This is a genomic window from Arthrobacter sp. SAFR-179 (genome assembly GCF_059414945.1).
Map to the genome: position 1 here is coordinate 391,329 of NZ_JBPFDM010000001.1, position 115,343 is coordinate 506,671.

General features: G+C 65.6%; 107 protein-coding genes and 1 tRNA gene (2 of these 108 cut by a window edge). 61 read left to right on the top strand and 47 right to left on the bottom strand.

The window, feature by feature from the left end; genetic code table 11:
- A protein-coding gene (locus ACR65K_RS02015; protein WP_200830555.1) for an adenylate kinase crosses the window boundary here: on the top strand, positions 1-461 show its 3' portion. It extends 109 nt beyond the left edge of the window; the window shows 461 of its 570 coding nt (coding positions 110-570); its start codon lies off the left edge, out of view; the stop codon is at positions 459-461.
- Between the two features lie 71 nt (positions 462-532).
- A complete protein-coding gene (map, locus tag ACR65K_RS02020; RefSeq protein WP_440151153.1) occupies positions 533-1,360 on the top strand; it encodes a type I methionyl aminopeptidase in 828 nt (275 codons plus the stop codon).
- Positions 1,361-1,447: 87 nt separating this feature from the next.
- Here map and ACR65K_RS02025 read toward each other — a convergent pair whose 3' ends face one another.
- The 3 genes from ACR65K_RS02025 to ACR65K_RS02035 are packed head-to-tail and all read right to left on the bottom strand — an operon-like array spanning position 1,448 to position 4,731.
- A complete protein-coding gene (locus ACR65K_RS02025; protein WP_440151154.1) occupies positions 1,448-2,797 on the bottom strand; it encodes an ABC transporter substrate-binding protein in 1,350 nt (449 codons plus the stop codon).
- A gap of 60 nt (positions 2,798-2,857) precedes the next feature.
- Complete coding sequence (locus ACR65K_RS02030) at positions 2,858-3,775, bottom strand: carbohydrate ABC transporter permease (RefSeq protein WP_056334289.1); 918 nt, start codon at positions 3,773-3,775, stop codon at positions 2,858-2,860.
- Positions 3,772-4,731, bottom strand: a complete 960-nt coding sequence (locus tag ACR65K_RS02035; protein ID WP_307088786.1) for a carbohydrate ABC transporter permease — start codon at positions 4,729-4,731, stop codon at positions 3,772-3,774. Before ACR65K_RS02035 ends, ACR65K_RS02030 begins: the two co-directional genes overlap by 4 nt.
- A gap of 215 nt (positions 4,732-4,946) precedes the next feature.
- On the opposite strand from ACR65K_RS02035, the gene ACR65K_RS02040 reads away from it, so the two are divergent.
- The 8 genes from ACR65K_RS02040 (at position 4,947) to ACR65K_RS02075 (ending at position 10,181) form a co-directional block, all read left to right on the top strand.
- Positions 4,947-5,876, top strand: coding sequence for a P1 family peptidase (locus ACR65K_RS02040; protein ID WP_440151155.1), 930 nt, complete (start codon positions 4,947-4,949; stop codon positions 5,874-5,876).
- A gap of 171 nt (positions 5,877-6,047) precedes the next feature.
- Entirely contained in the window at positions 6,048-6,269 is a 222-nt protein-coding gene (infA, locus tag ACR65K_RS02045) for a translation initiation factor IF-1 (protein WP_009358723.1), read from the top strand.
- Positions 6,270-6,340: 71 nt separating this feature from the next.
- Positions 6,341-6,454 carry a 50S ribosomal protein L36 gene (gene rpmJ / locus ACR65K_RS02050; protein ID WP_009358722.1) on the top strand — a complete coding sequence of 38 codons (114 nt, stop codon included), beginning with the start codon at positions 6,341-6,343 and terminating at the stop codon, positions 6,452-6,454.
- Between the two features lie 176 nt (positions 6,455-6,630).
- Positions 6,631-7,005 carry a 30S ribosomal protein S13 gene (gene rpsM, locus ACR65K_RS02055; RefSeq protein ID WP_003803743.1) on the top strand — a complete coding sequence of 125 codons (375 nt, stop codon included), beginning with the start codon at positions 6,631-6,633 and terminating at the stop codon, positions 7,003-7,005.
- Positions 7,006-7,059: 54 nt separating this feature from the next.
- Positions 7,060-7,461, top strand: coding sequence for a 30S ribosomal protein S11 (rpsK, locus tag ACR65K_RS02060; RefSeq protein WP_018760435.1), 402 nt, complete (start codon positions 7,060-7,062; stop codon positions 7,459-7,461).
- A 130-nt stretch (positions 7,462-7,591) separates the two neighbouring features.
- On the top strand, positions 7,592-8,602 hold the full coding sequence (locus ACR65K_RS02065) for a DNA-directed RNA polymerase subunit alpha (RefSeq protein WP_013601812.1): 1,011 nt from the start codon (positions 7,592-7,594) through the stop codon (positions 8,600-8,602).
- A 68-nt stretch (positions 8,603-8,670) separates the two neighbouring features.
- Positions 8,671-9,255, top strand: coding sequence for a 50S ribosomal protein L17 (gene rplQ, locus ACR65K_RS02070; protein ID WP_056334298.1), 585 nt, complete (start codon positions 8,671-8,673; stop codon positions 9,253-9,255).
- Positions 9,256-9,287: 32 nt separating this feature from the next.
- Entirely contained in the window at positions 9,288-10,181 is an 894-nt protein-coding gene (locus tag ACR65K_RS02075; RefSeq protein ID WP_056334301.1) for a tRNA pseudouridine synthase A, read from the top strand.
- 119 nt (positions 10,182-10,300) lie between these two features.
- Here ACR65K_RS02075 and ACR65K_RS02080 read toward each other — a convergent pair whose 3' ends face one another.
- On the bottom strand, positions 10,301-11,968 hold the full coding sequence (locus ACR65K_RS02080) for an ATP-binding protein (RefSeq protein ID WP_440151156.1): 1,668 nt from the start codon (positions 11,966-11,968) through the stop codon (positions 10,301-10,303).
- A gap of 252 nt (positions 11,969-12,220) precedes the next feature.
- Here ACR65K_RS02080 and ACR65K_RS02085 point away from each other — a divergent pair, with 252 nt between their 5' ends.
- Complete coding sequence (locus ACR65K_RS02085) at positions 12,221-13,000, top strand: response regulator transcription factor (protein WP_440151157.1); 780 nt, start codon at positions 12,221-12,223, stop codon at positions 12,998-13,000.
- A 3-nt stretch (positions 13,001-13,003) separates the two neighbouring features.
- Here the strand turns inward: ACR65K_RS02085 and ACR65K_RS02090 are convergent, their stop codons facing one another.
- From ACR65K_RS02090 to ACR65K_RS02185, 20 genes are all read right to left on the bottom strand, one after another.
- Positions 13,004-13,486 carry an Hpt domain-containing protein gene (locus ACR65K_RS02090; protein ID WP_440151158.1) on the bottom strand — a complete coding sequence of 161 codons (483 nt, stop codon included), beginning with the start codon at positions 13,484-13,486 and terminating at the stop codon, positions 13,004-13,006.
- Between the two features lie 93 nt (positions 13,487-13,579).
- Positions 13,580-14,464, bottom strand: coding sequence for a type II secretion system F family protein (locus tag ACR65K_RS02095; RefSeq protein ID WP_440151159.1), 885 nt, complete (start codon positions 14,462-14,464; stop codon positions 13,580-13,582).
- 7 nt (positions 14,465-14,471) lie between these two features.
- Positions 14,472-15,404: a type II secretion system F family protein gene (locus ACR65K_RS02100; RefSeq protein WP_440151160.1), complete on the bottom strand. Its 933-nt coding sequence runs from the start codon at positions 15,402-15,404 to the stop codon at positions 14,472-14,474.
- Positions 15,401-16,900, bottom strand: a complete 1,500-nt coding sequence (locus tag ACR65K_RS02105; RefSeq protein ID WP_440151161.1) for a TadA family conjugal transfer-associated ATPase — start codon at positions 16,898-16,900, stop codon at positions 15,401-15,403. Before ACR65K_RS02105 ends, ACR65K_RS02100 begins: the two co-directional genes overlap by 4 nt.
- On the bottom strand, positions 16,900-18,093 hold the full coding sequence (locus tag ACR65K_RS02110; protein WP_440151162.1) for a CpaE/TadZ family protein: 1,194 nt from the start codon (positions 18,091-18,093) through the stop codon (positions 16,900-16,902). Before ACR65K_RS02110 ends, ACR65K_RS02105 begins: the two co-directional genes overlap by 1 nt.
- Positions 18,090-18,845 carry a Flp pilus assembly protein CpaB gene (cpaB, locus tag ACR65K_RS02115; protein ID WP_440151163.1) on the bottom strand — a complete coding sequence of 252 codons (756 nt, stop codon included), beginning with the start codon at positions 18,843-18,845 and terminating at the stop codon, positions 18,090-18,092. Before cpaB (ACR65K_RS02115) ends, ACR65K_RS02110 begins: the two co-directional genes overlap by 4 nt.
- A 38-nt stretch (positions 18,846-18,883) precedes the next feature.
- A complete protein-coding gene (locus ACR65K_RS02120; protein ID WP_440151164.1) occupies positions 18,884-19,924 on the bottom strand; it encodes a pilus assembly protein TadG-related protein in 1,041 nt (346 codons plus the stop codon).
- Positions 19,912-20,286 carry a TadE/TadG family type IV pilus assembly protein gene (locus tag ACR65K_RS02125; RefSeq protein ID WP_440151165.1) on the bottom strand — a complete coding sequence of 125 codons (375 nt, stop codon included), beginning with the start codon at positions 20,284-20,286 and terminating at the stop codon, positions 19,912-19,914. Before ACR65K_RS02125 ends, ACR65K_RS02120 begins: the two co-directional genes overlap by 13 nt.
- A gap of 93 nt (positions 20,287-20,379) precedes the next feature.
- Positions 20,380-20,586 carry a Flp family type IVb pilin gene (locus ACR65K_RS02130; protein WP_440151166.1) on the bottom strand — a complete coding sequence of 69 codons (207 nt, stop codon included), beginning with the start codon at positions 20,584-20,586 and terminating at the stop codon, positions 20,380-20,382.
- Between the two features lie 179 nt (positions 20,587-20,765).
- Positions 20,766-21,482: a hypothetical protein gene (locus ACR65K_RS02135; RefSeq protein ID WP_440151167.1), complete on the bottom strand. Its 717-nt coding sequence runs from the start codon at positions 21,480-21,482 to the stop codon at positions 20,766-20,768.
- A 286-nt stretch (positions 21,483-21,768) separates the two neighbouring features.
- Positions 21,769-22,653 (bottom strand): type II secretion system F family protein, encoded by an 885-nt coding sequence (locus tag ACR65K_RS02140; RefSeq protein ID WP_440151168.1) that lies wholly within the window; start codon positions 22,651-22,653, stop codon positions 21,769-21,771.
- Positions 22,654-22,662: 9 nt separating this feature from the next.
- Complete coding sequence (locus ACR65K_RS02145) at positions 22,663-23,604, bottom strand: type II secretion system F family protein (RefSeq protein ID WP_440151169.1); 942 nt, start codon at positions 23,602-23,604, stop codon at positions 22,663-22,665.
- 4 nt (positions 23,605-23,608) lie between these two features.
- Complete coding sequence (locus tag ACR65K_RS02150) at positions 23,609-25,081, bottom strand: TadA family conjugal transfer-associated ATPase (protein WP_440151456.1); 1,473 nt, start codon at positions 25,079-25,081, stop codon at positions 23,609-23,611.
- Positions 25,078-26,277, bottom strand: a complete 1,200-nt coding sequence (locus ACR65K_RS02155) for a CpaE/TadZ family protein (RefSeq protein WP_142133113.1) — start codon at positions 26,275-26,277, stop codon at positions 25,078-25,080. The genes ACR65K_RS02150 and ACR65K_RS02155 overlap by 4 nt, the downstream gene beginning before the upstream one ends.
- Positions 26,274-27,050, bottom strand: coding sequence for a Flp pilus assembly protein CpaB (gene cpaB / locus ACR65K_RS02160; protein WP_440151170.1), 777 nt, complete (start codon positions 27,048-27,050; stop codon positions 26,274-26,276). The genes ACR65K_RS02155 and cpaB (ACR65K_RS02160) overlap by 4 nt, the downstream gene beginning before the upstream one ends.
- A 56-nt stretch (positions 27,051-27,106) precedes the next feature.
- Complete coding sequence (locus tag ACR65K_RS02165; RefSeq protein ID WP_440151171.1) at positions 27,107-28,162, bottom strand: Tad domain-containing protein; 1,056 nt, start codon at positions 28,160-28,162, stop codon at positions 27,107-27,109.
- The gene (locus tag ACR65K_RS02170; RefSeq protein ID WP_440151172.1) at positions 28,150-28,638 is read right to left on the bottom strand and encodes a TadE/TadG family type IV pilus assembly protein; all 489 of its coding nucleotides are present in this window, start codon (positions 28,636-28,638) and stop codon (positions 28,150-28,152) included. The genes ACR65K_RS02165 and ACR65K_RS02170 overlap by 13 nt, the downstream gene beginning before the upstream one ends.
- Positions 28,639-28,664: 26 nt before the next feature.
- Positions 28,665-28,859, bottom strand: coding sequence for a Flp family type IVb pilin (locus tag ACR65K_RS02175; protein WP_387557466.1), 195 nt, complete (start codon positions 28,857-28,859; stop codon positions 28,665-28,667).
- Between the two features lie 692 nt (positions 28,860-29,551).
- Entirely contained in the window at positions 29,552-29,746 is a 195-nt protein-coding gene (locus ACR65K_RS02180) for a Flp family type IVb pilin (protein ID WP_440151173.1), read from the bottom strand.
- Between the two features lie 278 nt (positions 29,747-30,024).
- On the bottom strand, positions 30,025-30,630 hold the full coding sequence (locus tag ACR65K_RS02185) for a prepilin peptidase (protein WP_440151174.1): 606 nt from the start codon (positions 30,628-30,630) through the stop codon (positions 30,025-30,027).
- A gap of 354 nt (positions 30,631-30,984) precedes the next feature.
- Here ACR65K_RS02185 and rplM point away from each other — a divergent pair, with 354 nt between their 5' ends.
- The 3 genes from rplM to glmM all read left to right on the top strand — a co-directional run bounded on the left by rplM (position 30,985) and on the right by glmM (position 33,817).
- Positions 30,985-31,428, top strand: a complete 444-nt coding sequence (gene rplM / locus ACR65K_RS02190; protein WP_015937805.1) for a 50S ribosomal protein L13 — start codon at positions 30,985-30,987, stop codon at positions 31,426-31,428.
- 38 nt (positions 31,429-31,466) lie between these two features.
- Positions 31,467-31,970 (top strand): 30S ribosomal protein S9, encoded by a 504-nt coding sequence (gene rpsI, locus ACR65K_RS02195; RefSeq protein ID WP_018769171.1) that lies wholly within the window; start codon positions 31,467-31,469, stop codon positions 31,968-31,970.
- 485 nt (positions 31,971-32,455) lie between these two features.
- Complete coding sequence (glmM, locus tag ACR65K_RS02200; protein WP_440151175.1) at positions 32,456-33,817, top strand: phosphoglucosamine mutase; 1,362 nt, start codon at positions 32,456-32,458, stop codon at positions 33,815-33,817.
- A 95-nt stretch (positions 33,818-33,912) separates the two neighbouring features.
- Here glmM and ACR65K_RS02205 read toward each other — a convergent pair whose 3' ends face one another.
- From ACR65K_RS02205 to coaA, 4 genes are all read right to left on the bottom strand, one after another.
- Positions 33,913-34,575 carry a methyltransferase family protein gene (locus tag ACR65K_RS02205; protein ID WP_440151176.1) on the bottom strand — a complete coding sequence of 221 codons (663 nt, stop codon included), beginning with the start codon at positions 34,573-34,575 and terminating at the stop codon, positions 33,913-33,915.
- Positions 34,576-34,918: 343 nt separating this feature from the next.
- Positions 34,919-35,323, bottom strand: coding sequence for a large conductance mechanosensitive channel protein MscL (mscL, locus tag ACR65K_RS02210; protein ID WP_440151177.1), 405 nt, complete (start codon positions 35,321-35,323; stop codon positions 34,919-34,921).
- Between the two features lie 24 nt (positions 35,324-35,347).
- A complete protein-coding gene (locus ACR65K_RS02215; RefSeq protein ID WP_440151178.1) occupies positions 35,348-36,205 on the bottom strand; it encodes a M15 family metallopeptidase in 858 nt (285 codons plus the stop codon).
- A gap of 5 nt (positions 36,206-36,210) precedes the next feature.
- Positions 36,211-37,206, bottom strand: coding sequence for a type I pantothenate kinase (gene coaA / locus ACR65K_RS02220; RefSeq protein ID WP_307093209.1), 996 nt, complete (start codon positions 37,204-37,206; stop codon positions 36,211-36,213).
- Between the two features lie 117 nt (positions 37,207-37,323).
- Here coaA and glmS point away from each other — a divergent pair, with 117 nt between their 5' ends.
- The 8 genes from glmS (at position 37,324) to ACR65K_RS02260 (ending at position 50,108) form a co-directional block, all read left to right on the top strand.
- Entirely contained in the window at positions 37,324-39,216 is a 1,893-nt protein-coding gene (gene glmS / locus ACR65K_RS02225) for a glutamine--fructose-6-phosphate transaminase (isomerizing) (protein ID WP_056334382.1), read from the top strand.
- 163 nt (positions 39,217-39,379) lie between these two features.
- Entirely contained in the window at positions 39,380-39,727 is a 348-nt protein-coding gene (locus ACR65K_RS02230; RefSeq protein WP_013601780.1) for a holo-ACP synthase, read from the top strand.
- A 12-nt stretch (positions 39,728-39,739) separates the two neighbouring features.
- Positions 39,740-41,323, top strand: coding sequence for an NAD(P)H-hydrate epimerase (locus ACR65K_RS02235; protein ID WP_440151179.1), 1,584 nt, complete (start codon positions 39,740-39,742; stop codon positions 41,321-41,323).
- 69 nt (positions 41,324-41,392) lie between these two features.
- The gene (gene glgX / locus ACR65K_RS02240) at positions 41,393-43,633 is read left to right on the top strand and encodes a glycogen debranching protein GlgX (RefSeq protein WP_056334388.1); all 2,241 of its coding nucleotides are present in this window, start codon (positions 41,393-41,395) and stop codon (positions 43,631-43,633) included.
- On the top strand, positions 43,630-45,957 hold the full coding sequence (gene treY / locus ACR65K_RS02245) for a malto-oligosyltrehalose synthase (protein ID WP_440151180.1): 2,328 nt from the start codon (positions 43,630-43,632) through the stop codon (positions 45,955-45,957). The genes glgX and treY overlap by 4 nt, the downstream gene beginning before the upstream one ends.
- Positions 45,954-47,723: a malto-oligosyltrehalose trehalohydrolase gene (gene treZ / locus ACR65K_RS02250; protein WP_440151181.1), complete on the top strand. Its 1,770-nt coding sequence runs from the start codon at positions 45,954-45,956 to the stop codon at positions 47,721-47,723. The genes treY and treZ overlap by 4 nt, the downstream gene beginning before the upstream one ends.
- A 101-nt stretch (positions 47,724-47,824) precedes the next feature.
- Positions 47,825-48,865: an L-glyceraldehyde 3-phosphate reductase gene (mgrA, locus tag ACR65K_RS02255; protein WP_440151182.1), complete on the top strand. Its 1,041-nt coding sequence runs from the start codon at positions 47,825-47,827 to the stop codon at positions 48,863-48,865.
- A gap of 157 nt (positions 48,866-49,022) precedes the next feature.
- Positions 49,023-50,108, top strand: coding sequence for an inositol-3-phosphate synthase (locus tag ACR65K_RS02260; protein WP_440151183.1), 1,086 nt, complete (start codon positions 49,023-49,025; stop codon positions 50,106-50,108).
- A gap of 375 nt (positions 50,109-50,483) precedes the next feature.
- Here ACR65K_RS02260 and ACR65K_RS02265 read toward each other — a convergent pair whose 3' ends face one another.
- From ACR65K_RS02265 to ACR65K_RS02280, 4 genes are all read right to left on the bottom strand, one after another.
- The gene (locus tag ACR65K_RS02265; protein ID WP_440151184.1) at positions 50,484-51,443 is read right to left on the bottom strand and encodes a hypothetical protein; all 960 of its coding nucleotides are present in this window, start codon (positions 51,441-51,443) and stop codon (positions 50,484-50,486) included.
- Positions 51,444-51,646: 203 nt separating this feature from the next.
- Positions 51,647-53,323: a formate--tetrahydrofolate ligase gene (locus tag ACR65K_RS02270; protein ID WP_440151185.1), complete on the bottom strand. Its 1,677-nt coding sequence runs from the start codon at positions 53,321-53,323 to the stop codon at positions 51,647-51,649.
- A 107-nt stretch (positions 53,324-53,430) separates the two neighbouring features.
- The gene (gene mshA / locus ACR65K_RS02275; protein ID WP_440151186.1) at positions 53,431-54,696 is read right to left on the bottom strand and encodes a D-inositol-3-phosphate glycosyltransferase; all 1,266 of its coding nucleotides are present in this window, start codon (positions 54,694-54,696) and stop codon (positions 53,431-53,433) included.
- Between the two features lie 76 nt (positions 54,697-54,772).
- Positions 54,773-56,200, bottom strand: a complete 1,428-nt coding sequence (locus ACR65K_RS02280) for a family 4 glycosyl hydrolase (RefSeq protein WP_440151187.1) — start codon at positions 56,198-56,200, stop codon at positions 54,773-54,775.
- A 90-nt stretch (positions 56,201-56,290) separates the two neighbouring features.
- Between ACR65K_RS02280 and ACR65K_RS02285 the strand changes: the two genes are divergently transcribed.
- The 6 genes from ACR65K_RS02285 to tsaD are packed head-to-tail and all read left to right on the top strand — an operon-like array spanning position 56,291 to position 61,544.
- On the top strand, positions 56,291-57,382 hold the full coding sequence (locus tag ACR65K_RS02285; protein WP_440151188.1) for a carbohydrate kinase family protein: 1,092 nt from the start codon (positions 56,291-56,293) through the stop codon (positions 57,380-57,382).
- 56 nt (positions 57,383-57,438) lie between these two features.
- A complete protein-coding gene (gene alr / locus ACR65K_RS02290) occupies positions 57,439-58,677 on the top strand; it encodes an alanine racemase (protein ID WP_440151189.1) in 1,239 nt (412 codons plus the stop codon).
- Positions 58,674-59,276 carry a tRNA (adenosine(37)-N6)-threonylcarbamoyltransferase complex ATPase subunit type 1 TsaE gene (gene tsaE, locus ACR65K_RS02295; RefSeq protein WP_440151190.1) on the top strand — a complete coding sequence of 201 codons (603 nt, stop codon included), beginning with the start codon at positions 58,674-58,676 and terminating at the stop codon, positions 59,274-59,276. The genes alr and tsaE overlap by 4 nt, the downstream gene beginning before the upstream one ends.
- Positions 59,270-59,941 (top strand): tRNA (adenosine(37)-N6)-threonylcarbamoyltransferase complex dimerization subunit type 1 TsaB, encoded by a 672-nt coding sequence (gene tsaB, locus ACR65K_RS02300; RefSeq protein WP_440151191.1) that lies wholly within the window; start codon positions 59,270-59,272, stop codon positions 59,939-59,941. Before tsaE ends, tsaB begins: the two co-directional genes overlap by 7 nt.
- Before the next feature lie 20 nt (positions 59,942-59,961).
- A complete protein-coding gene (gene rimI, locus ACR65K_RS02305; protein WP_440151457.1) occupies positions 59,962-60,456 on the top strand; it encodes a ribosomal protein S18-alanine N-acetyltransferase in 495 nt (164 codons plus the stop codon).
- A complete protein-coding gene (gene tsaD / locus ACR65K_RS02310; RefSeq protein WP_440151192.1) occupies positions 60,453-61,544 on the top strand; it encodes a tRNA (adenosine(37)-N6)-threonylcarbamoyltransferase complex transferase subunit TsaD in 1,092 nt (363 codons plus the stop codon). The genes rimI and tsaD overlap by 4 nt, the downstream gene beginning before the upstream one ends.
- 160 nt (positions 61,545-61,704) lie before the next feature.
- On the opposite strand, the gene ACR65K_RS02315 is transcribed toward tsaD, so the two are convergent.
- Positions 61,705-62,856 carry a glutamate--cysteine ligase gene (locus ACR65K_RS02315; RefSeq protein ID WP_056334424.1) on the bottom strand — a complete coding sequence of 384 codons (1,152 nt, stop codon included), beginning with the start codon at positions 62,854-62,856 and terminating at the stop codon, positions 61,705-61,707.
- A 388-nt stretch (positions 62,857-63,244) separates the two neighbouring features.
- Here ACR65K_RS02315 and ACR65K_RS02320 point away from each other — a divergent pair, with 388 nt between their 5' ends.
- Together ACR65K_RS02320 and ACR65K_RS02325 are read left to right on the top strand one after the other, a co-directional pair.
- Complete coding sequence (locus ACR65K_RS02320) at positions 63,245-64,693, top strand: glycoside hydrolase family 3 protein (protein ID WP_440151458.1); 1,449 nt, start codon at positions 63,245-63,247, stop codon at positions 64,691-64,693.
- Between the two features lie 25 nt (positions 64,694-64,718).
- Positions 64,719-65,537 (top strand): shikimate 5-dehydrogenase, encoded by an 819-nt coding sequence (locus ACR65K_RS02325; protein ID WP_440151193.1) that lies wholly within the window; start codon positions 64,719-64,721, stop codon positions 65,535-65,537.
- Between the two features lie 4 nt (positions 65,538-65,541).
- Here ACR65K_RS02325 and ACR65K_RS02330 read toward each other — a convergent pair whose 3' ends face one another.
- Positions 65,542-66,768, bottom strand: coding sequence for a THUMP-like domain-containing protein (locus tag ACR65K_RS02330; protein ID WP_440151194.1), 1,227 nt, complete (start codon positions 66,766-66,768; stop codon positions 65,542-65,544).
- Between the two features lie 54 nt (positions 66,769-66,822).
- Here ACR65K_RS02330 and ACR65K_RS02335 point away from each other — a divergent pair, with 54 nt between their 5' ends.
- From ACR65K_RS02335 to groL, 3 genes are all read left to right on the top strand, one after another.
- The gene (locus tag ACR65K_RS02335) at positions 66,823-67,218 is read left to right on the top strand and encodes a hypothetical protein (RefSeq protein WP_440151195.1); all 396 of its coding nucleotides are present in this window, start codon (positions 66,823-66,825) and stop codon (positions 67,216-67,218) included.
- Between the two features lie 250 nt (positions 67,219-67,468).
- Positions 67,469-67,762 (top strand): co-chaperone GroES, encoded by a 294-nt coding sequence (gene groES, locus ACR65K_RS02340; protein ID WP_440151196.1) that lies wholly within the window; start codon positions 67,469-67,471, stop codon positions 67,760-67,762.
- Between the two features lie 77 nt (positions 67,763-67,839).
- Positions 67,840-69,450 carry a chaperonin GroEL gene (gene groL, locus ACR65K_RS02345; protein WP_440151197.1) on the top strand — a complete coding sequence of 537 codons (1,611 nt, stop codon included), beginning with the start codon at positions 67,840-67,842 and terminating at the stop codon, positions 69,448-69,450.
- 146 nt (positions 69,451-69,596) lie between these two features.
- Here the strand turns inward: groL and ACR65K_RS02350 are convergent, their stop codons facing one another.
- The gene (locus ACR65K_RS02350) at positions 69,597-70,199 is read right to left on the bottom strand and encodes a dihydrofolate reductase family protein (RefSeq protein WP_440151198.1); all 603 of its coding nucleotides are present in this window, start codon (positions 70,197-70,199) and stop codon (positions 69,597-69,599) included.
- Between the two features lie 56 nt (positions 70,200-70,255).
- Between ACR65K_RS02350 and ACR65K_RS02355 the strand changes: the two genes are divergently transcribed.
- From ACR65K_RS02355 to ACR65K_RS02370, 4 genes are all read left to right on the top strand, one after another.
- The gene (locus tag ACR65K_RS02355) at positions 70,256-71,779 is read left to right on the top strand and encodes an ATP-dependent DNA ligase (RefSeq protein ID WP_440151199.1); all 1,524 of its coding nucleotides are present in this window, start codon (positions 70,256-70,258) and stop codon (positions 71,777-71,779) included.
- Between the two features lie 181 nt (positions 71,780-71,960).
- Positions 71,961-73,604 (top strand): helix-turn-helix transcriptional regulator, encoded by a 1,644-nt coding sequence (locus tag ACR65K_RS02360; RefSeq protein ID WP_440151200.1) that lies wholly within the window; start codon positions 71,961-71,963, stop codon positions 73,602-73,604.
- 121 nt (positions 73,605-73,725) lie between these two features.
- The gene (locus tag ACR65K_RS02365) at positions 73,726-74,043 is read left to right on the top strand and encodes a hypothetical protein (protein ID WP_440151201.1); all 318 of its coding nucleotides are present in this window, start codon (positions 73,726-73,728) and stop codon (positions 74,041-74,043) included.
- Positions 74,044-74,061: 18 nt separating this feature from the next.
- On the top strand, positions 74,062-75,171 hold the full coding sequence (locus ACR65K_RS02370) for a flavin-containing monooxygenase (protein ID WP_440151202.1): 1,110 nt from the start codon (positions 74,062-74,064) through the stop codon (positions 75,169-75,171).
- Here the strand turns inward: ACR65K_RS02370 and ACR65K_RS02375 are convergent.
- Complete coding sequence (locus ACR65K_RS02375) at positions 75,140-76,108, bottom strand: DUF389 domain-containing protein (protein WP_440151203.1); 969 nt, start codon at positions 76,106-76,108, stop codon at positions 75,140-75,142. The genes ACR65K_RS02370 and ACR65K_RS02375 overlap by 32 nt on opposite strands.
- A 123-nt stretch (positions 76,109-76,231) precedes the next feature.
- On the opposite strand from ACR65K_RS02375, the gene ACR65K_RS02380 reads away from it, so the two are divergent.
- The 4 genes from ACR65K_RS02380 (at position 76,232) to ACR65K_RS02395 (ending at position 83,759) form a co-directional block, all read left to right on the top strand.
- Positions 76,232-78,301, top strand: a complete 2,070-nt coding sequence (locus ACR65K_RS02380; RefSeq protein WP_440151459.1) for an acyltransferase family protein — start codon at positions 76,232-76,234, stop codon at positions 78,299-78,301.
- Positions 78,302-78,516: 215 nt separating this feature from the next.
- Positions 78,517-80,028: an IMP dehydrogenase gene (gene guaB, locus ACR65K_RS02385; RefSeq protein ID WP_142117142.1), complete on the top strand. Its 1,512-nt coding sequence runs from the start codon at positions 78,517-78,519 to the stop codon at positions 80,026-80,028.
- 142 nt (positions 80,029-80,170) lie between these two features.
- A complete protein-coding gene (locus ACR65K_RS02390) occupies positions 80,171-81,826 on the top strand; it encodes an HNH endonuclease signature motif containing protein (RefSeq protein ID WP_440151204.1) in 1,656 nt (551 codons plus the stop codon).
- Positions 81,827-81,899: 73 nt separating this feature from the next.
- On the top strand, positions 81,900-83,759 hold the full coding sequence (locus tag ACR65K_RS02395) for an ABC transporter ATP-binding protein (protein WP_440151205.1): 1,860 nt from the start codon (positions 81,900-81,902) through the stop codon (positions 83,757-83,759).
- On the opposite strand, the gene ACR65K_RS02400 is transcribed toward ACR65K_RS02395, so the two are convergent.
- Positions 83,756-84,358 carry a hypothetical protein gene (locus ACR65K_RS02400; RefSeq protein ID WP_440151206.1) on the bottom strand — a complete coding sequence of 201 codons (603 nt, stop codon included), beginning with the start codon at positions 84,356-84,358 and terminating at the stop codon, positions 83,756-83,758. The genes ACR65K_RS02395 and ACR65K_RS02400 overlap by 4 nt on opposite strands.
- Complete coding sequence (locus ACR65K_RS02405; RefSeq protein WP_440151207.1) at positions 84,358-84,987, bottom strand: hypothetical protein; 630 nt, start codon at positions 84,985-84,987, stop codon at positions 84,358-84,360. The genes ACR65K_RS02400 and ACR65K_RS02405 overlap by 1 nt, the downstream gene beginning before the upstream one ends.
- A 182-nt stretch (positions 84,988-85,169) precedes the next feature.
- On the opposite strand from ACR65K_RS02405, the gene ACR65K_RS02410 reads away from it, so the two are divergent.
- The 7 genes from ACR65K_RS02410 to ACR65K_RS02440 all read left to right on the top strand — a co-directional run bounded on the left by ACR65K_RS02410 (position 85,170) and on the right by ACR65K_RS02440 (position 96,301).
- Positions 85,170-86,306: a GuaB3 family IMP dehydrogenase-related protein gene (locus tag ACR65K_RS02410; RefSeq protein ID WP_056334481.1), complete on the top strand. Its 1,137-nt coding sequence runs from the start codon at positions 85,170-85,172 to the stop codon at positions 86,304-86,306.
- 98 nt (positions 86,307-86,404) lie between these two features.
- The gene (locus ACR65K_RS02415; RefSeq protein ID WP_056334484.1) at positions 86,405-88,144 is read left to right on the top strand and encodes a glycerol-3-phosphate dehydrogenase/oxidase; all 1,740 of its coding nucleotides are present in this window, start codon (positions 86,405-86,407) and stop codon (positions 88,142-88,144) included.
- Positions 88,145-88,185: 41 nt separating this feature from the next.
- Positions 88,186-88,674, top strand: a complete 489-nt coding sequence (locus tag ACR65K_RS02420; protein ID WP_018769223.1) for a PTS sugar transporter subunit IIA — start codon at positions 88,186-88,188, stop codon at positions 88,672-88,674.
- Between the two features lie 98 nt (positions 88,675-88,772).
- Positions 88,773-89,645: an SURF1 family protein gene (locus ACR65K_RS02425; protein WP_440151208.1), complete on the top strand. Its 873-nt coding sequence runs from the start codon at positions 88,773-88,775 to the stop codon at positions 89,643-89,645.
- A complete protein-coding gene (locus ACR65K_RS02430; protein WP_056334490.1) occupies positions 89,642-90,148 on the top strand; it encodes a DUF3817 domain-containing protein in 507 nt (168 codons plus the stop codon). The genes ACR65K_RS02425 and ACR65K_RS02430 overlap by 4 nt, the downstream gene beginning before the upstream one ends.
- Before the next feature lie 128 nt (positions 90,149-90,276).
- On the top strand, positions 90,277-91,866 hold the full coding sequence (gene guaA, locus ACR65K_RS02435) for a glutamine-hydrolyzing GMP synthase (RefSeq protein WP_440151209.1): 1,590 nt from the start codon (positions 90,277-90,279) through the stop codon (positions 91,864-91,866).
- 130 nt (positions 91,867-91,996) lie between these two features.
- Positions 91,997-96,301, top strand: coding sequence for an AAA family ATPase (locus ACR65K_RS02440; protein WP_440151210.1), 4,305 nt, complete (start codon positions 91,997-91,999; stop codon positions 96,299-96,301).
- 26 nt (positions 96,302-96,327) lie between these two features.
- Here ACR65K_RS02440 and ACR65K_RS02445 read toward each other — a convergent pair whose 3' ends face one another.
- The 3 genes from ACR65K_RS02445 to ACR65K_RS02455 all read right to left on the bottom strand — a co-directional run bounded on the left by ACR65K_RS02445 (position 96,328) and on the right by ACR65K_RS02455 (position 98,213).
- Positions 96,328-97,080, bottom strand: a complete 753-nt coding sequence (locus ACR65K_RS02445) for an RcpC/CpaB family pilus assembly protein (protein WP_440151211.1) — start codon at positions 97,078-97,080, stop codon at positions 96,328-96,330.
- A 126-nt stretch (positions 97,081-97,206) separates the two neighbouring features.
- A complete protein-coding gene (locus tag ACR65K_RS02450; protein ID WP_056334497.1) occupies positions 97,207-97,482 on the bottom strand; it encodes an FmdB family zinc ribbon protein in 276 nt (91 codons plus the stop codon).
- Between the two features lie 110 nt (positions 97,483-97,592).
- Positions 97,593-98,213, bottom strand: coding sequence for a 5-formyltetrahydrofolate cyclo-ligase (locus tag ACR65K_RS02455; RefSeq protein ID WP_440151212.1), 621 nt, complete (start codon positions 98,211-98,213; stop codon positions 97,593-97,595).
- Between the two features lie 105 nt (positions 98,214-98,318).
- On the opposite strand from ACR65K_RS02455, the gene galU reads away from it, so the two are divergent.
- The 4 genes from galU to ACR65K_RS02475 all read left to right on the top strand — a co-directional run bounded on the left by galU (position 98,319) and on the right by ACR65K_RS02475 (position 101,079).
- Complete coding sequence (gene galU, locus ACR65K_RS02460) at positions 98,319-99,224, top strand: UTP--glucose-1-phosphate uridylyltransferase GalU (protein WP_056334504.1); 906 nt, start codon at positions 98,319-98,321, stop codon at positions 99,222-99,224.
- Between the two features lie 4 nt (positions 99,225-99,228).
- Positions 99,229-99,849, top strand: a complete 621-nt coding sequence (locus tag ACR65K_RS02465) for a GNAT family N-acetyltransferase (protein ID WP_440151213.1) — start codon at positions 99,229-99,231, stop codon at positions 99,847-99,849.
- A gap of 105 nt (positions 99,850-99,954) precedes the next feature.
- A complete protein-coding gene (locus tag ACR65K_RS02470) occupies positions 99,955-100,878 on the top strand; it encodes a hypothetical protein (protein WP_440151460.1) in 924 nt (307 codons plus the stop codon).
- A 128-nt stretch (positions 100,879-101,006) separates the two neighbouring features.
- A tRNA-Ala gene (locus tag ACR65K_RS02475) sits at positions 101,007-101,079 on the top strand.
- An 84-nt stretch (positions 101,080-101,163) separates the two neighbouring features.
- On the opposite strand, the gene ACR65K_RS02480 is transcribed toward ACR65K_RS02475, so the two are convergent.
- Positions 101,164-101,580 (bottom strand): CBS domain-containing protein, encoded by a 417-nt coding sequence (locus ACR65K_RS02480; protein WP_307088911.1) that lies wholly within the window; start codon positions 101,578-101,580, stop codon positions 101,164-101,166.
- A 308-nt stretch (positions 101,581-101,888) separates the two neighbouring features.
- Between ACR65K_RS02480 and ACR65K_RS02485 the strand changes: the two genes are divergently transcribed.
- The 5 genes from ACR65K_RS02485 (at position 101,889) to ACR65K_RS02505 (ending at position 106,434) form a co-directional block, all read left to right on the top strand.
- Positions 101,889-104,099 carry a S8 family serine peptidase gene (locus ACR65K_RS02485; RefSeq protein WP_440151214.1) on the top strand — a complete coding sequence of 737 codons (2,211 nt, stop codon included), beginning with the start codon at positions 101,889-101,891 and terminating at the stop codon, positions 104,097-104,099.
- Between the two features lie 317 nt (positions 104,100-104,416).
- Positions 104,417-104,629: a hypothetical protein gene (locus ACR65K_RS02490; protein WP_056334514.1), complete on the top strand. Its 213-nt coding sequence runs from the start codon at positions 104,417-104,419 to the stop codon at positions 104,627-104,629.
- A 380-nt stretch (positions 104,630-105,009) separates the two neighbouring features.
- A complete protein-coding gene (locus ACR65K_RS02495) occupies positions 105,010-105,324 on the top strand; it encodes a hypothetical protein (RefSeq protein WP_440151215.1) in 315 nt (104 codons plus the stop codon).
- A gap of 96 nt (positions 105,325-105,420) precedes the next feature.
- Entirely contained in the window at positions 105,421-105,573 is a 153-nt protein-coding gene (locus ACR65K_RS02500) for an LPXTG cell wall anchor domain-containing protein (protein WP_110541234.1), read from the top strand.
- 105 nt (positions 105,574-105,678) lie between these two features.
- Positions 105,679-106,434: a Pr6Pr family membrane protein gene (locus ACR65K_RS02505; protein WP_440151216.1), complete on the top strand. Its 756-nt coding sequence runs from the start codon at positions 105,679-105,681 to the stop codon at positions 106,432-106,434.
- On the opposite strand, the gene corA is transcribed toward ACR65K_RS02505, so the two are convergent.
- On the bottom strand, positions 106,412-107,407 hold the full coding sequence (corA, locus tag ACR65K_RS02510) for a magnesium/cobalt transporter CorA (protein ID WP_440151217.1): 996 nt from the start codon (positions 107,405-107,407) through the stop codon (positions 106,412-106,414). The two genes, ACR65K_RS02505 and corA, sit on opposite strands and share 23 nt — an antisense overlap.
- Positions 107,408-107,902, bottom strand: coding sequence for an Lrp/AsnC family transcriptional regulator (locus ACR65K_RS02515; RefSeq protein WP_440151218.1), 495 nt, complete (start codon positions 107,900-107,902; stop codon positions 107,408-107,410). It lies immediately after the preceding gene.
- Between the two features lie 168 nt (positions 107,903-108,070).
- On the opposite strand from ACR65K_RS02515, the gene ACR65K_RS02520 reads away from it, so the two are divergent.
- Entirely contained in the window at positions 108,071-109,327 is a 1,257-nt protein-coding gene (locus ACR65K_RS02520) for an MFS transporter (RefSeq protein WP_440151219.1), read from the top strand.
- A 25-nt stretch (positions 109,328-109,352) separates the two neighbouring features.
- On the opposite strand, the gene ACR65K_RS02525 is transcribed toward ACR65K_RS02520, so the two are convergent.
- On the bottom strand, positions 109,353-109,856 hold the full coding sequence (locus ACR65K_RS02525) for an Lrp/AsnC family transcriptional regulator (protein ID WP_026265760.1): 504 nt from the start codon (positions 109,854-109,856) through the stop codon (positions 109,353-109,355).
- A 131-nt stretch (positions 109,857-109,987) separates the two neighbouring features.
- On the bottom strand, positions 109,988-111,223 hold the full coding sequence (locus tag ACR65K_RS02530; protein WP_440151220.1) for an MFS transporter: 1,236 nt from the start codon (positions 111,221-111,223) through the stop codon (positions 109,988-109,990).
- A gap of 121 nt (positions 111,224-111,344) precedes the next feature.
- On the opposite strand from ACR65K_RS02530, the gene ACR65K_RS02535 reads away from it, so the two are divergent.
- Together ACR65K_RS02535 and ACR65K_RS02540 are read left to right on the top strand one after the other, a co-directional pair.
- Positions 111,345-112,319 (top strand): LysR family transcriptional regulator, encoded by a 975-nt coding sequence (locus ACR65K_RS02535; protein ID WP_440151221.1) that lies wholly within the window; start codon positions 111,345-111,347, stop codon positions 112,317-112,319.
- Between the two features lie 92 nt (positions 112,320-112,411).
- The gene (locus ACR65K_RS02540) at positions 112,412-113,362 is read left to right on the top strand and encodes an N-acetylglucosamine kinase (RefSeq protein ID WP_440151222.1); all 951 of its coding nucleotides are present in this window, start codon (positions 112,412-112,414) and stop codon (positions 113,360-113,362) included.
- A gap of 70 nt (positions 113,363-113,432) precedes the next feature.
- Here ACR65K_RS02540 and ACR65K_RS02545 read toward each other — a convergent pair whose 3' ends face one another.
- Positions 113,433-114,449 (bottom strand): pirin family protein, encoded by a 1,017-nt coding sequence (locus ACR65K_RS02545; RefSeq protein WP_440151223.1) that lies wholly within the window; start codon positions 114,447-114,449, stop codon positions 113,433-113,435.
- A gap of 205 nt (positions 114,450-114,654) precedes the next feature.
- On the opposite strand from ACR65K_RS02545, the gene ACR65K_RS02550 reads away from it, so the two are divergent.
- Positions 114,655-115,343: the 5' portion of an ABC transporter ATP-binding protein gene (locus ACR65K_RS02550; RefSeq protein WP_440151224.1), read on the top strand. The gene runs 412 nt beyond the window's last position; only the first 689 of its 1,101 coding nucleotides appear in the window; its start codon is at positions 114,655-114,657; its stop codon lies beyond the right edge, outside the window.

The following is a 115,343-nucleotide window of genomic DNA, read 5'->3' on the forward strand; positions in this document are numbered from 1 at the left end:
TGAAGGGTGAAACCCCGCTGGGCCTCGAGGCCAAGAAGTACATGGACAACGGGGACTTCGTTCCGGACAGCGTGACCAACAAGATGGTCCGCGACCGCCTGGGCGAGTCCGACGTCGAAAACGGCTTCCTGCTGGACGGCTACCCGCGCACCACCGCGCAGGTGGACTACCTTGACGAGATCCTCGCCGATGGCGACGAGAAGCTCGACGTGGTCCTGCAGCTGACCGCCGATGACGAGGAACTGGTCCACCGGCTGCTCGGCCGTGCCAAGGAAACGGGCCGGAGCGACGACAACGAAGCCGTCATCCGCCACCGCCTGGACCTCTACCACGAGCAGACCGAAGCCGTGGTGGCGAAGTACGCCGAGCGCGGCATCCTCACCCAGGTTGACGGGATCGGTCCCATCGACGAAGTTACCAACCGCGTGATGCAGGCCATCAAGGCCGCACAGGCAGCCTGACCCAGGCGACCGGTTTATCGAGGCTCCTCCCGGCATCCGGGAGGAGCCTCAGCCATTTGAAAGGAAACACCATGGCCTTCGGCCAGCCCCGGATCGAATTCAAGAACAACGCCCAGATGCGCACCATGCACGAGGCCGGCCTGGTCCTAAGCCGTGCACTTGATGCCGCCGTTGCCGCCGCGGTGCCGGGCGTAACCACCAAGCACCTGGACGACGTCTTCGCCGCCGTCCTCAACGAGGCTGGCGCCAAGTCCAACTTCCTGGGCTACCACGGCTTCCCGGCCACCATCTGCACGTCCGTCAACGAGGAAGTGGTGCACGGCATCCCCGGCAGCCGCGCCCTGCAGGACGGCGACATCATCTCCATCGACGGCGGCGCGATCGTCAACGGCTGGCACTCGGACTCCGCGCGCACGGTGATCGTGGGAACCGCGGACCCCGAGGACCAGCGGCTCTCCGACGTCACCCGGGCAGCCATGTGGCGGGGGATCGCGGCGCTGGCCACCGGCACTCATGTGGGGGACATTGGCGCCGCCATCGACGACTACGTCTCATCCGTTCCGGGCAAGCCGTTGGGCATCCTGGAGGACTACGTGGGCCACGGCATCGGTTCCGAGATGCACATGGCCCCGGATGTCCTGAACTACCGCACCAACCACCGCGGTCCAAAGATCAAGCCGGGCCTGTGCCTGGCCATTGAGCCCATGCTGGTGCGGGGCAGCATTGACACCGCAGTCCTGGACGACGACTGGACCGTGGTCACCACTGACGGCAGGCGGTCCTGCCAGTGGGAGCACTCCGTTGCGGTCCACGAAAAGGGCATCTGGGTGCTGTCAGCGCCCGACGGCGGCGCGGAGCACCTGGTGCCCCTCGGCGTCACCCCGGTGCCGATTCCGTAGTTTGGGGCCCGGCAGCCCAACCAGGTAGCGCCAGGTGTCGTTTTGATCCGCCAAACGACACCTGGCGCTACTCAGTTGGGGCAGGAGTCAGGACTTCAGCTTCGGCTTCACGTCCTTGTCGTAGATGCTCTGCAGCGTGTTCTTCAGGTCCGTCATGGTGGACTTAACGTCGCCCTGCTGGGTGAGGATCTTCGCGGCAGCCTTTGCCATTTCCTGATCGGCGCCGGGCAGGAACACCCGGGCGTTGTCCTGGACCTTTGTTACTGAGAGCTGGTCCATGGCGGTCTTGATCTGCGGCGTCTTGGCCAGGACGGCCGCCATGTCCGCCGACTTGCGGGTGGGCATGTAGCCGGTGGCTGCGGAGAACTCTGCAGTGCTGGCCGGCTGGGTGACGAAGTCCAGGAACTTTCCGGCCGCGAGCTGCTCCTCTTTGGTGATGCCGCTGGGAATCCCCAGGCCCGCGCCGCCGGTGGGGCACACGTTTGACTGCGCCTTGGGCCCACCCGGCAGGAAACCAACGCCCACATTGAACTTGGCGGACTTCAGGATGCCCAGCAGCGAACCGGTGGAGGAAATGGTGGTGGAGGTCAGGCCGGCAGAGAAGTCATCAGCGGCTTCCTTGGACGAGACGCCTGCCCACTTGTCCTTGTAGATCGAATCCTGCGCCCACTGCAGCGCGGCCACGGATTCGGTGGAGTCGCACGTGATGTCCCATTCCTTGGACCAGCCGCCACCCCAGCCCCACAGCATGTTCTGCAGCGTCCAGCCCGCGTACCCGGCGAGGGCGGGATAGATGTAGGCGTACTGCGCGCCCGAGCTGGCCTTCAGCTTGGGAGCCCACTGGCTGAATTCGTCCCAGGTCTTCGGTGCCCGGTCCGGAAGGCCCGCCGCCGCGAAATGGTCCTTGTTGTAGTAGAACAGCGGCGTTGACCGGCCGTACGGCAGCGCCCACTGCTTGTTGTCGTACTTGTAGTCATTCACCAGCGACTGCTGGAAGTCGTCCATCCTCATGTCCAGCTGCTTGATCAGGCCGTCAACGGGAATGATGCTGCCGTTGGTGTAGTAGCGGAACCACCAGACGTCGGACAGGACCACCACACCCGGCAGGCCCGACTTTGCCGCCTGGGCGGTCTGGAACTTCTGCGCGATTTCCTCGTAGTTGGCCCCGGCGGTCACCAGGTTGACCGTGATGTCCGGGTTCTTGGCGTGGAATTTCTCGATCAGGCTCTTTTCCACGTCCTGCGACTGGCCAGGGTGGCTGGACCAGAAGTCGATCTTGGCCGCCGGCTTCACGTCCTTGAAGTCGATCTCGGCCGCCTGGGAGGTAGCCTGGCCGCCGCCGGTTGTGGAAGGTCCGCCGCATGCGGCAAGGGCAGCGGCAGAGGCGGATACCCCTGCCAGGCCCAGGAAATGCCTCCGGTCCAGGTGCAGTGTCATGACAGTTCCTTTCGGTTGGTGCCTTTGTAAGGGTTGGAAAGTACGACGGCGGCCGGCAGCTTAGCCGGTCACGCTGCCCTGGGTGAGGCCCGCAACGATGTAGCGCTGCAGGGCCGCGAAGATGATCAGGATGGGGACGATGACCAGGACTGCCCCCGCCATGAGGACACCCCAGCCGGCAGCGTTGCTTTCGTTGTTCTGCAGCAGGGTGAGCCCGACGGGCAGGGTCATGGTTTCCGGCCGGTCCGTGATGATGAGCGGCCAGATGTAGTCATTCCATTCGGTCACGATGGTCACCAGCGCCACCGTGGCGATGGACGGGACCGAAACGGGAACCACGATCTGCCACAAACGGCGCCAGTGGCCGGCACCGTCCATCTCCGCCGATTCCAGGATGGAGGCGGGGAGGGTGCGGAAGTGCTGGCGCAGCAGGAACGTTCCGAACGCGGTGCCAAGGCCGGGAAGGATGATGCCCCACAGGGTGTTCTTTCCACCGATGCCCGCGATCAGGATGAAGTTGGGCAGGATGGACACCTGCGGCGGCACCATGAGGGCCACGAGGATCAGCAGGAAGATGAAGTTCCGGAACGGGAAACGGACAAACACCAAAGCGTAGGCCGTCAGGATGGCCAGCAGCACCTTGATGGTGGCCCCGGCCAGCGTGACGATGGTGCTGTTCAGGAAGAACTGCCCAAACGGCACCGTGGTCATGGCGGTCCGGTAGTTCTCCAGGTTCAGGCTCTCGGGAAGGATCTTCAGGTCCGTGGTGACGATCTCGCCGGACTGCTTGAAGGAGCTCAGGACCATCCAGAGCAGGGGCAGGAACACCACCAGGGTGGCCACGAGCAACGGCAGGTAGCCGCCCACCACGGTCCGGATCAGGTTGCGGCGCGAGAAGGGGCGGTCGCGGTGAAGACCTGGCTCAGGTGCGACGGCGGGAGCTGTGGGGTCGGGACTGACCGGGGACAGGGAGGTCACGAGTAATGCACCTTTCGTTCCACGAACCGCAACTGAAGCACGGTGATCACCAGGAGGATGGCGAACAGGACCACGGAAATGGCTGCCGAGTAGCCTGCCCTGTTGTAGGCGCCGAAGGCCTGCAGGTAGGCCTCGTAGATCAGGGTGCTGGTGCCGGTGCCCAGGGGTGTCATGATCCGGATGAGGTCGAAGGCCTGCAGTGAACTGAGCATGGTGGTGATCAGGAGGAAGAACGTGGTGGGGGACAGCAGCGGCAGCGAGATGCTGGTGAACCGGCGGAATCCGTTGGCGCCGTCAAGGGACGCGGCCTCCATGACATCCTGCGGAAGGGACTGGAGTCCGGCGAGATACACCACCGCGCAGTAGCCCAGGTTCTTCCAGACGTACACCAGGATCACCATGACCAGCGAGAGCTGGGGATCATTGATCCACTGCGGGCTCTGCTGCCCGATGCCGCGCAACAGCCAGGCCAGGACGCCGTAGCCGGGGTCGAAGATGAACAGCCACACCAGGCCCACACCGACGCCGGAGAGGACATACGGGGCAAAGACGGCCGACCGGGCGAACGTGGTGCCACGGATCTTCGCGTTCAGGGCAAGCGCCACCAGCAGGCCCAAAACCATGGAACCACCCACCGTAACCAGCGTGAACACGGCGGTGGTCCCCAGGACTTTCGGTGCGTCATTGCTGCTGAAGAACGTGACGTAGTTAGCGAGGCCAACCACCGTTGCGGTGGGGGAGCCCAGGGTCCAGTCCAGCGTGGAGTAGTACATATTGCTGAACAGCGGACGGTAGGTGAAGACGGCGATCAGCACCAGGTTGGGCAGCGCCATGGCGAGGAAAACGAAGAAGTCCCGGCGGGTCCGCGCGGTCCACCGCCGCTTTGGGACTTTCGCCGAGCGGCCCGGAGGCCTCTTGGGTTTGGCGGCTGGATGCGGGGCGAGTTGACGGGTCATGCGTGTCTCTCCCGGGTTGGGAGCCTGCTTGTGGCCGGCCCTGGCTTGATCTAGGCACTACTACACCAGACCGTCAGAGGGCTGAAACCCGCATATGCCCTTGTCAGGGGACTGTTATCCAAGGCTTCGTCGCCCGTTAACGCTGTGTTGAATGCAGTCTCGCACAAAGTTTCCCAATGCGGCAGGGGCACGCCCGCGGAGGGGAGAATAGGGGGATGGGAAGCATCACCGACGTTCCGGGCATCCGGGTAGGCCACGTCCAAAGGGACAGCGGAGGCTGGCTGACCGGCGTCACCGTGGTCCTGCCGCCCCCGGGCACGGTGGGTTCGGTGGAAGTCCAGGGCGGCGGACCGGCCACCCACGAAACGGATGCGCTTGACCCCACCACCTTGGTCAGCACCGTGGACGCCGTGGTGCTCACCGGCGGCAGCGCCTACGGGCTGGCGTCTGCTTCCGGCGCCCAGCGCTGGTGCGAGGACAACGGCAGGGGTTTCGCCGTTCCCGGCGGCGTCGTGCCCATCGTTCCCGCCGCGGCCATCTTCGACCTGGGCAGGGGAGGGGACTTCACAGCACGTCCGACGCCGGAGATGGGCTACGCGGCAACGGCCGCCGCGGCGGCACAAGAGGAAGGGCACGACGTCGGGCGCGGCAACGTCGGCGCCGGAACCGGTGCACTCCTTGGCAGGACCTATAAGGGCGGCGTCGGCACGGCTTCGATCACGCTCGAGAACGGGGTGGTCGTCGGTGCCCTTGCCATCGTCAACGCCCTGGGGCTGCCGACAGTAGAGCACTCTCTGCTCAGGGAGTCAGCAGCTGGACCGCCGCTCAACACCACCCTTGTCGTCGTCGCCACCAATGCTGTTCTTGATGTTGCCGAGTGCAAGCGGACTGCCTCGGCTTCCCATGCCGGGATCGCCCGCGCGCTGAACCCCTCCCACACCCTTGCCGATGGCGACACTGTTTTTTGCCTGGCAACCGGCGCCCTCGCACTCGACCGCAGCGATGAAGCTGCCCGGCAGCTCAGCCTGATTACGCTGCAGAGTGCGGCAGCCGACGTCGTCCGTTCAGCCATCCTGGACGGGGTGGCCAGTGCTGAGGGCATCAGCACGGCAGCGGGTGAATATGGTGCGTACCGCACCGCGTAGGCTACTATGGCCGATTTAACTTTTACCGGCCAAGAGGGTAGTGTTGTTTGTTGGTTGTCTGGACTGCCACGCCCTTTTGGGCCTGGAGCCGGCAATCGATCCAACAAAAACGTTCGTGGTCATGCCCGGTGCAATCCGGCGGGGCTGCGGCAACAACAGTTAGCGGAGGGTATGGCCAAGAAGGACGGGGTCATTGAGATCGAAGGCGTTGTGACCGAGGCGCTGCCTAACGCGATGTTTCGCGTTGAGCTCACCAACAAGCACATCGTTCTGGCACACATCTCTGGAAAGATGCGTCAGCACTACATCCGGATCCTCCCCGAGGACCGCGTAGTGGTGGAGCTGAGCCCGTACGACCTCACCCGTGGTCGTATCGTCTACCGCTACAAGTAAATTGCTGGGCGGCTTCAGCGCACGCTGACCGCCGCTCCAGTTGACCACACTGCTACACGCAAAGGAACGCCATGAAGGTCAAGCCGAGCGTCAAGCAGATCTGCGAAAAGTGCAAAGTGATCCGCCGTAATGGCCGGGTCATGGTGATCTGCGAGAACCCGCGCCACAAGCAGCGCCAGGGCTAATTTCCTTCCCTGAAGGAAATCCTGGGTTGCTAACCCACGCAAGTAAATAAAGGCAGCACAAGCTGACTTGGGACGTATGGAGCCCGGGCAGCTAACCCCCGGTCGGAGGCTGGGGCCGCACGGAACGTGCGGGTGTACTGCCTACGACCTCCGGTTTATCAAGGAGTACTGCCACTATGGCTCGTCTCGCTGGCGTAGACATTCCCCGCGAAAAGCGGCTGGAAATTGCGCTTACTTACATCTACGGCGTGGGCAAGACCCGTGCACACGAAACCCTGGCTGCCACGGGCATCAGCGCTGACGTTCGCGTCAAGGACCTGACTGACGCCCAGCTGGTTGAGCTGCGTGACTACATTGAAGGCAACTACAAGGTTGAGGGTGACCTTCGCCGCGAAGTAGCAGCAGATATCCGCCGCAAGGTTGAAATCGGCAGCTACGAAGGCCTGCGCCACCGCAAGGGCCTGCCCGTACGCGGTCAGCGTACGAAGACCAACGCACGTACCCGCAAGGGCCCGAAGCGTACCGTCGCCGGCAAGAAGAAGGCCCGTTAAAATCCCCGCCCGGGATTTACGGACTTTCCCCAATAACTTTCTGTAGGAGAAAAAATGCCCCCGAAGACTCGTGGCGCGGTTCGCAAGCCGCGTAAGAAGGACAAGAAGAATATCGCGCTTGGCCAGGCGCACATCAAGAGCACCTTTAACAACACCATCGTTTCCATCACGGATCCGTCCGGCGCTGTTATTTCCTGGGCTTCCTCCGGTGAGGTTGGCTTCAAGGGCTCGCGCAAGTCCACCCCGTTCGCTGCGCAGATGGCTGCCGAAGCCGCTGCCAAGCGTGCGCAGGAGCACGGCATGCGCAAGGTAGACGTTTTCGTCAAGGGACCGGGTTCCGGACGCGAAACCGCCATCCGTTCGCTGCAGGCTGCAGGCCTCGAGGTTGGCTCCATCCAGGACGTCACCCCCGCAGCGCACAACGGCTGCCGCCCGCCGAAGCGCCGCCGCGTCTAATTCTTTTCCGCAGCAGGAGCTTGCCCGGACCAGTGATGGTCCGGGCAAGCCCAGCGCGTTAAGTCTTCAGACCGAATTTCCACCACCTGTGTTGCGTCATATAGCGGATGCTCGCCGAAAGGAAACCTAAGTGCTCATTGCACAGCGCCCCACCCTCTCCGAAGAGGTAGTCTCCGAAAACCGTTCGCGTTTCATCATCGAACCGCTGGAACCGGGCTTCGGCTACACCCTCGGAAACTCCCTCCGCCGTACCCTGCTCTCCTCCATCCCCGGTGCTGCCGTAACCAGCATCCGGATCGATGGTGTGCTGCACGAGTTCACCACGGTTCCGGGTGTCAAGGAAGATGTCACCGAGATCATCCTTAACATCAAGAGCCTGTCGGTTTCCTCCGAGCACGACGAGCCTGTCGTGGCTTACCTGCGCAAGCAGGGCCCCGGAGTCGTCACCGCCGCGGACATCGCTCCGCCGGCCGGCGTCGAATTCCACAACCCGGATCTGCACATCGCCACGCTGAACTCGAAGGGCAAGTTCGAACTCGAACTGACCATCGAGCGCGGCCGCGGCTACGTTTCGGCAGCTCAGAACAAGTCCGGCGATGCAGAGATCGGCCGTATCCCGGTCGACTCCATCTACTCGCCGGTGCTGAAGGTTACTTTCCGCGTGGAAGCAACCCGTGTTGAGCAGCGCACCGACTTCGACAAGCTGATTGTCGACGTCGAGACCAAGCAGGCCATCGCCCCGCGCGATGCTGTTGCTTCCGCAGGCACCACCCTGGTGGAACTGTTCGGTCTGGCCCGTGAGCTGAACACCGCAGCTGAAGGTATCGAGATCGGCCCGTCGCCCACCGACGCTGCCCTGGCAGCCGATATGGCACTGCCGATCGAGGATCTGGACCTCACCGTCCGTTCCTACAACTGCCTCAAGCGTGAGGGCATCCACACCGTGGGTGAACTCGTTGCCCGCTCCGAGGCTGACCTGATGGACATCCGCAACTTCGGTGCAAAGTCCATTGACGAGGTCAAGGCAAAGCTGGTTGAACTGGGCCTGTCCCTCAAGGACTCGCCTCCCGGTTTTGACCTCGCAGCACGCGCCGCAGCAATCGAAGAGGACGACGCCGCCTTCGGCGACGACGAACTCTAAACCAGACCTTGGCCGGCGGGCAGCACCATGGTGTGCCGCCCACGGCTTCCACATGAGGAGAAACAATTATGCCTACCCCCACTAAGGGTCCGCGCCTCGGCGGCGGCCCGGCTCACGAGCGCCTCATGCTCGCGAACCTGGCAGCATCCCTGTTCGAGCACAAGCGGATCACCACCACGGTCACCAAGGCCAAGCGCCTGAAGCCGTACGCAGAGCGCCTGGTCACCTTCGCCAAGCGTGGCGACCTCGCCTCCCGCCGCCGCGTTCTCGGCCTGATCAGCAACAAGGGCATCGTCCACGAGCTGTTCACCGACATCGCCCAGGCTGTGGAGAACCGCGACGGCGGCTACACCCGCATCACCAAGATCGGCAACCGCAAGGGCGACAACGCTCCCATGGCTGTCATCGAGCTGGTCCTCGAGCCCGTTTCCGCCAAGCAGGCCGTCGTAGCCGAAGCTACCTCTGCTGCCAAGCGCGATGCGGACAAGAAGGAAGCCGCTGCTGCTCCCGTTGCTGAAGAAGCTCCCGAGACTGAAGCTGCCGAGGCTCCGGCCGAAGAGGCTCCCGCCGCTGAAGAAGCTGCAACCGAAGAGGCTCCCGCCGCTGAGGAAGCTGCAGAAGCTCCGGCTGCCGAAGAGAAGGACGCGAAGTAATTCGCTGATTCTCTTCGCATAGACTTAGGTCTGTGAACCACCAGAAACCCGCGGCCCCCGTTCCAGGGGGCGGCGGGTTTTTGCGTATCCGGATTGATCTTTCCTACGACGGCGGCCCGTTCAGCGGGTGGGCGCTGCAGCCGGGGCTGCGCACCGTCCAGGGCGTCCTGGAGGAAGCCCTGCACCTCCTGGTCCGGCGGCCCATCCGCGTGACTGTCGCCGGGCGAACCGATGCCGGGGTGCACGCCCGCGGCCAAGTGGTCCACCTGGACCTCACCGAAGACGAGTGGCAGGGACTGCCGCGCGGCCACGAACTGGATCCCGCCGTCGCCATGATGCGCAGGCTCCGCGGTGCGCTCAGCCGTGTCCTGGGCGACCTGACCGGTGCGGTGGAGGTGCACCGGATCTCGCCGGCGCCCGTGGGCTTTGACGCCCGCTTCTCCGCCCTCTGGCGCCGCTACAGCTACCGCATTGCGGACGGGCCGGCCCTGTGGGACCCGCTGGAGCGGTACTTCACGTTGTGGCACAAGAACCCGCTCGACGTGGCGCTCCTGAACGAGGGGGCGTCCAAGCTGCTGGGCCTGCAGAATTTCCTGTCCTTCTGCAAGCCGCGGGAAGGCGCCACCACCATCAGGGAACTCCAGCGGTTCGAGTTCCGGCGCGGCGAGGACGGCGTCATAGTGGCCACGGTCCAGGCTGATGCGTTCTGCCACAACATGGTGCGGGCGCTCATCGGCTCCGCGCTGTACGTGGGTGAAGGCGTTGAGGAGCCGGGCTGGCTGTATGAGCGGCTGCTGCTGCAAAAACGCGACGCCAAGTCGGTCCTGGCCGCCCCCCACCCGTTGGTGCTGGAGGAAGTGGCTTACCCCTCGGACAGCGAGCTCCTGGCCCGCGCCGAACAGACCCGCGCCCTCCGCGAACACTGACCCCCACCGAGTGCTCCCCACCGGCCCCAGCCCTCGCAAGCTCGGGCCGGGGCCCTCGCCGACGTGGCCCAACTGCCGTTTTCAAGGCTCAAAACGGCAGGTACGGAGCAATCGGTCTACTAGAACGCGGGCGGCGGGCCCTCGGCCGGCAGCGTGACCGTGAAGGTGCTGCCCTGGCCCTCGCCGCTCTGGCAGGCGATGGTGCCCCCGTGACGCTCCACGATCATCCGGGTGATTGAAAGGCCCAGGCCGGCGCCGGGGATGGCGGCCTTTTGGGCGGACTCGGCGCGGAAGAAGCGGTTGAAGGCCCTCGCCGCGTCCTCGCCGGTCATGCCCATCCCGGTGTCCGTGACGCTCAGCCGGACCCACTGGCGGTCCGCGTCCGCACTGATGCTGACCCTGCCGCCGTCGGGGGAGTACTTGATGGCATTGGAGACCAGGTTGTCCAGCACCTGCCCGATCCGGAGCGGATCAGCGTAGGCCCACAGCGGTGAGGGGACCTCGGCGGCGATCTCCACGTGGGACCGTTGCGCCAAGGCCTGGGCCGAACCCACGCTGGTCTCCACCAGGCTGGCAAGGTCGGTTCGCTTGGGGTGGACGTTCAGGGTGGTGGAGGCCGAGGCGGTCAGGTCGGCCACCAGGTCCAGCAGCCTTTCCGCGTTGCGCTGCACCACGAGCAGGCGCTGGGCCACGGGCTTGGGAAGGTTGCCGGCGTCGTCCAGCACCAGGTCTACGTTGCCCAGGATTGAGTTCAGCGGGTTCTTGAATTCGTGCGAGACATTGGAGACCAGTTCCTGGTTCGCTGCCAATGATTCCACCCAGCCGGTGACGTCGCTGTAGACCACCACAGCCCCGGTCAGCTGGCCTTGTTCATTGACCAGCGGGCGGGCGGCGGTGGAGACGGCGCGCTGGTCCGGGCCCTCGCCGGCCCACACTAGATAGTCCGCGAAGGACTCGCCCGCCATGGCCCTGTTAATGGGGCGCCGGTCATGGGGGAGCAGGGTGCGGCGGTCCTGTCCGAAGATGAGCTGGTGCCCCTGGCCGGGAACCGCGTCATCCGCCCCGGTGGCACGGCGGAAGTTGCGCTGGCGGCTGTTGGAGACCAGGAAGTGGCCGGAGCGGTCGACGGCGGCAATTCCGACGTCGGTGGCGTCCAGTACCGTCTCCAGCAGCTTCTCCCGTTCCCGGCTTGCGGCCAGCAGGTCCCGGAGTTCACGGTCCTTGTCCGCGAGCTCGGCCTGCTGCTGCCGGAGACTCACGCTCGCGAACCGGATGGCCAGGGACACCGCGAGCATCATGACGGGGAAAAGAACAGCGCTGGTGATGTCGGACGCCGTGACGTCGGGGAAGTGGGCCACCACGGAGGGGACCATGATCAGGAAAGGTCCCACGAAACTGAGTACCAGGCTGCTGCGCGCCAGCATGCCGGAGGCGGAGAGCCAGATGACCGGGAAGACCACCAGCACCGCCAGTCCCGGCAGGAGCGGTGCGGCGCCGTTGCGCAGGAACCCGATGGCCGCGAAGTCCAGCACGGGGATCAGGAGGTAGGGGGGGTGTGCCAGCCGTTCCCAGGGCACCAGGAAGCAGCCCAGGAACAGGACTGCGTGAAGGACGATGCCGGCCATGTACAAGGGGCTGTGCACCAGCGTGGGCCAGGCGAAGGGGGTTGCCACGGCAATAGCCGCAACAATGAGCGTAAGGGGGAGTTGGCACAACGCCACCTGGGCGCGGGTGCCAAGCCGCCGGAAGATGCGGCCGGGGCCCCGGTGGAACAACGGCTCAGCCATGTTTTTGACTCGTACCCCTTTACGTCCGGAAAGCGGGTGCGCCAAGGTGCAGCAATTCCCCCCGGTTACCTTGGTATCCACCCTTTCCTTTGGATATTGCACATGTCTTGTCATAATAATTGACTTTTCAATTTTCAGCGCCGACTCGGGTGTCATCAGCCCGGCTTACTAGTAGCGTATAAATGGTTGGAGCGGGATTGGCATTGGCGCTGGGCCAATGGGGGGCCATTTCCGCCTGGCGCAGGGATAGCAATGGACGATCTTGGTGTAGCTGTGGTCATCGAGGATGACGACGACGTACGCAACCTCCTTGAAGGTGTTTTGACCCAGGCGGGCTTCGAAGTGCATACAGCTGTTGATGGGCGGGCCGGGGTTGAGGTGGTCCGCAGTAGGCAGGCCAACGTTGTGACGCTGGATATCGGCCTGCCGGACATTGACGGGTTCGAGGTCCTGCGGCGGATCCGCAACTTCAGCAACGCCTACGTGGTGATGCTGACGGGCCGGACCGACGAACCGGACCTGCTGTCCGCCCTGAACGCAGGGGCGGATGACTACATCGCCAAACCCTTCAGGCCCAGGGAACTCAGGGCCAGGGTGGCAGCAATGATGCGCAGGCCCCGCCACGAGGCCACTGGGCGGAATACGTCACAGTGGGGGCAGGCCGCGGCTCCTGCTCCCATACAGCCCGAGCCCGGGGTCCTGCAGCACAACGGGCTGCTGCTGAACCACCGGACGCGCACGGTGGAGATCAAGGGCGAGCCGCTGGGCCTGACCCGCAGCGAATTCGATCTGCTCCATGTCCTTCTGAAGGGCGGCGGTGCCGTGTGCACCAGGGCTGACCTGGTGCGGGCAGTACGGGGCGATTTCTACGACCGGGACACGTACATCAGCGAGGCGGATGAGCGCGCCGTGGAGGTCCACGTAGGGAACCTGCGGCGCAAGCTCAAAGAGGACCAACTGTCCCCGCGCTGGCTGCAGACGGTCCGTGGGGTGGGGTACCGGCTGGCGCCGCGCCGGCCGGACGATGCGTAACGGCTAGCCGTTTTCCAGGATGTAGGTTGCCTGCAGTTCGGACACAGTCCGTGCCCCGTCCAGGGCCACACCGGCCATCAACGCCTGGCCCTGGGCAAAGTCACCTTGCCGGATCAGGCCTTCAAGAAGTTCCGCGAGCCTGGCCAGCCGCAGCCCGCCGACCATGGCGGAGCTGATCTTGAGGCTGATGACGGCATCCAGGGCAAGGTCCTCGTCCCGGCTCTCCACTGCTGTTCCCAGCCGGGCCAGCCGCAGGTCCCACATGGCGGCGTAGTCACGGGCGAACCGCTGCGCCAGCCCGGATCCGGCCAGCTCATCTTCGAGTTCCTCCAGCACGGCGGCATCAACCAACGGCAAGCGAGCGGCCTCTTCCAGCAATGGGGCCGCGTCGGCGGCGGGAAGGGGAGCGGCGGGCAAACCGACCCCGGACAGCGGGTAGTCCGCAGCGGGGCTCTTTCCGCTGGAACCGGGATCGGGACTGTTCATTGTTCAAGGCTACTTCCTGGAATTCCTTCGGCGTCCGTTTTCTTATCATTCTGTGTAAACCTTGAGGCAACCTTGCCGCCGCACTGAGTATCCTTACTGGCCGCTGAAGGTCACCACTGCATTGATCACGGCCGGCCCCAGGATGGCGATAAAGAGGACCGGGAAGATAAAGAACAACAGCGGGAAAAGGATCATGACGGGCAGCTTCATGGCCTTTTCCTCGGCCCGCTGCCGCCGTTTGACGCGCATGACCTTTGCCTGGACCCGGAGGACCCGGCTGATGGCGATTCCGTAGGTATCGGCCTGCACCACGGCCTGCACGAAGCTGCGCAGTTCCGGGATGTTGGTCCTTTCGGCGAGGGCGATGTAGGACTCGCGGCGGCTGCGTCCTACCTGCATGTCCTGCAGGGTGCGGACCAGTTCCTCGGCCAGGGGGCCTTTGCCGTTCTCGCCGGCCCGGGCCATGGCGCCTTCAAAGCCGAGTCCGGCTTCCACTGAGATGAGCATCTGGTCCAGGGTGTTGGCCAGTTCCAGCTGCATGGCCTTCTGCCGCTCCTGGCCCTTGCTGTACAGGAGGAGGTCCGGGATGAAGTAGCCCAGGACAATGAGGAACAGGCCGGCGAGCTTCATGAGGGGGCTCGCGCCGATGCTGACGAGCCAGAGTCCCGCTGCCAGGCCAGCCGTCCCAAGGCCCAGTTTGGAGCCCAGCACCTTGCCCATCGGCATGGACGCAGGGCGGCCGGCGAGGGCCAGGAGCCGGTCCAGGAAGGCGACGTAGCCAGGCGGTGTCAGCCGGCGCCCCACGGTTTCGAGGATGCCCGGTTTCCCGGCAGGGGCAACGAGGGCCGCCGGAGCTCCCCGGCCCAGCAGTTCAGCGGCGGCGATGCGCCCCTGCTTGTCCACTGTCAGCATGGACCATGCCAGGGCGGCCACGGGAATGCAGACCAGGAGGACGGAGAGGAAGACGATCAGGTTCATGGGGTCCTCAGAACTTCAGGTCGATGATCTTGCGCATCCAGAGCGCGCCGATGGTCATCAGGACAAAGGAGGCACCGATCATCACCCAGCCCAGGGGATGGGTGAACATGGAGTTCATGTAGCTGGGGCTCACGGCAAGGAGCATGGCCACGATGCCGAACGGCATGGCGATCAGGATGTAGGCGGAGAACTTGCCTTCCGCGGCCAGGGCCTTGATGTGGCCTTTGATCTCCGCGCGCTCGCGGATGGTCTCGTTCACCTGGTCCAGCACTTCCGCCAGGTTGCCGCCCACCTCGCGGTTGATCTGGATGGCCTGCGAGATCCACACGAAGTCCTCGTTCTTCATCCGGTCCGCGGTATCGTTGAGCGCGGCCAGCAGGTCGCGGCCCAGGCTGGTCTCGGTAATCACCCGCCGCATCTCCTCCGACGTCGGCTTCTGGGACTCCATGGCGGCGGCGTCGATGGCGCGCAGTATGCTGTGGCCGGCACGCAGGCCGCCCGAGAGCAGTTGCAGCGTGTCGCCGAGCTGGCTGTCGAAGGCGGCACGCCGCTTGCCGGCCAGGAACCCGAGGACGAGTTTGCCCACAAAGGGTGCCAGCAGTGCCAGCAGCACCCCCACCAGCGGGCCCACCGTCACGATCCCCACCAGCATCCCGACGCACGCTCCGATGCCCACCAGCAGGAAGAATTCGGCCTGGCTGAGGCGCAGGCCGGCGTTTTCCAGCTCCGGGCGGGAGAACAGCTTGACGTTCCGGCCCCCGAGGAGCCGTTCGAAGGACCTGACGCCGGACAGGGCCAGGCGGGACAGAGAGGACGGCGGCTCGGGTTCAAACGGACGACGGCGGTCCAGCGGCACCGCGGGGGCGCCCGGCACGAGCACGGCCACGCCGAGCAGGCAGATGGCCGCCAGCAGGATGAGGCTTCCGATGGCGATAATCACGACTTTGCGCCCGGTGAGAGCGGCCCGGCGAACACCGCCGGGGAGACGTGGATGCCCAGGTCCTCGAACCGGTCGATGAAGCGCGGCCGGATTCCGGTGGCGACGGGCCTGCCCAGGAACCGGCCCTGCGCGTCCACACCGGCGGAGTAGTCGAAGACGAAGGCGTCCTGGAGGGTGACGATGTCGCCCTCCATGCCCTGCACTTCGGTGACGTGAGTGATGCGGCGGGACCCGTCGCGGAGCCTGGAGATCTGGACGATGAGGTTCACCGCGGAGGCGATTTGCTCGCGGATGGCGCGCAGCGGAAGGTCCATGCCGGCCATGAGCACCAGGGTTTCCAGGCGCGCCACGGCGTCGCGGGGCGAGTTGGAGTGCACCGTGGAAAGGGAGCCGTCGTGGCCGGTGTTCATGGCCTGCAGCATGTCCAGCGATTCGCCGCCGCGGACCTCACCCACCACGATCCGGTCAGGGCGCATGCGGAGGGAGTTGCGGAGCAGTTCGCGGATGGTCACTTCCCCTTTGCCTTCGGTGTTGGGCGGGCGGCTTTCCAGCCGGACTACGTGGTCCTGCTGGATCTGCAGTTCCACGGCGTCCTCGATGGTGACAATGCGTTCGTCGTGCGGAAGGAATGATGACAGGACGTTGAGGAGCGTGGTCTTGCCCGTGCCCGTGCCGCCGGAGACGATGATGTTGAGCTTGGCCTTCACGCAGGCGTTCAGCAGTTCGGCCATCTCCGGGGTCAGCGTCCCGAAGTCGATGAGGTTGCGGACCGTCAAAGGGGTCTTGCTGAACTTTCGGATCGTCAGGGAGGAGCCGCCCACAGCCAAAGGAGGGATGACGGCGTTCACGCGGGAGCCGTCCTCAAGGCGGGCGTCCACCAGCGGGGAGGACTCGTCGATGCGGCGGCCCACCTTGGAGACGATCCGTTCGATGACCTTGCGCAGGTGCTCCTCCGAACTGAAGCGGGACTCGGAGAGCGTCAGCTTGCCTTTGCGTTCCACGTAGATCTGGTCCATGCGGTTGACCATGATTTCTGTGACGGCGGGGTCGTCCAGCAGGCGCTGGAGGGGGCCGTAGCCCAGCACGTCGTCGGCCACGTCCTGGACCAGGCGGGTGCGTTCCTCCGGCGTCAGCGGCACCTGTTCGGCGTCGATGATGCGGGAGAGTTCCTTCTTGGCGGTGCTCCGGAGTTCCTGCTCGGTGACGGCGGCATCGTTGAAGCGAGTGCCCATGCGTTCGAACAGGGCGGTGGCCGCCCTGTCCTTCATGGCTGCGAAGACGTCCACTTTGGGTGCCGTGGGCACCTGCTGAGCGCCGTCGTCGTACGTTGAATGCACGACGGCGGCCGGTGCCGGAAGGTGCCGCTCCGCACCTTCCGCGGGGGACGGCGAAGGCGCCGGGCGTGGGGCTTCAAGCACCGCGGTGCCCGTACCCGAACCGGACGCGGACGCCTGGCCGCGGCTCTGGACCGCGTTGATGCGTTCAGAGAGTTTCATCAGATGACCACCCTTCGGTGAAGTTTCCGCTGTGCCTGGGCGCGCCAGGCCGGGTTGAAGCGCTCCACGAGCTGGCGGAGGCTTTTGACGGCGGGATCTTTCCTGGATTCCTGGAGGACGGGGATGCCGCGGTTGGTGGACAGCGCCACGGCGCGGGAGCGGGGGACGCTGACGTCCACGGGTGCGCCGATGGTGGATTCGACGTCCTGGACGTTGAGGCCGGCCTTGGCGTCGGCCATGTTCAGGACCACGTGCCGGGATTCGGGCATAATGTCCAGCTGGCGGAGGACTTCCAGGCCGGAGCGGAGGCCGCGGAGGCTGGGGATGTCCATGGCGCTGACCCAGACCACGTCGGTGCACTGTTCCATGGCGGCGAGGCCGATTTCGGGCATGCCGGGGGCGGTGTCCAGCACCACGTACTGGAATTCCTGGGTGAGCTGTTCGAGCAGGCGGGTGATCTGGTCCGGGGTGATATGGTCCGCGTCCACCGGGTTGGGCGGGGCGCAGAGGGCGTAGATGCCGGCTGAGTGCACGGTAAGGAAGGCCTTGAGGACCAGCGAGTCCTGGGCGGCGGCGGGGGTGACGGCGTCCGTGACGGTGTGTTCGGGGTTGAGGTAGAGACCGGAGGCGACGTCGCCGAACTGCAGGTCCAGGTCCACGATGACCACGCTCATGGGCGCGATCTGGCCAAGGCCGATGGCGATGTTGGTGGCCAGGGTGGTTTTGCCCACGCCGCCCTTGGGGGAGAAGACGCCGATGACCAAGCCCTTGCCGTTCTCTGTTTGTTGAGCTTCAGGGCTGCGGTGGCGGGTGGCGAAGGACTGGCAGGCGCGTTCGAGCAGCACCCTTATTTCCGCGGCGTCCGCCTGCGGGCTGAGGATGTCCCGGATGCCGGCGCGCATGGCCTGCAGCAGGAATTCCGGCTGCACGTCGCTGACCAGGACCAGGCTGAGGCCGGGGAGCTGGACGTCGAAGACCTTGGCGAACCTCAGCGCCTCCTCATAAGGAACGTCCGGGCCGATGATCAGGACTTCCGGCTGTTCCTGGTTGAGGAGGGCGAACAGTTCGGCCGGGCCGGCGGGGAGGATGTCGCTTGAGATGGTCTGGACGGTGCCGCGCAGGCCGTGAACGACGGCGGCGCGCAGCTTCTGGTCGAAGTCGCCGTTGGGGGAGAGGAGGACGAAGCGGCTCACTTGTACACGTTGTCCTTGCGTTCGATGCGGGGGCCGTTGTCTTGGGCGTCCAGGGGTTCCTTGGTGAGCCAGAGTTCACCGTTGATCGAGGTGAAGATGATCTTGTTGGCGTCCAGGTCGTTGACGGCAACCGTGACCATGAGTGAGCCCTGGGGGAGGGTCGTGTCCTGCGGGTTGGTGCCGTCTGTGGGCTTGGCGCTTGGCGTTGCCTGGGGTGCCCGCTGCACGGCAGTGACCAGAGCCTTTCGGATGGTCAGCTGGGTGGTCGGGTCGCCCGCTTTGGTCTTGTCTGCCCCGGCCGAGAAGATCAAGGCGACGCCCACGTGGTCGCCGGCCTCAAGACGGCCGCCCACCACTCGCTTGGGCTCCAGTTCGAAGGTAACCTCCTGAAGTCCCGCGGGGATCTTGGCTGCGCTGTTGCTCTTGACGTCGGCTGGGGCGACGAGGCGCTCGGCCAGGAGTTGCTCACCGGGGACGAGGTCGACGGCGGCGACGGTCCCGGCCTTACTGTCGAGACTGCTGAGGGCGGTGGTGGAGATGCCTGCAGCGGGAACGTCCTCGATCACCAGGGACGCGGCCATGTCATCCACCGGGGTTCCCGCTGTGATGGCCTTTTGGACAACCAGTACCTTTCTAGGGTTCGTGCTGGCCATCGCACGCTGGTCGGCTCCCTGTGCGTAGAAGATGATGAGGAGGGCTCCCACTAACGCCAGGGCGACGGCGGCCGTTCCGGCGAGCATGCGAGACTTCACTTCTAACTCCTGGGTGGGGGTACTTTTGGATCTGGCGACTAAAGGACTGGACGGGCTATGGTGGCGCCGTAGGGGTCCACGGGGCCGAGGGTGTAGCCGTCGGCGAGGGAGACGTACTTGATGAATTTGCCGATGACACCACGGCACTCACCTTTGCATTCGGTCGCGGTGGTGACGCCAGTCGTCGTCGACTTTTCGCTGCGGAATTCGTAGGGAAGGCCGGTGCCGCCACTGAACTTCCAGCCGGTGACCTCGAAAGCCGCGAAGGACACCAAGCCGTAGATGGCGCCTGAGCCGGTTCCGGTGACCTTGTTGAAGACCGGCAGGAGGACAACAATCTTCCGGCCGGCGGTGATTTCGCTGGCCCAACGGTTGAGCTCGGCAGAGCAGTTGCCGGGGGCGTTGTTGCCGGGGTCGCTGCCTCCCTCGCTTACCGTGAGATCGATGGTGCCGCCGCATTGTCCGGCATCTTGGACCAGCCAGCCGAAACCACCCTGGACGGCAGCCCCTGAAGGACCGTAGTTGCAGTCGGCGTTTTGGTTCTTGCCGTGTTCCTGGAGGAGCTGAAGGGGGCCGTCGATGTTGTCCTTGACCTGACAGATGGAGAAGGCCAGTGGGAAGGCGGTGCGGCCGGCCTTGGGGCTTCCCCAGATGGCCGAGGAACGGGCTCCTACTTCTTTAGTAGGGATGCCCAGGACGTCTGCGAAGAAGAGGGAGACGGAGTTTTCCTTGCCTCCGGTTTCTTTGGCGGATGTGGTGACGCTGACCTTCCGGGTGGTCTTGTCCAGTTCGATGCTGTAGACCTTGCTCATTCCGTCCAAGGCGTTCTGGTTGGCAAGGCTGCCAGCCAGAGTTGAGGTGTTGGAGCAGTTGGCGTCTGCTGCGTTTTTGGCGCATTTTTGGGCCAGGGCGATTGCTGACGCGTCAGCGCCGTTCTGCAGCTGGGCACGTTCCGAGTAGATGACCCCAACGTCGACGGCGATTGCGACGAAGCCGAGAAGGGTCACCAGGAGGATGGCCACAATGACGCTGATGGCGCCGCGCTCGTCGGCCGCCTGCTTTTTGCTTAGCCGCCGCACAGCATTACCCCCTTGCCCGTCATTGGAAACGGTCCCGCGATGCCGGTGATGGTGGACAGGTTGTACTTGATGGTCAACGTAACCTGGGCGCCGGTGCTGCATGCGTTGGTGCTAAGGATGATGTCTGATGTGGGGATCGTGGTGCTCACGGAAGCGGCCGCGTTCTTTGCCGCTGTTTTTGCGCCTGTTGGGTCGTTGCCGATGGCCATGACCCGGACGCCGTCCCGGGCTGCGTTGGTAAGTGTGATCTGGGCGTTGTAGGCGCGGCCGAATTCGATCGTGCCCAAGACGAGCATTAAGAGGAGGGGCAGCAGGATCGCGAATTCGACGGCGGCCGCGCCGCGCTCCGAATCCTGTGACAACTGCTGCCCTTCCTCTTCAATGTCTCGTTTGTGCCCCTGTTGCTGGAAGCGGTGCGGTTCCGATACGGGGCCCGGAACCACAATCGCAATGCATTAGTTAGTCGGAGCAGGCGCGGGTGCCGTCGGGGCGATCTGCGTCTTGACATCCCTGAAAAGGTCGTCGAGAGTACCGCCGAGAAGGGTCACAGCAGCAATGATTACCACGGCGATGAGGGCGACCATGATGCCGTATTCAACGGCAGTTGCGCCCTTCTCTTCGCGGCGAAGACGGATCATAAGGTTGGTGTAGAGAGAAAGCATTTTGACTCCTGAGCGAGACGGATTTGGCTGGCCCTGCACCAGCACTGAATCGAAGTTAGCAACGCGATTTGCCGTCTTGAACGGATCTTGCAACATCCTGCGCAAACCCTTTTCCGGATGCCGGTTTGCTGCGCTTTCACTGGGTTTTTCCTGTGCTTACGCTGGGTAGGGCCCAGCGTTTAGTCGAGATAGGTATACCCGTCATCCGGATCCGCGTAGCCAGCCATGCCTGGGAAGATGCTCTTGTCCATGAAAGGGCGGCACCTTCCGTCACGTGCGGCGACCAGGAGATCCCAGTCCCGCAGTTCTGCCGCATCCTTTGGGTTGTATTTTTCGTTGGCTTCCCTGTAGCAGGAGTTGACGAAGCGGCCCCCGTCCTTGCCCTGGTATGCGATGGCAATGTTGTCAGGCCGAGCGAAAGCATTCCTGATTCCTGACAGGTGGGAGGGGTCAACCGCGACTGTCCCACCTTCCACTGGGTAGGAATCCGAAAACCCAGGGTGTGGTGTGAGCTGTAATGAGGTGCCCGGCAGGACTTCCTGCTCGATGTGGAAGTGAGCAAGCTCCACCCCACACCAGTCACCTTTTCGCCCCGGCCCAAGAATGCCGTCACAAAGCGTATTCGGTGACTCCCAAAGCGCATAAAGTCCGAAAGTGGCCTCCCAAACAGAGGTTGGTTTGAACGACAGGGTTTGGGTCCCTGAGGTATTCAGGATTTCCATGCTGTAATGCGCCTCAACTTGGACCTCTGTAAACTCTGTGCCGTCAAGGTGCAGCGGGCGCGTCTTTATTCGCGAGGGCTCGTATTTATACGCGAGGTTGAAGGAGATGCCGTTACTGTCGAGGATACGGAATGTACCGGAGGATCCTTGCAGAGGCAGTGGGGCCTGGGACACGGGGGAAGTCTCTGTAGAACGAGGCTTCTCGGGCGGGCGAATTCGCTCGGGCGCCCCCTGGGCTAGGCAGCCGCTTAACGCGCTAGCTACAACGAGTGCCACGACAAATCTGCCAACCTTCATCTCTTCCTCCAAAGAACGTCGGCGGTCGATGGACCGGCGGCTGGCAGCCGCTCGCTTTTCGGGCCGGCTGGGATTCAGTGATCTTTAACCAAAGGACCCCCTCGGTTCTGGGTGCCGAGGGGGTCCGGTCTGATGGCGCTGGTAGGCGCGTTACTTGCTTCTTTCAAACACGGCTAAAGGCTTCGATGATGTTGATAGCGGCGGGTCCAAGCAGAACGATGAACAGCACGGGGAAGATGAAGAAGATCAGGGGAAACAGGACCTTCACCGGTAGCTTCATCGCTTTTTCTTCTGCGCGCTGCCGGCGTTTAACACGGGCATCTTTGGCCTGTGCACGGAGGACTTTCGCGATGCCGATACCGTATTTATCGGCCTGCACTACGGCCCTTACGAAGCCCTTCAAGTCCGGGACGGAAGTCCTTGCCGCCATCGCTTCGTAGGCCTCGTGCCGGGGCCGGCCAACCTGGATATCCTGCAAGGTACGCACGAGTTCCTGGGCCAGAGGTCCTTCGCCATAGGAGCCTGCGCGGGCCATTGCCGATTCGAAGCCAAGCCCAGCTTCGACAGAGATCAGCATTTGGTCCAGGGTGTTGGGCAGTTCCAGCTCAATCTCTTCCTGCCGCTTAATCGCCTTGTTGTAGACCAGCAGGTCCGGGACAAAATAGAAGAAGACGGTCATGAAGATCGCCACTGCGATGTTCAATGAAGTAAACGAGTTGGAGAGTACGACGACCCCCGCGAGCGCACCCGCAAGGGACAGCAACGGTTTAGAGATGATTAACTTATCCAGCGGCATGGACGCCGGGCGTCCGGCCAATGAAAGCCAGTGGTCCAGCTTGGCCTCGTAGCTGCCCGGCGTAAGTCGTTTTGATATTCCCAGGAGAATTGGAGCCTGCTGCCCGGCCTCGCGACCCCCAACGTTGAAGCCGCGCGCAAGGTTTCCCCGGATGGCGAGGGCCCCTTTTCGGTCCAGTGTGGCCCACGACCACACGAAATACGTGAGAGGAAGGATAACCGTGGCGATAATCAACCAAGCGATTGGAGTCATGTTCGATCCTTAGAACTTGATCTTGACAATGCGGCTCATCCAGAAGCCGCCGATGATGAACATCAGTGCACTGAGGCCCAGCAGGAACCAGCCGATCGGTTTCTGGACGAAGACGTCCAGGTAGCCCGGGTTGACCATTCCGACGAAGAACGCGACCCCAACAGGCAACGCCATGAGGATGTAAGCAGACATTTTGCCTTCCGCGCTTAGTGACCGCACGTGTCCCTTGATTTCGCTACGCTCACGTATCGTGCCGGCCACTTGGTCCAGGACCTCAGCGAGGTCTCCGCCGACTTCGCGATTAATCTGGATAGCCTGCCCAATCCACCGGAAGTCTTCGCTGTCCATCCGGCTGGCCGAATCATCGATAGCCTCCCGGGCATCTTTGCCGATGCGTGTCTCGTTGACGATTCTGGTCAGCTCCTCTGATGTGGGCGCCTCGGACTCGTTTGCTGCGGCTTCGATTGCCCGCATCACGCTGTGGCCTGCACGCAACCCGCCTATGAGCATTTGAATGGTGCCTATCAGTTGCGCATCGAATTTACTCCGCCGCTTGTCCCTTCGAAGTGTGAGCACCAACCTGGCCACGAACGGCGTCGCCAGTGCCAGCAAGATTCCGAATCCGAGGTTAGTGGCGAGACTGGACAGGAGACCAACAGCTACGGTCACCGCGGCCACGAAGGCGCTGAATTCAGCAGGCGTCATTTTTACGCCAGCGTTGTAAAGCAGTTCCCGGCTGTAGGGGCCGCCGGACTTCCCGATCAGGCCACCCATCGCGTCGGCCGCAGATTCCGAAAATCTTGACAGTGTGGACGGGTCCGGCTGTCCGTCAGGCCTGCGGCGTTGGATTGGAATGGCGGCGTACCGGGGCCTGAGGACAACTATCACCAGGACAAGCAGGGCGCCGAAGCACAGACTGATGGCACCGGCGAAAACCAAGGGCGAGTCCATCGGCCTACCTCCTGCCGGCCGGAACTGCGGCCCCGAATACAGCTGGGGAGACCCCGATGCCGAGTTCTGAGAACCGGTCAAGGAACCTGGGGCGAATGCCCGTGGGGATGGGTTTCCCCAGGAATCTCCCGTGCTGGTCAACACCGGCTGAGTAGTCGAAGAGGAACGCGTCCTGGAGGGTGACAATGTCACCTTCCATTCCTTGGACTTCCGTGACGTGCGTGACCCTGCGGCTGCCATCGCGCAGGCGAGTGACCTGGATGATGAGGTCGACTGCCGATGAAACCTGTTCGCGGATAGCCCTCAGGGGCAGATCCATACCGGCCATGAGGACGAGAGTCTCCAAACGGGCGATGGCGTCCCGGGGTGAATTTGCGTGGACGGTGGACAGGGATCCGTCGTGGCCTGTGTTCATGGCCTGCAGCATGTCCAGCGACTCGCCGCCTCGGACCTCGCCTACGATGATGCGGTCGGGACGCATGCGAAGGGAGTTCCGTACAAGTTCCCGGATTCCTACAGCACCTTTCCCTTCGATATTCGGCGGCCGGCTCTCCAGGCGGACAACGTGCTCCTGCTGCAACTGAAGTTCCACTGCGTCTTCGATGGTGACAATGCGGTCGTCTTCGGGGATGAAGGATGACAGCACGTTGAGCAGGGTAGTTTTGCCCGTACCCGTTCCACCGGAAACAATGATGTTCAGCCTGGCCTGAACACACGCACTGAGCAATTCAGCCATTTCCGGGGTCAAGGAGCCCCAATCGATGAGGTTCCGGACTGTGAGGGGTATGTGGCTGAACTTCCTGATGGTCAATGAAGGTCCGTTGACCGCCAGTGGAGGAATGATCGCGTTGACGCGCGAACCGTCTTCAAGCCGTGCGTCCACCAGTGGCGATGATTCATCGATGCGCCGGCCCACCTTGGAAACGATGCGGTCTATCACTTTTCGTAGATGATCGTCAGAGCTGAATTGTGATCCGGTCAGGCTCAAGTGGCCATTGCGCTCGATGTAGATCTGGTCGTACTTGTTGACCATAATTTCCGTTACGGACGGGTCTTCGAGCAGCTTCTGCAGGGGACCGTACCCCATCACTTCGTCTGCAATTTCGCGAATGAGCCTGCGGCGCTCTTCGGGCGATAGCGGCACCTGCTCGTCATCGATGACTGCCGAGAGTTCATCGACGGCTATGGTCCGCAATTCCTCGTCCGACGACGATGTGTCGCCGAAGCGCGTGCCGAGGCGATCAAAGAGTGCCAGGGCTGCCCTTTGTTTGAGCCCGGCAAGCGCATCAATAGTCGGAGAAGCGAGATTACCGCCCAGCGACGAACCTGGAACCGGGGCACCAACCGGGGGAAAGGATGTGCTTTCAGGTTGAGTGCCTATTTTCGACATTTCGGACAGCGTACGGCCGTTGGGCTGTGTGGTGTTCGACCCGTCGGAATTGCCTTGAGAACCAGCGAGCCTATCTGAGAGTTTCATGACACAACCACCCTTCGGTGCAGCTTGGTGCGTGGGGAGGATACCCACTCGGGATCAAACCGATCAACGAGCTTCTTCAGCCCTTTGGCCGCCGCATCCCTCGTCGATGCTTGCAGAACCGGTATGCCGCGGTTCGTTGAAAACGGGAGCGTCCGGGAGCGCGGGATGACAGCGTCAACAGGGACGCCAACGGTGGCTTCCACGTCCTGGACCGACAGTCCGCTTTTGCGATCCGCAAAATTGAGGATGGTGTGCCGGCCCTGGGGCATCAGTTGCAGCTCTTTCAGTACTCCAAAGCACTTTCGCAACCCGCGAACACTTGGAACGTCCATCCCGCAGACCCAAACCCCGTCGGTGGCCTGTTCCAACGTGGCGAGTACGTGCTCGCCCAGGCCCGGAGCGGTATCCACCACCACATATTTGAATTCACTGGCCAGTTGCTCGAGCAGCCGGCCCACGTGCTCGCCGGTGATGTAATCGGCTTCAGCCGGAGTCCGAGGAGCACAAAGTGCGTAAATCCCGGCCGGGTGAACGGTTAGGAATGCCTTGAGAACCATGGAGTCCTGGGAGGCAATGCCATGAACGGCATCGGTGATGGAGTGCTCTGGCTCGAGCAATAAACCGGATGCAACATCTCCGAACTGCAGGTCCAGATCTACAAGGACGACGCTCATCGGCGCTACTTTGCCCAATCCCACCGCGAGGTTGGTGGCGACTGTCGTCTTGCCAACTCCGCCCTTCGGCGACATGACGGCGATGACCCGGCCCCGTTCCTGCCCCGGGTCCGTGGGCAATGACATTCCCCGCCGCCGGCTGGCAGATGCCAGGCAGGCCCGTTCGAGCAGGACCCGTAGGTCGTTCACCTCGATATCTGGTTTCAACACGTCCCGGATACCTGAGTGCATGGCACGGAGTACCAGCTCAGGGGAGGGCTCAGCGACCAGGAGCAGGCTGATCTCCGGATATTGGAGGTCAAAGACGGTCGCCAGTTTCAGTGCATCCTCTTCGCTGACGCCCGGTCCCAGGATAAGAACTTCAGGCGGCGCCCCCGTCAGCTGCCGAAACACGTCCTCGGGCCCTCCCGACAGAATGGCCGGGCTGAGTGTTTCCAGATCCCCATGGAGGGCAGTTGATACCGCCTCCCGCACTCGGGACTCGAAGTCCCGCACCCCGGTTATGGCTACGAAGCGACTCACCGGTACAGCCCACCAAAGGTAGTCACGGGAGGCTGCGTCTTGGTGCTCTTGTCGGTCTGCTTCGAGAGCCACAGTGTGCCGTATTCCGCCCCGAAGACAATCTTTGCGGCGTCGGCGTCGCTCCTGGCGACCGTAACGAAGGCAGAACCATTTGGCATCGCCACCGTTGAATCACCTGAGGAGTTGGACGAGTTCTTGCTATCATCGGGTGCGGCTTTTTGGACGGCAGTGACTAGCACGTCGTGGAACAGCAGCCCTGTGGACTGCTTCCAGCCCTTTACTTCGGCCGGAACATTGGCATCGGCGGGCATGTTGTCGTCGGTCTTGAAAGAGCTGTACACCGTAACCACGTCTCCGGCTTCCAAACGGCCTCCCAGGATCCGCTCCGGGGCCAGGAGGAATGTAACTTCCTGCAGGCCATCCGGCACCGGCACGGTGCCCGGTACCAGTTCCTTCGGGTCCACCAGCTTTGCTGCAAGCAGCTGCTCGCCGGGTTGCAGGGCGGAGGCGGTGACACGTCCCGTCTGGCCATCCAGGCTTTCCAGCGCAGCTGCCGGCACGGCAGACTGCGGAAGCTCTTCGACCTTTACCTTGCCGCCCAAGTCTTCAACCTTGGTGCCGGCAGGGACGGCCTCGTTGACGACAAGAACTTTCACGGGGTTGAGCCCCTGTGCAGCTCTAGCGTCGGCGCCCTGGACATATACGACCAACAGGGCAGTTCCAATGATTGCCAGCACCAGTGCTGCAATGCCTCCCAGTAGGCGAGATTTCACTGTGGGTACTCCTTTGCAATGGGTTTGTGTCGATTAGCGGGGAAAGTCCCGCGACTTTAGTTCTTGAGGTACACCTCGGAGCCGCCGTAGTTGGGAATGTTGCTCGTAGACAACCCCTCGGCAAGGGACACAAAGCGAGTGAAGTACCCCTGGACTGCACGGCAGTTTCCACTGCAGGATGGCGCAAGCGGGTCGAGATCCTGGACACTGCCACTGAACTTGTAGCCAGTCACCTTGAAGGCCAGGAACCCCACGATCGTGTACTCAGTGTTGTTACCGTTGTTGAGCGAGACAGCCGATGAAAAGACGGGAACCAGCACAGTGGTGCCCTTGATCGTTGATGGCATGGTGGAGCAAACGTTCGGCAGGGAAATGCCAGGTTTGCTGCCGACGACCGCAGTACCCGCATCGATCGTGGCGGAGCAGTCAGTGCCGGCGTCGAGCCAACCGAAACCGCCAGGAGCATAGCCGTTCTGAGCTGCGCAGCCCGGGTACGGGGGTGTGTTCTCGTCGTATCGGAGCGTGAGGTGGTTAGGGATTGGATCGCCCGTGAAGGTTCCGGTTGAATTGAATTCCGCCAGCTGTGACGCGGTGAGGTTCTTCTTGAAGACGCAATCGCTAATGGTCCACGGGAAGCTGTTCGCGCCGGAGACGGCGCCCCAGGAAGCTTCCGCCGTCGCATTGATCTGCGTGGTGTTGAAACCCATAACACGGGCAAAAAACAGGCCAAATCCGTCGGTTGTGGAGCCGGCTGCGCGGGCCTTGGTTTCTACGTGCACAGTTGTCGAATTAGGAAATGTGACGGTGGCGCCGCTGGTACCGTCATTGGCGTTGCTGTTGGCGAAGAGGGCTCCCGTTCCGGTCGAATCCCCGCAGGAGCCTTTGGCGCACTGGTTTGCGACTGCCAAAGCGGCCGAATCGGCTCCGTTCTGCAGCTGCGCCTTTTCGGCGTACATGGCTCCGACATCCACGGCCAAGGCGGCAAAGCCGAGAAGGACGACCAGGACGAGTGCGACTATGACCGTAGCTGCGCCTCGTTCATCCCTTTCCTCCCGCGTGGCCTGTTGATCACTTCGCGCCCGCGTGCTGTCTAACCGACCTAACCGCCGCATCTCATAACTCCTATTCCTGTGAGGGTGATCGGGAAGATGCCCGGGGCACCAAAGAATCCGGCATCCAAAAATCCGGAGAGCGAAGGCAAGGTGACGCTCGTGGTCACTGTTACGTTGGCGCCGGCCGCACAGCTGCCGGCATTATTCGTGACGCCCACAGGGAGACCGGAGAGCGATGGTGCGGCGGCAAGGGTTGCTGCTGTCACGTTCAGCCCGGGATCTTTATAGTGGATGGCGGCGTACCGGGCGCCTTCTCTTGCGGCCTGGGTCATAGAGACTTGCACATTGAGCACCCGGCCAAACTCGATTGTTCCCATCACGATGAGAAGCAGTAGTGGCAGTAACAGCGCCATCTCAACGGCGACCGCGCCGCGCTCTTTTCGTTTCGCTTTCAAAACCGTCTCCCAGGCCGAAGTGCGAGGATATCCGTGTGTGTGGGTTCGTTTAATTGAGTCGACCGGCTCTTGGTTTTCCACCACGAGAGCCGGTCGACGAGGGCAGGCTAGAGGCCGGCGGTGACGCCCTGGAACATGTTCCGGATTGCGACGCCGAGTGGTCCAATAGCGACGATGACCACCACTGCGATAAGGGCGACCATGATGCCATATTCGACCATCGTTGCTCCCTTTTCTTCCCGGGTGAAGCGATCCTTGACGCCGGCGATGAAAGCAGTCATTGAGACCATGAGAGAAGTCATTGTATTTTCCTTAATTCGGTGAAATTGGACTTGCTTTTGATTTCAACGAATTTCCAGCTGCCCCCGTAAAGTTTTAGCGGCTGGACTTCGCTAAGAAGAGATTGTCACTGGGGAGCATGGGCAACAATGCGTAGTAGTACTCGACTTTTTCGAGTGGGGGTAAATCGGCGTACTTGTATGTGCGGAGAACTACTCAGTCGGCGTGTGCAGGTACCAGCCCGACTACTCGTAGTAGTGAACACGTGAGCGTGCCTGGGCAATGACATGACAGGCAGCTATCGGCGTGGGCGGGATGTAGCCAGGGTGCGTGGCTTTACGTGCACCGTCGGAGACGGATTTCATCGCCGGGAACAGCAGGTGCGGGACGCAGGTCTGCACAGCGGTCCGGAAGGTAGGCGCTGTTCACCGGCTGCCTCTCACGAAGTAGCCGGCGCGAGCAGGGCAATGGCGAACCCCGAAGTTCAGCGCGGGCTTCCCCAACGACGAAAGCGCCCAAGGCGAGGCCCTCGCACTTCCCGAGAAAGGGTGAACCGGGAACAACAACGAGAACAAACATGCCTTGGGCGCTGAGTCCGTCTGGGAACAGGGCGCGCGCGGCCCCGAAGAACCGCGGAGATAATGTCGTCGGGGCCGACAAGCCTCAGGGCCTGAAGCTAGTCAGGACCCCGGCGCGGCCGTCAGTCAGGGATGCACTAAATGCCGGCCGTGACACCTGCGAACATGTCGCGGATTGCGGTTCCGAGAGGTCCGATAGCCACGATGACCACCACTGCGATGAGGGCGACCATGATGCCGTACTCAACCATCGTTGCACCCCTTTCTTCCCGGCTGAAGCGATCCTTGACGCCTGCGATGAAAGCAGTCATTGAGACCATGAGAGAAGTCATTGTATTTTCCTTAATTCGGTGAAATTGGATTACTTTTGATTTCAACGAATTTCCAGCTGCCCCCATAAACTCTTTAGCGGCTGGGCTTCGCTAAGAAGAGAGTGTCACTGGGGAGCATGGGCAACAAGGCGTAGTAGTACTCGTTTTTTAGCGGTGCGATAAAAATATGTACTCGAATACGTGGCAAAGTACTCAGGCGTCGCATGGCGGTACCCGGACGACCACTTGGAGTCGTGCCTTGGCGGACCTTTCGGTGTGGCACGAGCACCGAACTGGGCTTAGGTCATGAACAAAGTCACGGCCATTAAGGCACCCAGCATGGAGGGCCCGTGGGGCACTTCGGTGGCTTTATTCCGGCCTTTCCTGCCGAGGACAATCACCGTGACGATGCCATTCAAGACGAAGCCGACCAGCCCTCCGTAGAGGATGTGGCCCCAACCTAAGTACCCCAGGTAAAGGCCGACGGGCGCTGCGAGCTTCACATCACCCATCCCGATGCCGCCGGGTGATATAAGGCCCAAAATCAGATAGCTGGCAAACAAGATGACGGCACCCAGGGCTGCGCGGAGGAAATCATCAGATTGCTTACCAAATATCCCCGGCAATAGAAGCAATAAAAGACCGCCGGCCAGCAGCATCAGCACGAGGGGATTCGGCAGCAGGTGGAGTGCTGCGTCTATCCTTGCCAGCTGGACGCCCAAGACAGCAAGTAAAAGGAAGGCTGGGAGGCTCAGCGCGCTGCCGAAATGCGCCGCAAAGGCCGCGGACGCGACGGCTGTTACTGCCGCCGTCGTAATTCTTGCCTGCAGGCGCGGCACGTCGCCAAGCCTAGGAAGCAGCTTTGCGATCAGTCGCTCGGCGATGGGGGAGAGGACGGCTCCCATAAGCGCGACGCCAACGACCAGGAGCGCGGTGCTAGGATCCCAGTTCACCGCTGACGACACTGGCATCCCCCTGTTGGATTGGGCCGACGCGGCCCCAGCGGCCTCCGGCTAACTCATTTTGACCCGGAACCACCTGACGCGCTAATCTTGGTAGTCGTTGTGCGTGTCCTATTCCGATGGTGCGTGCCCGCTTGAGAATCCGGTTGCAGGATAACTACTCAACGTGCACATTCGGAACTTCAGGATGACTGGTTACATGGAGCCCTCACCTCTGTTCCGGTAGCGCGCAGACAGTAGGTGCGCGAGCTAGCGACACCTAAACAAGAACGCCAGAACAAGAACGAGGCAAACACCGTGCGTACGTACACCCCGAAGCCCGGCGATATCAACCGCCAGTGGCACGTCATTGACGCCACCGACGTTGTCCTTGGTCGTCTTGCAAGCCAGACCGCAATCCTGCTGCGCGGCAAGCACAAGGCCACTTTCGCATCCCACATGGACATGGGCGACTTTGTCATCATCATCAACGCTGAAAAGGTAGCCCTGACCGGTGCCAAGCTGGAGCAGAAGCGCGCATACCGCCACTCCGGCTACCCGGGCGGCCTGACCTCCGTCAACTACGCGGAACTGCTGGAATCCAACCCGGTCCGCGCCGTTGAGAAGGCCATCAAGGGCATGCTCCCCAAGAACTCCCTGGCTGCCCAGCAGCTCGGCAAGCTGAAGGTGTACCGCGGTGCTGAGCACCCGCACGCCGCCCAGCAGCCCAAGACTTTCGAAATCACCCAGGTCGCCCAGTAGTCCTGGCCACCAAACAACTTATCTATACAAGGAGAATCGTGGCTCAGAACGAAGAGACCACCGAGGTCGTCGAGGCCGAGGAAAACCTGACCAGCTACACCTCTGAGAGCTCAGCTGCCGAAGCTGCTCCCAAGAAGGAGCGTCCGGCCCTGACCGTTGCCGGCGCAGCTGTTGGCCGCCGCAAGGAAGCCGTTGCACGCGTCCGCGTTGTGCCCGGCTCCGGCAAGTGGACCATCAACGGCCGCGAGCTGGCGAACTACTTCCCGAACAAGCTGCACCAGCAGGACGTCAACGAGCCCTTCAAGATCCTTGATCTCGAAGGTGCTTACGATGTCATCGCCCGTATCCACGGTGGTGGCATCTCCGGCCAGGCCGGCGCACTGCGCCTCGGCATCGCCCGTTCGCTGAACGAGATCGACGTCGAGAACAACCGCGCCACCCTGAAGAAGGCCGGTTACCTGTCCCGCGACGCCCGTGTTATCGAGCGTAAGAAGGCCGGTCTCAAGAAGGCCCGTAAGGCTCAGCAGTACTCCAAGCGCTAACTCCGCTTGCACAGAAGCCCGTCCCGCCATTGGTGGGGCGGGCTTCCGCCGTTAACGCATGTAGTGACTCCAGCAGAGGGATACATGATTGTCAGCAGCCTTTAGGTGGACTACCTTGGCAGATGACCAGCCACTTCGAGTGGGACCGGGTCGACTTGTACTAAACAGGCGACCAAGTGTGGAAATGAGCCACGCGACTTCCTGTAATTGGACTTCGCGCCGTGGCCAACTGCACCAAAATTCCTTATCCAAGTCATCGTGCTGCCGTTCATGCGCTCCAGCACATTCGCTCCAAGGGGGACGGTCGGAGACGAGAAACCAGCGTGTATCCCTGCCCTATTTGCAGTAGATGGCACCTGACATCAAACCGTGTGGGTGGAGCATGGAAGAAATTTCAGCCGCCGTTTCCGGCCTCGGAAAGGTGCAAAACAGTCGTTTGGCCAGCCGTTTCAAGCCGCGGCAACCCCATCCTCTACACTTGACCGGTGTCTAGATTATTTGGAACTGATGGTGTCCGGGGGCTGGCCAACGGCCTGCTGACAGCAGAACTGGCCCTGCAGCTGGCCCAGGCGGCCGCCGTCGTGCTCGGCCACGACCGCAACTCCAATGGCTCCAGGCCCCGCGCCGTGCTGGCCCGTGACCCGCGCGCCAGTGGGGAGTTCATCGCCGCCGCCGTAGAAGCCGGGCTCTCCAGTTCAGGCATCGACGTTTATGACGCCGGCGTCCTGCCCACCCCCGCGGCCGCCTACCTGGTGGCGGACCTGGACGCTGACTTCGGCGTCATGATCTCCGCCTCCCACAACCCGGCTCCGGACAACGGCATCAAGTTCTTCGCCCGCGGCGGCCAGAAGCTGCCGGACGAGGTGGAGGATGCCATCGAAGCCCAGATGAGCAAGGAAGCCGTGCGCCCCACCGGCGCTGACGTGGGCCGCATCCAGCGCTTCTCCGACGCCGAGGACCGCTACATCGTCCACCTCCTCCGCACCCTTCCGCACCGCCTGGACGGCCTCACCGTGGTCCTGGACTGCGCCAACGGTGCCGCCAGCGGCTGCTCACCCCAGCTCTTCAAGGACGCCGGGGCGGACGTGATCGTCATCGGCGCCGATCCGGACGGCCTGAACATCAACGATGGCGTTGGCTCCACGCACCTCGGCCCGCTCAAGGAAGCCGTGGTCAAGTACGGCGCCAACCTGGGTATCGCCCACGACGGCGACGCCGACCGATGCCTGGCCGTGGACCACGAAGGCAACGAGGTGGACGGCGACCAGATCATGGCCATCCTCGCAGTTGCGCTCAAGAAGTCTGGCAAGCTTAAAAACGACGTCCTCGTGGCCACTGTCATGAGCAACCTCGGCCTCAAGATCGCCCTCCGCAATGCCGGCATCACCATTGTGGAAACCGGCGTGGGGGACCGCTATGTGCTGGAGGGCATGCGCGACGGCGGCTACAACCTGGGCGGGGAACAGTCCGGGCACGTCATCTTCGCCGACCACGCCACCACCGGCGACGGCCTCCTCACCGGCCTGCAGCTCGCCGCGCAAGTGGCCCTGACGGGAAAGACCCTCAAGGAGCTCTCTACCGTCATGACCAAGCTCCCGCAGGTCCTCATCAACGTCAAGGGCGTAGACCGCAGCCGCGTGGGCAGCAGCGACGTCCTGGCCCAGGCCGTGGCGGCCGCGGAAGCCGCGCTAGGTGAAACCGGCCGGGTCCTGCTCCGTCCCTCCGGGACTGAGCCCGTGGTCCGCGTGATGGTGGAGGCCGCTGACGAAGAGACGGCCCAGTCCATCGCCGAACACCTGGCTCAGGTGGTCCGCACCGAGCTCGCGCTGGAGCTCGCCTCAAACTAGAAGTTAAAGAACTGTGGCCCGCCTCCTGATGGGGAGGCGGGCCACACTCGGTTGGGGGGACTTACATGGCGCGGTCCCTAGGATCAGCCACAAGGTCAGAACAGGCCCGGCACGAACCGCGTCGTCCGCAGTTTGTATGCGGCGTATTCGGGCAAGTTATCCGCTAGTAGCTGCTCCTCCTGAATTGCCCGGTACGCTTGAACGGCTGCCAGTACTACAAGGATTGCTGTCTTCAACAACGTGGGACTGAAGCAAACTGCGCCGATCAGAGTCACCATCTCTCCGACATAAAGAGGGTTGCGGATCAGCCGATAGGGCCCGTCTTGCACCAGCGTTCTTACTTGGGGCTCTACCCCGAAGCTCTTGCCGAGCGTCATCAGGGACCAGACAGTAAAGACCATTCCCAAGGTCATGAGCCCCACTGCAAACAGAGCTAGACCCTCCGATACTTCCGACCCACCCGCAAACGCGAACAGGAAAGGCAGGAAGCTCCCGACGTATGCCGCGACTGTGGGAGCAATCCGTCCGCTCCGGGCACTTGCAGAACTCCTGGTTAGAAGGAAGAAAACCACCATCAGATAAAAGACAGTCATGAGTACTTGGTAGGCGACGTGCAACGCGGTGACGAGGGCAGAAGTCGAAGCGACCTTCGAGCCCGAAAATAGTGCGGAGACTGCGCACAGCAACAACAGGGCCATGATCGGGACAAGAATTACCCGTTCAATATCAATTGACGTTGACTCCTCGCGAAGTTTCATCGATAAAGCCTTCCAGAGAGTTGCAGACCCAACATCTGCAGTCACAGTTCCGCGGTCTCCTCGTTGAGGTGGCGGTGCGATGAGCCTAATAGGACCCGGGGATTTAATGGGGGGAATTTCCCATAAATTGACCCGATCCTGAGCAAACTCCGCATGTAATGACATCACGGGCCTTGGCCGGAGCGACGCAGCTCGACGCCATCGCCGAGCACCTGGCACAGGTGGTCCGCACCGAGCTCGCGCTGGAGCTCGCCTCAAACTAGCCGTGCCCGCCGCACGCGAAGCAAGAAAAAGTGGCCCGCCTCCAAAAGGAGGCGGGCCACTTTGCGGTTAAGTTTTGGGTTTAGAGTGCGCGTTCTTTCAGCGCATCCCGGATCTCGGTCAGGAGCGCAACCTGAGGGTCCTCGGCAGCGTCCTTCTTCACGTCCTTGTTGATCCCCAGCCGGCGGTTCCGTCGTTCGATCATGATGTTCATCGGCATCACCACCACGAAGTAGATGGCTGCGGCGATCAGCAGGAAGTTCACCACGGCGGTCAGCAGGACCCCGAACTCGATGGCGTTGCCGTTCAGCTCCACCCTTGCGAAGCTGTCGAAGTTGGGCGCACCCACCAGGCCGGAGACGAAGGGCATCAGCACCTTGTTCACCAGTGCAGTCACCACCGCGCCGAACGCGGTACCCATGACGACGGCGACGGCAAGGTCAACCACGTTGCCCTTCATAATGAAGTTTTTGAATCCACTAAGCATGGAAACCAACCTAGCGCACCGGCATTACAGGTACGCGGGTGCCGCCTCCAGGCCGAAATATTCCTCCAGCGTGCCGACGGCACGGTTCGCCATGTCCGTGGCCGCCTCCACGCCCACGTACCGCAGGTGCCACGGCTCGTAGTAGTACCCCGTGATGGGGTGCAGCATCCACGGGTACCGCACCACGAAGCCGAAGCGGTGCCCGTTCGCCTTCGCCCAGGACGCCGCGGGCTGGTCGGCGAAGCACGGCTGGAAGCTGCAGGCACCCCCGCCGTCCGCAATGTCGAACGCCCACCCCGTCTGGTGCTCCGAATGACCGGGCCGGGCACTGGCCGTGTCGGCGTCGGCCTGTCCCCGTGCGGCAACGTACCCGTTGTAGGTGGTCACCTGGGTGCTGTACGAGCGGTAGCCGCTGGCCAGGACCATCGCCACGCCGTCCTGCGCGGCCGCCGCGAACATCGCCTCGGCCGCGGCCGCCGTCGTACTGTTCAGCAGCGCCGCCTCGCCAGCGGCAGAGATGGCGACGGCGGGACGTACCAGGTCAGCCGGCACAAAGTCCACGGGCGCGAGGGGCCGGTGTTTGTTCACGATGACCCACTGGCTGGCCGGGTCATCAAGCGAAAACTGCCGCGCCAAGGTGGCCGACGGGGACGGCGTGGGGGAGGGCGCCTCAGGTGACTGGCCCACGGTGGCGGCTTCCGCCGTCGGGCCCGCTGAATTGGTGACGGCAGCAGGGGAGGGCGACGGGGAGGACGCAGCGGACGACGGCGGCACGGCCTTGGGTGCCTCAGGCGTGCAGGCTGCCAGGACAGTCAGCCCGGCCCCCGCTGCCAGGAAACGGGTGAAGCTGCGCCGGCTGGGGGACCCGCATTGGTAGCACACCTGTGCTACACCTTCCGGAGGAGCATGCGGCGGATGGAGTGGTCCGCCTCTTTGGTCAGCACCAGCTGCGCCCGGCCCCGCGTGGGAAGGACGTTCTCCTCCAGGTTGGGCTCGTTGATCCGCTTCCAGATGTCGCGGGCGGTGCTTTCGGCTTCATCGTCGGACAGCGTGGCATAGCGGTGGAAGTAGGACTCCGGCTGCGCGAACGCGGTGCTCCGCAGCTTCCGGAACCGGTCCACGTACCACTCCTCGATGTAGGAGGTCTTGGCATCGACGTAGATGGAGAAGTCGAAGAAATCGCTCAGTGCCAGGCCCTGGCGGCCGTCATGCCGCGGCCGCGCCGGAGCCAGCACGTTCAGGCCTTCCACGATCAGCACGTCGGGCCGGCGGACCACCACTTCCTTGCCGGGAACGATGTCGTACGTGACGTGGGAGTACCAGGGCGCCCGCACTTCCTCGGCGCCGCCCTTGATCTCGCTGACGAAGCGCAGCAGCGCGCGGCGGTCGTAGGACTCCGGGAAGCCCTTCCGGTCCAGCAGTTGCCGGCGCTTGAGCTCGGCGAGGGGGTAGAGGAAGCCGTCCGTGGTGATGAGCTCCACGTTGGGGGTGCCCGGCCAGCGGCGGAGCATCTCACGCAGCACGCGGGCAATGGTGGACTTACCCACGGCAACCGAGCCGGCCACACCGATCACGAAGGGCGTGCGCTGGGTCTGCTCACCCAGGAACGTGGTGGTGGCCGCGTGCAGCTGCCCCGCCGCTTCGACGTACAGGTGCAGGAGCCGTGACAGCGGCAGGTAGACGTCCCTGACTTCGCTGATGTCCAGGGGGTCACCGAGCCCGCGAAGGCGCAGCACGTCCTCTTCATTAAGGGGCTGTTCCATCTGGGCTGCGAGCCGGGACCAGGTTTGCCGGTCCAGCTCCACGAACGGCGAGGCACCCTCCCCGTTCGCTTCATTGCGTTGCGAAGTCACGGTAAAGATTCTGCCCCGCGCCCGGCCCATCACGAAATGACGCTCCTGCTCAGCGCGGCGGCGCACGTCACGTGGGCTGTTCAGGACGGCGTGCCGAACGGGCTGCCGGTTTAGAGCAACAGCCACGCTGCCGATAGTCTTGTGCCTATGTGTGGAATCGTGGGATACGTAGGCCGTCCGGTTGACGGTGCAATTAACGGTCACAGTGCCCTGGATGTTGTCCTTGAGGGACTGCGCCGCCTGGAGTACCGCGGTTATGACTCGGCCGGGGTGGCGGTGGTGTCCCAGGGCGCCATCGAGTCCCGGAAGAAGTCAGGGAAGCTGAGCAACCTGATCGCCGAGCTGGAGGCCCGCCCGTTGCCGGAGTCGGTGACCGGTATCGGCCACACCCGCTGGGCCACGCACGGCGGCCCTACGGACCGCAACGCGCACCCGCACCTGGCGGACGGCGGCAAGCTGGCCGTGATCCACAACGGCATCATCGAAAACTTCGCCGAGCTCAAGCTTGAGCTGCTGGAAAAGGGCGTCACGTTCCTGTCCGAGACGGACACCGAAGTCGCTGCGGCCCTGCTCGCGGACATCCTCCGCAACAAGCTCGGCGGCGACACCGCCAACGGCGGCCTGACCCACGCCATGGAGCTGGCCTGCCAGCGCCTGGAGGGCGCCTTCACGCTGCTCGCCGTGCACGCTGACCAGCCCGACGTCGTCGTTGCCGCCCGCCGCAACTCACCGCTGGTGGTGGGCCTGGGCGAGGGCGAGAACTTCCTGGGCTCGGACGTGTCCGGGTTCATCGACTACACCCGCCGCGCCGTGGAGCTGGGCCAGGACCAGATCGTGACCATCACCGCGGACACGGTGGAGATCACCGATTTCTACGGCAACCCCGCCCAGGGCAAGGAATACCACGTGGACTGGGACCCGGCCTCAGCGGAAAAGGGCGGCTTCTCCTCCTTCATGGAGAAGGAAATCCATGACCAGCCCGACGCCGTGGCGCAGACCCTGCTGGGACGTTCTGACATCAAGGGCAAACTGACCCTGGACGAGCTCCGCATCGACCCGGAACTGCTCAAGCAGGTGGACAAGATCATCGTGCTCGCCTGCGGCACCGCCGCGTACGCGGGCATGGTGGCCAAGTACGCCATCGAAAACTGGTGCCGGATCCCCACCGAGGTGGAACTCGCGCACGAGTTCCGCTACCGCGATCCGATCCTGAACGAAAAGACCCTGGTAGTCTCCATCAGCCAGTCCGGCGAGACCATGGACACCCTGATGGCGGTCCGCTACGCCCGGGAACAGGGCGCCAAGACCATCTCCATCTGCAACACCAACGGCTCCACCATCCCGCGGGAATCCGACGCCGTGCTCTACACACACGCCGGCCCAGAAATCGCCGTGGCGTCCACCAAGGCGTTCCTGGCGCAGATCACCGCCGCGTACCTGCTGGGCCTGTACCTGGCCCAGCTGCGCGGAAACATCTTCTCCGGCCAGATCAAGGACGTCCTCGCGGACCTGAACAAGATCCCCGCGAAGATCCAGACCATCCTGGACAACGCCGGGCCGCTGCGCGAACTGGCCCGGTCCATGGCCAACGAGAAATCGGTACTGTTCCTGGGCCGGCACGTGGGCTACCCCGTGGCCCTCGAGGGCGCGCTGAAGCTCAAGGAAATCGCGTACATCCACGCCGAAGGCTTCGCCGCCGGTGAGCTCAAGCACGGCCCCATCGCCCTGATCGACGAAGGCCAGCCGGTGTTCGTGGTGGTCCCGTCCCCGCGCGGGCGTGACTCGCTGCACTCCAAGGTGGTCTCCAACATCCAGGAAGTCCGTGCCCGCGGCGCCCGGACCCTGGTCATCGCCGAGGAAGGCGATGAAGCCGTCAAGGCCTACGCCGAGTACGTCTTCTACGTCCCCGAAACCCCCACCCTGCTCATGCCCCTGCTGACCACCGTGCCGCTGCAGATCTTCGCCGCGGAACTGGCAGCTGCCAAGGGCTACGACGTGGACCAGCCCCGCAACCTCGCCAAGAGCGTCACCGTCGAATAACGGCCGCCAGCAGAAAGCCCCAGACCTTACGGCCTGGGGCTTTCTGCTTTAACACGCCCATGCCAAAACCACCTGTTGCGCTGATGGCGGACAAACGCAATATCCGGTCTCAACCGCCGCGTGCGCCCGCTTGCCGCCAGGGCCGCCCCGTAGAATGAACCGCATGATCGTTGGCATTGGGGTAGACGTAGTAGACATCGAGCGGTTCGGCCGCCAGCTGGAACGAACACCGGGCCTGAGGGACCGCCTGTTCGTGCCGGCGGAGCGCGAACTGAACACCCGCTCGCTGGCAGCCCGGTTCGCCGCGAAGGAAGCCGTGGCCAAGGTCCTGGGCGCCCCTGCCGGCATGAACTGGCAGGACTGCTGGATCGGCCTTGACCACAACGGACCCACCGTCCAGGTCAAGGGGACCGTCCTGGCGGTTGCCGAGGCCAAGGGCGTCAAGCGCTGGCACCTTTCCATCAGCCACGACGGCGGCATCGCCACGGCCACGGTCCTGGCCGAAGGCTGACCCCGCCGCCCCATGATCAGCGCCTACACCGGAACGCAGGTCCGGGCAGTCGAGGAACCCCTCCTGGCCGACGGACTGGGGGACACGCTCATGCAGCGCGCCGCGCACGGACTGGCCAGCGCCGTCGTCCATGAACTCACGTCCCGGGGCCGCCGCCTGAACGGCGCCCGCGTGGTGGTGCTGGCCGGCAAGGGCAATAACGGCGGCGACGGCCTCTACGCCGGCGCCTTCCTTGCGGCCCGCGGAATGCGTACGACAGCGGTACTCACCGGGGACACATCCCATCCGGCTGGTCTGGCGGCCTTTGCGCGCGCGGGCGGCCGGGTGCACCGGCTCACTGATGCGGCACTTCCGGAACTGGCGGCGGAAGCTGCCGCGGCCGACGTCGTCATCGACGCCGTGCTGGGGACCGGTGCCAAGGGCGGGCTGCGTGGAAGTGCCGCTGACCTGGTCCAGGCAGTCAGTGACGGAAATAGGCGCGGCCTCGTGGTGGCCTGCGATCTTCCCAGCGGCGTGGACGCCGATACCGGCGAGGCTGCCCTTCCTGTCCTGCCGGCCGACCTGACCGTCACCTTCGGGGGAGCGAAGGCCGGCCTGCTGGCGGACCCCGGCGCTGACTACGCCGGGCGCGTCCTGGTGGTGCCGATCGGGATTGAGGAGCACCTGCCGCAGCCGTCCCTGCGCCGGCTCGAGGCCGCCGATCTGGCACACCTCCTGCCGCTGCCCGCACGGCGCGCACAGAAGTATTCCCGCGGCGTGCTGGGCGTGGTGGCCGGCTCCGAGGACTACCCGGGGGCGGCAGTCCTGGCCTGCCGGGGCGCCCTTGCCGCAGGAGTGGGCATGGTGCGGTACCTGGGCCCGCCATCGGTGGCAGACCTGGTCCGGCAGTCCTGTCCTGAGGTGGTGTGCAGCACCGGTAGCGTGGCCGACAACCGTGTCCAGGCGTGGCTGGTGGGCTCCGGCATGGGCCCGCAGGACCACGACCAACTGGCGCGCGCACGTGACGCGGTCATTTCCGGCCTTCCCGTCGTTGCGGACGCCGGCGCACTGCCCGCGCTTCCCGAAATCCTGGCCCCGCACGTGGTGCTGACGCCGCATGCGGGGGAGCTGGCATCGCTGTTCCGGCGGCTGGGCGGCGGCGAGGACCGGGAGGCGGTGGAGGCGGGGACGCTCGCCGCTGTCCGCCAGGCGGCTGCCCGCACCGGGGCCACGGTCCTGCTCAAGGGCGCCAGCACGCTCGTGGCCGCGCCCTCGGGTGATACCTTCAGCCAGGCGGACGGGACGCCCTGGCTGGCCACTGCCGGCAGCGGGGACGTCCTGGCCGGCGTCATCGGTGCGCTGCTTGCCCAGGCAGGGCCCGACGTCGGGCGTTTCAGTGAGGCGGGCATCGCGGCGGAGTCCCGGTGGGCTGCCATCGCCGCCCTTGGCGCCGCCCTGCACGGCCGTGCCGGGCGTGCAGCGTCGGAGGCGGTGTCGGGCGGTCCCATTACCGCCGGTGGGGTGGCGAAAGCCGTACCCGAAATTTGGGGTAAAGTCAGCATGCTTAGTAAACATGGAGCCTGGAAACGTAATAGTCACAGCCAGCCACTACGGTAGGCATTAGTTCGCACCAGCAGCAGGGGCGTTCCGATGCCGTCTGCTGCTGACCACAAAATGAGGAGCACGATGGAAGTCTGGCCTGGAAATGCCTACCCGCTGGGAGCTACCTTTGACGGCACCGGCACCAATTTCGCCCTGTTCAGCGAACGGGCCGAGCGGGTGGAACTCTGCCTCCTGTCCGATGACCTGACCGAAACCAGGATCGAACTGACCGAGGTGGACGGCTACGTGTGGCACTGCTACCTGCCGCACATCCAGCCCGGCCAGAAGTACGGCTACCGCGTGCACGGCCCTTACGACCCCGCCAGCGGCAACCGCTTCAACCCGAACAAGCTGCTGATGGACCCTTACGCCAAGGCCGTCCAGGGCCAGATCGACTGGGATCCCGCGCTCTTCTCCTACGAATTCGGTGACCCCGATTCCCGCAACGACGCCGACTCGGCCCCGCACACCATGCACGGCGTGGTCATCAACCCCTTCTTCGAATGGGACGGCGACCGCCAGCTGAAGATCCCGTACCACCAGTCGGTGATCTACGAAGCCCACGTCAAGGGCCTCACCGAACTGCACCCGGAGATCCCCGAAGAGCAGCGCGGCACCTACGCCGGCGTGGCCCACCCCGCGGTCATCGACCACATGAAGAAGCTCGGCGTTACCGCCATCGAGCTCATGCCGGTCCACCAGTTCGTCAACGACGGCACCCTGGTGGAAAAGGGCCTCAACAACTACTGGGGCTACAACACCATCGGCTTCTTCGCCCCGCAGAACACCTACAGCTCCACCGGCGACGTCGGGCACCAGGTCCAGGAATTCAAGGCCATGGTCCGCGACCTGCACCGCGCCGGCATCGAAGTAATCCTCGACGTCGTCTACAACCACACCGCCGAAGGCAACCACCTGGGCCCCACGCTGTCCTTCAAGGGCATCGACAACCAGGCCTACTACCGCCTGGTGGACAACGACCTCAAGCACTATATGGACTACACGGGCACCGGCAACTCGCTGAACGTGCGCCACCCGCACTCCCTCCAGCTGCTCATGGACTCCCTGCGTTATTGGGTCACCGAGATGCACGTGGACGGCTTCCGCTTCGACCTCGCCTCCACCCTGGCCCGCGAGTTCTACGACGTGGACAAGCTCTCCACCTTCTTCGAACTCATCCAGCAGGACCCCGTAGTCTCCCAGGTCAAGCTGATCGCCGAGCCGTGGGACGTTGGCCCCGGCGGCTACCAGGTGGGCAACTTCCCGCCGCAGTGGACGGAATGGAACGGCAAGTACCGCGACACCGTCCGCGACTTCTGGCGCGGCGAGCCCTCCACCCTGGGTGAATTCGCTTCCCGGCTGACCGGCTCTGCAGACCTGTACGAAAGCTCGGCCCGCCGCCCGGTGGCCTCGATCAACTTCGTCACCGCCCACGACGGTTTCACCATGCGCGACCTGGTCTCCTACAACGAGAAGCACAACGAGGCCAACGGCGAAGGCAACAACGACGGCGAATCGCACAACCGGTCCTGGAACTGCGGCGTTGAAGGCGACACAGACGACGACAAGGTCCTGACCCTGCGCGCCCGCCAGCAGCGCAACTTCATCGCCACCCTCCTGCTTTCCCAGGGCGTGCCCATGCTGCTGCACGGCGACGAACTCGGCCGCACCCAGCAGGGCAACAACAACACCTACTGCCAGGACTCCGAGCTTAGCTGGATCCACTGGGAAGCCATGGACCAGCCGCTGGTGGAGTTCACCGCCTTCGTCAACAAGCTCCGCCACGACCACCCCACGTTCCGCCGCAGCCGCTTCTTTGACGGCCGCCCGGTACGCCGCGGCGAAGGCGAGAAGCTGCCGGACATCGTCTGGCTGAAGACCGACGGCACCGAAATGCTGCCGGAGGACTGGGGAAGCGGGTTTGGCCGGACCATCGGTGTGTTCTACAACGGTGACGGCATCCAGGAACAGGATTCCCGCGGCCGGCGCATCACCGACGACAGCTTCATCATGGCCTTCAACGCGCACGACGACGTTGTGGACTTCTGCCTGCCCTCGGACGAGTACTCCCAGTACTGGGAGGTACTGATTGATACGGCCAAGCAGGCCGATGCCTACGAGCCCCTCAAGGCGAAGGCGACGCTGACGCTGGAAGCGAAGTCGATGGTGGTGCTGCGCGCCTACTCCGGCCCCGAGGAAGAAGTGGACCTTTCCGCTGCGGCTTCCCTGGCCTCAATGGCCGAGCATGAGGAAGCCCAGGAGGAGATGGTGGAAGCCCAGACCAAGGCCGCGGAAGCAAGCGAGGCAAAGGCAACGAAGGCATGAGGACCCCTGTCTCCACATACCGTTTTCAGATCCGCAGCAGCTTCACCCTGTTCGATGCCGCCGCACAGGTCCCGTACCTGAAGGACCTGGGCGTTGACTGGGTGTACCTGTCGCCAATCCTCACCGCGGAGAAGGGCTCGGACCACGGCTATGACGTGACCGACCCCTCCGCCGTGGACCCTGACCGTGGTGGCCCGGAAGGGCTGCTGGCCCTGTCCAGGGCGGCCCGCGAACACGGCATGGGCGTTTTGGTGGACATTGTGCCCAACCATGTGGGCGTGGCATCCCCGCCGCAGAACCCCTGGTGGTGGTCCCTCCTCAAGGAAGGCCGCGAATCGCCTTACGCCGAAGCATTCGACGTCGACTGGGACCTGGGCGGCGGAAAGGTCCGGCTGCCCATGCTGGGCTCCGACGCTGACCTGGACAAGCTGGAGGTCAAGGATGGCGAACTCCGCTACTACGACCACCGGTTCCCCTTGGCCGAGGGCTCGTACAAGGAAGGTGACTCTCCGCAGGAGGTGCACAGCCGCCAGCATTACCAGCTGATGGACTGGCGCCGTGCCGACGCCGAGCTGAACTACCGGCGCTTCTTTGCCGTCACCACGCTCGCCGGTATCCGCGTTGAGGTGCCGTCCGTCTTCGAAGAGGCCCATGCCGAGGTGGGCCGCTGGTTCACCGAGGGCCTGGTGGACGGGCTCCGCGTGGACCACCCGGACGGCCTGGCCGATCCCGCAGGCTACCTTCGCTGGCTCAAGGACCTCAGCGGCGGCGCGTACGTCCTGGTGGAGAAGATCCTTGAACCCGGGGAAGTGCTCCCGCAGGAGTTCGCGTGCGAGGGCACCACCGGATACGACGCCCTAGCGGACGTGGACCGGGTCTTCGTTGATCCGGCAGGGCAGCAGGCGCTGGACGCACTGGATGCCCGGCTGCGCGGTACCGCTCAGCCCGCGGACTATGCCGAAATGATCCGCGGCACGAAACGCATGATCGCCGACGGCATCCTGCGCTCTGAGGTGCTGCGGCTGGCCCGGCTGGTTCCGGAGTCCTACGGGCTGGAGCTGGACCAGGCAGCCGACGCCATCGCCGAGATCATCGCGTCCTTCCCCGTGTACAGGTCCTACCTGCCGGTGGGCGCCGACGTCCTCAAGGAGGCCTGCGAGTCAGCCGCCGCGCACCGGCCGGACCTGGACGTGGCGGTGGGAACCCTCCTTCCGCTGCTGCTGGATCCTGCCAATCCCATTGCCATCCGGTTCCAGCAGACCTCCGGCATGGTCATGGCCAAAGGCGTGGAGGACACCGCTTTCTACCGCTACACCCGGCTGGGCACCCTGACCGAGGTGGGCGCCGAACCCACTGAGTTCGCGGTGGCGCCGGAGGAATTCCACAACCGGATGCAGCGGCGCCAGCAGGACCTGCCGCTGTCCATGACCACCCTGTCCACGCACGACACCAAGCGCAGTGAGGATGCCCGGGCGCGGATATCCGTTCTTGCCGAGCTGCCGCAGGAGTGGGCGGAAACGCTGGAGACCCTTCGCGGGCTGGCGCCGATCCCTGACGGCCCGTACGAGAACCTGCTGTGGCAGGCAATCATCGGCGCCTGGCCTGCCAGCCGGGAGCGGCTGCAGGGCTACGCCGAGAAGGCGGCCCGGGAGGCCGGCAACTCCACCAAGTGGACCGACCCCAACGAGGAATTCGAGGCGTCAGTAAAAGCCGCAGTGGATGCAGCCTTCGACAACGACCAGGTTGCCAAGGTGGTGGCCGACTTCGTGGCCCGCATCGACGCCTACTCCGCCGCCAACTCGGTATCCGCCAAACTGGTCCAGCTGACCATGCCCGGCGTGCCGGACGTGTACCAGGGCAGCGAGTTCTGGGAACGCTCGCTGACCGACCCGGACAACCGCCGTCCGGTGGACTTTGGCGCCCGGCAGGCGGAGTTGGCAAAGCTCGACGCCGGCACCTTGCCGGACGCAGGCACCGAGGCCAGCAAGCTCTTGGTCACCTCGCGGGCCCTCCGCCTGCGCCGGGAGCGGCCGGAGCTCTTCCAGGGATACACGCCGGTGGCCGCCACCGGCGCCGCAGCGGAGCACCTGCTCGCCTTCAGCCGGGGAGTCGACGCCTCCTCTGGCGCGCTCACTCTTGCCACCCGGCTCCCCGCCGGACTGGAAGCCGGCGGGGGGTGGCGGGACACCGCCGTCGACCTTTCCACCACGATGCGGGACGAACTGACGGGCGCCAGCTACGGGCCCGGCCAGGTTTCGGTGGCAGAGGTCCTGGGTACCTACCCGGTGGCCCTGCTGGTACCCGCGGATGGAGAAAAGGCATGACCCTGGTCAACGTTGGACCCGAACGCTTCGACGTCTGGGCGCCGGACGCCACGTCCGTCATCCTGCTGGCCAACGGCCGGCAGTACCCCATGCTGGCGAAGGACACGGAGCCGGGAGCAGAAGGGTGGTGGACCGCCCCGGACGCTCCTGCAGACGGTGACGTGGACTACGGCTATCTGCTGGACGGGGACACCACCCCCATTCCGGATCCCAGGTCCCGGCGACTCCCCGCTGGCGTGCATGAGCAGTCCAGGACCTACGATCCCGCAGCCTATCCATGGCAGGATTCGGGCTGGCGCGGCAAGGACCTGCAGGGTGCGGTGATTTACGAACTCCACGTAGGCACCTTCACCCCCGAAGGAACCCTGGACGCGGCCGTGGAGAAGCTGGGCTACCTGGCGGACCTGGGCATCGGCTTCGTGGAGCTGCTGCCCGTCAACGGCTTCAACGGCACCCACAACTGGGGCTACGACGGTGTCCAGTGGTACACCGTGCACGAAGGCTACGGCGGGCCGTCGGCGTACCAGCGTTTCGTGGATGCCGCCCACGCCGCAGGGCTGGGCGTCATCCAGGACGTGGTGTACAACCACCTCGGCCCCAGCGGGAACTACCTGCCCAAGTTCGGCCCGTACATGAAGCAGGGGGACGCCAACACCTGGGGCGACTCCGTGAACCTGGACGGGCCCGGCTCGGACGTGGTCCGCGAATACATCCTGGACAACGCTGCCCTCTGGCTGCGCGACCACCACGTGGACGGGCTCCGCCTCGACGCCGTGCATGCCCTGAAGGATGAACGCGCGGTGCACATCCTGGAGGAGCTGGGGGCTTTGGGCGACGCCATCTCGGCCGAGACAGGGCTGCCCAAGACGCTCATCGCGGAATCGGACCTCAACAACCCGCGCCTGATCTATCCCCGGGACACCAACGGGTACGGGCTGGCCGGGCAGTGGAGCGATGACTTCCACCACGCGGTGCACGTCAGCGTCAGCGGCGAGACCACCGGCTACTACTCGGACTTCGAGTCCCTGGCCGTGATGGCCAAGGTGCTGAAAGACGGGTTCCTGCACGACGGCAGCTACTCCAGCTTCCGTGGACGCCATCACGGCCGGCCCATTAACGCCGCCCTGGCGCACCCGGCGGCGCTGGTGGTCTGCAACCAGAACCACGACCAAATCGGCAACCGCGCCACCGGGGACAGGCTCTCGCAGTCCCTGTCCTACGGACAGCTCGCCGTGGCCGCGGTCCTCACACTGACATCGCCGTTCACGCCCATGCTGTTCATGGGCGAGGAATACGGCGCCACCACGCCGTGGCAGTTCTTCACGTCCCACCCGGAACCTGAGCTCGGGAAGGCCACCGCGGAAGGACGCATCAAGGAGTTTGAGCGCATGGGGTGGGATCCCGCCGTCGTGCCCGACCCGCAGGACCCGGAAACCTTCCGCCGGTCCAAGCTGGACTGGGCCGAGGCCTCCAACGGCGACCACGCGCGGCTTTTGGGGCTGTACCGGGCGCTGACGGCGCTGCGCCGTGAGCATTCGGAGCTGGCGGGGCTCGGCTTTGGCGAGACGGAAGTGTCGTTCGATGACGAGGCCGGCTGGCTTCGGTTCCGGCGGGGCAGCGTTGAGGTGCTGGTGAATTTCTCGGACTCGAAGGTCCGGTTGGACGAAGCCTCCGGCAGCGTCCTGCTGGCCACGGACGAAGGAACCGCCCTGGACAGCGGATCCCTGGACCTGGCGCCCTGGAGCGCCGCGATCCTCAAGTCCTGAAACGAAGGGTTGCGCCGCGGACTTGGTCCGCGGCGTAACTTTTTCTGCTGAGCGCTAACATTCGGCGTGTTGTCCACGTCACAACTGGCAGGATGGAATGTATGACTTATTCAGCAGCGGACAACCGCTACGAATCAATGCCCTACCGCCGCGTGGGCCGCAGCGGCCTCAAACTCCCGGCGATCTCCCTGGGACTGTGGCACAACTTTGGCGACGACAAGCGCTTCGAGGAACAGCGGGACATCCTTCGCCGCGCCTTCGACCTCGGCGTCAACCACTTCGATCTTGCCAACAACTACGGCCCGCCGGACGGGTCCGCCGAAACCAACTTTGGCCGGCACCTGCGGGACGACTTCAAGCCGTACCGCGACGAACTGGTCATCTCCACGAAGGCCGGCTACTACATGTGGCCCGGACCCTACGGCGAATGGGGTTCCCGCAAGTACCTGATCTCCAGCCTGGACCAGTCCCTGCAGCGCATGGGCCTGGAGTACGTGGACATCTTCTACAGCCACCGGCCCGATCCGGAGACTCCCATGGAAGAGACCATGGGTGCCCTGGACTACGCCGTCCGCTCCGGCAAGGCACTGTACGCCGGCATCTCCTCCTACACGCCCGAGCAGACCCTCGAGGCCGCCCGCATCCTCAAGGAACTGGGTACGCCGCTGCTGATCCACCAGCCCAGCTACTCCATGCTCAACCGCTGGACCGAGGATGGCTCGCCAAACCTGTACGAGGTGCTGGACCAGGTGGGCGCCGGATCCATCGCCTTCTCGCCCCTGGCACAGGGCATGCTCACGGACCGTTACCTCCACGGCATCCCCGAAGACTCCCGGGCAGCCAAGGCCCGCTTCCTCTCGGAGGACTCCATCACCGAGGAGAAACTGGACCGCGTCCGCGGGCTGCGGAAGATCGCCGAGGGCCGCGGACAGTCCCTGGCCCAGTTGGCCATCGCATGGATCCTGCGGGACCAACCCAAGGGATCGCCCGTCACCTCCGCCCTGATCGGCGCCTCAAGTGTCCGGCAGTTGGAGGACAGCCTGTCCGCCATCAACAACCTCAGCTTCTCCGATGACGAACTGACCGCCATCGACGAATTCGCGGTGGAGTCGGACATCAACCTCTGGAAGCAAAACGCCTGACGGATGATTCTACGTGACGGGACCGGGCGCAACCGCGCCCGGTCCCGCTGCGTTGGGTAGTATGAAAGGGCGCCGCGCGGCGCCGTGCCAGCCGGCCGCCGTCGTACTTTCTGCGAGGCAAACCCGGCGGGCTGACGTTTGTCCCCAAAGGAGTTCTGTGTCTTCACATCCGATCCGTGTTGCAATCGTTGGCGTGGGCAACTGCGCCGCCTCGCTGGTGCAGGGCGTCCAGTACTACAAGGATGCCGATCCCGCTGAGACCGTTCCCGGCCTGATGCACGTTGAGTTTGGCCAGTACCACGTGGGCGATGTTCAGTTCGTCGCCGCGTTCGATGTTGACGGCAAGAAGGTCGGCGTCGACCTTTCCGACGCCATCCTGGCCAGCGAGAACAACACCATCAAGATCGCCGACGTCCCGCCCACCGGTGTCACCGTCCAGCGCGGCCACACCCTTGACGGGCTGGGCAAGTACTACCTCGAGACCATCGAGGAATCCACTGAAGAGCCCGTGGACGTGGTCCAGGCACTCAAGGACGCCAAGGTTGACGTCCTGGTCTGCTACCTGCCCGTCGGTTCCCAGCAGGCGGCGGAGTTCTACGCCCAGGCCGCGATCGACGCCGGCGTTGCCTTCGTCAACGCCCTGCCGGTCTTCATTGCCGGGACCAAGGAGTGGGCTGACAAGTTCACCGCCGCCGGTGTTCCGATCGTCGGTGACGACATCAAGAGCCAGATCGGTGCCACTATCACGCACCGCGTCATGGCCAAGCTGTTCGAGGACCGCGGAGTGACCCTGGACCGGACATACCAGCTGAACGTCGGCGGCAACATGGACTTCAAGAACATGCTGGAGCGTGACCGGCTGGAGTCCAAGAAGATCTCCAAGACCCAGGCCGTGACCTCCAACGTGGAAGCCGAACTGGCTGCCAAGGATGTGCACATCGGCCCGTCCGACTACGTGCAGTGGCTCGATGACCGCAAGTGGGCGTTCGTGCGCCTGGAGGGCCGCAACTTCGGTGACGCCCCCGTGTCGCTGGAGTACAAGCTGGAGGTCTGGGACTCGCCGAACTCCGCCGGTGTGATCATCGACGCGATCCGCGCTGCCAAGATCGGCCTGGACCGCGGCATCGGCGGCCCGCTGCTCTCGGCTTCAAGCTACTTCATGAAGTCCCCGCCCGAGCAGTTCAACGACGACCTCGCCCGCGAAAAGGTGGAAGCCTTCATCCGCGGAGACCTGGAGCGCTAAACCTCCGTTTTCTGTCGATCCGGGCGCTCCCTCACCCTCCGGGGTGGGGGAGCGCCGCCGGTTAACACGCCCGCTCACCTCTGACACGTTTCCCGGCGACGCCCGCTCACTTTTGGCGGCTTTTCTGGACACGCCCGCTCACTTTTGGCGGCTTTTCTGGACACGCCCGCTTCACGTCTGGTCTGTTGTCTAGCAACGCCTGCTCAACTTTGGTCGGTTCACAAGCGACGTCCGCTCACCTTTGTCGGGTTTTTGGAAACGCTCGGTCACCTTCTCTTTGGCCAGTGGTTTCGTCAAAGCGGCGAAGAGCATGGTCAGGCTGTCCGATGGCAGCGAATTGAGTACTAAAGACGCTCAGGGTACCTCCCGCGTCGTTCAGCCTTCCTTCGCAAATCCCGACGTGACGCTCGCATCGGCCACGGAATTCCACATCGCTAGCTTGATCTTCTTGATAGCGGCAGCGAATCCGTCCTTCTGATCGGTCTTGTCGACGACGATGACCGTCCACCCGGCCGCTTCGAAGGCCTTGTCCCTTCGCCGATCGCTCAGGCGCTGTGCTTCCAGAAGGTGGTGGCCGCCGTCGTACTGGATCGCAGTTCTTCGCTGTCGAAAGCCGAGGTCGGCAGAGGGCGATCTTGGGTCTCCAGGGCGAAGTGGCAGCTGCAACTCCGGCGTCGGAAGACCTGCGTCCAACATGGCCAACCGGAGGAAGGTCTCGGGCGCAGAGTCCGATCCAACCCGCACTAGTTCCAGTGCCTGCCTCGCACGCACAACCCCTTGAAGATTTGGATGACGGGCAATCATGCCCCGAAGTTCCTCAACCGTTGAGTAAGCGTCCTCCCGACCCTCCAGTTCGGGACGGGGCAGTCGAACCAAGTGGTCCGCCATGGCCACCATGTCTTCCAGAGGCAGAAGCCTCGCCATGTCCAGCCACGTGCGTGCCCGTGTGCTGATCCACATCCCCTCGACGAACTCCACCTCGCCAGGCTTCACAATGACCCGATGGCCGTGGATACCTTTCCTGCGGGCTCCGGGAAGCGCCGTTGGCTTGCTGAGATGCAGCTCGCTCGAGTCTGACAGCCAGGCGGGCAGGAGAGAACTGTGGAGGCGAGCCGCTGTGACATGGGAAATCCATGCTCCGGGTGTCGCTTCTGATAAAGCACGGGCGGCCTCCCCGAGGCAGAAGTCCCATGCAGCAGGGCGGTAGAGGCCCCGGCTGACGTGTTCGATGTCGGCGCCGCGCAGGCGGTTGTGGTCCAGTCCGGCGCTCTTGGAGCTCTCAACCGTGAAAGGTCTGTTCGCCAGATGCGGAGGTAAGGGCAGACGGGATCGCATACTGCATTCTTATGCAAACGGTGCCGGCACGTGTGGAGTTATCCACAGGCTGAAACGTCATCCCATCTCTGCCGTCGCTCCCTGGGGTGCCAGAGGTGAGCGGGCGTTGGGGGAAGGGCTGCGAAAGGTGAGCGGGCGTTTGAGGGAGGCCTGCCAGAGGTGAGCGGGCGTTGGGGTATTTAGTGTCAAAGGTGAGCGGGGGTTCAGGTGAGGCCCACGGGGTTGCCGTCCGCGTCCACGTCCATGCGCAGGGCGGCCGGGACGGCGGGGAGGCCGGGCATGGTCATCACGGCCCCGGTCAGAGCCACGATGAAGCCCGCACCGGTCTTGGGCAGCAGGTCGCGGACGTGGATGGTGAAGCCCTTCGGGGCCCCGAGCCGGGAGGCATCGTCCGTGAAGGAGTACTGCGTCTTGGCCATGCATACCGGCAGTCCGCTCCAGCCGTTGCGTTCGATGTCGGCCAGCCGCTTCAAAGCCGGCACCGAGAAGTCAACGCCGTCCGCGCCGTAGATCTCCTGGGCAATGGTCCGGATCTTGTCCTCCACCGGCAGCCCCAGGGCGTAGAGGTGCCGGAAGCTGTTGGGTCCCTCTGCCGCCTGCAGCACCAGGGCCGCCAGCTCGTCACCGCCGTCGCCGCCGCCGCCCCGCCCCCACACGTCGGCCACGGCGGCGGCTACGCCTTCGGCAGCACACCATGCCAGCAGCCAGTCGAGTTCCTCCTGGGAATCGGAGGAGAACCTGTTGATCGCCACCACGGGCGTTACCCCGAACTTCTCCACGTTCCGCACATGCCGGCGCAGGTTTGCCACCCCCGCTTCGAGCGCAGCTACATCCGGCTGGGCCAGCTGGTTCTTTGCCATCCCGCCCTGCATCTTCAGGGCCCGAACGGTGGCCACTACCACGACGGCGGACGGCGCCAGGCTCCCGTACCGCGCCTTGATGTCCATGAACTTCTCCGCCCCGAGGTCCGCGCCGAAACCGGCCTCTGTGACCACAATGTCAGCGAGCCGACGCGCGGTCTGCGTGGCAATCAGTGAATTGCAGCCATGGGCGATGTTCGCAAAGGGACCGCCGTGGACCAGGGCCGGCGTACCGGCGATGGTCTGGACCAGGTTGGGTTTGATGGCCTCCTTCAGGAGCAGCGTCAAGGCGCCCTCCACCCCAAGGTCCGCGACCGTCACGGGCACCCGGTCATACGTGTAGCCGAAAGTAATGCGGCCCAGCCGCGACCGCAGATCGGCCAGGTCCTTGGCCAGGCAGAAAACGGCCATAACCTCGGAGGCCACCGTGATGTCGAACCCGTCCTGCCGAGGCACGCCCTGCGACGGCCCGCCCAGACCAATGACCACCTCCCGCAGGGCCCGGTCGTTCATGTCCAGCACGCGCTTGAACGTCATCCGGCGGGGATCGATATTCAGTGCGTTGCCCTGGTAGATGTGGTTGTCTACCAGAGCCATGAGGGCGTTGTTGGCCGATGTGATGGCGTGGAAGTCGCCGGTGAAGTGCAGGTTGATCTCATCCATGGGCAGCACCTGTGAATAGCCGCCGCCGGTGGCACCGCCCTTCATCCCCAGGACCGGACCCAGCGAGGGCTCCCGCAGCGCGATCATCACCTTCCGGCCGGCCCGGGCCAGGGAATCCGCCAGACCCACGGTGGTGGTGGATTTGCCCTCACCCGCCGGGGTCGGTGACATAGCGGATACCAGTACCACTTTGCCGTAGGGCGCCGGCGCTGCCAGCCTGGCCGGATCAATCTTGGCCTTGTACCGCCCGTACTGCTCCAGGGCTTCCGGGTTCACCCCTGCGGCAGCGGCGACGTCCGCGATCGGCCGAATCCGGGCGGCCCGGGCTATCTCAAGATCAGAAGGGAGAGCAGACATCCTTGTCCTTTCCCACGCAGTTCGTCCTGCGCAGTCCATTCCTGCACCGGCAGGCGCCGGAGGCATGCCCCTAAGCTAACAGCACCCAGGGCGCCGGCGAAGGAAAATCAGGAAGCGGGAATCACCGGGGCCAGGCGGAGGCCCACAATGTTCTCGACGGCGGCGTGGTAGCTTTCCAGCGTGATGGCAGCGGTGCGCTGCCAGCCGGAGTTCTGGGCCCGGATGGCGGCGGCCCGGCCCAGGTCCTCGCGGGTGGCGGGATCGTCGTACAGGGCTTCCAGGGCATCTGCCCAGTCGGCTGCGTGGTGCCCGTCCACCAGCAGGCCGGTCCGGCCGTGGAAAATGGCGCGGGAAAGCCCGCCTACCCGGGTGGCGACCACGGGCGTGCCGCAGGCCTGCGCCTCGAGCGCCACGAGCCCGAAGGACTCGCTGAAGGACGGCATCACCACAACGTCCGCCGCGCGGAACCAGGACGCCAGCTCAGGTGCCTTCACGGGCGGGAGCTGCGTGACGACGTCGTCCATTCCTGCCTCCGCAACCAGGCAGCGCAGGTTGAATTCCTTGTTGCCGCTCAAGGCGCCCAGGATGGTGACGCGCAGATCGATGTCCGGGCGGCGTTTCCGCAGCAGCGCTGCCGCCTTGACCAGGACGTGCGGGCCTTTCAGCCGCTGGATGCGGCCGGCGAACACCAGGTGGAAGGTCTCCGGGCTGATGCCGTGCTGCGCCCGGGACCGTGCACGGAATGCGGGGGTGAAGGTGGCCAGGTCCACGCCGGGAGGGGCGATGTCGATGCGGTCGTAGGTGGCGCCGTAGTGGGAGACGAGTTCGGCTGCTTCCGAGCTGGTGTTGGCAATAAGCCTGGCCGCGCCGTCCACGATGCGGTGCTCGCCCACCTCACGCCGCCGGGGCTCGGGCTGTTCGCCGGACTCCAGCAGCAGGTTCTTGACTTTGGCCATGGTGTGCATGGTGTGCACCAGCGGCACGCCCCACAGCTCGGACAGTTCCAGGCCGGCGATCCCGGACACCCAGTAATGCGAATGGATCACATCGTAGCGGCCGTGCGGCTGGCGGCGCCGGATCTGCTCGATCTGGGCCACCATGGCATGCAGCAGCCCGGGAAGCTCCTCTTTGGCGATCTTCCGGGGCGGGCCGGCCAGGACGTTGTGCACGCACACACCCGGATCGGGGTGTTCGACGGCGGGCTGGTCGGCTGAGGTGGCGCGCGTGAAGATCTCCACCTCCACACCCGCCTCGGCAAGCGCGGACGCCAGCTCGCGGATGTAGACGTTCATTCCGCCGGCGTCACCGGAGCCCGGCTGTTCCATGGGGGAGGTGTGGAGGGAGAGTAACGCGACCCTGCGGATCAGTGCCACGGGACCTCCTTCCGGCAGCCGGCAGGTGTGAGGGGAGCCGGCTCAGTGCGCATTCGATAAAACATTACTCCTTCCCCTAACGCCTGCCGCCCTGCCACATCTTCCCCAACGCCGGGAAAGCCTGCTCGTAACCCGCCAGGAGCTTCGCCGCCAGGTCCGGCGAATCCACGAGCGGGTGCCGGGCGAAGGCCTCCACTGCCGCGTCACGGTTGCCGGTGGTGGCCGCGCGGACCACGAGCCGTTCCACCTCCTTGACCCGCTGGAGCAGGCCCAGCGGCGGGCCGGCCGGTGCCTGCTGCGGCAGCGGGACCGCCCCGGTGCCGGTCACGGTACAGGGAACCTCGACGACGGCGTCGGCGGGAAGGCCGGGAATGGCGGGTGGGGGAGCGGCTGCTGCAGCCGTGGGGGACGCGGGCGGGTGGGCTTCGGGTTGCCCGGCGGGCGCCGGCGTGTTCCGGGTGTTCAGGACCAGTTGGGTGTCCCCGCCGCCGGCCAGTGCACGCATGGCCGCCAGCGCAACCCGCTCATAGCCCCCGCCGGCCAGGTCCTCCTCGGCCCGGCGCTCGCCGTCGTGCCGCGCCTCAGCGAGGTAGCCCTCCTCGCGGGAGCGCCGCGCCTCCTCCCACAACCGGTAGGCGTCGGGCCCCGCAGAGGCCAGCCGGGGATACAGCTCCTGCTGCTGGCGGTGGATGCTTTCGCCGCGGGTCTGCGCCATTGCCTGCATGGCCAGCCGGGCTGCGTCGCGTTGGTAGTAGTAGTACAGGTACTCGTTGGGAAGCATGCCCAGTTCGGCCAGGAACGTCTGCGGGAAGAGCCGGCCTTCCTCGAACGACTGGAGCGCCCCGGCGTCCGCCAACAGGGCAGGCAGCACGTCCCGGCCGCCGGACTCCAGCTGGTACAGCCAGCCCAGGTGGTTCAGCCCGTAGTAGCCCACGCCGTCGAGCCGCCCCTCCGGCAACAGCACGAGGGCAGCGGCCGCCGCGCGCTGCACCAGCCCGCCGGCAGAGTCACAGATCCCGATGACCCGGGACCCCAGGACCGGAACCAGCGCCTCGGTGACCATTCCGGCCGGGTTGGTGAAGTTGATCAGCCACGCCTCCGGGCAGTGTTCCCGCATCAGCCCGGCAAGGTGCAACATGTGCGGAATGGTCCGCAAGGCGTAGGCAATTCCCCCGGCGCCCGTGGTTTCCTGGCCCAGCAGCCCCAGGTCCTGCGCCACCTTCTCGTCCGCCACGCGCCCCGCCGTGCCGCCCGGCCGGATCGCCGCGAACACCATGTCCGTGCCGGACAGGGCATCGGAAAGACTGGTGGTGGTACGGACCGGAAGGCAGGCACCATCACCCCCGGGCATACTGTCCAGCACCGCCGTGACGGCATCAAGGCGGGCGGAATCGACGTCGTACAGCACCAGTTCGGTGACCAGCCCGGAAAAGCGGCCGGACACCAGGGCCCGGAATATCAACGGAACCCGGAAACCCCCGCCGCCGGCAATCAGAAGCCGCATACCTGCAGTCTAGGACCAGCCTCCGACAGCCCGTCCACACCTGTCCAAGGCCCCTACCGCAGCAGTGTGGCCCGGCGTATCCTGCGCACTATGGACGCCATCCCCGCACGCCCCTTTGACCCCCTGGCTGCCGTCCGTTCACCCCTGGAACCTGGATTCGACCTCCTGCTGGCCGGAACCGTGTTCCAGGACATCATCTTCACCGGCCTGCCCCACGGGCCCGAACCCGGCACGGAAATCTGGAGCGACGGCATGGGCAGTTGCCCCGGCGGAGTGGCGAACCAGGCCATCGCCGCTGCCAGGCTGGGGCTGCGCACGGGGTTGGCTGCCGCGTTCGGGGACGACGGCTACGGGGACTTCAACTGGAAGATCCTCTCCGGCCAGGAACACGTTGACCTCAGCCTTTCCCGCCGCGTCCCGGGCTGGCACTCGCCTGTAACGGTGTCCCTGTGCGTGGACCAGGACCGTTCCCTGGTGACCCACGGACACTCCGCCCCGGTGACGAACTCCGAGCTGATCGGGGACCCGCCCAAGGCGCTCGCCGGCATTGCCGAGGTGGGCCTGGAAGTGGAGCCGTGGGCCCGGGCAGCCCATGCCGCCGGGGTGAAACTGTTCGGGGATGTCGGGTGGGACCCCAGCGGGGAATGGGCCCCGGTGCGGCTCGAGAACCTGCAGTACTTCTACGCCTTCCTGCCCAACCAGCGCGAGGCCATGGCGTTCACGGGCAAGGACAATCCGTGGAGTGCCCTCTATGCGCTTGCTGACCGTGTCCCGGTGGCTGTAGTGACCCTGGGCCCGCAGGGCGCCATGGCCGTGGACTCGGAAACCGGTGAGGAAGAATGGGTCCCGTCGCTTCCGGTCAAGGCACACGATCCCACCGGAGCCGGGGACTGCTTCGACGCGGCGTTCATTGTGGGAACGCTGGCCGGCTGGCCGCTGGGGGACAGGCTGCGGTTCGCCAACCTGTGCGCCGCCCTGGCGGTGCAGGAGGTGGGAGGCTCGCTGGCGGCTCCCGGCTGGGGCGACATTGCCGACTGGTGGAGGCGCGCCAATGCCCGTCCGGAACGGCAGACAAGCCAGTGGCTGCGGCGCTTCGGGTTCCTCGCGGACATCATCGAAGACGTGCCGCTGGCAGCCCAGCGCCGGGCGGCCGCCACCATCGCGCACCTGTCGGATGCCTAGGGAGTGCTGGAGGCCCTGATTATTCGGCGCGAAGTGCCCGCACTAGAATCACTTAGGTGACTTACCCCGCAACAACCGGTGAATTCAGCGCTGCCTCCGGGCAGGACCCCCGCCACGAGCGGTCCGCCGTGATCGACCTGGACGCCGTCCGGCACAACGTCCGCCGGCTTGCCGCCGCAGCTTCCCCCGCGAAAGTGATGGCAGTGGTCAAGGCGGATGCGTACGGGCACGGCGCCGTTCCAGTCGCCCGCGCAGCCCTGCAGGCCGGTGCCGCGTGGCTCGGCGTGGCCCACATTTCCGAGGCCCTCGCGCTGCGCGCCGCCGGCATCGACGCGCCGCTCCTCGCCTGGCTGCACACCACGGACAGCAACTTTGGCGCCGCCGTGGCCGCCGGCGTCGACATTGGCTGCTCCGGCTGGGAGCTGGAACGCATCGTGGCCGCGGCCCGTGAACAGGAGCGCCCGGCACGGGTGCACCTCAAGGTGGATACCGGCCTGGGACGCAACGGAGCCACTCCCGAGGCCTGGGACCGCCTGGTGGGGGAGGCCGTGGAGTACCAGGACCAAGGCCTGCTGCGGGTGGTGGGCATCTTCTCCCACCTGGCCGTGGCAGACGAGCCGGAGCGGCCCGAGACGGACGAACAGCTGGCTGCCTTCAGGGAGGCGCTGGCCATCGCCGAGGATGCGGGCGTGGACCCCGAGGTCCGGCACCTCGCCAACACCCCCGCCACCCTGTCCCGGCCGGACACCCACTTCGACCTGGTCAGGGTTGGCCTGGGCATCTACGGGCTTTCGCCGTTTGACGGCCAGACCTCCGCAGAACTTGGCCTCCGCCCCGCCATGACGCTGCGCACCCTGGTGTCGCAGTGCAAGGAAGTCCCCGAGGGACAGGGCGTCTCCTACGGCCTGCATTACCGCACACGGACACCGAGCACCTTGGCCCTGATTCCCATGGGCTACGCCGACGGCGTCCCCCGGATCGCCACCGGCGGGCCCGTCCGCGTAGGCGGGAAGACCTACCCGGTGGTAGGCCGGATCGCCATGGACCAGATGGTCATCGACCTTGGGCCGGAGGCATCCGGGACCGCCCTGCAGGGCACGGAAGCGGAACTGTTTGGGGACGGTGCCGACGGCGGACCCACCGCGGAGGACTGGGCCCGCGCCGCCGGAACCATCAACTACGAAATCGTGACCCGGATCAGCCCCCGTGTTCCGCGCCGCTTCATCAATGAGGACGAGCCGGCGGGCAACAACCAGGGCCTGGTGGGCCTGCCCGGCACGGCGGGGGCGTCGTGAGCGCGCCCGAAGAGTTGGCCGCCAACCAGGCCGCCAACTGGGAAAAGACATTCACGGCGACGACGGCGGACCAGACGCACGCGTTCGGCGCACGTTTGGCGGAGGTACTGCGGGCCGGGGACCTGCTGGTGCTTTCCGGCGAACTGGGTGCCGGTAAGACGACTTTCACGCAGGGCCTGGGCGAGGGGCTGGGCGTCCGCGCCGGCATCATCTCGCCCACGTTTGTCCTGGTCCGGATCCATCCCAACCTGCCGGATGGCCCGCGTCCCGGCGGCCCGGACCTGGTGCACGTGGACGCGTACCGGCTGGGTTCGGCGGCGGAGATCGACGACATCGACCTCGAAAACACCATGGACTCGTCCGTAACGGTGGTGGAGTGGGGGCATGAACGGGTGGAGCACCTGAGCGACAGCCGGCTGGAAATCGACCTCCTCCGTGCCATCGGGCTTGATACCCCGGGCAGTGGAGCCGGAGGCGTGACCCTGGACTTCGACGGCGAGGACACCGACGAGCCCCGCACCATTGTGATGCGCGGGTACGGGCCGCGGTGGGCAAGTGCCCCGGAATTGGGCGGGAAGGGAGGGAACGTCCCATGCTGATCCTCGCGATTGACACCTCTGCAGTGGCCAGCGCGGCGCTGCTGTCCAATGAAGCCCCGGAAGGCGTGCTGGCCAGTTTCGCCACCGAGGACACCCGCAGCCATGCGGAGGTCCTCGCGCCGGGCATCCACGCCATGCTGGCGGACGCCGGCGTCACCGGGCAGGACATCGATGCGCTGGTGGTAGGGGTAGGTCCCGGCCCCTTCACCGGGCTGCGCTCGGGCATTGCCACGGCACGGACACTCGCGTTTGTCTGGGGCAAGCCCCTGCACGGACTGATGAGCCTGGACGCGGTGGCGCTGGAGGTGGCCGAATCCACTGCGGCCGTCCCAGAGTTCCTGGTGGTGACCGATGCCCGCCGGAAAGAGGTCTACTGGGCCCGCTACAGCCTGGACGACGGCCAGTTGCCGCAGCTGGAGGACGGCCCGCATGTCGGATTCGCCGCCGGCCTGCCGGACCTGCCCGCATTCGGCGCCGGTGCCGGGCTCTACGAAGACGTCCTGCAGGCCCATCCGGAGTTCGCCGCGGAGCAGCCTGACGCGCTGTACCTTGGCCAGTTCGCCCTGGCCAGGCTGGCTGCGGGGGATACCCTGCCGGACACCACACCCCTGTACCTGCGCGAATCCGATGCCCAGGTTCCCGGACCACGGAAGCGGGCGCTGTGAGTACCCACCCGGCACCCCGCATGGCAGGTGTCACCGTCCGCGACATGACCCTGGATGATGTGCCCGGCGTCGGCGCGCTGGAGCAGCAGCTGTTCCCGATTGACGCCTGGCCCGTGCAGATGTTCATCGACGAGCTCTCCCAGCCGGAGACCCGCCGCTACCTCGTGGCGGAGACCAGCGACGGCATTGTGGGCTATGCCGGGCTGATGTGCATCGAGCCCATCGCGGACATCCAGACCATCGCCGTCGTCCCTGACTATGAGGGGCGCGGCATTGGCAGCACCCTGCTCACGCAACTGATCGGGGAGGCCAGGCACCGCGGTGCGGCCGACGTCCTGCTCGAAGTCCGCGCCGACAACCCGCGGGCGCAGCAGCTGTACGTGCGGTTCGGTTTCGAGCAGATCCACATCCGGCCCCGCTACTACCGCGACGGGGTGGACGCCCTGATCATGCGGCTCCAGCTCGCCGAACCCGAAACTGATGGCCAACACGCAACGGAGGAAGGCCAGCCATGAACCGCTCACAGCCCCTGGTGCTGGGCATCGAATCATCCTGCGACGAAACCGGCGTCGGCATCGTCCGCGGCACCACCCTCCTCACCAACACCGTCTCTTCCTCCATGGACGAGCACGTCCGGTTCGGCGGCGTCATTCCCGAGATCGCTTCGCGGGCCCACCTGGACGCGTTCGTCCCCAGCCTGGAGCAGGCACTGGCAGACGCCGGAGTGAGCCTTGACGAGGTGGACGCCATCGCCGTGACCTCCGGGCCCGGGCTGGCCGGCGCACTGATGGTGGGCGTCTGCGCTGCCAAGGCGCTCGCCGTCGCCACCGGAAAGCCGCTGTACGCCATCAACCACCTGGTGGCGCACGTTGGCGTGGGACTCCTGGACGACCGCGCCAGCGGGCGGAAGCAGGAGCTGCCGGAGAACCTGGGCGCCCTGCTGGTCTCCGGCGGACACACCGAAATCCTGCGGATCAGCAGCATCACCAGCGACGTGGAGCTCCTGGGTTCCACCATCGACGACGCCGCCGGCGAGGCCTACGACAAAGTGGCACGCATCCTGGGCCTTGGTTACCCGGGCGGCCCCGCCATCGACAAGGTGGCCCGCGGGGGCAACCCCAAGGCCATCCGCTTTCCCCGCGGCCTCACCCAGCCCAAGTACATGGGCACGGCGGAGGAGCCTGGGCCGCACCGGTATGACTGGTCCTTCAGCGGCCTCAAGACGGCGGTGGCCCGGTGCGTGGAGCAGTTCGAGGCCCGTGGGGAGGAGATCCCGGTGGCTGACATCGCGGCCGCCTTCCAGGAAGCCGTGGTGGACGTGATCTCATCCAAGGCGGTGCTGGCCTGCCGTGAGCACGGCATCCGGGATGTCCTGCTGGGCGGCGGCGTGGCCGCGAACTCACGCCTGCGCGAACTGACCGGGCAGCGCTGCGCCTCCGCCGGCATCCGGCTGCACGTGCCGCCCCTGGACCTCTGCACGGACAACGGCGCCATGGTGGCGGCCCTTGGCGCGCAGCTGGTGATGGCCGGCGTGGAACCCAGCGGAATCGGCTTCGCCCCGGACTCGTCCATGCCGGTCACCTCGGTATCTCTCCCGGCCTGACGCCAGTAGGCCCGGCGGCAGTAGGCCCGCCCAACCCGTCGCGGGGCACTTTGGGAGCGTCGCCGTCGTACATCACGACGGCGGCCGGCGTGTCCGTGTCGAAGTGCCCCGTTTCCAAGGGGGCACGTGAGCCAAGGGGCCACGTAAGACGGGGAGCAAGTCAGGCGGTGGGGCCGTTCCGCATCTGCTTGACCAGGTCCAGGACCACGGCTTGGAGATTTCCGCCGTTCTCCGCGGCAACGCGGCGCTGCCGCTGGTACCCGGCGCCGCGGCGGATGATTTTCTCGACGTCGGCGAGCTCGTCCAGGCAGTGAAGCTTGGCCGCGACGGGCTCCAGCCGGTTCAGCGTCTCCAACAGGTGCTCGGTGACCAGCTGCTCCCGGCCTGCGGCGTCAAGGATGATGATGGCGTCCATGCCGTAGCGGGCGGCGCGCCACTTGTTCTCCTGCACGTGCCACGGCGGCATGGTGGGGATGGTGCCGCCGTTGTCCAGGGTAGTGGAGAACTCGTCCACCAGGCACTGGGTGAGGGCTGCGATGGCGCCCACTTCCTCCAGCGTGGCCAGGCCGTCGCAGATGCGCATCTCGATGGTCCCGAGGGCAGGCACCGGCCTGATGTCCCAGCGGATCTCCGAGATGGTGTCGATGACGCCGGTGGTGGTCATGTCCTGCACGTAGGACTCGTATTCCTCCCAGGACTTGAACTGGAAGGGCAGGCCGGCGGTGGGAAGCTGCTGGAACATCAGCGCGCGCTGGGAGGCGTAGCCGGTGTCCTCGCCGCCCCAGAACGGGCTGGACGCGGAGAGCGCCTGGAAGTGCGGGAAGTAGTTGACCAGGCCGTCCAGGACGGGCAGTGCCTTGTCCCGGCGGTCCAGGCCCACGTGCACGTGGACGCCGTAAATGACCATCTGCCGGCCCCACCACTGGGTGCGGTCGATCAGTTTGGCGTACCGCGCCTTGTCCGTCACCGGCTGCAGCTGCGGCGGGCTGAACGGGTGGCTGCCGGCGCAGAACAGCTCCACGCCCATGGGATCGGTGATTTCACGGACGGCAGCGACGGACCGGCTAAGGTCCTCCTTGGCCTCGGCCGCTGTCTCGCAGATGCCGGTAACCAGTTCCACCGTATTCAGCAGCAGTTCCTGCTTGATGTGCGGATGTTCGTCGTCTTCGTTGAGTTCCGGGTGGCGCGACGCCACGCCGCGGAGCACCTGGTTGGCCACGGAAGCGAGCTCGCCCGTCTTTCCGTCCACCAGGGCAAGCTCCCACTCAACACCGAGGGTTGACTGCCTCGATGACGCGAAGTCGATCTTCACACGTTTCCTTACTGTCCGGTTTGCCGCTGGCTGATGCCGCTCACAGGCTGCGCCGGCTGGCGAACGGGTGGTTCAAGTCTAGTGCAGGGGTAGCATCGTATTGATGGCCCCGTTCCCCACGCGTCACAGCGCCGCCAAAACCAGTCCCGCCAAAACCTTCCCCCTCCTCCTGGCCCTGTCGGCCCTGGCCCTGGCCTCCTGCACCGCCTCGCCAAACCCGGCTCCGCCGTCGTCCCCGGCGTCGCCCACTACTGCGTCCCCTTCCGCATCAGTAAGTACGACGACGGCGCCTCCCACCGCTTCTGCCTCACCTGACCCAGGCTCCCGCCCGCTTGGGTGGGGCCCGGAGCAGCGCGACCAGGACGCAGCGGCGGCCGCTGTCAAAGCCATGTCGCCGGAGCAGAAGGCCGGGCAGGTGCTGCTCCCGTTCTTCAAGGGCAGCCAGGTGGAGGCGCACGCCGCGCTCATCCATCGCCTGCACCTGGCCGGGTCCATCATCATGGGCGACAACGTGCCGCGCGACCCGCAGGGGCAGGTGGATGTTGCCGCCATGGGTGCCGTGAACCAGCGGCTGCAGCAGGCTGCGGGCGCCGACGGCCGGGGCTGGCCGGGCATCATCGCCGTGGACCAGGAAGGCGGCGCCGTGGCGCGCTTGGGGCAGCCGCTGACCGAATGGCCGACGCCCATGAGCTACGGTGCGGCCGGCAGTCTGGCCCTGACCCGCGAGGCTGGAAAGGGTTTGGCCGGCGAGCTGGTGCCGCTGGGCTTCGACCTCGACTTCGCGCCGGACACGGACGTGACGGTCGGGCCCACCGACCCCACCATCGGCGCGCGATCCATGTCCGCCGATCCGGCTGCCGCTGCCGCCCACGGAGTTGCCTTCTCCCAGGGCATGCTGGACGCCGGTGTGCTCCCCACCGTCAAGCACTTTCCCGGACATGGCTCGGTGACAACCGACTCCCACCTCAGCCTCCCGGTACAGCCGGCCGGCATTGACGAACTCCGCGCCCGGGACTGGAAACCCTTCCAGGCAGCCGTGTCCGCGGGTCTGCCCATCGTCATGACCGGCCACATCGCCGTGCCTGCGCTGGAACCCGGTGTGCCGTCGTCGCTCTCTGCACCGAGCTACGCCGCGATGCGGGACCTGGGCTTCAAAGGCGTGGCCGTGACGGATGCCCTCAACATGGGGGCCGTGGACAACCAGTACCCCGCCGGCGCTGCCGCAGTGAAGGCCCTGGGAGCCGGCGCCGACCTGCTGCTGATGCCCGCGGACGTGGAACAGGCGCACGCAGCCATCCTCCAGGCCCTGGCCGCCGGGACCCTTCCCGGCGCCCGGCTCGATGAAGCCGCGCAGCGGGTGGCCACCATGATGATCTGGCATGCCCGGACCACGGCGGCCGCCGGAACAGCGGGTGCAGGTGCCCCCGCCGGAAGCGGTGCCGCGTTGTCGGCCCGGGTGTCGGCGTCGGCCCTTACGGTTGTCTCCGGCCCCTGCGGCGGGTCCCTGGTTCCCGGTGCTGTACGCGTTACCGGCGGGGGACCGGGGGACCGGGAGCGCTTCGAAGCAGCCGCGGCCCGCGCCGGCCTTGCGGTTGGATCAGGTCCGCTGGTGAGTTTGATCGGCCTCGGCGGGAAGGCGGCGGGCGGGGACATCGCCGTGGCCCTCGATGCCCCCTGGCCGCTCCAGAACTCCACAGCCCCGGTCAAGCTGGCGCTGTATGGCCGCACCGACACTGCCTTCGACGCCCTGGCCGCCGTGCTGGCAGGAAAGGCGCCCGCTCCCGGGAAGCTGCCTGCCGCCGTCGGGCCCTTTCCTGCGGGAACCGGCTGCCCCTGACCCCCGGGGACGGTTTAATGGTCAGGTGCCCATTCTGAATAAAGACATGACCCTTTGCATCTCGCTGTCGGCCCGCCCCAGCAACAACGGGACCCGCTTCCACAACCACCTGTACGGGCAGCTTGACCTGAACTGGATCTATAAGGCGTTCGCGCCCACTAACCTTGAACAGGCCATCGCCGGGGTCCGGGGGCTGGGCATCCGCGGCTGTGCCATCTCCATGCCCTACAAGGAGGACGTCATCGCGCTGGTGGACGAGATGGACCCCTCCGCCAAGGCCATCGACTCGGTGAACACCATCGTGAACACGGACGGCCACCTCAAGGCGTACAACACCGACTACACGGCCATCGAACAACTGCTGGCGTCCAATGCGGTCCCCACGGACTATTCCGTGCTGGTCCAGGGTGCGGGCGGCATGGCGAAGGCCACGGTTGCCGCCCTCCGCGATGCAGGCTTCAGGGACGTCACCATCATCGCCCGGAATGAGGCCGCCGGACGTGCGCTCGCGGACCAGTACGGCTTCCGGTGGCGTGCAGCGCTCGACGGCGGCACGGCGGACCTCATCATCAACGTCACGCCCATCGGCATGGCCGGTGGCGCGGAAGCAGACAGCCTGTCGTTCCCCGCGGAGGCCATCGAGGCTGCCCGGGTGGTCTTCGATGTGGTTGCACTGCCGGCTGAGACACCGCTGATCCGTGCCGCCCGTGAGGCAGGCAAGCCGGTTATCACCGGAGCGGAAGTGGCCACCATCCAGGCGCTGGAACAGTTCGTGCTCTACACAGGCGTGCGCCCCACCGCGGAGCAGGTGCGGGCAGCCGAGGAGTTCATGCGCGCCCAGTAGGCGCCTATACCGGTTCCACCACGATCGCCACCCGGTCCTCGCCGATCCGCGTCAGGACCAGGGTGGCGGTCCTGGCGGCACCCTTCTTGGAGTTCTTTCCGCCGGGCAGCAGCTGCTTCCGCAGCTCCTCCGGGGTTACCGCAGTGCCGCGCTTCTTGATGTCCAGCACGGTGATGCCCTCCTGCTTCACCCAGGCCTTGAGCGCCTTGACGTTGTAGGGCATGACCTCCAGGACCTTGTAGGCCCGGGCGAACGGGGTGTCCAGGAGTTCCGGGGCGCAGATGTAGGCGATGTGTTCGTCCACCAGGTGCCCGCCGAGTTGCAGTGCCACGTCGGCCACCAGGCCGGCACGGATCACGGCGCCGTCGGGTTCGTAGAGGTAGCCCTCCACCGGTCCCACCGGTGCGGCCGGGCCGGCGCCGAAGTCCTCCGCGCTGGCCAACTCCGCGGGCCCCTGCGAACCCAGGACCAAGGCCGCCCGGCGGACCCCGGGCCTGCGTACGGCGTTGAACCAGAGGGTTACTTCGGTGACATCCCCGCCAACGGACACCCACTGGGCTTCGCAGCCTGCAGGAACAGACTCGTGCGGCATGCCCGGGCCCATCTTCACGCCCACGGCCTTCCCGTCGGCAGCGAGCGACTCCACGAAGGACAGCGGCGGGGAGAACGCCTCGGGGTCCCAGATCCGCTTGGTTCCGGACGTGGAGGTGACGCGGCGCGCGGGATCCAGCCAGACGCCGTCGATCCCTTCCAGCGGGACTGATGCCGCGTCGGCGTGGACCACTGTGGCATTGGGGAACGGGATGAGGTTCATGGTGGCGCAGGCCGCGGTGGTTTCGTCCATTTCCACGGCGGTGACGTTGATGTCCAGGGATGCCAGGGCCATGGCATCGGCGCCGAGCCCGCAGCCCAGGTCCGCCACGCGGCTGATCCCGGCAGCAGCGAACCGTTGCGCGTGGTGCGCGGCGACGTTCAGGCGCGTGGCCTGCTCCAGGCCTGCCTGGGTGAAGAGCATTTGCCGGGCGAACTCGCCGAATTTCGCCTCCGCCCTGGTGCGCAGCCGCGACTGGGTCAGGACGGCGGATACGAGCCCGGCAGGGTGCCCGGCCTTCCGCAGGGCCGCATTGAGCGCAAAGGAATCCTCGTCCCGGTAAGGGCCCAGGGACGCCAGCAGGTCCCATCCTTCGGGGGTCAGCAGCGGTGCAATCTGGTCCTGGGGAGCGTGAGCCATGGGTTCCAGCCTAGTGGAGGAGCGCGCGGCCGCGATGCGGATACTGTTGAAACCATGGATGAGAGCACAGCCCCCGTGGAGCCCGGCGGACACCCACCCAGGAACCGCGGCCCGGCAAGGTTTGCCCGTCCCGTCCTGATCGCTGCCGCCGTGGTGGCCGTGGTCTGCATCGCCCTGCTGGTGATCATTTTCCTGCTGGACACCTTCAACGCCACCGTCTATTCGGTGGGCGGCAACGACATCCAGGACAACACCCAGGAGTCCCGGGACATCCGCGGGCTGTACGACGGCGCGCGCATGGGGAGCATCTTCATCCTCGTCATTGCGGCGCTCGCCGCAGCGGGGGCCGGCTGGGTGCTCTTCCGGGCACGGAAGGCGGGCGGCGACGGCGACGGCGACGCCGACGGCGACGGCGGCGAAGACGTGGACTTCGACGACCTGGGCCGGTAGGGGAGCGTGCCCGGCGCCCGGGCCGCCGTCGTCGGGCCCCGAAAAGGCGTACGCCCATGACGAAACGTTGGCACTCACCTTGACCGAGTGCTAACCCTTACATAGAGTCTTCATTAGCACTCTCCCTAGGAGGGTGCTAATACATGAAGAGCTGCCAGCCAGGCTGCTGCCGGCACCGCGACGACGGTTTGCCAGCTATGGCGGAAAGCTTTCCAGTCCACGAATTTGCTGACGAAAAGGAGAGGTCCGAGTGTCGGTCTCTATTAAGCCTCTTGAGGATCGTATCGTTGTCCGCCCGCTCGAAGCCGAGCAGACCACGGCTTCCGGCCTGGTCATCCCGGACTCCGCGCAGGAGAAGCCGCAGGAAGGCGAAGTTGTTGCAGTAGGCCCCGGCCGCTTCGAAGATGGCAACCGCGTTCCCATTGACGTAGCCGTTGGCGACGTCGTCATCTACTCCAAGTACGGCGGAACCGAAGTCAAGACCGGCGGCACCGAGTACCTCGTGCTGTCCGCCCGCGACGTCCTGGCAATCGTCGTTAAGTAACTCTTCGGATCCCCGTGCCGCCGGCCATGCTCATGCTGGCCGGCAGTGCGGGGTTCTGTCTTTGAAAGGACAAAACCATGGCAAAGCAGCTTGCGTTTAATGACGCTGCCCGCCGGTCCCTTGAGGCCGGCATCGATAAGCTCGCGAACACCGTCAAGGTGACGCTCGGCCCCCGCGGCCGCAACGTCGTCCTGGACAAGAAGTGGGGCGCCCCCACCATCACGAACGACGGCGTCACCATCGCCCGCGAAGTGGAACTGGACGACCCCTACGAGAACCTTGGCGCCCAGCTGGCCAAGGAAGTAGCCACCAAGACCAACGACGTTGCCGGCGACGGCACCACCACCGCGACGGTCCTGGCCCAGGCCCTGGTCAAGGAAGGCCTGCGCAACGTTGCAGCGGGCGCTGCCCCCGGCCAGATCAAGCGCGGCATCGAAGTTGCGGTTGAAGCCGTGGCTGCCCGCCTGCTGGAGAACGCCCGCCCTGTCGAAGGCACCCAGGTGGCAAACGTTGCCGCCATCTCCGCCCAGAGCGACGAAATCGGCGAGCTCCTGGCCGAGGCCTTCGGCAAGGTGGGCAAGGATGGCGTCATCACCATCGAAGAGTCCTCCACCACCCAGACCGAACTGGTCCTCACCGAGGGCATGCAGTTCGACAAGGGCTACCTGTCCCCGTACTTCGTCACCGACGCGGAACGCCAGGAAGCAGTCCTCGAGGACGCCCTCATCCTGATCAACCAGGGCAAGATCTCCTCCATCCAGGAATTCCTGCCGCTGCTGGAAAAGGCGCTTCAGGCCTCCAAGCCGCTGTTCATCATCGCCGAGGACGTCGAGGGCGAAGCCCTGTCCACGCTGATCGTCAACCGCATCCGCGGCACCCTGAACGTCGTTGCCGTCAAGGCTCCCGGCTTCGGTGACCGCCGTAAGGCCATGCTGCAGGACATTGCCACCCTCACCGGTGCGCAGGTTGTCTCCCCGGAGCTGGGCCTGAGCCTGGACACCGTCGGCCTGGAGGTGCTGGGTACCGCCCGCCGCATCACCGTCACCAAGGACAACACCACCATCGTGGACGGCGCAGGTTCGGCCGAGGACGTGGCCGCACGCGTTGCCCAGCTGCGCGCCGAGGTTACCCGCACCGACTCCGACTGGGACCGCGAAAAGCTCCAGGAGCGGCTGGCCAAGCTGGCCGGCGGCATCGGCGTCATCAAGGTGGGTGCCGCAACCGAGGTTGAGCTGAAGGAAAAGAAGCACCGCATCGAGGACGCCGTGTCCTCCACCCGCGCTGCCCTCGAAGAAGGCATCGTGGCCGGCGGTGGCTCGGCCCTGATCCACGCCCTCAAGGCACTGGATGAGGATGCTGCTGTGAAGGCCCTCGAAGGTGACGCTGCCGCCGCCGTCGGCATTGTCCGCCGCGCACTGGTGCAGCCGCTGCGCTGGATCGCCCAGAACGCCGGCTTCGACGGCTATGTGGTCACCTCCAAGGTTGCCGACCTCGAAACCAACAACGGCTTCAACGCCAAGTCCGGCGAGTACGAGGACCTGATCGGCGCGGGCGTCATCGACCCCGTCAAGGTCACCCGTGCTGCCCTCCGCAACGCGGCCTCCATCGCCGCCCTGGTTCTCACCACCGAGACCCTTGTCGTGGAGAAGCCGGCCGAAGAGGACGAGCACGCAGGCCACAGCCACTAATCCCCACCGGCTCCCTAACCTCGCTTCGCTCGGTCAGGGAACCCTGACGGCGTGGGCCCACCACAGGGGCCGCTGCAGGCGCCATAAAAACCGGTCCAGCATCAGCTGGGCCGGTTTTTTGTGCACTCATAGCTGGAAGGTTCGGATCAGCCGGCCCCCATCTCCGCGGTTTCGACTCCGCCCGCCCGTTCGTAGACCAGCGACACGGCTCCCTTGGGGTAGCTGCGTGCCGGCTCGGCGAGGCGGAACGTGGCGGGTATGGTCCCGGCGTCGAAAAGCCGCTTGCCCTGCCCCAGGGTGACCGGATACAGCCAAAGATGAAGGCGGTCCAGCACCTCTGCCTCCAGCAAAGAGCGGATGAGGACCCCGCTGCCGAACATGTGCACCTGCTGGTACTCGTCCCGCAGCCTACCCACGGCCGCGGCATCCCGCAGCACCGTGGTGCCTGCCCATGCCGGATCGGTCAGGGAGCCGGACACCACAAACTTGGGGATGCGGTTGAGGGTGTCTGCTATGTCCCCGGACTGGTGGGGCCAATAGGCGGCAAAGATGTCATAGGTCTTCCGGCCCAGGAGCAGGGCATCCATCTTCTCCATGCCGGCTGCTATGGCGGCGCCGGATTCGTCGTCGGATACCGGTGCCTGCCAGCCGCCAAAGGCGAAACTGCCCTCAGGGTCTTCTTCGCGGCCGCCGGGCGCCTGGTAGACGCCGTCAAGGGTAATGAACAGGTTCGCAGCAATGACTCCCATGCGCCCATTCTGGAACCCGGCCATGGGCCTGTCCAGTGCCGTGGCAGGATGGTGCCATGCTGCTCCTTGAGCTCGTCAAAACCGCGGAGGCTGTCACCTCCACCCGCTCCCGGCTGGGCAAAGTGGATGCGCTGGCCCAGCTGCTGGGCCGGCTTGAGCCAGCGGAAATGCCGACGGCGGTGGGCTGGCTGGTTGCCAAGCCCCGCCAGGGACGCGTGGGCGTTGGCTGGAGTGCCGTTGCGGCTGCCAGGGAGGAGCCCGCCGTCGAGCCAACGCTCACCGTGGCCGACCTTGACGCCGCCCTGGACCGCCTGCTTGCCACGGCGGGTACCGGATCGGGCGCCGGGCGCGCAGCCACTCTACGGAAGCTGATGGCGGCGGCAACCGCGCCGGAGCAGTCATTCATCGCCGGGGTCCTCCTTGGCGAGCTTCGCACCGGAGCCCTGGAGGGCGTGCTGACGGACGCCGTTGCCCGTGCCGCCGGAAAGCCCGTTGCCGCCGTACGCCGCGCTGCCATGCTTTCCGGGGACCTCGGCGGAACCGCCCTGCTGGCCATCACCGGCACCGAAGCCGAGCTCGACGCCGTCGGCCTGGTGGTGGGTCGTCCCGTGCAGCCCATGCTCGCCGCCACCGCGGGCAGTCCAGGCGCAGCCCTGGAAGCGACCGGGGAGGCGTCGGTGGAGTACAAGCTCGACGGCGCCCGGATCCAAGTGCACCGGGCCGGCGACAATGTCCGCATCTTCACCCGCAACCTCGCCGACGTCACGCACCGGCTCCCCGAGGTGGTGGAGGTGGTGCGCGGACTGCCGCTGCGGGACGTGATCCTCGACGGCGAAACCCTGGCCCTGGACGAGGAAGGCGGCCCGCGGCCATTCCAGGAAACCATGGCGCGCTTTGGTGCGGATAAAGCGCGTGAAACGGTGCTGCACCCCTGGTTCTTTGACGTGCTGCACCTCGACGGGCGGGACCTGCTTGATGAGCCGCTGTCAGCGCGGATCGCTGAGCTCGAGCGGATTGCACCGGAGCACCGGATACCGGGGGAGGTCACGGCTGATCCGGCGGTTGCGGAGCGGGTGTCGCAGGACGCGCTTGCCGCCGGGCATGAGGGCGTTGTGGTGAAGGCGATCGATTCCACCTATGCGGCCGGCCGGCGCGGGTCCAACTGGGTGAAGGTCAAGCCGGTGCTCACATACGACCTGGTGGTGCTGGCCTGCGAATGGGGATCAGGGCGCCGCACCGGGATGCTGTCCAACCTGCACCTGGGTGCCCTTGACCCTGACGGCGAGTTCGGGGAGCCCGGCGGCTACGTGATGGTGGGCAAGACCTTCAAGGGCCTCACCGATGAATTGCTGCGGTGGCAGACGGAGCGGTTCCAGGAGCTTGAGGTGCGGCGCACTGCCGGCACGGTGTGGGTGCAACCGGTCACCGTCGTCGAAATCGCCATCGACGGCGTGCAGCAGTCGCCGCGCTACCCGGGCGGCATCGCCCTGAGGTTTGCCCGGGTCAAGCGCTACCGCGACGACAAGGCTCCGGCTGAAGCGGACACGATCCAGACCCTGCGCGGACTGCTGCGTTCGTAGCAGGCAACGCAGCCCACCCTTTCGGAGCAGCCTTATGTCCGGGCCCAGGATGGGTCCGGGAGGCGTAGGGGACCCGCTTGTGCAGGGTGTGCCGCGGGCGTACGGTGACGCATAAGTACCCTGGCGCCCACCGCATGCCGGCAACAAGCCAGGCCGGACCGTTGGTGTCCGAGGAGGACAGGTGTCAGCTGAAACGGGCATAGACAAAGGCAGGTCCGCCTTCCGCGAGCACCGCTGGAGCGATGCTTCCAGGAGTTACGCGGAGGCGGACAGGCACGGCGGCCTTCCCGCTGCCGACCTGGAGCGGCTGGGCACGTCCGGAATCCTGATTGGGGACATCGTCGCCGGCCTGGAAACGCTGACCCGTGCCCACGAGGAATATCTTGAGATAGGCGACGTCGAGAGTGCCGCACGGTGCGCGGGCTGGATGGGCATGCACCTGATGTTCATGGGGGAAAGGGTGCGCGCCGGAGGGTGGTTCGCCCGTGGCCGGCGGCTCGCGGACGAACTGGCGGAGCCCGGCGCAGTGCAGGGCCTCCTGCTCCTCCCCGACGGTCTGGGCAAACTTTACGGCGGTGATCCGGCCGGTGCCCTGGAGGTATTCTCCCGCGTTGCCGGCTACGGCCAGCTGTTCCACGACAAAGACCTCTCCGCGCTGGGGCTGCTCGGCACCGGCCAGGCCAACTTGATGCTGGGCCACCCGGACAAGGGACTCGCCATGTTCGATGAGGCCATGGTTGCCGTCACGGCAGGTGAAGTCTCCCCGGTCCCGTCGGGAATTATCTACTGCGCGGTCATCGGCAATTGCCACCTTGCATTCGACCTGGCAAGGGCGCTGGCCTGGACAACTGCCCTTGACCGCTGGTGCAGTGAACGGCCTGACATGGTGCCGTTCAGTGGCCAGTGCCAGGCGCACCGTGCCGAGCTCTACCGGCTGCACGGCGCGTGGGCGGAAGCCCTGGAAGCCGCGGCCGTGGCCCAAGGGTACTCAACCCGCGGCGATCCGCAGGCCCTGTACGGGGGGTATTACCAGCAGGGCGAAATCCAGCGGCTGACCGGAAACCTGGCAGGCGCCGAGGCTTCGTACCGCCAGGCGGCTGAAAGCGGCTATGAGCCCCAACCCGGGCTGGCCCTCCTGTGTCTGGCCCGTAGCGAAGTGCAACAGGCCCAATCGATGATTCGCAGGGCCATCGGTGTGGCGGACGTGGCCACCCGCCGGCACCTGTTGCCGGCCCTGGTGGAGATCGAACTTGCCTCATCCGCCCCTGAAGCGGCGCGGCGCGGCGCCGACGAGTTGGGAGCTTTTGCGCGCGAATGCCCTATGCCGATGGTGCGTGCCCTTGCCGGCCAGGCCGACGGCGGGGTCCTCCTTTCGGAGGGTGATCCGGTGGGTGCCTCGCAAGCCCTGCGGCGGGCTTGGAAACTGTGGCTGGAACTCGGTGTGCCGTACGAGGCAGCCCGATGCCGGGTTCTCATCGGGTGTGCGTGCCGGAACCTCGGTGATGAGCCATCAGCGTTGATGGATTTCGAGGCAGCGCATCGGGAGTTCCTGGAACTGGGTGCGGCTCCAGCAGCAGCGTGGACTGGGAGCCTCCTGCGGGAAGCCCAGGGCAGTTCCGGCGGTGCTGACGGGCCGTTGACCCCGCGGGAAGTGGAGGTGCTGCGGCTGGTGGCCTCGGGAATGGGAAACCGGGCCATCGCGGCGGAGCTGTACCTCAGCGAAAAGACGGTGGCGCGCCATCTGAGCAACATCTTCCTCAAATTGGGCCTGCCATCCAGGAGTGCTGCAACCAGTTACGCCTATGAGCACGGAATAGTCGGTTGAGGTGGTCCGCGTGCTGCCGGCGCGCGGTTAACGCGCCTGTACACAATTACCCATAAACCTCCGTCGGAGATACATGTTTTGGCCGATGAGGATTTGCCTGCGGCAACCGTAGCCTCAAAGCATGAATCTTCCGATGCTGGCCGGCACCATCTCGGCGGCGCTCTTCGCCGCGGGTTTGTTACCGATGCTTCTGAAGGCTGCCCGCACCAGGGACCTTGCGTCCTACAGCCTGGGCAGCCTGGTGCTGACCAACGTGGCGAACGCAATGCATTCGATCTACGTCTTCAGCCTTCCGGCCGGTCCCATTTGGGTCCTGCACCTGGCCTACGTCCTGGCTTCGGGCCTGATGCTCGCCTGGTGGCTGCGCTATAGGGGAACGGGAAGCGCCGGGGCCGCGGCACGGAACAAAGCCACGGTGGAACTTCAGCAATCCAATTGAGGGAAAGGGACCACAGTCATGAACAACAACGACCCCGTCGCCGGCACGCTGGACACGATGATCATCGGTGGAGGCCAGGCCGGTCTTGCCATGGGGTATTACCTGCAACGGCAAAAACGCACATTCCTGATTCTGGACGACTGCCCCAGGACCGGGGACTCCTGGCGGCGGCGCTGGGATTCGCTGCGGGTCTTTACACCCGCCAAATACGACGGTCTTCCCGGACTGGTTTTTCCTGCCGATCCGCTGTCCTTCCCTTCCAAGGACGAACTGGCGGACTACCTCGAACGGTACGCGGCGGAATTCCACCTGCCGGTCCGTCAAGGCATCCGTGTTGAGCGGCTCTGGCGGGAAGGGGACCGGTACGTTGCCGCATCCAACGGGCACCGGTGGGAGGCACGGAACGTGGTGGTGGCCACGGGTGCCGAACGGGTGGCCAAAATTCCGGACTTCGCTTCCCGGCTTTCCCCCTCTCTTGTCCAGCTCCACTCGAGTGACTACCGGAACCCCGGCCAGCTGCAGGACGGGGCGGCTCTGGTGGTTGGACTGGGCAACTCCGGTGCTGAAATAGCCCTGGAAGTCAGCCGGACCCATCCCACGCTCGTGGCAGGCAAACCCGGCGGAGAGCTCCCCGTGAAGCATGGGCGTACGGCGGCACGCTACGTCCTGCCGCTGGTCCGGTTTGCCGGCCTGTACGTGCTGAATGTCGGCACACCCATCGGGCGCAAGGCAATACCCGCACTCAAAGCCCATGGGGCACCCCTGATCCGGACGAAGTCCAAAGACCTTGCTGCCGCGGGGGTGCGGTTGGTTCCCCGGGTCAGGGGCGTGGAGGGCGGCGTGCCCGTCCTTGAGGATGGCAGCCGGCCGCAAATCACCAATGTGATCTGGTGCACCGGTTTCCGTGCAGACTTCGCCTGGCTGGATCCGGACCTGCTCGATAACGGGGCGATGCCCCGGCAGCAACGCGGGGTAGCGGTGGATTGGCCCGGACTGTTCTTCCTGGGGCAGGACTTCATGTACGCGGTGGCCTCGGCGACGCTTCCGGGCGTGTGCCGGGATGCGCGTTACCTGGCCGGGAAGATCCCGGCCCCGGCTAACCGCGGCTCCTTGTCCGCTGCCGCCTGAGGCTCCTCGCCACCCCGTGGGGCACGCGCCTGTAAACCATCCGGTAAAAGAGCAAAACCGCCAGGGCGGCCACCACGATGCCCACGAGGTTGAGCAGCAGTTGGAGGGCCGAGCCGGCCGCCTTCTGGTATTCACCAAGGACCAGGGCCACCGCAACGTATCCTGCCGCGGGCACGGTGGTTACCGAGATGAAGACGCCGATCAGGGCGGCGGAGCGCCGGCCGATGATGGAGAGCATTCCGGCGATCCCGGCCAGGACGGCCACAATCATTGAATACGGGCCCGGATGGTAGATGAACTCCACCGCGGAGCCCTTGTCCAACGCATCGCGGGGGAAAAGACCGAGCGGCACCGACAGCCATGCCGTCAGTGCCGCCAGCAGCATGGCAACCGGGAAGCCAACACACAGCGCGACAGCCGCCCGTCGGCCAAGCTTCCACTGGCGGGTGGCAAGCGAGACGGCCAGGGCGGCCAGCGGCCCGAACTCAGGCCCCACCGCCATGGCCCCCACAATGGCAATGGGGGAGTCCGTCACGATGCCGATCCCGGCAAGCTGCGTTGCTAATACCAGGAAGGCAATGAAGTTCCACGTCAGGCGGGAGTCCTCGCCCGTTTGCCGCGTCACGTCATCCCAGATCACTGCGTCCGCGCCGTCCCCGGGTGCTGCCTGCTCCGCCCGGTCGGCATTTTTGGAGAGGACGAATTCCGGTGCGCTCATGGCCACGGAGCCCACGTCCTGGACCTTCAGGATCTCCAGCTTCTCGAGCAGTTCCTCCACCGACTCCCGGGCAATCAGGACCTCGATGACGTCGCCCTGCGGCACGACGGACGCGCCCGGAACCAGCGCGACTTCTGCCGCACCCCGCTGCTCGCGGCACGTCTTTACGGTCACGTCGGACAGGTCCGAGGGCACGCAAATCCGCAGCTGGACAACCACACCGGCTCCCTTCGATGGTTGGGGTCAGCATAGTCCGAACCCGGGCCGTGATTGGCCGTTGCAGACCGCCTTGGCTAGGGTTGATGTTTTGGCTGGCGGGAATTGTGAGAGGTTCTAGTGTCGATAACGGAAACCCCGAAGGCACCTGAACCCCAGTCCAGTGCCGCAAACAGGAAACGAAAAACCACCTTCCGGCCCGAGGTCCAAGGGCTCCGGGCCCTGGCTGTCCTGATGGTGATGGCCTACCACGTTTGGCTGGGCCGGGTATCCGGCGGCGTGGATATTTTCCTGCTGATTTCGGCTTTCCTGCTCACCCTGTCCTTCGTCCGCAAGGCAGAATCGGGCCACCCCTTCCGCCTGCTGGCGCACTGGCTGCACCTGTTCAAGCGCCTGCTGCCCGCCGCCGTCGTGGTGATCCTCGGAGTCCTGGCCGGCACCTGGCTGATCCTGCCGCAGGGCCGCTGGCCGCAGGTGCTGGACCAGGCATGGGCATCGCTCCTGTACCGGCAGAACTGGCTCCTGGCAGACACCGCAGTGGACTACTACGCGCAGGACCACGCCGGAGCCAGCCCGCTGCAGCACTTCTGGTCCCTGTCCATCCAGGGCCAGGTGTTCATCCTGTGGCCACTGATCTTTGCCGCCGCCGGCGTGCTGAACGTGCTGCGCCGGGTTCCACGCCTGAACGGGCTGACCTATCGGGGGTTGCTGGCCGTGGTCTTTGGCGCTGTGCTGGTGGTGTCGCTGGCCTACTCCATTGACCAGACCGCCACCAACCAGGCGTACGCATACTTCGATACGCGCGCCCGGCTCTGGGAGTTTGCGCTGGGATCATTGCTGGCACTGGTGTTGCCCTACCTGAAGCCCCGCCGAAAGCTGAGGGTGGCACTGGGCTGGGCCGGACTGGCAGCCATGGTGTCGTGCGGGCTGGTCCTGACCGTCGACCGGTCCTTCCCGGGGTATGTGGCGCTGTGGCCCACGCTGGCCGCGGCGGCCATCATCGTTGCCGGGCAAACGGGCAGCCGCTTCGGCGTGGACCGGCTCCTCAGCAGCCGCCCCGCCGTCGCCCTGGGGGACAACTCCTACGCCCTGTACCTCTGGCACTGGCCGGTCCTGGTGCTGGCGCTCGCGGCCACCGGCGTGGAGGCGCCCAACCTCACGCAGGGACTGGGCATCGTCGGTGCCTCCATCGTGCTCGCTGTCCTCACCACCCGCTTTGTTGAAAAGCCGCTGCGCGACTGGCATTGGCCCAAGCTCCGCGCCTGGCGGACCGCCGTCGTCATTGTTGCCTGCGGTGCCCTGCTGGCCGGGCCCGTCGCCGTCTGGCAGACGTCGCTCACCGCGGAGGAAAGCGCGACGGCGGCACAGCCCCGCGAGCTCACGCCCGGGGCCCGGGCGCTCACCCCGGAGAACGAAAACACGCCGGCGCCGAGGGCTCGAACCATTCCCGGGCCCACCGCCCTGGACAATGACTGGGCCGGCATCGACTCGCCCTGCACGGGCGCCAACGCCACCAGCGACCCCGTCTTGGAGGGGTGCCGGCAGGAGCTTCCCGAGGAACCGTCCTCCAGGCGCATCGTGGTGCTGGGCGACTCCCACGCCCAGCAGTACCTGGCCGCGCTGGCTCCCGTGGCGGCCGCGCGTGGCTGGGAGCTGGTGACCCTGCTGATGCCCGCGTGCCGGTTCGGCGCCGAATCGGAGACCAGGAATGCTGAATGCAACGCCTACAACAAGGCCAGCTCCGCCTACGTCCTGGAGCACCGCCCGGATGCGGTGTTCACCGTGGCGTCGCTGACCCACGAGGAGGCCCCGTTCGAAACCGAAGTGCCGGGATATCTGGACGGCGTGAAGCCGTTCGCTGACGCGGGAATCGAGATCGTGGGCATCCGCGACAACCCGCGGTTCACCTTCAACATGCCCCAGTGCGCGCAGCGGAACGGTGCCGACGCGCCCGCCTGCAACCCGCCGCTGGCCGAATCCCTCGTGGAGCCGTCGCCGTTGGAGAATTACCGCGGCAAGCTGCCCGGGCTGCACCTGATGGACATGAGCGACTTCATCTGTGCCCGCGGCGTGTGCCCTGCCGTGGTGGGCAATGTGTACGTCTACAAGGACGACAACCACCTCACCAGGACCTACGTGGAGACCATGATCCCCATGTTCGAGCAGCGCCTGCTGGCGGCGACCGGCTGGAGCTGAGCGGGTCCTTCGGGTGCGGTTGCTCACATTGGCGGCGTGGAATAGGGGGATCGGCGCCAAGGTTCTAATATTTACTCAACACTTTCTGCCCCCGGAACGCCGTGCTGCACGGTGCTCCCGCAGGATCGTCTGCACAGGCCAGTTCCGTAATAACGGGCTGGTCATCGGCTGCAACCCCTACCCGTGACCCCGCAACCAAGGTAAGAGGCGCACTCATGACCGAGCCCCAACACGACCCCTTTGGCTTTATCGGCCTGACCTACGACGACGTCCTGCTCCTGCCGGGCCACACCAACGTCATCCCGTCCGAGGCAGACACCTCCTCGCGGATCTCCAAGCGGATCACCGTGCAGACCCCGCTGCTTTCCGCGGCCATGGATACCGTCACCGAATCCCGCATGGCCATCGCCATGGCACGACAGGGCGGCCTGGGCGTGGTGCACCGCAACCTGTCCATCGCCGACCAGGCCGACCAGGTGGACCGGGTCAAGCGGAGCGAATCCGGGATGATCACCAACCCGCTGACCATCCGCCCTGAAGCCACGCTGCGTGAACTGGACGATCTCTGCGCCCACTACCGCGTTTCCGGCCTGCCCGTGGTGGATGAGGACAACCGCCTCCTGGGCATCGTCACCAACCGCGACACCCGCTTCGTCCCCGAATCGGACTTCCCGCTGCGGCTTGTCAGCGACGTTATGACCAAGATGCCCCTGGTCACGGGGCACGTGGGGATCAGCCGTGAGGAAGCCTCGCACAAGCTGGCAACCAACAAGATCGAGAAGCTCCCGCTGGTGGACGACCAGGGCCGGCTCAAGGGCCTAATCACCACCAAGGACTTCACCAAGGCCGAGCAGTACCCGCTGGCCACCAAGGACGACGAAGGCCGCCTCCGCGTTGGCGCCGCCATCGGCTTCTTCGGGGACGGCTGGGAGCGGGCCATGGCACTGGTCGATGCCGGCGTCGACGCCCTGTTCGTGGACACCGCCAACGGCCACTCCCAGGGCGTGCTGGACATGATCCGCCGGCTGAAGTCGGACCCCGTCGCCGCACACGTGGACATCATTGGCGGTCAGGCTGCCACCCGTGAAGGCGCCCAGGCACTGATCGACGCCGGCGCCGACGGCATCAAGGTGGGCGTTGGTCCCGGATCCATCTGCACCACCCGCGTGGTGGCCGGCGTCGGTGTCCCGCAGATCACCGCCATCTATGAATCCGCCAAGGCTGCGATTCCGGCCGGCGTGCCGCTGATCGCCGACGGCGGCCTGCAGTACTCGGGCGACATCGGCAAGGCACTGGTGGCCGGAGCCGACACCGTCATGCTGGGCTCGCTCCTGGCCGGCTGCGACGAGTCCCCGGGCGAGCTGATCTTCGTCAACGGCAAGCAGTTCAAGTCCTACCGCGGGATGGGCTCCCTGGGCGCCATGCAGTCCCGCGGCAAGAACACGTCCTACTCGAAGGACCGCTACTTCCAGGCCGATGTGTCCGGTGACGACAAGCTCATCCCCGAAGGCATCGAAGGCCGCGTGGCCTACCGTGGCCCGCTGTCCTCCGTGGCCTACCAGCTGGTGGGCGGCCTGCGCCAGACCATGTTCTACACCGGCGCGCCCACCATTCCCGAGCTGAAGGCGCGCGGCAAGTTTGTCCGCATCACCTCTGCCGGGCTGAAGGAATCGCACCCGCACGACATCCAGATGACCGTGGAGGCGCCGAACTACGGTTCGCGCTAGGCGGGACGTCGCGTTTCGCTGACTAGAGCGTGAACACGAGGAGGCAAGGTTTCGGCCTTGCCTCCTTTGTTTTTCCTCCGCCGCGTTCCCTTGGGATGCATCCTCGGCCTTAAATGTCAGTGCCTCGCTGGATGATGTGGGTATGGAAATCGCCGGTGGTGTTGGGACAGCGATGGATGGTGTTCTGGCCTCTGTTGCTGCCTTGGATGCGCTGGACCTTGAGGATGCTTCTTTGGCTTCCGACGCTCATGCGGGTACTGATGTTGATGTGCTGCAGCGGCGGTACGAGCTCCGGCTGGAACGGTTGGAAGTCTCATCCCGTTTGAGGGCACAGCTCGCCGCGGTGGAAGCCCGGGACGCGGTGGAGTGCGTAGGGTTCCAGCACGTGATGCTCGCCCCTGACGCCCCGGTGCATGAGCGCACGTTCGCGGAGATGTCAGCGGTGGAGGAGATCGCCGGGGTCCTGACCGTCAGTTCCGGAGCTGCCGGGGCGTTCGTGGAACAGTCCCGGCGGGTGTGCGCCCTGCCGCCGGTCCTTGCAGCGTTGTCCACCGGGGACCTGTCCTGGCAGCACGCGAAAATTGTTGCCGATGAAACCGAGGGCCTCACCCTGGACGGCGCCGCCGCCCTCGTGGCCCACCTCTTCGACCCCGACGCCCCCAACCCGGCCCGCGGCGCCCCACCGGGTGAGCTCGTGCCCTCCCGGTTCCGCACCAAGGTCCGTTCCTGGCGGGAACGCCACCACCCCGAAACCCTGGACAAGCGGCACGCCAAGGGCGTCGCGGACCGACGGATGGAATACACCCCGGACCGCGACGGCATGGCCTGGATCTCCCTCCACCTCCCCGGCGACACCGCCTGCGCCATCTGGAACCGCACCACCGCCACCGCCCGCGGCCTCCAAAGCCCCAACGAACCCCGCACCATCACCCAACTCCGCCCCGACATCGCAGCAGCACTACTCCTCGGGACAGGCAGCGCCACCGAAAACAGCGCCACCGCCGCCCGTTCCGGGAGCGTTCCGGCTGAGGCAGCCGCTACTGATACCGCCCCGGGTCCCGGGAACGCGCCGGGTGCAGACGGCGTCTCCGACACGGCCGGTTTGGAAGCCACTCCGGAAATCGGGAAAGTCCCCGCTCCGCGGGCCGATGTCCTGGTCATGGTCCCGGTGTTCTCCCTGCTCGGCCAGACGGACGAACCCGCGGTGCTGGACGGTTTCGGCCCCATCCCGGCGTCCATGGCCCGGAAACTCGTTGCGGACGGGGCGGAGTCGTTCTACCGGGTCCTGGTCGACCCCCGCGACGGAGCCCCTTTGGAGATCGGCCGCCAACGGTACCGGCTCCCGGAAACCATCAAACAGTGGATCCGGATGCGGGACGGCAAATGCACCTTCCCCGGCTGCAGCAACCACACCCCGGACAACGACACCGACCACCTCACCGCCTGGGAACACGGCGGCACCACCGGCACCAACAACCTGGCACAACTCTGCCCCAAACATCACCGCCTCAAGCACGCACGGCCATGGATCCCCGACCCCGCCACCCACAACGGACCGCCCGGCTGGACCTCACCAACCGGCCGGCATTACAAACCCGAACACCCCGACCCCGAACCAACCCACTGGCCACCGGGCATCATGCCGGTGTCCACCGGGACCCCCTGCATGGAAGCCTGCCCCGAAGACCTCCCGCAGTGGGAACCGGACGACGACCAACTCATCGACCTCAACGACCTGTCACCAGAGGATCCAGTATGGGCGGAATTCTTCGCGAAGCCGTTCATGCTGTCGGTCTGACCCGTGTCTCCCGTCAGTCACCGGATCTTTCGGCGCTGCCCTTTCAGCCCTGGGCCAGCACTAGGCTGATTCCATGTCCCAACCGCGCCATCCGGCGGAACTCACCCCCAAACGCGACCCGCAAAAGAGGCTGGCCCTTCGTCCCTATGCCCGCGCCGTAGCCCAGGTACTGCGGGTCAGTTTCCGCGCCTCACCCGGCGCTGTGGTCATGAAGGTGCTCGGCTCACTGATCTCGGCCGTGCTGCCGCTGGTCACCACATTCTTCGCATCGCTCACCACCACGGCCCTGGCAGCGGCATACGCCGGTGACGCCGGCGCAGGGCAGCTCGCAATTGTCTACGTCATCATCACCGCCGCGCTGGGCCTTTTCTGGGGTGCCTTCAACAGCGTGGACCGCTATATCCAGCAGCTGATGAGCTTCAAGGTGGGCGCCATCGTGGGCGACCAAATGTACGAACGCTTCCTTGCCCTGGAATTCTGGCGCTACGACGACAAGGAAACCGTTGACCTCTACGACCGCGCCAAGCGGTTCTCCGATTCGTACGCCCGCGTTCTGGACCGCATCGCCGCAATCTTCACCCAGCTCGTGTCGGTCATCCTTGCCATCGGCGCCCTGTTGTTGGTCAGCTGGTGGATCGCCGTCATCGTCCTGGTGGCCATCGTCCCCAGCGTGTACCTTCAGTTCAAGCTCTCCAGGGAGCAAATTGCGCACTGGAACACGCAGGTGGACTCCCGGCGGCAGCGCCGGATGATCGAACAGAACCTGCTCCGCCCGCAGCATATTGCCGAGATGCGGCTTTACGGCATTGTCGGCTTCCTCATGGATCTCCGCGCCCGGCTCCGGGACGCGGACGAGCGCCGCCGGCTCGACTACCAGCGGCGCTACATTCCCAGGCAACTCGCCGCGGACGCGCTCCAGTACGGGGCGGAGGTGGTCTCCCTGATCTGGGTGGTGGGCCAGATCATCGCCCGTGCCCAACCCGTCGGCCAGTTCCTGTATGTGCAGCAGATCGTCAGCCGCGCTTTGTCCACCGCGAACAACCTGGTGTCCTCCCTGAGCTCCATTGACGAGGACCTGGCCAACCTGAAGGACTACGAGCTGTTCATGGCGATGCCCGTGCACTCCGAACACGCCCCGCCGCTCCCGGAAGCGCCGAGGGAAGTCGAGCTGAAGGACATCCGCTTCACGTACACGGGAAGCGACATCGAAGTGATCCGGGGAATCAGCCTGACCATCCGCCAGGGCCAGCACATCGCCATCGTGGGGGAGAACGGTGCCGGCAAGTCCACGCTGATCCGCATCCTCGCCGGCCTTTACCGTCCAGACTCCGGCCAGGTGCTGCTCGACGGCGTTGACCTGGCCGCCGTCGACGTCACCTCCTGGCACCGCCACCTGGCGGTGCTGAGCCAGGAGTTCCTCAAGTACGAGTTCGCCACCGCAGCGGAAAACATCTACTTCGGCGATGTGGACAGCCCGCGCGATGACGGGCGGATCCGGCGCGCCGCCGCCGACGCCGAGGCCCTGGACTTCATCAACAAACTGCCCAACGGCCTGGACAACCACGTCAGCAACTGGATGGAGGACCCGCGCGGCCGCAAGGGCAGCGGCCTTTCCGGGGGCCAGTGGCAGCGGTTGGCCATGGCTCGGAACTTTTACCGGGACGCGTCCTTCATGGTGATGGACGAGCCCACGTCGGCCATCGACGCACTCGCCGAGCACCGGATCTTCACCCGGCTCTTCGCAGACCGCAGCAGCACCATCATCGCCATCAGCCACCGTCTGGCCACCATCGAGAAGGCTGACATCGTGTACATGCTGGAGGACGGAGAGATCGTGGAGCAGGGCACGCACAAAGAGCTGGTGGCGCTCCGCGGCAGGTACTTCAGGATGTTCGAATCCCAACTGACTGTAGAAGAGCCGACCGGACTCTAAACCTCCACCACGGTGGTGCGCACCCGCGCCACACTGGGCCGCGGCGGGACGCTGCTGAAGCCGAAGGTCACGGCGGGGCTTATCGGGGCCAGGGGCCCGGCGTCCGCGCCTTCCCAGGTGACGACGGCGGCGGTCACGTGGTGCAGGTCCGTCACCCCGTAATACTCAGCCCGGCCGCTGCCCGCCGTGCCGTAGGTGCGGGCGCCCGGAGCTGCCAGGGCAGCCAGCGGACTGACCGCTGACAGCCACCGCGGATGGACTGCAAGGCGCCGGGGCACCGCCCGCAGCGCCGAACCAAGGTACGTCCTCGCTCCGGTGACTGCCCGGATGGCCAGCGGGCCGGCGTCGACCGCCAAGGTGCCATCTGCCAATCCCGCATTGACATCTCCAACGCTCACCTCATCAAAGCTGTAGGTGGCAGCAATGAAGTCCGCAACCTCGCGGGACGGCGCCAGCAGCAGCCGGTGTCCTGAGGGCTGCTGCAGCATGACGTCCGAGAAGGCCCCGAAAGGGGACTCCTGCCACATGCCAATCACGGCGCGCAGCCCGGAGGCGGTGCCAATGCCGGCGATGTGCCCGTCGAAGATCCAGCTTGCCATCAGAGTGGACCGTAGGCGGCGTTGCCGTACGGATCGCGCCAGACGGCCAGATCCTCCTCGACTGCCCTCCGAAGCCTCGGGTTGGTTTTCACCCGCAGACGGAATGACTGCCGGGCCCGGCCCATGACCGTGGACGGCACTATGATGCACGCGACCAGGAGGGCCAGCGTGAGTACGTAGATGCCCACCAGCGTTACGGCCGTGGAGCCGCCCTTCGCCGCGGCAGAGGGCAGGGTCGGAAAAATGAACGCGCCGATAATGGCCGCCAGAAACAACACCATGGCAATGCCGCCGCGGGCGGATCCGGGGCCACGGGTGATCAGGACCTTGTCGGTCCGGGGCAGGGCGGATCGGACCCGTTTCCACCCGAAGATGCCCAACAGCATCAGGACGGCCCCCAGCGGGGCCAGGACGAGCGCTGTCGCGGGGTTCCCCGACATGACGGAGAAGAAGGCGCCGGCCAGGGCCAGGACCGGTCCGCCGGCGATCGCGCTGCTCCAACCGGCCGCCAGGGTGCCCTGGGCATCCGCCAGTTGGCGCAGCCGGGACGAGGCGTCCGGTGGGCTGACCCGGGCCAGTTCGGGGGAGAGCCAGTGCTCAAGGGGGTGAGCGGGCTGCAGATGGGTCATTCGGCTCAATATCCTTCGATCTTGCGGGCACACAGCCTCTGCCGTTCCGCCCAGAGCCCAAGCTACGGCATCCCGTGCCCTGGTGCGATGCAGAGGTCTGCCAGCGCGTGACGGTCCGGCGTCCCGGATGACGCGTCCCAGTCCCGGCCCGGCCAGCGGAACTGCTGGGATAACCTAGAGCAGTGACTTATGAGATCGAGATCGGCCGTGGCAAGCGTGGGCGTCGTGCCTACTCCCTGGATGACATTGCAATCGTCCCCAACCGTCGCACCCGCGACCCCAAGGACGTCTCCGTCTCCTGGCAGATCGACGCGTACCAGTTCGACATGCCGGTGATCGCCGCCCCGATGGACTCCGCCATGTCGCCGGCGACGGCCATCGCGCTGGGCAAGCTCGGCGGCCTGGGCGTCCTTGACCTGGAGGGCCTCTGGACCCGCTACGAGGACCCGCAGCCCATCCTCGATGAGATCGGCGCGCTCCAGGACGAGACCAACAGCCCTGCCGTCACCGGCCGGATGCAGGAGCTCTACCAGGCCCCCATCCAGCCCGAACTCATCACGTCCCGCCTGGCCGAGATCCGGGAGGCAGGTGTCACCGTTGCCGGTTCCCTGACCCCGCAGCGCACCCAGGAGCACTACAAGACCGTGGTGGCTGCCGGCGTGGACATCTTCGTCATCCGCGGCACCACCGTATCCGCCGAGCACGTCTCCAAGGACCACGAGCCGCTGAACCTCAAGCAGTTCATCTACGAACTCGACGTCCCCGTCATCGTCGGCGGCGCGGCGGGCTACACCCCGGCGCTGCACCTCATGCGCACCGGCGCGGCAGGCGTGCTGGTGGGCTTCGGCGGCGGCGCAACCACCACTACGCGCCGCGCGCTGGGCATCCACTCGCCCATGGCGTCCGCCATTTCCGACGTCGCTGCCGCCCGCCGGGATTACATGGACGAGTCCGGCGGGCGCTACGTGCACGTCATTGCCGACGGCGGCATGGGCACCTCGGGTGACATCGTCAAGGCAATTGCCATGGGCGCCGACGCCGTCATGCTGGGCAGCGCGCTGGCCCGCGCCGAAGAGGCGCCCGGCAAGGGCTGGCACTGGGGCCAGGAGGCGCACCACACGGAACTGCCGCGCGGTGACCGCGCCAACGTCGGCACCGTGGGGCCGTTGGAGGAGGTCCTCTTCGGACCCGGCCACCACACGAACGGAACGTCCAACCTTATTGGTGCGCTGCGGCGCTCGATGGCGACCACCGGCTATTCGGACCTGAAGGAATTCCAGCGGGTCGACGTCGTCGTATCGCCTTACGCAGGCAACTGAGACGCAGGGCAGGGCGGGCACCTGCCGCCCTGCCCAAAGCACGCTTCCAGCAAGTAGTGTGGGTTTACTACCGGCACTAGAGGCACTGGAGGCGTTCAATGAAGAGTGTTCCTGCAAACGGCGGGGTCCTTGGCCCCGAAGCCAGGGAAGCATCCATCCAGCGGTTGCGCGCCACCACCGAACCCGGCCAGGAACTGGACATCCTGATTGTGGGCGGCGGCATCGTGGGCGCGGGAGCCGCATTGGACGCGGTAACCCGGGGCCTGAGCGTCGGCATCGTCGAGGCAAGCGACTGGGCTGCCGGCACGTCGTCGCGGTCTTCGAAACTCATCCACGGCGGCCTGCGCTACCTGGAGATGCTCGACTTCGCCCTGGTCAAGGAGGCCCTGCAGGAACGCGGGCTGCTGCTCTCTGAACTCGCCCCGCACCTGGCCCGGCCGGTGCCCTTCCTGTATCCACTGACCAAACCGTTCATCGAGCGGCCCTACGTCGGGGCGGGCATCGCACTGTATGACGCCATGTCCATCTCCAGCGGACACAGCCGCGGGGTCCCGTTCCACAAACACCTGAGCAAGCGCGGCACCCTGCGGGCCGCCCCCAGCCTGAAGAACGACGCCTTCGTCGGCTCCATCAGGTACTACGACGGCCAGGTGGATGACGCGAAATACGTCGCAAACCTGGTCCGGACCGCCGCCTACTACGGGGCCCATGCCGTGAACCAAATGGCCGTGGTGGACTTCCTGCGGGAGGGCGAACGGGTGGTCGGAGCCAAGGTGGAAAACCGCGAGGACGGGACGCAGTTCGGCATCCGCGCCAAGCAGGTCATCAACGCCACCGGAGTCTGGACGGACGAAACCCAAGCCATGGTGACCGACCGGGGCCAGCTGAAGGTCCGGGCCTCCAAGGGCATCCACCTGGTGGTTCCCCGCGACCGCTTCCAGTCCACCGTGGGCCTGATCCTGCGCACGGAAAAGTCGGTGCTTTTCGTCATCCCATGGGGACGCCACTGGATCATTGGCACCACCGACACCGACTGGCACCTGGACAAGGCGCACCCGGCTGCCTCGAGCAAGGACATCGACTACGTCCTGGAGCACGTCAACCAGGTGCTGAAACGTCCCTTGACCAGGGAGGATGTGGAAGGCGTGTATGCCGGGCTCCGGCCGCTGCTGGCCGGCGAAAACGACTCCACGGCCAAGCTGTCCCGCGAGCACGTGGTGGCGCACCCGGTCCCCGGCCTGGTGGTGGTGGCAGGCGGCAAGTGGACCACGTACCGGGTCATGGCCAAGGACGCGGTGGACGAGGCGACACGCACCATGGACGAGCGGGTCCCGCCGAGCTGCACCGAGACAATCCCGCTGCTGGGCGCCAGCGGCTTCCGGGCGGCCTGGAACCGCCGGAACCGTACCGCTGAGGAATCCGGGGTCCACGTGGCAAGAATCGAACACCTGCTCAACAGGTACGGATCGATGACGCCCGAGGTGCTGGCCATCATCGAGCAGAACCCGGAACTGGCCGAGCCCCTCCCGGGAGCCGACGACTACCTGCAGGCCGAGGCCGTCTACGCCGCAAGCCATGAAGGTGCCCGCCACGTCCAGGACGTCCTGACCCGGCGCACCCGGATCTCCATCGAGGCCTGGGACCGCGGCGTGTCCGCTGCCCCCGTTGTCGCTAAACTGATGGGTGACGTCCTTGGCTGGAGTGACGCGCAGCGTGAAAACGAGATCCGCCACTACATTGCCCGGGTGGAAGCCGAACGCCTCAGCCAGCAACAGCCGGACGACGAATCCGCAGACGCCGCCCGCCTGGGCGCGGAAGACATCGTGCCCTTGCGCTGAGGGGCTCGTTCGCCCCGCACTGCTGACTGAAGGGATACGCCTTGGCGGAACCACTGGACCCGTATGACGCCCACCTCACCACTGCCGACATGGTGATCCTGGAAATGGAGGCGAAGGACAAGACCGACGCCACCAACCAGCTGGCGGAACGGTTGCACGCTGCCGGGCGGATTTCGGATCTTGACGGGTTCCTGAAGAACGTCAATGCCCGGGAGCACCAACTCGCCACGGGACTCCCGGGCGGCATTGGGCTCCCGCACGCGCGCAGCGAGTTCGTCTCCCAAACCTCCATCGCGGTGGGCATCGCCAAGTACGGCCATGCCCTGGACTTCGGCGCCGCGGACGGGCCCGCCACGGTCATCCTGCTGATAGCCACCCCCGCCAGTTCCTTCTCGGACCACCTGGAAGTGCTGGCCACCCTGGCACGGTCGCTGTCCAAGGAGTCGTTCCGGGAATCGCTCCGGCGGGCGTATGACGCCGAAGTCATCGCCGAACTGATCAACTCCAGCCTGGTGTTCTTCGACCACTAGGCCCGCCCCGACCACCGGGCCCGCCCGGCCGCCTCTTTCCGGGTCCGGGCATCCCGGGCGTTTAGTTGTTCTACAAGAGTACGAAGTACGGTTAAGACGTGTGGAAAACAGCCCTCAAGCCCCGATGGATCGCAGGCTTTATCTTCGCGATCGCGCTCTCCGGGGTCTTCGTGCTGCTCAGCCAGTGGCAGTTCGGCCGCTCCACCCAACCCGAAGTGCCAGTCAACCCGGCCACCGAACAGGTCCAGCCGTTGACAAGCACGCTGCAGCCAGGTGAGTTCTTCCACGGCAGCGTCGCCGACCAGATGGTCACTGCGCAGGGAACGTACAGTGCGGACAAACAGGTCCTGGTTCCCGGCCGGCTCCATGAGGGAAAGAGCGGCTACTGGGTGGTATCGGCCTTCGCCGTGAACGGTGCCCCCACCCTGACCGGAGCCGCCGCAACACCGCAGACCTGGATCCCCGTGGCACGCGGATGGGTTGCGGAACCCCAGGACGCGGCAGCACCGCCGTCGGGCCTTGTTGAACTGACCGGACGGCTGCTGCCCTCCGAGGCGCCGGTGGCCGGGAAAGCACCAAAGCCGGGGGAGGCCTCGGCTGTGTCCGTGGCCGAGCTCATCAACTACTGGGACGTGAGCAGTTATCCGGGCTTCGTGTCGGCCACCTCAGAGGTGGTGGGCGGCCAGGACGTCAGTGCCGCCGCAGTACAGGGGAGTCTCCTGCCGCTGGACATCGGCCCCCAGCCGCCGGCACAGCACATCAACTGGCTCAACCTCTTCTACTCCATCGAGTGGGTGGTGTTCGCCGGCTTTGCCCTCTTCATCTGGTGGCGGCTGGTCAAGGACGACTACCACCGGGACCTCGAAGAAGCCCTCGATGACGCCGACGATACCGACGGCGACGAGCGGCACGAACCGCACCAGCCAGCACACCCGCAGCCTGACCAGCACCAGCAGAAGGTACAGCCATGATTGATCCGAAACCGGCCACCCCGTCAGCACAGGCCCCCGGCGGCAAGACCGGCAAGAAGCGCCGCTTTGGCGGTACCGAGGCCCAGATCCGGTCGGCCCTGAAGTTCTACAAGGTCATGGCCTACCTCACCGGCACCATGCTGCTCCTGCTGTGCGCCGAACTTGTGGCCCGGTACGGCTTCGGGCAGTACCTGTTCGCCGGCGGCACCAACGCGGTGACGGGCCAGCCGTTCGGCTTCGGGTTCGCCGACGCGGAGCCCCCGGGAGTGCTCAACGGCGTGAACATCTCCGTCACGGTCCTGATCGTGCACGGCTGGATGTACGTCGTGTACCTGATCTCCAACTTCCGGTTGTGGTCCCTGATGCGCTGGCCGTTCCTGAAGCTGGTCCTGCTGGCCCTTGGCGGTGTAGTGCCGTTCCTGTCCTTCATTGTCGAAAAGAAGTTCCACGCCGAGGTGGAGGCCGAACTGGCCGCCAACCCCCAGGCGCCGCAGCGGTACTAGCCGCTGCGGTTCCAGCCGCTCAGGTGCCGGGCCCTGTGTGCGGCGGCCGTCCGCCGTCGTACGTCTGCTGCGTCACAGCGCGCCCTCTCAAGGTGCGCCGGTGCAAGGGCGGCAAGTAGGCTATTACGGTGACTACTCCCACTGCATCCCAGACTTCCCAGAAGCCGGTGCTGGTTGTTGATTACGGTGCCCAGTACGCGCAGCTGATTGCCCGCCGCGTCCGGGAAGCAAATGTGTATTCGGAAGTGGTTCCGCATACGTACACCACCGAGCAGCTCCTGGCCAAGAATCCCGCCGCCATCATCCTTTCCGGGGGACCCTCGAGCGTTTATGCCGACGGCGCCCCGAGCGTGGGTGCCGACCTCTTTGAAGCCGGCGTCCCCGTCTTTGGCATCTGCTACGGGTTCCAGGCCATGGCCAATGCCCTGGGCGGCAAGGTGGACAAGACCGGACTGCGGGAGTACGGCTCCACCGAGACCACCATCGTGGGTGACGGCCGCTCGGTGCTGGAAGGCATGCCCCAGCACCAGAAGACCTGGATGAGCCACGGCGACTCGGTCCACGAGGCACCTGCCGGGTTCGACGTCCTGGCCACCACGGCCGGCGCCGAGGTGGCAGCATTCGCCAATGAGGAAAAGTGCCTGTACGGGGTTCAGTGGCACCCCGAGGTCAAGCACTCGGCCTACGGCCAGCAGGTGCTGGAGAACTTCCTCTTCAAGGGCGCCAAGCTCGAGCCCAACTGGACCACCGGCAACATCCTCGAAGAGCAGGTGGAGCGCATCCGCCAGCAGGTGGGGGACGCGCGGGTCATCTGCGGCCTCTCCGGCGGCGTTGACTCCGCAGTGGCCGCAGCCCTGGTCCAGCGCGCCGTGGGTGACCAGCTCACCTGTGTGTTCGTGGACCACGGCCTGCTGCGTGAAGGCGAAGCCGAACAGGTGGAGCGCGACTTCGTGGCAGCCACCGGCGTGAAGCTGTACGTCGCCAACGAACAGGAACGCTTCCTCTCGGCCCTGGCCGGCGTCAGTGACCCGGAAACCAAGCGCAAGATCATCGGCCGCGAGTTCATCCGCGCCTTCGAAGAAGCCGAACTCGCCATCATCGCCGAGGCAGCTGCCCACGGCGAAAAGATCAAGTTCCTGGTCCAGGGCACCCTGTACCCCGACGTCGTCGAGTCCGGCGGCGGCGAAGGTGCAGCGAACATCAAGAGCCACCACAATGTGGGTGGCCTCCCCGAGGACCTGCAGTTCGAACTGGTTGAGCCGCTGCGCGCCCTGTTCAAGGACGAAGTCCGCGCGGTGGGCGCCCAGCTGGGCCTCCCGCAGGAAATCGTTGGCCGCCAGCCGTTCCCCGGCCCGGGCCTGGGCATCCGGATTGTGGGCGAGGTGACCAAGGAGCGGCTGGACCTGCTGCGCCAGGCCGACGCCATCGCACGTGCCGAACTCACGGCAGCCGGCCTGGACAACGAAGTCTGGCAGATGCCCGTGGTCCTGCTCGCGGACGTCCGCAGCGTGGGCGTCATGGGTGATGGCCGCACCTACGGACACCCCATCGTGCTTCGCCCCGTCTCCTCCGAGGACGCCATGACAGCGGACTGGTCACGGCTGCCCTACGACCTCCTGGCCCGGATCTCCGGCCGGATCACCAACGAGGTGGACGGCGTCAACCGCGTGGTGCTGGACGTCACCAGCAAGCCGCCGGGAACCATCGAATGGGAATAGCATCCTAAGTGGCCGGCCTCCGCCAGCGGGGGCCGGCCACTGCTTTTCCCGGATGAATCCGTCGGCAATTTCCCGTGCTCCAGTGTTGCGGTCTCTCAAGTCCGGCGCCGGACCGGCTACTCTCGAATCTATGCCGGTATGGTCCAGGACGTCACGTGCAAACGCAGAAAAGAAGGCAGAAGTGTCAGTTGGTCAAGGCCACCCGGAAGGCTCGGAAGAGCTTCGTAAATGGCTGTCCGGGCTTAAACCCGTCACCGGCGCGGACACGATGCTGCGCTTCACCAAGACGCCCGAAGGCTCCGTCGACCTGACATCGGCGCACCCCTCCGGGCTGGCCCAGCTCATGGCCGGGCGCCGCACACGCCTGTCCACGCTGATCCGCGACAGGCAGCAATATGTGGTCGCCGCCCGGGCATCGCGCAACATCCGGTCCAAGATCTTCGAGCTTGCCAACGACCGCGGCATCGATGCCGGGTACCTGTCCGCGGGCACCGTGGTGTGGACATCCGCCGTCGGCGGCAAACCCCAGCGGGTGTCCGCCCCGGTCATGCTGACCGCCATCTCCCTCACAGTGCGGCCGGGGGAGGACGACTTCGAACTGCAGCTCACCGAGCAGGCGCACATCAACCCTGCCCTGGTGCGGCACCTGAAGAACATCCACGGGATCGTCTTTGACGTCAACGCCGTCACGCGGCTCGCCTACAGCACCGCCCGGTTCGACCCCCAGCCGGTCCTGGACCGGCTGGCCACCCTGATCCGGCCCATCCACGGCGCGGAAACCCAGCACAACCTGCTCGTTTCCACCTTCGCCGACCTCTCCGGCAACCTCGACGACCCCTGGATCAACGACTCCCATCCCGTCGTGTCCGCGCTGGCCACTGCCGCGGGCGGCGAAGTGGTGGACGTCGACGGGCCCGACCCGTCCCGTTTCCCCCACCTGGACAACAGGGATCCCAAGGACGAGCTGCTGCTGCTGGATGCGGACACTGACCAGCAGTACGTTATCGACGCGGCCCGGGCCGGGGACTCACTGGTGGTCAGCAGCCCGCCCGGCACCGGCCAGACCCAGACGGCCATCAACACCATCGGGGCCCTGGTGGACGCCGGCAAGACAGTGCTGGTGGTGGGCGACCGCCGCGCCAGCCTCAATGAGGTCTCCGGACAGCTTGAGTCGCTGGGGCTGGAGTCCATCCTGTTCCAGCTCACCGGAAACGTCACCGCGCAGCAGCTGAAGGGCCAGTTGGTGCGGGCCATCGTGCGCAACGAAAAGTCACTGGAACCGCAGCTCGGGAACCTCCACAACACCCTGGTCGAGCACCGGCACGCGCTCATGGACCATGTGGCGTCGCTCCACAACGTCCGCGAGCGTTGGGGCTGCTCGCCCTACCAGGCCATGCAGTCACTGGCCGAGCTCACCTCCATCCATCCTGCGCCGGCCACCACCGTCAGGCTCAAGCGCAGCGTGCTGGACAGCATCCGGGACCGCGAGGAACTGGCCGGCAGGCTCAAGCGCGCCGCGGAACTGGGCAGCTTCAGCAAAGCGGCCACCACCAGCCCCTGGCACGGAGCGAGGCTGTTGACCCGCAAGGAAACGGAGGAAGCCCAGGACCTGGTCCGCTCCGTCGCCAAGAGCCTTCCCCTCCTAAGGGACCGCATGGATGCCGTTGCGGAGCACGCCGAAATCCGCTTGGGCGAATCGTTCGCGGAGTGGGGCGAGCAACTGGAACTGCTGGTGGCCGTCCGCGGAAGCCTGGACAAGTTCACCCCTGACATCTTCGACCGGCCCGTGACGGACCTGATCTCCGCCACGGCGCCGGCTGCCTGGCGGCGTGAGCGCGGCATCGAGCTGACGGCCATGCAGCGCTCCAGGCTGCGCCGGGTAGCCAAGGAATACGTCCGCCCGGGTGTCCACATCGCAGACCTGCACTCATCCCTGGTGCTGGTGCAGGAACAGCGTGCCCTGTGGGCGGGCTACGCCACCACCCAGCGGCATCCCGCCGTTCCCTCCGGCCTGGCCGAAATGAACGCCATGTACAGGTCCCTGGACCAGGAGCTGGCACAGCTGGGCGAGGCGCTGCAGCACACGGAAGACGGCGGGGCGCTGTCCACCGTTCCCTACGTGCAGCTGATGGAACGCCTGGAGCGCCTGGTGGCAGACACCGATACGCTCAAGACCCTGCCCGAACGAACACTCCTCATCGAGAACATGCGCGAACACGGCCTGGGCGAACTCCTTGCCGATCTCGCCGAACGCGAAGTCCCTGAGGGGTCCGTCGCCGCCGAGCTGGAGCTGGCCTGGTGGCAGTCCGCCCTTGAGGCAATGATCAGCGGTGACGACTACCTGGCCATGTCCGACGGCGACGCGCTGCGCCAGCTTGAAGCGGAGTACCGGCTGGCGGACAACGCGCACATCGCCAGCGGCGCCGCGCGCCTGCGGTGGGACCTGGCCGACCGGTGGCGGACTGCCATCGCCGCCCAGCCGCGCCAGGCCGATCTCCTGCGCAGCCTGCTCAAGGACGGACGGGTGTCCCTGCCGTCCCTGACCGCGCAGGCTCCGGACCTGATTGGCACGCTGGTTCCGGTATGGTCAGTCAGTCCGTACCTGATGACGGGCCTGCTTCCGGCCGAACAGCACTTTGACGCCGTCGTAATCCTCGACGCGGAAGCCACGTCCCTGCAGGCCGTCCTGCCCTCAATCGCGCGCGCACGGCAGGTTATTGCCTTCGGTGATTCGCGCATTGCCACGCCACGGACCTTCACCGTAGGGGTGGAGCGGTTGGCACCGGGAGAGTCCGCCCACCAGCGGGTGGAAAGTGCCTTCATTGCACTCTCCGCCGTGCTTCCGGTCTGGCGGCTCAACGTGGTGTACCGAGCAGTGGATGAGGACCTGGTCCTCCAGCTCAGCAAGAACTTTTACGACGGCGGCCTGCGCCGGCTGCCTGAGGGCCAGTCGGCCACGGGGCTGGACCGGTCGCTGCTGGTGGAATACCTGCCCGACGGCACCGGCCTTCCCAGCGCCGACCACGAGGGCGTTGAGTCCGTTGTGGCAGAAGTCAACCGGGTAGTGGAACTGGTCTTCGAACACGCCCGCCTCCGTCCGCGAACGTCGCTGGCTGTGGTCACCGCCAGCCTGCGGCACGCTGCCAGGATTGGTGAATCCATCAGGCTCCAGCTCTCCAACCAGCCGGGCCTGGCCGGTTTCTTTGGCGCCGGCCCGGAGTCCTTCCGAGTGGTGGACCTGGAACGCGCCCAGGGACTGGTCCGGGACCACGTCATTTTCTCGCCGGGATTCGGGCGGACCCCGCACGGCCGGGCACTGCACAATTTCGGACCGCTGTCCGCCGAGGGCGGCCGCCAGAAATTTGCCCTGGCGATGACCCGGGCGCGGCGTTCCATGCACGTCCTCACCTGCTTCCGGCCCGAGGACCTGGACCAGACCCGGCTCACGCACGGGGCGGTGGACCTCTACACGCTGCTGGATCGGGAAATTTCCGGCAACACCGATCTGGGCACTCCCGCCTCCCGTGCCGCCGCCAGTGAACAGGCGCTGGGCGCTGATCCGCTGGTAGCCGATCTGGGGGACAGGCTGCGGGCCCGTGGCGCCAGGGTTTGGCACCAGTACGACGGCGCCATTGACGTGGTTGCCGCGGCGGACCCCCTGAACACCATGGGCCAGGATGACCACGACATCCCGCGGCCCGTGGCCATCGAGTCCGACGGCACCGCCCAGTACCGCACCATGAGCGTGCGTGAGCGCAGCAGGCTGCGGCCGCAACTGCTCGAACGCCTGGGATGGCGGTACATGCCGCTGTGGACCATCGAGGTCTTCACCGACCCCTCCTCCTGCGCCGACCGCATTGCCGGGTACCTTGGCCTGGAGAAGATGGTGCTCCCGGGCCGGAGTTCTACCTCCACCGGGTTCCTGGACGACGACTTCAACCACGCGCTCCATGGAATCGACGGGACGCCCTCTCCCGGCGTCTCCTACCTGCCATCCGAGGCCGATGGAAGCCGAAACAGCGATGGTGGAAACCGCCGGCAGGAAGAGGGCAGCCAAGGCAGGCGGGCCCAGGATCCGCGGGAAATGCGAGCGATGACAGACGACAGGCCTAAGGACGAGAGGCCCGAGGAAGATATGCGCCAGAACGAAAACCACCAGGCCGGAAACAACGACCAGACCGGGGACGACAACCAGGCCCGGCACGACAGCCGGAGCGGCAACGAAGAACAGGCCGGGAACGACAACCAGGACAAGACGGGGACCGGAGCAGGAGCTGCTGTTCCCGCTGATCCCGCCGCCACCAAGGCAGCATCGGGTGGTACCGATGAGATTCTCCCCAGCAAGGCGGCGGAGGACGACGCCCGCAGCTGGGGCGACCGGGAAGACGACCACGACACCTGGCTGAAGGAACAGAAGCCGCCGCACTGGGGCTGACCACCGCATTCCAGCCGCGTCCCGGATCAGGGCTGCCCCACCAGGACGAAGAACAACCTGCCTTGGGTGGACGCCCCGGCCAGGCGTGATGACTGTTCCGCTGTGGCTGCCACCACGATCAGTCCATCCGTCTCCGTGGTGCCCAGCCATTGTCCGGTCTGGCCGCCCTTGTTCGAAGTCCACAGCACGGGGACGGCCGACGCCAGCACCTCAGAGGGGCCCTGCTGGTCGAACCCGTTGGCCGAGGTCAGCACCACGTTGACCAACTGGCCGGGGGAAACCAGCTGGATGGACGAGGCATCCGCCATGCGCAGGGGAACCGCCGCCGAACCGGGCGGCGTCCCTGCCAGGAGCCCGGGGCCCAGCAACTGGGCATCTGTGAGGAGCTGGCCCTTCCGCAGAGGAGCCGCTAGCTGTTTGCCCGTGGCTGCGGCGCCGTCCTGGAGGAAGCCATCGGCCACCATCCCGGGAGGCACCTGGACGCGGTCCAGATCCGCTGCCGTGACAGCGGTTCCGGCGGGCAGGTCCCGGGCAGCGGCCAGCGCAGTTACGGTGGCTAGCGGGGCAGGAGTGAGCTGCTGGACGGCGATTGCTGCAGCTGCACATAGAAGCAGGGCCGCCGCGAGCCGCCGGTTGCGGCTTAGCCAGCTGGCAAACCGGGAATGCAGGGGGCGGTTGCGGTTTCCGGGCCCGCGACCAGTGTGGTGTGCGCGGCCGGCATTGCGGACGGTCCCGGGAAACCAGAGGCCGTCACGGCGACGGCGGGGGAGTATGGGCATGCGCCCACGCTAATTGCAGCCACGGCGTCACGGGAGCCACGACGGCTGCTATGTGGACAACGGCGGCCGGACGCTGCTTGAAGCCGCTTGGGAAGCTGCCGGCCGCCGTCGTAAAGACCTTGTTGCTTAGCTGGCGGCAGCAGCTGCCGGCGCCGAAGCGGCCGGGGCGGCAGCAGGCGCTGCCGGAGCCGCGGCCGGTGCGGGAGAGACGGAGCTGCCCTTGGAATCGCGCGAGTCGGTGCGGTAGAAGCCAGAGCCCTTGAAGACGACACCGACGCTGTTGAACTTCTTGCGCAGCGTGCCCTGGCATTCAGGGCAGGACGTCAGGCTGCTGTCCGAGAACGACTGGACAATGTCGAAGGCGTGGCCGCAATCCTTGCAGGCGTAAGCATATGTTGGCACTGGTGCTCCTCCTCTTGGGCAAACGAGAGGTCCCGTGCTGCCGTGGGTAAACCGTTAGCAGTCGCAGGGCCTGAGTGCTAATTCTATCACTGCGTCCGGATGGCCTGGGCTTAGGCGCTGCCCGCCAGAGGCCGGTAACCGGACGGAGCCAGGACGGCCGGGACCGGTCGGTCGAACTCCTCGGCCGGAATCCGGCCGGCGGGCAGCAGTTCATCGTCGTAGATAACAGCGGCCAGTGGAATTTCCTTCCCTGCCGTGGCAAGGTGCCCCAGGAACTTGTCGTAGTACCCGCCGCCCTGGCCTATCCTGTTGCCGTCGAGGTCCACCGCGGTAGCCGGAATGAAAAGCATCGTTGCACCGCCCGCTGTGTCCGGCCCGTGCCGCTGCCCTGCGGGTTCCAGTATTGGCGCGTATTTGCTCCGTTCGAAGCCGGTGTCAGGCGTCCAAAACACCCAGCTCAACTCCCGGCCGGGCTCGCACACGGGAAGCAGCACCTGGTGCCCGCTGTGATGCAGGGCGTTGATCAGGGGCAGGGTGGGCGGTTCATGTCCCACGCCCAGGTACACGCAGGCAATCCCGGGGCGGTCCCCGGTGACCGTCCTTGCCCATGCTTCCCCATGGGCAGCCAGCGCCGCCCCGGCCGCTTCCAACTGCTCCGGCGTCAGGGCTGCCCGCCGTCGCCGGTGCGTCGCCCTGATATGGTCCTTGACCGCGTCGGTCTCCTGCAGCATGGTGTCCTTCCTGCGATGCCGTGTTCCGGCGGATTTTCAGGCCCCTCATGCGTGCCTGCCGCGCCGGTGGTTACTGAAATGCTTGACTGACGTTAGATTAGTCCGGTGAACACCAGTAACCCCAGAGTCCGCAAAGCCGTCATTCCCGCCGCGGGCCTGGGCACCAGGTTCCTGCCTGCCACCAAAGCCATGCCCAAGGAAATGCTTCCCGTCGTTGACAAGCCTGCCATCCAGTATGTGGTGGAGGAAGCCGTCCACGTGGGCCTCCATGACGTTCTGATGATTACGGGCCGGAACAAGCGGGCCTTGGAAGACCACTTTGACCGCGTTCCGTCCCTTGAGTCCACCCTCCAGGACAAAGGGGACACGGAGAAGCTTGCTGCCATCCAGGCCGCCAGCCAGCTTGGCGACATCCACTACGTCCGGCAAGGCGACCCCCACGGTCTGGGCCATGCGGTGCTCCGCGCAAAACAGCACGTAGGTGACGAAGCCTTCGCCGTCCTGCTGGGCGATGACCTGATTGACGCCCGCGACGAACTGCTCAGCACCATGATCGACGTACAGGCGAAAACGGGAGGGTCCGTCGTCGCCCTCATTGAAGTGGAACCCTCACAGATCAGCGCCTACGGATGCGCTGACATCCAGGAGATCGACGGCGAAGATTACGTCCGCGTCAACCGCCTGGTGGAGAAGCCTTCCCCAGAGGAAGCGCCGTCCAACCTGGCCCTGATTGGGCGCTACGTCCTGCACCCAGCCGTGTTCGAGGTCCTTGAGCACACAGAGCCGGGGCGGGGTGGGGAGATCCAGTTGACGGATGCCCTCCAGGAACTCGCCTCCGGTGACGGGGCGGGGCATGGCGTGTACGGCGTCGTGTTCCGGGGACGGCGCTACGACACCGGCGACAAACTCAGCTACCTCAAGGCCTGCATACAGCTCGCCATCGACAGCGACGACCTGGGCCCGGGCCTGCGGGAGTGGCTGCCAGGTTTCACCGCGGACCTTTCCCGGTAACGCCGTGCGCAGTGGTCCTATCTGGCCGGTCACGCTGGAGTGCGGCGACCTTGTCCTGCGGCCAATCAGGTACCGCGACAAACAGGAATGGATGGAGGTGCGCTCGCGGAACAGCGAGTGGCTGCAGCCTTGGGAGGCCTCCAACCCGGACCCGTCCGGCGGGCTGCCCGATTACCGGCATATGGTCCGGTCGCTCAAAGTGCAGGCCGCCCAGGCCACGGCGCTTCCCTTCCTTATAACCGAGTGGAGTCCGGGCCTCAGGAGCCCTGCCATTGTGGGCCAGCTGACGGTGTCCTCGATTGTCTGGGGTTCGGCCATGATGGCAACTCTTGGGTATTGGGTCGACCAGGCGCGGGCGGGACGCGGGATAGCACCAACGTCGGTGGCGCTGGTGACCGACCACTGCTTCCGCGCCCTTGGCCTGCACCGGATGGAAATCAACATCCGGCCTGAAAACGGACCCAGCCTGCGGGTGGTGGAGAAGTTGGGGTTCCGGGACGAAGGGTACCGGCCCCGTTTCCTGCACATTAATGGCCAGTGGGCGGACCACCGTTCGTTCGCACTTACCGCCGAAGAAGTCCCGGAGGGCCTGCTGAGGCCCTGGTTGGCCTCGCGCCGGTCATAAATCCAACGGTTTGCCGCCGGCGGGACGACACACCGCCGGTAATGCGGCCTGAGCAGCCATGATGCTCATACGGTTTTGAGTGTGGACTTCCCCCTTAGCAGCTCAGTGATCCTTGTGGTTGCCGTCGCGCTCTGGATTGTTTGGGTTGCCCCTTACGTCCTCCGGAACCGCAGGCACCAGTTCCAGCCCGCCGGCGAATTCCGGGCAGACGCCCCCGCCGAGGAGGGGCCGGAACCGCCCACCGGCCTGGTCTTGAATGTCGCCACCCAGCAGGAGAAAGCCATGGAATCCAGGAAGAGCCCGGCATCAGGTGCCGGCACTGCCAGCACACCACCTCCGGCCCAGTTCCGCATCCGCTATGGGCGGACCGCGCTGGCCCTTGTGGGGCTGCTCTCCCTGGTCACTGCTTTCATCTCAGGTGTCCTGGCAGCGTTCGGCATTGGTACGGCTGCCCTTCCGCTCCTGTGCACCGTGCTGACCGTTGGCTCGGTGGCGTTGCTGCGTTTCCTCGCCGTCCGGGACCGTAAAGCAAAAGTCGATGCGGCCTTCCGCTCCGCCATGAGTGCGCCTGCACGCCGTCCGGAAATGGGTGAAGCTATTCCGCCGAAGCCCGAGGCTGCGCCGGCCCGGCCGGAGAGCCCGCTTTTCGACGCCGAGGCAGGGGAGGCCAAGATCAAGCGGCTGACGGCTGTTGAGCTCCGCGAAGCAGCCCTCGCCGTCGCTGTGGCTGCCGGCGACGCCAGTGCTGCACAGGCGGCTTCGGCCGCTCCCGCGGGAACCCCCTGGGAGCCTGTGGAAGTCCCCAAGCCCGTTTACGTGGAGGCCGCCAAGGCGAAGCGCCCTGAGCCCCAGCCGCTGGAACTTCCTGACGCGCCCAAAGCGCTTGGCAAGCCGTCACTGAAGAAGGGGGCTGCCGGCGTCCAGGCAGCAGAGGCCGCGGAAGCGCAGCAGTTGAGCGACCAGCAGTTGGCCAAGGTGCAGAGTGCCCTGAGCAACCTCGACGACGTTCTTCAGCGCCGCCGCGCATAAGGCCCGACGGCGGCCCGCATCTTCCGGGCGGCCGGCCAGTGCGCCAATTGGCATTGGGCCGGGAAAATTTGTAGCCTAGGGACACCGGTTCGGCATCCTGGAGCACAGTGCAGGTTGCGGCCGCTTCCGGGGCTATAGCTCAGTTGGTAGGGCGCTTCGTTCGCATCGAAGAGGTCAGGAGTTCGAATCTCCTTAGCTCCACAATTTGTAAGGGTCTTTGCGTCGTAAAGAGGCCTGGGATCAACTCCGGGTGGTCTTCCTTGTTGCAGCTGCGCTTCGCAGGGCTTAGTAGAACGAGATGAGCTCGACGAGTTCCCCAACCCGGTCTTCCGGGTAGTTCCTGGCGACATCTGCCTGGGTAAGGATGCCGACCAGATCGTGCCCGTCGATAACCGGCAGCCGGCGAACCTGGTGATCCTGCATTGTCCTGATGGCTTCTTCGATTGAGTCATCCGCTCCGACAGTCACCGGCTTGCCTTGACCAAAGTCGCCGGCCTTTGCCGTGCGCGGGTCACCACCCTCGGCGAAGCACTTGATGACGATGTCGCGGTCAGTAACCATGCCCTTGAGCCGGTTGTCCTCACCGCAGATCGGCAGGGCTCCAACGTCCAGATCCTTCATCTTCCGGGCGGCGGCCTCCAGCGTTTCGTTTTCCCCGATGCATTCAACGCCGCCGGTCATGATGTCACGTACTTTGGGCATGATGCTCTCCTTTATGTTGCTTTCCGTTCCTTTGGCATGCGCCCTCGCCGCCGGTCCGATGAGGGCCAGCAGCACATCACGGTCACGAATTAAAGGTAAGTATGCTGAGCGTTAGTGTCCAGATCGAATTGGAAGTTGCTACTGGGAATAGCTGGCCGAGTTGACGCAGAACGCGGGGCGCACCAGAACCTAACCCTGCGCGCAGGGCAGCTGCTGCTTATGTAGCCCTGAAATCGGGTACAAGCCTTAGTAAGCTCGCTGGTGGATCTGGGAGGCCAACGGAAGTGAATCTGCGCATGAGGACTGGCATGACCAAAGGACACACGTACAACAGGGCCATAGGGTTGGTCCTGGCCGCCATGGTTGCCGGCTCTGCCATTGCGCCGGCCGCCGGGGCAGCAGACAAGCCGGTCCTGCCCGGCCCCTCGACAGCAGCGAAATCGCCGGACGCCCAGCTGCCCACCGACCAGTTCATCGTGAACTTCAAGCCCTCCGTCGCCGGCAGCACCGCAGAACGGGAGAAGACCTACGCGAAGGTTTCCAGCGCTGCCGCCATCAGCGTCAGGGAGGTCAAAGCCACGGCCAGTGATGCCAAGGTGGTCAAAGCAGGCCGTAAGCTCTCCGTGGAGGAGTCCCGGCGCGTGCTGGAAAGCATCGCCGCGGATGACACGGTTGCATCTGTGGAGCCCGACGTCCTCATGCATCCGTCGTTCACACCCAACGACACCTACTACTCCAAGCAGTGGGCTTTGTCCGATCCCAGCGTCGGGATCCGGGTCCCGTCGGTCTGGGATAAAACCACGGGGGCCGGGCAAATCGTGGCGGTGATCGACACTGGCATCACGGCGCACAGCGATCTCAACACGAACGTCATTGCGGGCTACGACATGATCGCCGACGTGACGTCTTCAGGTGACGGCGACGGCAGGGACGCAGACGCCTCCGACCCGGGCGACTACCAGGCCCCAGGTGCCTGCGGTTCAACCTCATCCACCAACTCTTCCTGGCACGGAACCCACGTCGCAGGGATCATCGCCGCCGTCGCCAATAACGCTGAGGGAGTCAGCGGCGCGGCTCCCGGCGTGAAGATCGAGCCGATACGCGCACTTGGTGACTGCGGCGGCTACCTCTCGGACGTGTCTGACGGCATCACATGGGCTTCCGGAGGAGCCGTCAGCGGCGTTCCCGCCAACGCCAACCCCGCGAAAACCATCAACCTGAGCGTCGGCGGAACGTCTGCCTGCCCGTCCACCCTGCAGGCTGCCATTGACGGCGCCGTGGGCCGCGGCTCCTCTGTTTTCGTGGCTGCCGGAAACGAGAACCAGCCCGCCGCAAACAATGCACCGGCCAACTGCAACAACGTCATCACGGTCGGCGCATCCAGCCAGACCGGGGCCAGGGCTTCGTACTCAAATTTCGGTACCGCGATCGACGTTGTGGCCCCGGGAGGCGACACAGGAGCCGGGATCCTCTCCACCTACAACGCCGGAACAACCCTCCCCGGCGCAGAGGCCTACGGCTACCTGATGGGTACGTCGATGGCCTCGCCGATGGCGGCTTCAGTTGGCGCCCTGATGAAGGCCGCTGACGCCTCCCTGACACCAGCCAGGATCGAAGCGAAGCTCAAGGCAACGGCCAGGCCCCTTCCAGGACCCTGCTCAGGAGGCTGCGGCGCCGGCCTGATCGATGCCTCTGCGGCGGTCGTCTTTCCGGCCCCGCAGACGCCGATTGCCGTCAAGGCAGCGTCCCTGAATGGCGCCCTTGGGGCGGCTACCACCGGTGAGGTCTACGGGCTCAGGGACAACGGCGGCTACCAGTGCTTCGAGCACGGCTGCATCCTCTACTCGCCGGCGTCGGGGGCGCACACCTCAACCGGCGTGATCCGCGGCGTCTGGGCAGGGACCGGATTTGAGAGCGGTGGCCTCGGGTACCCGGTGACCGATGAAGTCGCTGGGCTGCGGGATGGGGGCGTGTATCAGAACTACCAGGGCGGAGCCATCATCTGGTCACCAGCCACCGGAGCGCAAGTCTCGGTCGGGTCCATCCGCGCCCTCTGGGCAGCCACGGGTTTCGAGAACGGCCGCCTGGGCTACCCCGTAACGAACGAGGTCGGTGGCCTCCGCGATGGCGGCGTCTACCAGAATTATCAGGGCGGAGCCATCATCTGGTCGTCAACCACGGGAGCGCACATCTCAACAGGAGCTATCCGCGGCGAATGGGCGGCCTCCGGGTTTGAGGGCGGCCGACTGGGATACCCGGTCACCGACGAAGTCGGAGGGCTTCGCGACGGCGGCGTCTACCAGAACTACCAGGGCGGCGCCATCATCTGGTCGCCCGCCTCCGGAGCTCACATGTCCGTCGGCGGCATCCGCTCCATCTGGGCCTCCACAGGATTCGAATCGGGACGCCTGGGCTACCCGACAAGCGACGAGTATGCCACGGGAGATGACGGGAGTGTTGCCCAGAACTACCAGGGCGGCATCATCCACTGGAGCCCGGGCGGCTCCTACATCTCCTGACAACAGTGGGACATAGGCTCCTGACAATGGACAACTTCGAGGAACTGGTGGGGGACCTCAAGGCTCCATCTGCCGGCTGCGGAACTTCCGTACGATGGCGCGGGCCAGCTCGGCCGGCAGCCCGGCGAGCATATCGGTCTTCGAAACCCTCACGATGGACAGCCTAGGCAGGAACACAAGGAATCGCAGCGGCACCACATCAGGAGCCGGGACTTTAGTCCCTGTCGGCCGGGCCAGGGTTCCAGTTGACTGGGTCATTGGTGCGGGCAAAGGGGCGCGCGCCATTGGGGCCTCAATCACGGAGACTGCATCAGCTTATGAACCTCAAAGATCGCTGGGACAACCTTGACCACGCCACGCAGAAGTGGCTGCTCGATAATCCTGGATGCCAAATGCTCCCCCGGACTATCACCTCGTTAATCTCCAAGGAGTGTGGAGAGGACCTTGCGACCGGGCAGCACGGCCAGGCGTTGGTTTCCCGCGAGGACCAGGATTTTATCCGTTCGAAGATGGTCAACGCACACCCCTGACAGCCGCGGTTGCCTACGCAAAGGCCGTCACCCCGGCCCCGGGGACATACCCGCCATCCAATGCGTGGAAGGATACTTTTCCCGCGCTTATCCTGTGTACGAAGGCGCCCTTCGCGGGATTATTCGCTCAGATCCGCGTAGGTTCGGCTGCAACGGCAGCGATCATTGGGGGAGTTCATGGTATCGGGCAGGACAACGGGATGGACCATGGCAGCGGCATCGCTGATGTTGGTTGCAGGGTGTGCACCGAATGCAGGACCGGCCCAACCCGCCCCATCCACTCGCCACGCCGACCGGACGCAGGCCCCCGGCAGCCCGGCGCCGGCCTCCACCGCTGCCGGCGTCGAGCAAGAGGAGTCGCCGGGAGGAGTACCCACACCTTGAAGACTCCAGTCCATATCGGGGGCGCCGGTCCCAACGGGATCCCCCTCGCGCCGCCATCCAACGTCAGGGCCGAGGTGATCTCTGCCGACGGCTCAGAAGTGAAAGTCAGCTGGGAGTCGAGTGACTCAGCCGTGGATTCGTGGGCCGTGGCGGTCAACGGATTCCCGGTTGGGAGGGTTGAAAAGGCGGCGCGCTCCCTCACGCTTACAGACATCCAACGGGATAAGGACGTCCGGCTGGAAATCTTCGGTATCACCGCCGAGGGCAAGGTCGGTGAGCGGGCCGGCACTGTACTGTCGGCCAGCCACTAAAAGCCACAGGGGTTTGTGTCTCCCGAACTGCAGGCGGGCCCGCGAAACGCTGGTTGATGCCCATCCATTCCAGCCCGGCCCGCTTAGAGTGGGCCCATGGGAATCATCATCGGACTTCTTGTCATCTGGCTCATCCTGTCCATCGTCGGGTTCGTGGTGAAGGGCCTTATCTGGCTCGCTATTATCGGCCTGGTCCTCTTCGTCGCAACCGGCGTATGGGGCTGGCTGAAGCGCAGAACCAACGCCTGACCAACAACCGCCTGCCGAACAGGTTGTCACTGGCCCGGCAGGCGGTGCCCGCGTTACTGCCGAAGGACCCTGTCTTTTTCCCACATCCGGCATGACGCTTGCTCCATGAGCCTCACCGAGAAGGATGGCCGCCTCCCAGTACTGGCTCCGCCGGTCCGGCGGAACTTCGCGTTCAACCGTGCCCTGCACCCCGACCGCCCATGGATCCGCGCCATCCGGCTCCTCGTGGGGTTTATCGTCCTCGCTGCAATCATCCAGAAGACCGTCGACGCCACCCTGCCCGGCAATGACGTGGACATTCCGCAGCTGTATTCGGAATTCACCGTGCAGGGGAATCTCGTGTTCGGGGTTGTCCTGATCATTTCAGGGGCGCGGCGGCGCACCCGGCTGCCACTGTGGTGGGACCAGATGTTCGGCGCGCTGGTCCTGTACCTGGTCATGACGGGCATCATCTACATCGTGCTTGTGGCTCCACCGGAAGAGCCATGGTGGACCTGGGATTTGTACTGGCCGCAGGTTGCCCATCACCGCCTGGCCCCGCTGCTGGCAGCCCTTGACTGGATCCTTGTCACCCGGACGGTCCGCGGTCCCTGGTGGCGGCCGCTTGCCTGGCTGGGCTACCCCGTGGCTTTCCTTGCCTTCTCATGGATGCGCGGTGGGCTCGATGGGTGGTACGTCTACGACTTCCTCGACCCAACGCTCGACGGCGGCTGGCTGAGAGTGCTGGCAGCCACCGGGCAGGTGCTCATCGCCTTCCTGGTGGTTTCCCTCCTGGTGCACGCCGCGGGCAACGCACGGGTGGCGCTGGCAACCGGAAAGACTGCCCTGGCCACAATCCCTAGAGCCAGCCCTTCTTCTTGAAGATGCCGTACATCAGGCCCCCTGCTGCCACCATGAGGACCAGCGCCAGGGGATAGCCGAAGGACCAATGGAGTTCGGGCATGTTGTCGAAGTTCATCCCGTAGATGCCCGCCACAAACGAAGGCGCAAAGAGGATGGCCGCCCAGGACGAGATCTTCTTGACCTGTTCGTTTTGCTCGGCGCTGGCTTCGTTCTGCCTGTTTGCGGTGAGTGTCCCGTCCAGGGTCAACGCGTTCTGCAGCAAATCCCGGAACGAGTCCGCCCGGGAGATCACCCGCTCAACGTGGTCTTCCACGTCGCGCAGGCTGTGCCGCAGTTCGCTTTCCACCTGGTACTTTTCAAACCCCCGCTTCAACTGGTCCAGCATTTCCGGCAGCGGATGGATGGCCCGCTGAAACTGGATGACTTCCCGCGCCAGTTCGTAAATGCGTCGGGACACCGAGGAATCGCCGCTGAACAGCTGGTCCTCAATCTCGTCAATGTCGTTTTCCAGCCCCGCCACCACCGGCGCGTAGTCGTCCACCACCCGGTCCAGCAGGGCATAGAGCACAGCTTCGGGCCCATGCTTGAGGAGGTCCGGCCGTCCTTCCAGCCGCTGCCGCACCCGGGCGACACCTGCGGTCTCGGCATGCCGTACCGTCACCACGAAGTTCTTCCCGGTGAAGACGTGCAGTTCGCCGAACTCCACTGTTTCATTGGCATCCACGTACCGGGCCGGCCGCAGGACGGTGAACAGGTTGTCGTCGTAACGCTCCAGTTTGGGCCTCTGGTGGGCGGATACAGCATCCTCCACGGCAAGGGCGTGCAGCCCGAATTCGGTGGCCACCGCAGCCATTTCCTCAGCTGTTGGCCGGTAAAGACCAATCCATGCCATCCCGCCATGCCGGGACAGGGTCTCAAAGGTCTGCTCAAGACTGTCGGGCTCAGCGTGGCGGACGCCGTTGACGTAGACGGCGTTATCGATGATGGTCATTCAGGAAATCCTAGCCGCCGGAACTGAGGCACTGCTGAGGCCGCTGATGAGGGGCTCGGTCCGGTATGGGATGTGGGTGTGCAGGGCGAGAACGGTCTCGGTCCTGATGACGCCCTTGATCCTCAGGACCTGCCGGAGGGACGACTGGAGATTGTGGGTGTCCGTGGCCACCACCCGGCACCAGACATCGCCGCGGCCTGAGATCTCATGGACTTCAAGGACCTGAGGGATAAGCCGCAGCGCTGCCACCACGCCGTCGAGTTCCCGGTGCGAGACCTCGATGGTAACGAAAGCCACCACGTCGTAGCCCACGGCCTCCAGGTCAACCTCGCGTCCGCCCGGACGCAGCACCCCGGTACGCAGCAGGCGGCGCACCCGCGACTGGGCCGTATTGCGGGCGATGCCAAGGGACTCGCTGAGCTCGCCGATCTGGATCCGCGGATCCCGGATCAGGGCCAGGAGGATCTTCAGGTCCGTGGGGTCCAACTTGTTCAAGATCGTCACTCTCCATCACTCAGGGATCCATAACTTGATGATTTTGATCAATTATCCCTTCAAACCAGGCGATAAGTAGCAGCGGTGCCGCACTGTTGAACCATCACAGTTGTATCCGTGCCGGGCTCCCACAAGGACAACCTGCCGCGGCGACCCTAAGGCGGCACCATGACGGTCTTCAGCGAACTGCGCATGCGCCCGGCAGCGGCCCCTGCCGGGTGGAATGCCACCACTACGGCCAGGCTGGTGATTTCGGGGGCGGTCATCTTCATGCTCCTTGTGGGCGCCAACCTTGCCACGCCGCTGTACCCCCTGCTGCAGGCCAACCTGGGGTTGTCCAGCCTCGAGGTAACGGCGGCGTTCGCCAGCTATGTCCTGGCGCTGGTGGGGACGCTGCTGCTGGCCGGGCATTGGTCGGACCATATCGGCCGCCGCGCCGCACTCCTGGTTGCTGTCCTCGCCGGCCTGGCGGGTGGCTGGATCTTCGCCGAAGCCGGCACGCTGGTTGCCCTGTGTGCCGGACGTGCGCTGCAGGGAACCGCGGTTGCGCTTGCCACGGGCGCCAGCGCGGCGGCCCTGCGCGAACTGCTCCCGTCCCGGCCGGAATGGGCATCACGCTTTACCCTCCTGGCATCCTCCGGGGGAGTGGCGGCGGGCCCGGTCATCGGCGGGCTGCTCTCGCTGCTTCCCGGCGCCACCACCGCTCCCTACATCGTCCACTCGCTGCTGCTTGCCGCACTCCTGGTGCCGCTGTACCTGATCCGCGCACGCCCGGCCATTATGGTGCCGGCAGTGTCCCGGCCGCTGCACGCCCTGGCTCCGCGGCGCCCTTCCGTTTCCCGCCAGGCGAGGGGTGCTTTCTGGCTGGCGTCCGGCGTCGGCTTCCTGAGCTTTGCCGTGTTTGGCTTCTCGCTCTCACTGGCTCCGGGCTACTTCGCGCAGGTCCTGGGCACGGACTCCCGGCCGCTGATTGGCGTGCTGGCGGGCCTGCCCCTGGGGGCGTCGGCCCTGAGCCAGCTGGTGACCCTGCGGGGCCGCCTGGCCGTTCCCGCCGGGCTGGCTGTCCTCGGAGTCTCCGTCATGCTGCTCGGTGCCGCCGGCGCCTGGCACAGCCCAATGCTGCTGGTTGCCGCTGCCGTGACCGCCGGCCTGGGGCAGGGCATTGCGTTCCGGACCGTCTTCAATGACGTGGCAGCCAGGGTTGAGCCGGCCCGTCACGCGCAGATCATCAGCACCGTCTACGTCATTACGTACCTGGGAAGCGCGGTGCCGGTGCTGGGCCTGGGCTGGGCCAGTGCCGTGTTCGGCATGGCAGCGGCCGTGCAGGGCTTCGTCCTTCTGTGCGGGGTGGCGGCACTCGCCCTGTCCGCCGCCACGCTCACCGCCTCGTTAACCCGGCAGGCAAAGCAGTGGGCCGGCGCCTGATGCAGGCGCCCTGTCCGGGGATGAACTAGTCCGGAAGCGGGCCGTGGTTGCCCTGGATGTGTTCGAAAACCAGTGTGGTTTCGGTGTGCCCCACCACGGGGTCGGTCGCCAGATTGTCCAGGACCCAGTCCCGCAGGTCTTCGGTGCTTCCGACGGCGATGTGCAGCAGGTAGTCCACGGAACCTGAGGTGTGGAAGGTGGACAGCACGGCGGGCAGGTGCGGCACGCGGGCAGTGAAGCGGTCAATCTGGTCCCGGTCATGGGCGCGGAGCCGTACGGCCACCAGGGCCTGCACTGACCTGCCGATGGCAGACAGGCTCAGTTTTGCCTCATAGCCCTGGACAATGCCACGCTCGGACAGGGCCCGGGTGCGCATCAAAGCGGTGGAGGGCGCAATCCCCACCATTTCGGCGAGCTGCTTGTTGGAGATCCGGGCATCTGCCACGAGGGCCGCCAGGAGGCGCTCGTCAATGGCATCCAGCGGCTCCAGGTGCGCCCCGGGCCTGGTGTTCCTGGCATTCGTACTCACTGGGGTTCCTTCCACACGGTCCTTGGTTCATCCTAGACGCGGTATCTCCGCCAACGGCACCACCGGCCCGCGTCCTGCCGAAGATCCACACCATGCCCGCCGCCGCTGAAGCCGCTTAATTCGGGCCAGGGTCAGCGAGCGGCAGTTTCCGGACCCGAATGCACGACGGCGACAGTTGCGGCGGTGAGGCACGCCAGGACGATCACGGCTCCGGCGAGTGCGCTCCAGCCCCAGGCCTGGAAGACCAGGCCGCCGGCCCAGCCCAGGAGGCTGGATCCCAGGTAGTAAGCCAGGTTGTACAGCGATGCCGCCTGCGCACGGCCGGTGCTGGCGATGGCTCCAGTCCAGCCGGACCCGATGCTGTGGGCGGCGAAGAATCCGCCGGTGAACACCACCAGGCCGGTGAGGATCAGCACCAGGGAGGAGGTGAGGGTCAGGGCGAGTCCGCCGGCGGCGAGGGCCAGTCCACCCAGCAGTACGTTCCGGCGCCCGTACTTGGAAGTCATTCCCGCTGCCCAGCGGGAGGAGAAGGTGCCGGACAGATAGGCCAGGAAGATCAGGCTGATCACGGTAGCGGGCAGCCCGAACGGGGCGCCGGAGAGCCGGAAGCCCAGGTAGTTGTAGACGGCCACGAATCCGCCCATCATCAGGAAGGCCTGGGCGTACAGGGCCAGCAGCCGGATGTTCCGGAGGTGTCCTCCGAGTGTCCGGGTGGCGCTGCGGAAGCCGGCGCGGGCCGGGACGAATCCCCGGGCCCTCGGCACGAGGACCAGGAAGGCGACGGCGGCAAGGGTCGCCAGCAGGGAAACGGCCAGGGCTGCCGACCGCCAGCCCCAGAGTTCGCCGGCGGGACCGGCCACAAGCCGGCCGGACAGTCCTCCCAACGTGGTGCCGGCAACATAGCTTCCCGCTGCAAGCGCGGCGTGGGCTTTGCTGACTTCTTCGTTGAGGTAGGCAATGGCGATGGCGGGGATGCCGCCTAGTGCCATGCCCTCCAGCAGCCGCAGGACCAGGAGCATGCCGAAGCTGGCGGACAGCGGCACCAGCAGTCCCAGGACGGTGGCTGCCGAGATGCCCCACATCATTGCCTTTACGCGCCCGATCCTGTCTGCGAGGAAGGACCAGGGAATGACGGTGGCAGCCAGCCCGACGGTGGCCAGGGAGATGGTGAGGGCAGCCTCGGCGGCGGTGACCTGGAGATCGGCCGCCAGGAGGGGCAGGACCGCCTGCGTGGAGTAAAGCTGCGCAAAGGTGGCAACGCCTGCGCAGGACAGGCCGGCCAGGATCCGCCCGTAGGACCGCGACCCCTTGGGATGGCCGTTCCAGGCGGGGGAAGCCTGGGTGCCGGGGCTCGCGTTCTGTGGCATCAAGCCAGCGTAGCCGTCCGGCAATGGATGCCTCCAATGCATACTTCGTGCCACACTCATATCAATAACGGAACGGTTTTCCGGTAGCGGAGGCGTCCGGCGGAGAGGCAGGGGAGCTGTGATGGAACCGGATCGCAGGCAGTTGGCGCAGCTGCTGCCGCTCATGCCCATACTCGCCGAACTGGGCCGGACTGAACATGTGACGGAGACGGCGGAACTCCTCGGAGTACCCCAATCAACGGTGAGCAGGGCAGTGGCCAGGGCCAGCGCCGCCGTCGGCACCGAACTCCTGGCCCGGGACGGCCGCGGTGTCCGCCTGACTCCGGCAGCCCGCACCCTGTTGCCCTACATCGAGCAGGCGCTCGCGGAGTTCCAGGCCGGCCTGGACCTGGTCCGGAATGAGTCCCAGGTGGTCAGGGGCACTGTGTCCGTGTCTTTCCAGCACACGTTCGGCGAGGCCACCCTGCCGCTGCTGATCAGCGCCTTCCGTGCCCGGCACCCCGGGACCGGGTTTCGGCTCAGCCAGGGTGCCCGGAGCGCGTGCCTTGACGAGCTGTCGTCGGGAGAAGCCGACCTGGCCCTCACCGCTCCCGTGGCGCCCCCGGGCAAAAACCTCGATTCGGCACCCCTGTACCGCGAGCCGCTCCGGCTGGTGGTGCACCACGCCCACCCCCTGGCCCGGCAGCGCACTGCGCGGATGGCCGATATCCGGACGGAGCCGTTCGTTGCGCTGGGCCCCGGATACGGACTGCGTTCGCTGACCGACGCGCTGTTCCGGGAAGCAGGCTACCGGCCACGGATCGCGTTCGAAAGCCAGGATTCGCACACCGTCCGTGGGCTGGTCTCGGCCGGCCTCGGCGTCAGCATCCTGCCGCCTGGCGGGGATGCCCCCGGCAGGACCCTGCGCCCGGAGACAGGAGACCTGGGCTGGGTGGAAGTGCCGCTGGACTCCGCGCTCGCCTTCCGGGAAGTCGGAGTGAGCTGGCGGCGGCGCAAACCCGAAACCGAACCCGTTCCGGCCAGGCTCTTCCGTGAGCTGGTGGTTGCGCAGGGGCCCGGATTGCTGGCCGGGCTGGTCACCAGGGCCGGCCGCTGAACGGGCCATCATTCACGGCGGCCGCCAAGGGCGCGGCTGTCACGAAGGGTATGCGCCGCGCCCCAAAGCCACGCCGCAAGTACCCTTGTGACGTGACGAACACCCAGAACCCCTCCACCCCTCCTGTTCAGCACGCCGCGGGCTCGCCGGACACTCCACTGCACGGCATTACGATCGGGCTGGACATCGGCGGCACCAAGACGCACGGCGTCCGCTTTGAGGACGGAATCCCCGTCGCTGACGATTCTGCGGGAAGCTCCAATGTCCAGAACGTCAGCCGCGACCAGGCAGCCCGCAACCTGGCGGAGCTTTTCGGCAGGATCGGCGGCGGGCGCGTGGACCGGGTCTACGCGGGCTCCGGCGGCATCGATACGGACGACGACGCCGCCGCCCTGGCTGCCCTGATCCAGCCACTCGCCCCCGAGGCCAGCATCACCGTGGTCCACGACTCCCGCCTGCTGCTGGCGGCGGGACGTGCCAACACAGGAGTGGCGGTAATTGCCGGCACCGGCTCAGCCGCCTGGGGACGCAACGCCGACGGCGGCGAGGCCAGGGCAGGCGGCTGGGGATACCTGCTGGGGGATGAAGGGAGCGGTTATTGGCTGGGCAGGGAAGCGGTACGGCACAGCCTGCGGAGGATGAACCAGGGCCTGCCGATTGACCAGCTCACGGCAGCCCTCCTGGCATCCTGCGGACTGGACCACCCCAACAAGCTGATTGCCCTGTTCCACTCCCCGGACACGGGGCGGCGCTTCTGGGCGCAACAGGCCAGGAACGTTGTGGAAGCGGCCTCCGCCGGGCACCAGGACAGTGCAGAGCTGCTGGACCAGGCCGGCCGGGACCTTGCTGCGCTGGCCGGACAGGTGCTGGGCCAGCTGAAGATCCAGGGCCCCGTGATCCTGGGTGGCGGGCTGGGCATGAACGTGGCACCGCTGCAGGAATCCTTCCGCCGGAACCTTGAAGCAGACGGCATCACGGACGTCAGGGTCCTGGACCAGGAACCTGTGTTCGGTGTCCTGCAGCTCCTGGCAGAGCCGGCCTGACGGCGATCGGGCGATTGACCATGGCTTCCGGCAGCGGGTTGGCAGACACGCGGGTCAGCCGACACGTTAGTTAATCGACGGTGCGCTTTCGCGGCGTCAGCCGGACGCCGGGGAGCGGGGGAGCGGGAATACGGCCGGCCTCCGCTCCGGCATCAGGACCGTGGCCGGGCACCAGGCCGTAACGGGCGGCCGCCGTTTCGACGTCCGGCAGCGCTGCCTGCGCTTCCCAATCCTCCCGGGCCCGTTCCACTTCGTCATGGGTACGGCCCACGAAGTTCCACCACATGAGCAGTTCCTCGCCGAACGGCTCACCGCCAATCAGCAGGAACCGCGTGCCGGGGCGGGCCTCCAGCCGGAGTTCGCTGCGGCCGGTGCCCAGGTAGCCCAGCGGACCCGCCGGCAGGTCCTGCCCGTCCACCGCCAGGCCGCCGTCGAGCACCAGGATGCCATGCTCAAAGCCGGGGCTCAGCGGCAGCACTGCATCCCCCTCACAGGAAACGTCCGCGCCAACAATCGGCGAAAACACTGTGGCGGGGGACACCACGCCTGCAAGTTCCCCCACCATGACGGTGGCCGTGAAGCCGTGGCCGGCGGCGCGCGGCAGCTCCCGGTGCTGTTCAAATGCCGGCTCCCGGTGCCGGTCCCCGTCCGGAAGGGCAACCCACAGCTGCAGGCCCCGCTGCAATGGCAACTCTTCGCCGGCGGGAAGCACGGCGAACTCTGAGTGCGACACGCCGTGCCCTGCGGTCATGATGTTCAGCTCCCCGGGACGCACCACCACGTCGCTGCCTACGCTGTCCCGGTGCCGGATGTGCCCCGCAAGCGGCCAGGTCACCGTCTGCAGCCCGATATGGGGATGGGGGAGGACGGACATGGCGGTCCGGTCCGGTCCGAAGCTGTCCAGGAAGCACCAGGCCCCGATCGTGGGAAGTCCCCGTTGGGGCAGGGTGCGCTTGACGTTCATGGCGCGGACCCCGCCCAGGGGCACCTCGCGTTCCGGCCACAGCTGGAGGCAGGGGCCCGACGTCCCTCCCGAAGGGGCGGGCGGACAAACTTCCTGCTGGGGTGAAACTTCCAAGTTGGTCACGCCTCCACTTTAGGCCTGCCCGGCTTGGGCTACCCATCCGTACGCATATGGGTACCGAATGGTCACAGTAGGGATTCCTTTGCGGGGATTAGGGCTCCACCTGCTGAAGCCTGCCCCCGTTTGGGCTAGCGTAACTATCAGCGTGCTGATGGCAAGGTCACGGTGCTTTCAACAGCCCGTCCAAGAGAACAGGTAAGTCCGCACCATGGACCAGGCGATGATCGAGTTCCAGAGCGTCACCAAGCAGTACCCGGGCGGCCAGCCCGCGGTGGACGGGCTCACCATGTCCATCGCAAAAGGGGCCGTCACGGTCTTCGTGGGCCCCTCCGGCTGCGGTAAAACAACCTCCCTTCGGATGATCAACCGCATGGTGGAACCCACCTCGGGGACCATCACCGTGGACGGCCGGGATGTCACCTCGGTTCCGGCGGCGGAACTGCGCCGCTCCATGGGCTACGTGATGCAGTCGGCGGGATTGCTGCCGCACCGCTCCGTCCTGGACAACATCGCCACCGTTCCCCGGCTGAACGGCGTCTCCAAGGCCGACGCCCGCAGGCGGGCGGAGGAGCTCCTGGATGTGGTGGGCCTGGCGCACTCCCTGGGCGGGCGGTACCCGTCCCAGCTTTCCGGAGGCCAGCAGCAGCGCGTTGGCGTGGCACGCGCGCTCGCCGCCGACCCGCCCGTCCTGCTCATGGATGAGCCGTTCAGCGCGGTGGACCCCGTTGTCCGGAACGAACTCCAGCAGGAACTGCTGCGCCTGCAGAAGGACCTGGCCAAGACCATTGTGTTCGTGACGCATGACATCGACGAGGCCACCATCCTCGGCGACAAGGTTGCCGTCTTCGCAACTGGCGGCAAGCTGGCCCAATATGCCACCCCGGAGGAAATCCTGCG

Excerpts from the sequence above, each read along its gene's own strand:
- ACR65K_RS02350 (WP_440151198.1), bottom strand. The coding sequence starts at position 70,199 with ATGGGAGTCATTGCTGCGAACCTGTTCATTACCCTTGACGGCGTCTAC.
- ACR65K_RS02490 (WP_056334514.1), top strand. The coding sequence starts at position 104,417 with ATGAACCTCAAAGATCGCTGGGACAACCTTGACCACGCCACGCAGAAG.
- ACR65K_RS02445 (WP_440151211.1), bottom strand. The coding sequence starts at position 97,080 with ATGCCCATACTCCCCCGCCGTCGCCGTGACGGCCTCTGGTTTCCCGGG.
- ACR65K_RS02235 (WP_440151179.1), top strand. The coding sequence starts at position 39,740 with ATGATCAGCGCCTACACCGGAACGCAGGTCCGGGCAGTCGAGGAACCC.
- ACR65K_RS02035 (WP_307088786.1), bottom strand. The coding sequence starts at position 4,731 with ATGACCCGTCAACTCGCCCCGCATCCAGCCGCCAAACCCAAGAGGCCT.
- ACR65K_RS02140 (WP_440151168.1), bottom strand. The coding sequence starts at position 22,653 with ATGACTCCAATCGCTTGGTTGATTATCGCCACGGTTATCCTTCCTCTC.
- ACR65K_RS02270 (WP_440151185.1), bottom strand. The coding sequence starts at position 53,323 with ATGTCTGCTCTCCCTTCTGATCTTGAGATAGCCCGGGCCGCCCGGATT.
- ACR65K_RS02400 (WP_440151206.1), bottom strand. The coding sequence starts at position 84,358 with ATGGCAAGCTGGATCTTCGACGGGCACATCGCCGGCATTGGCACCGCC.
- ACR65K_RS02265 (WP_440151184.1), bottom strand. The coding sequence starts at position 51,443 with ATGCGATCCCGTCTGCCCTTACCTCCGCATCTGGCGAACAGACCTTTC.
- ACR65K_RS02105 (WP_440151161.1), bottom strand. The coding sequence starts at position 16,900 with ATGAAACTCTCTGAACGCATCAACGCGGTCCAGAGCCGCGGCCAGGCG.
- tsaB (WP_440151191.1), top strand. The coding sequence starts at position 59,270 with ATGCTGATCCTCGCGATTGACACCTCTGCAGTGGCCAGCGCGGCGCTG.
- ACR65K_RS02390 (WP_440151204.1), top strand. The coding sequence starts at position 80,171 with ATGGAAATCGCCGGTGGTGTTGGGACAGCGATGGATGGTGTTCTGGCC.
- ACR65K_RS02095 (WP_440151159.1), bottom strand. The coding sequence starts at position 14,464 with ATGAACCTGATCGTCTTCCTCTCCGTCCTCCTGGTCTGCATTCCCGTG.
- ACR65K_RS02175 (WP_387557466.1), bottom strand. The coding sequence starts at position 28,859 with ATGACTTCTCTCATGGTCTCAATGACTGCTTTCATCGCCGGCGTCAAG.
- ACR65K_RS02480 (WP_307088911.1), bottom strand. The coding sequence starts at position 101,580 with ATGCCCAAAGTACGTGACATCATGACCGGCGGCGTTGAATGCATCGGG.
- mscL (WP_440151177.1), bottom strand. The coding sequence starts at position 35,323 with ATGCTTAGTGGATTCAAAAACTTCATTATGAAGGGCAACGTGGTTGAC.
- glmS (WP_056334382.1), top strand. The coding sequence starts at position 37,324 with ATGTGTGGAATCGTGGGATACGTAGGCCGTCCGGTTGACGGTGCAATT.
- coaA (WP_307093209.1), bottom strand. The coding sequence starts at position 37,206 with ATGGGCCGGGCGCGGGGCAGAATCTTTACCGTGACTTCGCAACGCAAT.
- ACR65K_RS02455 (WP_440151212.1), bottom strand. The coding sequence starts at position 98,213 with ATGCTGCAGGAGACCGACGCGGTCAAGGACCATATCAGGGCGACGCAC.
- rpsM (WP_003803743.1), top strand. The coding sequence starts at position 6,631 with ATGGCTCGTCTCGCTGGCGTAGACATTCCCCGCGAAAAGCGGCTGGAA.
- ACR65K_RS02430 (WP_056334490.1), top strand. The coding sequence starts at position 89,642 with ATGATTGATCCGAAACCGGCCACCCCGTCAGCACAGGCCCCCGGCGGC.
- glgX (WP_056334388.1), top strand. The coding sequence starts at position 41,393 with ATGGAAGTCTGGCCTGGAAATGCCTACCCGCTGGGAGCTACCTTTGAC.
- ACR65K_RS02165 (WP_440151171.1), bottom strand. The coding sequence starts at position 28,162 with ATGCGGCGGTTAGGTCGGTTAGACAGCACGCGGGCGCGAAGTGATCAA.
- ACR65K_RS02415 (WP_056334484.1), top strand. The coding sequence starts at position 86,405 with ATGAAGAGTGTTCCTGCAAACGGCGGGGTCCTTGGCCCCGAAGCCAGG.
- ACR65K_RS02520 (WP_440151219.1), top strand. The coding sequence starts at position 108,071 with ATGACGGTCTTCAGCGAACTGCGCATGCGCCCGGCAGCGGCCCCTGCC.
- ACR65K_RS02080 (WP_440151156.1), bottom strand. The coding sequence starts at position 11,968 with ATGGCTGAGCCGTTGTTCCACCGGGGCCCCGGCCGCATCTTCCGGCGG.
- mgrA (WP_440151182.1), top strand. The coding sequence starts at position 47,825 with ATGACTTATTCAGCAGCGGACAACCGCTACGAATCAATGCCCTACCGC.
- ACR65K_RS02090 (WP_440151158.1), bottom strand. The coding sequence starts at position 13,486 with ATGAACAGTCCCGATCCCGGTTCCAGCGGAAAGAGCCCCGCTGCGGAC.
- rpsK (WP_018760435.1), top strand. The coding sequence starts at position 7,060 with ATGCCCCCGAAGACTCGTGGCGCGGTTCGCAAGCCGCGTAAGAAGGAC.
- ACR65K_RS02285 (WP_440151188.1), top strand. The coding sequence starts at position 56,291 with ATGGACGCCATCCCCGCACGCCCCTTTGACCCCCTGGCTGCCGTCCGT.
- ACR65K_RS02205 (WP_440151176.1), bottom strand. The coding sequence starts at position 34,575 with ATGAAACTTCGCGAGGAGTCAACGTCAATTGATATTGAACGGGTAATT.
- ACR65K_RS02365 (WP_440151201.1), top strand. The coding sequence starts at position 73,726 with ATGAATCTTCCGATGCTGGCCGGCACCATCTCGGCGGCGCTCTTCGCC.
- ACR65K_RS02180 (WP_440151173.1), bottom strand. The coding sequence starts at position 29,746 with ATGACTTCTCTCATGGTCTCAATGACTGCTTTCATCGCAGGCGTCAAG.
- ACR65K_RS02530 (WP_440151220.1), bottom strand. The coding sequence starts at position 111,223 with ATGCCACAGAACGCGAGCCCCGGCACCCAGGCTTCCCCCGCCTGGAAC.
- ACR65K_RS02025 (WP_440151154.1), bottom strand. The coding sequence starts at position 2,797 with ATGACACTGCACCTGGACCGGAGGCATTTCCTGGGCCTGGCAGGGGTA.
- ACR65K_RS02440 (WP_440151210.1), top strand. The coding sequence starts at position 91,997 with ATGCCGGTATGGTCCAGGACGTCACGTGCAAACGCAGAAAAGAAGGCA.
- rimI (WP_440151457.1), top strand. The coding sequence starts at position 59,962 with ATGGCAGGTGTCACCGTCCGCGACATGACCCTGGATGATGTGCCCGGC.
- tsaD (WP_440151192.1), top strand. The coding sequence starts at position 60,453 with ATGAACCGCTCACAGCCCCTGGTGCTGGGCATCGAATCATCCTGCGAC.
- ACR65K_RS02185 (WP_440151174.1), bottom strand. The coding sequence starts at position 30,630 with ATGGGAGCCGTCCTCTCCCCCATCGCCGAGCGACTGATCGCAAAGCTG.
- ACR65K_RS02150 (WP_440151456.1), bottom strand. The coding sequence starts at position 25,081 with ATGAAACTCTCAGATAGGCTCGCTGGTTCTCAAGGCAATTCCGACGGG.
- guaB (WP_142117142.1), top strand. The coding sequence starts at position 78,517 with ATGACCGAGCCCCAACACGACCCCTTTGGCTTTATCGGCCTGACCTAC.
- ACR65K_RS02145 (WP_440151169.1), bottom strand. The coding sequence starts at position 23,604 with ATGGACTCGCCCTTGGTTTTCGCCGGTGCCATCAGTCTGTGCTTCGGC.
- treZ (WP_440151181.1), top strand. The coding sequence starts at position 45,954 with ATGACCCTGGTCAACGTTGGACCCGAACGCTTCGACGTCTGGGCGCCG.
- ACR65K_RS02040 (WP_440151155.1), top strand. The coding sequence starts at position 4,947 with ATGGGAAGCATCACCGACGTTCCGGGCATCCGGGTAGGCCACGTCCAA.
- treY (WP_440151180.1), top strand. The coding sequence starts at position 43,630 with ATGAGGACCCCTGTCTCCACATACCGTTTTCAGATCCGCAGCAGCTTC.
- ACR65K_RS02500 (WP_110541234.1), top strand. The coding sequence starts at position 105,421 with ATGGGAATCATCATCGGACTTCTTGTCATCTGGCTCATCCTGTCCATC.
- rpmJ (WP_009358722.1), top strand. The coding sequence starts at position 6,341 with ATGAAGGTCAAGCCGAGCGTCAAGCAGATCTGCGAAAAGTGCAAAGTG.
- ACR65K_RS02535 (WP_440151221.1), top strand. The coding sequence starts at position 111,345 with ATGGAACCGGATCGCAGGCAGTTGGCGCAGCTGCTGCCGCTCATGCCC.
- ACR65K_RS02130 (WP_440151166.1), bottom strand. The coding sequence starts at position 20,586 with ATGCTTTCTCTCTACACCAACCTTATGATCCGTCTTCGCCGCGAAGAG.
- ACR65K_RS02280 (WP_440151187.1), bottom strand. The coding sequence starts at position 56,200 with ATGCGGCTTCTGATTGCCGGCGGCGGGGGTTTCCGGGTTCCGTTGATA.
- ACR65K_RS02355 (WP_440151199.1), top strand. The coding sequence starts at position 70,256 with ATGCTGCTCCTTGAGCTCGTCAAAACCGCGGAGGCTGTCACCTCCACC.
- ACR65K_RS02485 (WP_440151214.1), top strand. The coding sequence starts at position 101,889 with ATGACCAAAGGACACACGTACAACAGGGCCATAGGGTTGGTCCTGGCC.
- rplQ (WP_056334298.1), top strand. The coding sequence starts at position 8,671 with ATGCCTACCCCCACTAAGGGTCCGCGCCTCGGCGGCGGCCCGGCTCAC.
- corA (WP_440151217.1), bottom strand. The coding sequence starts at position 107,407 with ATGACCATCATCGATAACGCCGTCTACGTCAACGGCGTCCGCCACGCT.
- groL (WP_440151197.1), top strand. The coding sequence starts at position 67,840 with ATGGCAAAGCAGCTTGCGTTTAATGACGCTGCCCGCCGGTCCCTTGAG.
- ACR65K_RS02230 (WP_013601780.1), top strand. The coding sequence starts at position 39,380 with ATGATCGTTGGCATTGGGGTAGACGTAGTAGACATCGAGCGGTTCGGC.
- ACR65K_RS02395 (WP_440151205.1), top strand. The coding sequence starts at position 81,900 with ATGTCCCAACCGCGCCATCCGGCGGAACTCACCCCCAAACGCGACCCG.
- ACR65K_RS02330 (WP_440151194.1), bottom strand. The coding sequence starts at position 66,768 with ATGGCTCACGCTCCCCAGGACCAGATTGCACCGCTGCTGACCCCCGAA.
- ACR65K_RS02335 (WP_440151195.1), top strand. The coding sequence starts at position 66,823 with ATGGATGAGAGCACAGCCCCCGTGGAGCCCGGCGGACACCCACCCAGG.
- map (WP_440151153.1), top strand. The coding sequence starts at position 533 with ATGGCCTTCGGCCAGCCCCGGATCGAATTCAAGAACAACGCCCAGATG.
- ACR65K_RS02370 (WP_440151202.1), top strand. The coding sequence starts at position 74,062 with ATGAACAACAACGACCCCGTCGCCGGCACGCTGGACACGATGATCATC.
- ACR65K_RS02320 (WP_440151458.1), top strand. The coding sequence starts at position 63,245 with ATGTCGCCGGAGCAGAAGGCCGGGCAGGTGCTGCTCCCGTTCTTCAAG.
- ACR65K_RS02405 (WP_440151207.1), bottom strand. The coding sequence starts at position 84,987 with ATGACCCATCTGCAGCCCGCTCACCCCCTTGAGCACTGGCTCTCCCCC.
- ACR65K_RS02505 (WP_440151216.1), top strand. The coding sequence starts at position 105,679 with ATGAGCCTCACCGAGAAGGATGGCCGCCTCCCAGTACTGGCTCCGCCG.
- ACR65K_RS02085 (WP_440151157.1), top strand. The coding sequence starts at position 12,221 with ATGGACGATCTTGGTGTAGCTGTGGTCATCGAGGATGACGACGACGTA.
- infA (WP_009358723.1), top strand. The coding sequence starts at position 6,048 with ATGGCCAAGAAGGACGGGGTCATTGAGATCGAAGGCGTTGTGACCGAG.